Here is a 110,364-nt window from a genome sequence, read left to right on the forward strand (position 1 = left end):
ATGCACCGTCGGCCAGATCGAACGTTCAACCAACCGGGTCCGCAGAAATCCAGTACGCACTTCGGGAGTCCGTCCATGTTCGCAGCTCTCCGTTCTTCGGCAATCGTCGCGGCAATCGCCGTACCCGCCCTCGCGTTCAGCGGCGTAGGCACCGCCTGGGCCTCGACCGTCACTGCGAAAGGCGGCAACTCGCAGTTCAGTTTCACGGTCACCCTTCCGCCAGGGGCACCCGTCACCGACACCTGCACGCTGACCTACCGCAACGGCTACACGGGCGAGCTCGGAGCCCTGGCCGGCACGCCGAACGCAGACAATCCGCTCCGGTGGACCGGCACCCTCACCGGCCTGAAGGGCGCCACCTACACAGTCACCGCAAAGTGCGACCTCAGCGACACTGCCCCGGCGACCACCAAAGTGTTCGTCGTCGGCGCGTTCAAGTGAAACTGCGCAGCGTGTCCATCGCGGCCCGAGTGAGCGCCTGCCCGTAGGACGGCCCGTAACCGGCGGCATGCACCGCCAGTGGATGCAACTGGTGCAGGCTCACTCGCTGCTGCCATCCCGGTCGCAGCGCGTGCGCCTCGTCGTAGGCCTCCAGAATTTCACCAAGGTACGAGCATCCGAAGAGCGCCAGCATCGCCAGATCCGTCTCGCGATGTCCTGCGTGCGCAGCCGGATCGATGAGCACCGCACCGCGATCGGTCCACATCACGTTCCCATTCCACAGGTCGCCATGTATCCGCGACGGCGGCTCACCGTCATCGAATGCACCCGAGGCGACCAGCTCACACGCTCGCTCAATCACCGGGAGCTGGTCCGCACGCACCGATCCTTCGTCCACCGCGATCCGGAGGTACGGCTCGACTCTCTCCTCTATATAGAAGGAGCCCCACGAGTCGTGCTCGCGGCTCGACATCGGTCGACTCCCGATGAAGATCTGACCGGTGAAGCCGTCCGGGGGCGCTCCGAAGCGGGACCCCGCTCCGGCATCGTGCATTCGGGCCAGCGCGGTCCCGAGCACGCGAGCCGCAGCTCGCGACGGCGAAACCGAATGCAGCTGTTCGAGGACGATGCGACGGCTGTCGACTTCGAGCACCTCGACGACCGGCGCACCTGATTGTCCGAGCCAACGCAGGCCGGCCGCTTCCGCCGGATAGAAATCCGGGTGTCGCGGAGAGGCTTTTCGAAAGGTCATCCGCCTGCGAATGGCGGCAGCACATCAACGCGTGAACCCACGGGATGTGCTTCGTCGCGAATGAGATCGTCGCCGATGAGGTAGGCGGCAACGCGCAGAATGTGCGCCATGCGCTCGCCGTAGCGGTCCGCCAGAACCGTCTTGAGCTCCCCCACTGTGGGCGATTCGCCGAGCTCGACAACGGTCTTCGACGTACCCGCAGCGTCGATCGCGGCCGCGAAGAACCGGACCTCTACCTCAGCCACCAATTGCTCCCATGCTCCGCGCCGGCGGTTCGAAGTCGGGGGCGTCGATTCCGTTTCCGGCCCACTTGTTCCACATCGCCGCACGCCACAACTGGGCGAGATCGGCGTCGGTGGCGCCCCTGCGCAGGGGTGTCCGAAGGTCGACTTCGTGGTCGCTGAACAGGCACGACCGAATCCGGCCGTCCGCGGTCAGTCGAGTGCGATCACAGTCCGAACAGAAGGATCGGGTGACCGTCGCGATGATGCCGACGCGAGCCGGACCACCGTTGACGAGCCACTCCTCGGCCGGCGCCGACGGATCGTCGCGACCCACTTCGGTGAGTTCGAAACGCGCACCAAGCACGTCGAGAAGGTCTTGTGCGGTGACCATGTTCGCGCGGGCCCATTCGTGGTCCGCGTCGAGCGGCATCTCTTCGATGAACCGCAACTCACAGCGTTCGTCGAGGCACCACTGCAGCAAGTCGACCGCCCCGGCGAGCGTCGGTCGCATCAGGACCGCATTGATCTTGATCGGCGCGAGTCCCGCGTCGCGAGCCGCGCGGATACCCGCCATCACGGACGGCAGGCGGTCGCGGCGGGTCAACGCGGCGAAACCCGCGCGGTCGATCGAATCCAGCGAGATGTTGACGCGGGTCAAGCCCGCCTCGACCAAACCGGCGATTCGATGTTCGAGCCCGACCGCGTTCGACGTCATCGCGAGGGGAATGCCCGGCAGATTCTTCGAACAGCCCGCGATGATGTCTTCGAGGTCGCGGCGCATGAGCGGTTCGCCGCCGGTGAATCGAACTTCGCGCACTCCCAATTGCTGGACGGCGAGCGTCACAACGCGTACGAGTTCGTCCGCGGTGAGCAATTCTTCGGCCGGAATCGGCGGCAGACCTTCCTCTGGCATGCAGTAGGTGCAGCGCAGCGAACACTTCTCGGTGATCGAAACGCGCAGGTCACGGGCCACTCGACCGAACTTGTCGAGCAAGTACGGTGTGTCTGGACGGCCCTCGACCGACGGCGCATCGAGGGCATGGCGGAGCCCGGGGATGCCAATGTCGATCGCGGTCACCCGTCCAGTATGCGAGACATAGACCGGTTAGTGCACGTCGGTCCTGAGTTCACGACCTTGTAGCGTGAGAGCGTGAACCGGCGATCCGTTGACCAGCATGCCGCCGCCGTTGCAGAACTCCTGCGTCCGCTGCTCGAACTCCCGACCGAATCCGTGCCCTTGCGCGCCGCGCTCGGTCGGTTCCTGCCGACGGATGTCGTGTCGCCCATCGACCTGCCGAACTTCCAGAACTCGCAGATGGATGGGTATGCGGTCGAATCGGCGGCGATCCAATCGGTGCCCGTGACGCTGCCGGTTGCCGGAGTGATCGCAGCCGGCCTCACCGATCTCCCCGCCCTGCCCCGCGGCGGCGCACTCAAGATCATGACGGGCGCTCCCATCCCGGCGGGCGCCGACTGCATCGTGCCGGTGGAAGACACCACTGCGGCCGATGGAATGGTCACCGTCCTGCGATCGCGCCGCACGGGTGAGTTCGTGCGAAACGCCGGATCGGACGTGCAGAAGGGTCGGCCGCTCGTCACCGCCGGCACGCTGCTCGGGGCGAGGCACGTTGCGGCACTCGCGGCGGCCGGCCTCACCGAAGTCGCCGTCCGGCGCCGGCCGCGCGTGGCCGTGATCACCACCGGCACCGAACTCGTGGCCGCTGGAACTCCGCTGCTCCCGGGGCAGATCTACGACTCGAACGGCACGGCCCTCGCCTCGAGCTTCGAGGCCAATGGCGCCGACGTCGTGCGGGTCGCGCACAGCGACGACGACACCGCAGCGATGACGGCTCTGCTCGACGAATGTGCCGCGACCGCCGACGTCATCGTCACGTCGGGCGGCGTCTCGATGGGCGACTTCGAGGTCGTCAAGGAGACTCTCCTCCCCCTCGGAGGCCACTTCGGACCGGTCGCGATGCAGCCGGGCGGGCCGCAGGGATTGTCGGTCTACAACGGCGTTCCGGTGCTGAGCTTCCCGGGCAACCCGGTCAGCACCCTGGTGTCGTTCGAAGTGTTCGCTCGTCGTCCGATCCGGGCGATCAGCGGATTGCCGGCCCTTCCGCGTCAAACCCGCACGCTCACCGCGGACATCTCGTCGGTCCCGGGCAAGCGTCAGTTCGTTCGAGGAAAGTTCACCGAGAACGGCATCGAACCGATGCGAGGTACTGGTTCGCATCTGGTCGCGGGGCTCGCCTGGGCGGATGCGCTGATTTCCGTGCCCGCGGAACACACGGTCGTACCTGCCGGCGTGGATGTGGAAATCTTGGTGTTATGAGCGACCACCAGCTGAGTCATCTGGATTCCGAAGGCCGCGCCCGAATGGTCGACGTCAGCGCCAAGGTCGACACGACCCGCACGGCGATCGCCGCGGGCGAAATGCACACGACCGCCGAGGTCGTGCGTCTCGTCCAGGCCGATGACCTGCCGAAAGCCGACGTTCTGGCCACTGCCCGCATCGCCGGCATCCAAGGTGCCAAGAAGACGTCCGAACTGATTCCGCTGTGTCATCCGATCCCCTTGTCGTCGGTCAACATCGCGTTCGACTTCACCGAAACCACGATCACCATCGAGGCGACGGCGAAGACGAAGGGACCCACCGGCGTCGAGATGGAAGCCCTGACCGCGGTCGCGATCGCGGGTCTGACGCTGCACGACATGGTGAAGGCCGTCGACCCCGGTGCGGTTCTGACGGACATCCGTCTCGTGAGCAAGACCGGCGGCAAACGCGGCCACTGGACCCGCGAAGGCAGCTCGTTCGCGAACAACGACCGCAGCGCGACGGTCATCGTCTCGTCGACGGGAGCCGCGCAGGGCACCCGCGACGACACCACCGGACCGGTGATCGCCAGCTGGATGGCCGGACACTATTTCGCGGTGAACCCGGTCGCGATCTGCGCCGATGCCGACATCGCGAAGGTGCTGAGCGCCGCCGTGGCACAACAGCCGGCACTCATCATCACGACCGGCGGCACCGGTGCTTCGCCGACCGACCGCACGCCGGAAGCAACGTCCGCGCTGCTGGACCGCCCGTTGCCCGGCGTCGCCGAACTGATCCGCCAGAAGGGCACCGCGAAATTCCCGCTCGCAGCCCTGAGCCGCGGCATCGCCGGACTCGCCGGGCGAACGGTCATCGTGAACCTGCCCGGCTCACCGGGCGGCGTCAAGGATGGTCTGGCCGTCCTCGACGAATTACTCGACCATCTGCTGGCCCAAGTCGCCGGCGGCGGCCAACACGAGTCCACGGGAGGTTCGAAGTGAGCGAACTGCTGGCGCGCATTTCCGATCAGCCGCTCGACCCAGCCGTCGTCGACGCCGCGGTGGCAGGCCCGGCGTTCGGCGCCGTCGTCTGTTTCACCGGCGTGGTCCGGAACCACGACGGCGGCCAGGCGGTATCTCTCCTCGAGTACTCAGCGCATCCCGACGCCGAGCGATTTCTCACCAAGATCTGCACCGAGGTCGCCGAACGCACCGGACTTCCGGTGGCCGCGATCCACCGCGTCGGTGAGCTTCGGGTTGGCGATCTCGCGGTGGTGGCGGCCGTCGCCGCACCCCATCGGGCCGAAGCCTTCACCGCGTGTGCCGAACTCGTCGAGCGGATCAAGCACGAAGTGCCCATCTGGAAGCGTCAGCACTTCGCGGATGGGCTCTCCGAGTGGGTCGGACTCTAGTTCGTTCCGGCTGCCGGGTTGGGCTCGCCGACCGCGATGGAGTTCGGCACCGTTTCGCCATCGACCACGTTGTCGGGAGCGAGCGGGAAGACGTTCCCCGTCTTGAACTTCGAGTCGAGCATTGACGCCGCGAGGTTGGTCACGAGCCCGAACGTCTGCTGATCGGTCAACGGCGCCACGCTGCCGAGTCCGAGGACGTCGAGCAGCGGCTTGAAGATGTTGGACAGGTTCTTCATCGTCGTCGAATCCTGGCCCAGAGTTGCCGGCGAGGTGTTCGTGACCGAGTCGCTGTTCGCGCCAGAACCTGCTGGCGTCAGTTCCTGAGCGGTCGGCGAGGACGTCGTGGTCGAGGTCGTCGACTCTGCGGTCGCAGGTGCCGAGGCCGCGGTCGTCGGAACGGCCGGCTTCGTGGTCGTGGTGGTCGCAGCGGCGGCTGCCGTCGATTCACCCTCCGGCTTGACGACTGCCGGGGTCTTGTCCGGCGCTGGGGAATCGAGCTGAGTCACGCTCTTGATCGGCTCGCCGGTCCGCGGGTCGCGGTCGAGCAGATAGCCGACGATGCCGGTGATGATCGCCACCGCGTGCCGGAGTTCGCCCTCTTCGGACTCGAGCATTCCGGCATCTGCGGTGTTCGACAGGTTGCCCATCTCGACAAAGACGAGGGGCACCTTCGTGAGCGCCGGGCCGGCGATGTCCGAACGGGACATGAGGCCGCCGGTACCGGCGTAGTTCGACTCGGCGAAGCCGGCCTTCACGTACGACTCACGCATGATCTTCGTGGCCAGAATGCCCTTGGTCGACTGCACCTCGTTGACGGTCTTGTCCGGCACCGGAAGCGTCGGAACGATGAGGTGGAAGCCGTGGTCCTTCTCCGCCACCGCCGCGGGTGTCGAGTCCGCGTGAATGCTCACCGCAAGGTCGGCACCCGAGTCGCTGGCCTTCTTCGCGCGCTCGTCGATGCAGCCGCCCCAGCCGTCGTCATCCGCGCGGCTCAGTTCGACCGTGCCGCCGAGGTCTTCGATCGAAGCCTTGACGAGGTTGGCGACCTTCCAGTTGATCGTGTGTTCAGGGACGCCGTTGACCGACGTGGCACCCGTCGTCTGGCAGTCCTTGGTGCCGCCACGGCCGTCCGGAACCTGCTTCGCGAGGTCCTCGGTGATGTTCGTGCCCTGGTGTCCGGGATCGAGGAAGACCTTCTTGCCGACCAGGATCTGCTTCACGTTCTCCGGCGTCGCAGCGCCGGCTGCCGCAGTACCCGCAGCGGTCGCTGCGTCGTCGGCGTGGGCGATACCAGGGATGAAGCCCGCCACGCCACACGTCGCGGCGATTGCGGCGATTGCCGTCGTCTTACGCAGCAGTGGGTTGAAGTTGGCCTTACGCACGGGATTCGTCCTTCCACAAGGGGTCAGACGAAATGGTTCCCCGTGGGAGGGCTTCTCTATTGCGCGCACGCGGTGGGTTATCGAAGCGTTGCCGCCTCGATAGCTTGCTGTGGCCGGAAGTGGGGCGGAAGTGCCTCAGTCCTGCTTGAAGATCTTCTCGTTCGCCATCACGACTTGGCACGGACGCAGCGGTTTGCGCGCCGGACCCTTCTCGACATCACCAGTCAGGCTGAATTCGCTGCCGTGGCACGTGCAGGTGATCTTGTCCTTGATGATCTGAGTGATCGCGCAGCCGGCGTGCGGGCACTCGCCGTGGAACGCGTAGTACTTCGACTCCTCGGGCTGAGTGACGAGCAGGCCATCCGAGGTGATCTTTCCGGATCCCACCGGAATGTCTTTGCAGTCGGCGATCATCTCGCCCTTCGGGGTCGGAACACCGTCGCCGAGAACTTCCGCCGGCTTGGTCTGCGCCACAGGCTTCGGCGCGCCAGCCGCCTGCTTGTTCGGTTCCGACCCGCCACTCGAGCATCCGACCGCCGCAGCTGCGGCAGCGACGCTTGCGCCAGCAACAACGGCGCGTCGGGTGATGGGGCGATCATGCAGGGTCATACCGTCTCCGTAAACACTCGGCTATCGTCTGGTTCGCGCCGCTGCGAGCCGGAGCAGTACGGGCGTGCCTATCGCGGGCGTGACCATAGCGTTATAAGGGTAAGCCGCAGTCGGTCGTGATGACATCAAAATCAACCAACTCGATTATCCCAGGCCACACTGCCGCCTCAACAGTGTAATTCCTCCACACAACCGTGATCAACACAGCTGATCTTGAGTATGCCCTGTCACCCACGCGTGCAGCAGGAATCGTGATCTCGGGCCCCTCGTTCGCGGTGCGCGGGGGTGCGCGGTTACCGACTTGTGATTGGTCCCGTAATTGATCTTGTTGGGTGTTCAACCAGGCGAAAGGCCAAGATAGACCTGGATTTACCTGGCGAAATTCGACCCAGAAAGCCAACCCTGTGAGGTAGCTGTGAATTAACACCCAGGCATTGCCTTGCGCGGCAATTCGGTCACCAGCACGACACGCCCGCCGTGACATGGGACGACACGCCAGCAACGGTTCAGCGTCGCGCGAACATAGGACAATCGCCGATAGTGTGCGCCCGATCGCCAAGGTTTAAGTTCCATCGATTCCGGGAATGGACATGATGGTGCCGATCGCCTCCACCACGAAAGGATCTCAACCTCCTCATGGAAGCCCTGTGATGCCCGCGACCGAGAGCAGCGCACTGCCCGCCCAGTTGCGGGTAGCGGCATCTCCGAGCCAGCTGACCATCGTGCGTGCGGTCGCTGCCGCGATTGCCGGTGCCGCCAACTTCGACCTCGACGCCATCTCCGATGTGCGCCTGGCCGTCGACGAAGCCTGCACCCAATTGCTTCGGCACGCGGCCCCGGACGCATCGATGTACTGCACGTTCGAGCCGCACGAGAGCTCGCTTCGAGTGACCGTCAGCGTCTTTCCTCTCGCATCGCAACCGACCCAGCAGAAGACCTTCGGCTGGCACGTCCTGTGTTCGCTCACCGACCACGTCGAGATGACGACGTTGACCCAGCCCGACTTCGCGTCCGTCACGGCACCGGCCGTGTCGTTCAGCAAATCGAGGAATGGCGGCGAGCCCGCCTAGACATGCCTTCCAACGACTATTCCGACGTCATGGAGCGCTTCGGCGAGATCGCCGCGCTACCAGCCGACGATCCTGCCCGCACCAGCCTTCGCGATGCGCTCGTCGAGCGCTGCCTTCCGCTTGCCGACCATGTCGCGCGGCGCTTCGAGGGACGCGGCGAAGCGCTCGAGGATCTGGTTCAGGTTGCCCGCCTGGGACTGGTCAAGGCCGTCAACCGCTTTGATCCGACGCGCGGCGCCGACTTCCTCTCGTACGCGATCCCCACGATCATGGGTGAGGTCCGGCGACACTTCCGCGACACCGGCTGGGCAGTGCACGTGCCTCGCCGCATGCAGGAGTTGCATCTCGCGCTCGGCAAGGCGGCCGACCACCTTTCGCACAGTTTGCGCCGCGCACCCACCGTCCACGAACTCGCTGAAGAACTCGGCACGACGCCGGCCGAGGTCACCGAGGCGATCGCCGCCGGCTCGTCGTACCAGACGTTGTCGATGGAAGCGGCGACGTCGAGCGACGGCGAGGGCCTTCCGATCTCGGAGACCCTGGGCGACTGCGACTCCGCACTCGAACAGATCGACGACCACGAAGCCCTGCGCCCGCTCCTCGCCGCACTGCCCGAGCGCGAACGCCAGATCTTGATGCTGCGCTTCTTCGGGAACATGACTCAGTCGGAAATCGGCGCGTCCCTTGGCATCTCGCAGATGCACGTGTCTCGTCTCCTCGCGCGGACACTGGCCAAGCTGCGTCAGGATCTGGATTGATCCCGCACGGCGTGCCGCATGATCATCCGGCCGCCGCAGTGGGTATATCTGGCCCTATGGATCACCTCGCACCCCGCCACGAGCAGGTTCAACTGACGGGCGGATTCGCGATAAACGAGTGGATCGCGGTCGGGCTGGGCAGCGGCGTCGCCGCGGTTGGCCTCGGCATCCTGACGGGGTCCGCGATGCTCGGCATCGCCGTCGGCGTCGCGTTCCTTGCGGCCACCTGGGCGATCCTTCTTCTCATCTGACGCGGACGAATCACACCCGTCGAATTTCCCCTATTCGGGCCCGCTTCGCATGCCCAACAGCAATATCGCGAAGTGATTGAAAAAGAAAATTGATGATCTTTGCGACCCTGCTTCACCTGCGGATATAGCGCGACACGCCGGGGTGAATCAGTTGAGAGGAAGATCTCGAATTTCCGGAATTCGACGTGATTCACATCTCACTGCCGATAGTCTGCGAAGCGCGCAAAAAGGTGCTTAACAGCACCCCCGAGAGTTCCGGTTGAATGGCCAATACGAACTCGTCAATGTGACCAATATGCACAACGCAATTCGGTCACTAAGCACGCGAAAGGTTCTCCGCAGTAATGTCTTCAATTCCCCGATTCTTCATGCGTGCCGCCATGTCTGCCGTGGCGTGCGCGGTGGTCGCTCCCCTGACGATCGGCACCGGAGCCGCGTCCGCCAAGCCCCTTGCCGTGTGGGATCGCGTCGCGCAGTGCGAATCCGGTGGAAACTGGGGCACCAACACGGGCAACGGCTTCTATGGCGGCCTGCAGTTCACACTCCAGACCTGGCGCGCGTTCGGCGGCAAGGGAATGCCGAACACGGCTTCGAAGTCGGAGCAGATTCGAGTCGCCGAATCGACATTGAAGGGCCAGGGGGCCGGCGCTTGGCCGGTGTGCGGCAAGTTCCTGGGCTGACACCCAATTCGCCGTTCAGTAAACCGTCGGCGAATTACAGGTGAAATTGACCTCTGTCACATTCCATTGCCTCTGGCGATGCAGTCGCGAAAAATCAATTGCGACGGAGTGTGATGCCCAATGATGCCCAGCAGACAAGACTATTTCGTGACCAACCGCGATGGCGTGCCGCATGAGCCCGCCGCGGTACTGCGCCTGAACCGACGCAACTGGCCGAAGGAAAAGGTCGCCAACATGTTCGGTGTGCCTTCATTCCTGGTCCGGCCGATGATGGAGAAGGCGCTCGAAGACGAGCGCACCCACGTGCTGACCAGCTGACAGATTCGTCAAGCAAGCCCGGTGGCGCCACAGGCGCCCCCGGGCTTTCGCTTGTCAGCTTCCGAAAATCCCCGCTGGTTCGGACTGGCCGGTCGCCGGAGCGGAGGCATCGCCGATGGTGATTTCCTTGGTCGAGATCGCATCGACGCCTTCACCATCGCTGGTGTAGCAGAACGCGACTGCGATGTACTTGCCGGGATCGGCCGGCGTGAAATCGAGCTTCAGCTTGAGAATCGGGCCCGTGGAATCAGCGGATACGAACGCCGGCCGCGCCACGATCGACGAGTCCGCGTTGACGACCTCGTCTGGGGTGTCGAAATCCGAAGGCTGGTGTTTCGTCCCATCGACGGCCGCCAGCACACAGGATTCCCCCGGCAGGAGCCCGAGGAATGTCGCCGAAACGACTTCTCCGTCCTGAGTGAAGACCGTGAATGCCGTTGCGGACGCGACCGAGGCAGCACCGATCAGCCCTGCGGTGGCAAGGGTTGCGGCTACGAGTACCCGGCGCATTTCGTCTCCAGTCGAGGACGGTATTTGCAGCCAAACGATATTGAAATCACGACCGATTCGCGAAGAATTCAGCTCCGGTGCGATAACGGTTCGAAACCGAATGGGTGACGCAGAAGTCGGTGATCAGACGCGATTTTCGAGCGCGGCATCGAAGGACTTCTCCAGGCCGCGGATCTTGGCCACATAGGGCTGCGTCTGCGTGCTGTAGTCCCCGCCCTCAGGCATTCCGCCGGCGTGCTGCACGGCGCCCAGGCCGGCGTTGTAGGCGGCGAGCGCCAAGTCGACCGGGTCGCCCGAGATCTTGCCCTCGGTGATCCCCGCCTTGACGCTGTCGACGTTGAAGCACATGAAGTCGGCTAGAGCCATAACGGAATCCGCGATGCTGAACGGGTCGGCCGAACCGTCGCCGTCGGCGTCGACACCCCACCGGGCCCAGGTCTCGGGAATGAACTGCCCGGGGCCGAGCGCATTGGAGTAACTGACCGCGCTGGTCGTGAACGAACTCTCGCTGAACACCTGCGCGGCAATCAAGCCGGGCGTGATGCCCTCACACTTGTGACCTGCACGAACGATCCAGGGTTCGAACTCGGCAGGCACCGGAACGGGCGGCGCGGGCGGGGGCGGCGGCGCGACTTTCGGCACCGCTGCGGTCGCCACAATCGGCGGCGCCAATTCGACGGACGGCCCGTCGGAATAGTCAGAGACAGCCTGTAAAACCAATGGATTCACTGGCGAAACACTGATGGCGGAGGCAAACAGTAGTACAGCAAATCTCATCAGTTACGAATCCCGTCGTCAGTCACGCCAATCTAGCCCAGATAACTACGCGATCACAAACAGATAACGGAAATTAATACTGAAAAGTAGGGAGGATCACTTCCCATTTCACGGACCCCCGTACCTGCCCAAGCGAGCCGCCGAGTGGCACGATGAGCCCATGGATCTCCCCGGCCCGCTGCAGTCCCTCGCGGCTTCTGCCGAACCCCTCGTTCTACGCGCGCGGCGCTCTGCCGAGACGCTGGCCGGGCTCGACTCCGACCCTGTTCCCGCCGGCTACACGGGGACGCGACTCGGCGTCTGCAACCTGTGCGAGGCGATTTGCGGACTCGAATTCACCTTCGAGAACGGCAACGTCAAGTCCGTCCGCGGCAACGCCGAGGACCCGCTGTCGCGCGGGCACATCTGCCCCAAGGGAGTGGCCCTCGTCGACGTCTACAACGACCCGGATCGACTCCGTCGCCCGGTGCGCCGGGTCGGATCCGGCGCACACGCACGCTGGGTCGAGATCAGTTGGGACGAGGCGTTCGACCGGGTCGCCGAGGGACTTGCCGGAGTGAGCAACACGCATGGCCGGAATTCTGTCGGCGTGTACCTCGGCAACCCGTCTGTTCACTCGCTCGGCGCCGCCACCCACGGCATCGAGATGCTGCGCGTCCTGCGCAGCCGCAACCGCTTCTCGGCGACCTCGGTCGATCAACTCCCCCACCAATTCGTGGCCTGGCAGCTCTACGGGCACCAGCTGCTGATCCCGGTACCGGATATCGACCGCACGAACTACCTGCTGGTGTTCGGCGCCAACCCCATGGCCTCGAACGGCTCGCTGTGGACCGTCCCGGACTTCCCCGGCCGCCTGCGTGAGCTGCGTCAGCGGGGCGGCAAGATGGTCGTCTTCGACCCCCGCCGCACCGAGACCGCGAAAGCCGCGACCGAACACCACTTCGTCCGGCCGGGAACCGATGCGCTCGTTCTCCTCGCGATGCTCAACGTCCTGTTCACCGAAGGCCTCACACGCCCGGCGCGGTACGTTCGCGGAATCAAGCGCGTCCAGACGCTCGTCGCCGACTTCACTCCGGAGTTCGCCGAGCGGATGAGCGGCGTGCGGGCCGACGTCATTCGCCAGGTCACGCGCGAGTTCGCCGAATCCGATGCTGCGGTTGCCTACGGGCGCATCGGGGTGTCGACGCAAAGCTTCGGTTCGCTGTGTCAGTGGGCGATTCAGTGCCTCAACATCCTGACCGGCAACCTCGATCGGCCCGGTGGCGCGATGTTCCCCGAGCCGGCGATCGACGTCGTCAAACGCGGCCTGCTTGGCCGCGGGCACTTCGGCAAGTACACCAGCCGGGTCCGGAAGCTGCCCGAATTCGCCGGCGAGCTGCCCGTTGCCGCGATGGCGGAGGAGATCGATACCCCCGGCGACGGACAGATTCGTGCCCTGTTCACGGTGTCCGGAAACCCGGTGTCGTCGACACCCGACGGCCGGCGACTCGACGACGCGCTGAGCCAGCTCGATTTCATGGCCAGCGTCGACATCTACATCAACGAGACAACCCGGCACGCCGACGTGATCCTCCCGCCGACGACCGCCCTCGAGCGCGACCAGTACGACCTCGCGTTCCACGTCTTCGGGACCCGCAACACCGCGCGGTTCACCCCGGCGATGTTCGGCAAGGAACCGGGCACGATGCACGACTGGGAGATCTTCCGCGACCTCGGGGTTCGTCTCGAGAAGCGGATGGCGACCCGAATGCCGCTCAAGCAACGACTGATCTGGGAAGCCCGGCTGCGGATCAGCCCGTCCGTTCTCATCGCGGCACTGCTTGCGGCCGGTCGCCGGACCTCGATGCGGGCGCTGCGGGACACCCCGCAAGGCGTCGACCTCGGGCCGCTCCAGCCGACGCTGCCGAAGCGCCTGATGACCAAGGGCCAGACGATCACGCTCGCGCAGCCGCTCATCACTGACGACCTCACCCGTCTGCGCGAAACGTTCGCCGAGGCCGCGCCGGACGGACTCATGCTCATCGGCCGCCGGCACCAGCGCGACTGCAACTCGTGGCTGCACAACACGGATCGGCTCACGCGGGGTCAGGCGCGGCACCGCCTGCTCATGAACCCGGGCGATCTCGCCGCCCGGGGGCTTTCCGACGGACAGCAGGTTCAGGTGTCGTCGCGGGTCGGATCGGTCGTCATCGAGGTCAGCGCAACCGACGACATGATGCCGGGCGTCGTGTCCCTTCCCCATGGGTACGGCCACCAGGGTGAAGGCATTCGACTCTCCCGCGCCGGCAAGCTCCCAGGCGTCTCGATCAACGATCTCACCGACCCCGCGCGCGTTGATCTCTCGGGCAACGCCGCGTTGTCGGCCGTTCCCGTCCAGGTGGTGGCGGTCTAGCGCGGGCTCCGGATGTCGAGCATGTGGACCACGTGGTCGACGACCTCAGGATCGATGCCGAGCTTGTTGCGCTCGGACAGCACGGCTTCCCGGGCGGCCGACATCATCTCGCGCTGCCCGATGCGGAATTGGCCCATCTTGACCACGGCGGCCTGATTGCTCTCCTGCTGTGCTTCGTCCGCGAAGTGCGGATGCAGGCGTGACGACATGTAATACGCGCGGCGACCGAGCGGTTCGACGAGTTCGGGCGGGATCTCCCCCTCTGCAGCGAGGAGATTGATCCGGTCGAGCGCGGCGAAGTACGCGCGTTCGGCGAGATGTCGTTCCTGACGACTCTGCTTGTCCTGGTCTGCCGCGACATTGAGCAGCTTCACCACGATCGGCAGCGTCGTCCCCTGGAATACGAGGGTCACCATGATGACCGCGAAGGCGATGACGATGATGATGTCGCGGGCCGGGAAGCCCTCGCCGCTGTCGACCGTGAACGGGATGGCGAGCGCCAGTGCGGCCGAGGCGACTCCGCGCATGCCGGCCCACCACATGACCACGGTCTCCCGCCAGCTCGCCGGGATCTCGGCGTCCGGATTGAACCGGCGGCGGGTACGCCGGACCAGCGACGTCGCCGGCACCAGCCAGAACAAGCGCACGCCGATCACGACACCGACGATGATGACCGACCACAGCGCGAGATAACCCAGATGTCCCTGGGCGTTTGTGAACACGGTCGGCAGTTCGAGGCCGATGAGACCGAACGCGATACCGGTGATGAGGGTTTCCATGATGCGCCAGAAGGCCTTGTTGGTGAGGCGCCCCTCGATGTCGTCGGCGTCTTTCCACGCCTCGCTGAGGAAAATCGCCGTCACGACTACCGCGAGGACGCCCGAGCCGTGGAGGTCGTCGGCGACCTTGAACACCGCAAAGGGCAACAGCAGCGAAAGACCGACGCGCAGTGAGGCATCGCCGAGCACCCGCATGAGTTTGACTCCGAGCCATCCCGTCACAGTTCCGACGGCAATGGCAATCGATGCCGACAGCACCAGATCGATTCCGGCATCTCTCCAGGAGAAGTGACCACTGACCGCCGCCACGATTGCGAGCTCGTAGATGACGATCGCGGTCACGTCGTTCAACAGACCTTCGCCTTCGAGGATCGAGACGAGACGTCGAGGAAGGTTGAGTCGTCCGGCCAATGCCGTCACGGCCACCGGGTCGGGCGGCGCGACCAGTGCACCGAGCGTCACGGCAGCGGCCACCGTCATGCCCGGGATGACGAGGAATGCCGCGAACGCCACGGCTGCGGTCGTCATCATGACCATCGCAACGGCGAGGAGCGTGATCGGTTGCCAGTTCTCCGCGAACTGTCGCCAGGTCGTCCGCTGGGCGGCCGCGTACAACAGTGGGGGCAGTACGAGCGGCAAGATCATGTCGGGATTGATCGAGACCTGCGGCACCGACGGGATGAGAGCCAGCAGCACCCCGAGGAACGTCATCAGAATCGGTGATGGCACACCGATTTTCCGGGCGAGGGGCACGGTGATGAGGGCGCCCAGCAACAGCAAGAAAATCAGTAGAAGCTGATTCACGGACCTCCCCCTTCGGTGTCGATTCCAGCAGTCACCGACGGTAGCGTTGCCCTCAAGTACGAATTTTCCCGCAGAATTTTTTCGCTGATGTGTCGCATCGTGTCGATGCGGTTCGTAGTCCCAGTGAAGTCAGTCTCATGCCGGCTTCCACCGAGAACCTGATCAAAGGAGTTAGTTATGGCTGAGTTCCTCCTGTCCGTTTGGCACGACGGCGCCGTCCCCGACCTCACCGAAGGCGAGATGAACGAGATGTTCGCGTCCGTCGACCGGTTCAACAAGAAGCTGCAGGACAGTGGCTACTGGGTTTTCGCGGGCGGACTCGAGCTGCCCAGCGCGGCGAAGGTCGTCGACGCGACCGGCGGCGACGTGCTCACGATCGACGGCCCGTACGCCGAATCGAAGGAATTCATCGGCGGATTCTGGGTCCTGAACGCCGAGGACCTCGACGAGGCGTTGGGCTTGGCGGCCGAAGCGTCGAAGGCGTGCAAGGGCAGGGTCGAAGTCCGGCCGTTCCAGGGCGTCTAGCCGCACAAACCGGCCTTTCCCGCCGGCGCAAAGGAAATAGTGACTTTGCGACGCCGTCAGAGGCCGATCTGTGCGGTCAGTCGGGCCACACCAGCTCGACCGGCTGGCCCAGATACGTCGAATACGGCTCGAAGGCCTTCGTGATCGCCGCTCGTTGGCGCTTGTTCAGCCGCACGAGCGGCGTTACGGTCAGCACTGTCTTCGTCTTCAGCGCCGACTTGCGCTTCCAGGTTCCGACCACGCGCCCCGCGCGCACGATCGTCGGTTGGAAGACGCCGTTGCCGCCCGGGATGATCGCGTGCTTGTGAACGTCGTCGAGCATCATCGACCGGTCTTTGAAACCGAGCAGGAATTCGTCGAAGCCCGGTAGCACCCGCATCTCGTCGACCGGCCGGTCCGGGACGGATTCCAGAGACTCTTCGGTACAGAACATCTCGATGCCGTCGACCGCTACGGCGGTCAGTTCCGCTCCGGCGATCGCCTGCTTCGCCTCGGTGAGATTCAGTCCGGTCCAGCCCGCGAAGTCTTTCCGCGTCGTGGGTCCGTGGCTTTGGAAGTAGCGCCAGGCCAGTGTGGCCGCCGGGTCATCGGGCTGGTTCGGCGACGGCGCCCATTCGTCAAGCAGAACGAAGGTCTGCTCGGTTCCCACATTCGGTGCGATCGCCGTGACGCCGACCTGGCTGGCGTACCAGAGGAAGTGGTAGCCCATCTGCCCGCCCGTCGAGATGCCGGCTTTCTCGATGGACTCGAGGCACTGCGCGCGCGTCAACCGCGTGCGCTCTTTCAATGCGTTTCCGAGCACGTCGACTGCCTGATTGACGGTCGCTTCCTCGAGACCGTGGTACTTGCGCCGGTACTCCGCACCCGCGAGCACCTTCACCCCGGTGAGTTCGAGCATCCATTTCGCGTCGGCCGAGGGAACCCAATGGACGGTCCCGCGCATGGGCCAGGTGCGGACGATCGAGCGATCTTCCTGTTCCTGCCGGATCTCGTCGATCGAGCGGCCCGGCAGCCGGGCGCCGAGCGACCACAGTCCACTGCCGATCTCCTGCGCCTGCATCGCACCGAACCAGGAAACGACCTGCGCCCCTGATTCGCAGGTAAGCGAATCAGGGGCGAGGAGGAGATTGCGCACGCGCAGGGCGAGCGCTTGATCAGTCGTGAGGTCAACCACGACTGACAGTCTGTCGGTTCTACACCGAGACCGCGACCTGTTCCTTGGCAGCGTGCTTCGGCTGCTTCGGCATTGCGTGCTTCGGCCCCGAGGGCTTCTCGTCAGTGCGGCCGCGGAGGTGAACCTCGTGGACGAACAGGGCGATGATGAAGCCGACGAACGCGAATCCGGCAGCGACCCAGAAGACGCCCTGGATACCGTGGGTGACAGCCGCCGCGATGGCGTCCTGCACCGCTTGCGGCATCTTCTCGACCATCGCCGGTGCCATCTGTGCACCGCCGTGGAGCTTGGCAGCAGCCTGCGGGTTGGCCTCGGCCAGTGACGTCGTCAATCGGCTCGAGTACATCGTGCCCAGTGCCGCGACACCAACAGTCATGCCCATAGTCCGCAGGAACGTGTTCGCACCCATGCCCGAGCCCATGTCACGCAGCGTGATGCTGTTCTGTGCGATGAGCATCGACGGCTGCATCATGAAGCCGGTGCCGACACCCATGACAGCCATGAACAGCGCGACCGTGGTCTTGGTGGTGTGAACGTCGATGTTGGCGAGCAACAGCATTCCGGCCGTGAGGACGAGACCACCGATGATCGGCAGAATCTTGACGTGTCCCAGGCGGCTGGTGATCTGACCGCTGGCCATGCTGGTCACCATCATCGGGAGCATCATGGGCAGGAGCAGCAGACCGCTCTGCGTCGCCGTCTGGTGCTGCACCAGCTGCTGGTACTGCGGCAGGTAACCCGCGCCACCCATCATCGCGAGACCGACGACGAACGTGAGTCCACCGGCGAGCGCGAAGTTGCGGTTCTTGAACAGGTGCAGCGGAAGGATCGGCTCGTCGACCTTGCGCTCGTAGGCGATGAACACACCGAGACCGACGAGTGCGACGGCACCCAGGGTCAGGATCTGCCATGAGGTCCACGCGTACTGCGAGCCACCCCAACTGGTCGCGAGCACCAGAGCGGTCACCCACACGGTCAGCATGGCGGCACCAGTCCAGTCGATGATGACCTTGCCGTAGTGGTGGTGCTTGATGTTGAGCGTGAACCAGACCGTGGCCAGCGCAATCGCACCAAGCGGGAGGTTGACGTAGAACGCCCAGCGCCACGAGGCGTTGTCGGTGATCCAGCCACCGACGAGCGGGCCGCCGAGCATCGCCAGCGGCATGACCGCCATGAACAAGCCCTGGTACTTACCGCGCTCGGCCGGCGGGACGAGGACACCGACAATCGACATGACGCCGACGACGAGACCACCGGCACCGAGGCCCTGGAGTGCGCGGAACAGCGTCAGTTCGAACATCGACTGCGCCATACCAGTGAGTGCGGAGCCGACGAGGAAGACGACGATCGAGGTCATGAAGACGGGCTTACGACCGTAGAGGTCGCCCAGCTTGCCCCAGACCAGCGTCGAAATGGCCATCGTCAGGGTGTAGGCGGTGAGCACCCAGGAAAGGTGCTGCAAACCACCGAGTTCGCCCACGATGGTGGGCAGTGCGGGTCCAACAATGGTGTTGTCCAACATGGCCAACAACATCGTGATGACCAAGCCGCTCATCACGGTGATGATCTCTCGTGGAGACCTGTGTTCGTATTCGGGTTCTGTTACTACAGCCGTCGTCATCTATCCACCTGCTTACTTGCCGACCGGTAAGTGCTTCTGCGCTAGTCTAACCCGAGACCCCCGGAAGGTATTCCCCAAAACAAGGAGTGACGGTGACCACAGCCGCAAGCCCGATGCGGGATCGCATCCTGCGAGTCGCGCTGGAGTTGTTCACCGAACACGGGTACGACGGCACGTCCTTGCGCGAGATCGCTGAGAAGCTCGACGTCACGAAAGCGGCTCTCTACTACCACTTCAAGTCCAAAGACGCGATCTTGCTGACCCTCGTCAACGACTGGCGTGAGCAGACGATGTCGCTCGTCGAGTGGGGCCGCGATCAGCCGTTCAGCCCGGACCTCCAGCAGGAGATGCTCCGCCGCCTGAGCGCTCTACTGACCGGCAATCACAAGACTCAACGTCTGATGTTCGAGAACCAGCCGGTCATCCGCGGGATGGTCGAACGCGACAACGCCGAACATGGCCGCCCGAACAAGTACTGGATCTTCGAGTTCGTCTCGGTGATCACACCGCCGGATGCCGACGCCTTCACCCGTGCCGCCGTTCGTACCGCTGTCTTCGGCCTGAGCACCTCGGCGATGCAGCCGGGCAGCAAAGAAGAAGATCATCAAGCCGCCCTCGACGTAGCTCTGCAGGTGCTGGCGCTCAAGAAGTAGGTTTTAGGGGTGTCAGAACCCACACCTCACTCCGGCGAACCGCACCACGACCCGGACCTCAGCTCGCGTCTCAATGGCCTGCGTGCCGCCGTGCTCGGCGCCAACGACGGCATCGTCTCGGTTGCCGGTCTCGTCGTAGGTGTCGCGGGCGCCGGGGTCGCACGAGGGCCGATCATCACGGCCGGCATCGCCGGACTGCTCGCGGGCGCGATCTCAATGGCCGTCGGCGAGTACGTCTCGGTCAGCACGCAGCGGGACACCGAGAAGGCACTGCTGGCCAAGGAGCGACGCGAGCTCGCTGAGGAGCCCGCCGCCGAGCTCACCGAACTCGCCGGGATCTACGAGCAGAAGGGCCTCAAGCCCGCGACGGCGTGGCAGGTGGCGGTCGAGCTGACCGAGCACGATGCCTTCACCGCGCATGCCGAGGCCGAGCTGCGCATCAACCCCGACGACCTCACCAATCCGTGGCAGGCCGCCATTGCGTCCTTCTTCTCCTTCACATTGGGCGCGCTGCTCCCGATCATCGCGATTCTCGCGCCGCCGGTCTCGCTTCGGGTCCCGGTCACCTTTGCGTCGGTCGTCATCGCGCTGGCCATCACCGGAGCCATCTCCGCCCGGCTAGGCGGCGCGAACGCCCGGCGGGCCGTCACCCGAGTCGTGTTCGGCGGAGCGATAGCCATGGTCGTCACGTTCGTTGCGGGCCAACTCGTCGGTGGTTTCGCCGGAGCGTAGTCCGTCGGTTAGCGCTGCCAGAGCACCGGGAAGATCTTCCGCTGACCTTGCAAACCCTTCAGTTCGACGGCCCGGCCCTCGCCGATCGGCAGATCGGGGAATCGGCTGATCGCATCGCGCACCGGCTCGCTCACGACGATCTCTCCCCCGCTCGCCTGTGCGGCGACGCGGGCCGCGGTCGCGACATTGACCCCGAACAGGTCGTCCCCCTTGCGCACCGCCGGCCCGACGTGAATACCGATTCGCACGGCGATCGGATGGCGGAACGTCTGGCTGACGCTGGTGAGCCCACGCTGGATGTCGACGGCGCAACGCACGGCCTGCTCAGGCCAGGCGAACGCCACCATGAATCCGTCGCCCTGCGTCTTGATCACGTGCCCTTTGTTCTTCTTCACGCTGTCCGAGATGAGCTTGTTGTGGCGATCGAGGACCTTCATGAACTGCTTGTCCCCGAGGCGCTCGTTGAGCGCTGTCGACCCTTCGATATCGGAGAAGAAGATCGTGATCGTCCCGTCGCGGGACGCGAGCCGCGCAAGGTTCGGCTGTTCGACCTGCGCCCAGCCGGCGAGATCCTCGATCGAGTTGCGAATAGCCTCGGTGATCCCCTTCTCCAGCACGAGGTTCGCGGTCGAGAGAACCTTCAACACCGCACCCTTGCCGCTCGCGATCAGACCCCTGGACCGCATGCGGCTGCCGTCGATCTGATTTCGTAGGACGTTGATTCGGCGGCGCTGGAGAAGGAGCAGACCGCCGCCGGCGAGGATCACCACCGCCTCGACACCCGCGATCGCCCAGGCGAGCCAGATCTCGGTCATAGGCGAATAGTTCCAGAACGCGACTGCGCGGTAGGCGGATTCGGGCAACCCCCGAGTCGGTCAGCTCGCGATCGCGCGGTACAGGATCGCCTGCATCGGCAACGTGGCCGGAGCGGGGCCGTACTCCGCGGTCAGACCGTCCACAATCAAGCCGTGAACCTCTTCGGCGGAGTGGGTGCCGCGTGCGTCGATCTGAGCCTTCAGCGGACTGCCGAAAACGAGACCGTCGACGAACGAGTCCCAACGCTCGACCGGCGACTGATGCGGGACGACATCCACGTCGATCTCGTCGAACCCGGCACGTTCGAAGAGATCCTGCATGGGTGCGATGGCCGAGTCCTTGAAGGGGATCCGGAAGTACGGCGGCGGGTCGTCCGGGAAGACCTGCTGCACACTCTCGTGTGCGATCCGCGCAAATCCATTGTGCGCATGCGAGTCCCACACCGAGAGGTGGTACTCCCCGCCCGGCAGGAGAACCCTCCGTGCTTGCTGGAACGAGACGAGTTGATCCGGGAAGAACATCACTCCGAACTGGCAGACCATCGACTCGAAGGACTTGTCCCGATAGGCGAGGTGCTGGGCATCAGCCACTTCGATCGACACCGATTCACCGGGCGCGAACTTGGCGCGGGCGATGTCCAGCATCGGCAGATTCAGATCGGTGATCGTGAGCGTCGAATCGTGCGGAATCGCGTCGCGCAGCGCTCGACTGACGATGCCGGTCCCCGCCGCGGTTTCGAGCACTGTCCGGGGCTTGGTCTTCGCCACCCGACGCGCGACCTCCTCGGCGTACCACTTGAACATCACCGGCCCAAGCCCTCGATCGTAGGAACCGGGGACGTCGCCGACGAAGCGGGCCGGATCGTCGTTCATCAGCGCACGATCTTGAAGTTGAAGGTGGCGGTGCCGAGCACACCCATCAGGCGCAGCCACATGGGAAGCAGCATCTCGGTCCCCCGGGCGGTCGTGATGTCGCCGAGGTCGATGACATCCTGGTGCCCGAACTGCTGAAGCAGTCCGGTGACCGTTGCCTTCGCATCGGCATCGTTGCCCGACACGAAGACGCTGGTCGACTCCGGTAGGACGCCGGGGGCGACCATGAGCGACGCGTTCATCGTGTTCAGCGTCTTCACGACGCGCGCGTCCGGGAAAGCACGTTGGATCTGCTCGCCGAGCGAGTCGGTGTCCTTGACGAAGAGAGTCGGCGGGAAGCCCTGCGAGAAGTCGAGCGGGTTCGCGATGTCGACGACGATCTTGCCGGCGAGGTTGTCGGCACCCGCTTGGCCGAGGACATCGAGACTGACGGCACCGTTCGAGGCATTGAAAACGACCTCGGCACCGGCGGCCGCCTCGGCGAACGTCGCGAGCGCAATACCGGGCCGGTCCGTGAACCAACCCGCGTCTTCGCGTACCCGAGTTGCCTCGGGGTCACGTGTCCCGACGCTGACGTCGTGGCCGAGTTCATCGAGCCGGCCGGCGATGGAACGCCCGACCATGCCCGTGCCAAGTACTGCGATCCGCATGATTCCAACCTAGTGCCCTGGGGTTAGTGTCGGCGGGTGACCCAAGATCTCACTGTCTACGAAGCGATCGAGCGGAGACGCGACGTTCGCGCCGAATTCAGCGGGGAACTCCTCGACGACGACGTCCTGGTCCGGATTCTTTCCGCTGCGCATCGCGCACCGAGCGTGGGCAACTCACAGCCGTGGGACTTCGTCGTCATTCAGAGCCCCGAGACGCTGGATGCGTTCGCCGCCCATGTGGCGTGCAAGCGCGATGACTTCGCGGAGTCGTTGCCGCCCGAGCGCGCGGCGACATTCTCGCCGATCAAGATCGAGGGCATCCGCGAGAGCCGAACCGGAATCGTCGTGACCCACGACCAGTCACGTGGTGGTCAGCACGTTCTCGGCCGGCACACGATCACGGACGCCGGGCTCTTCTCGACCGTGCTGGCGATCCAGAACCTATGGCTCGCCGCGACCGCCGAGGGCATCGGCGTGGGGTGGGTGTCGTTCTACGACGAGCCCTTCCTCGCGAACCTCGCCGGACTGCCCGAGGGTGTCCGCCCGATCGCCTGGCTATGTATCGGACCCGTCACCCGTCTGCAGGAGGTTCCGGACCTCGAGCGGTTCGGATGGCGTTCCCGGCGCCCTCTGGACGAGGCGATCCACCGCGAGCGTTTCTAGCCGCTGTCGCCCGAGACCGGCGTCGTCGTTGTCGTCGATCCGCTCGTCTTCGTGGTGGTCGTCGACGTGCTCGTCCCACTGGTCGGCGTCGTGGTCGTCGAGGTGTCGGTCGCGGTCGCACTGTCATCCGCCGCTGCAGCGTCGGCTGCGTCGGTCGGCGTGATCGAGGCTTCGTCCGTCGATTCCGCGGCGTCGCCGAGGCCGGAGTCGGATCCCGGTTCCACCGTCGGTCCGGTGTCCGCGGAGACGTCAGTGCCCTCGTCGAGGGACGGGTCGTAGAGGTAACTGTCGCCCGTGCCGGAAGCAGGCTTAGGCTTCGGCGACGTCCGGACCGTGGTCTTGGTCGTCGTGGGCGACTCTTCTTCGGCGGTCGGCGTCGTGGTGTGAGTGGTGTGGTCGACGACCTCTGGAGTGTCGATGGCGCAACCGGCCAAGATGACCGATCCGGCCAATGCAAACGCGATGATGGATTTCTTCACGGCGTGACTCCCCCAACTCGTCGAAACCCCGTTCCACGCAAAGTAGCCCCGCGTCAAATCGAGCAAACGGATCGATATGGCGTGTTCGTCAGTCGTTAGCCAATAGCGACCAAGATCGAATCCACTTCGTTGCAAGCGGATTAATTCCCGGCCGGGGCGAGCGCCGCACGGGATACTTGAGGTCGTGGCTGATCGCAATGTTCTGGGCGAGGATCTCGAATCCTGCGGAACCGACCCGATGACCGGGTTCTACCGCGACGGGTGCTGCAGTACCGGGCCCGAGGACGTCGGCAGCCACACCATCTGCGCGGTCGTGACCGCGGAATTCCTGGAGCATCAGCGCAGCATCGGCAACGACCTCAGCACGCCGATGCCGGTCTACCGCTTTCCCGGACTCGTGCCCGGCGATCGCTGGTGCGTCACCGCGCGGAACTGGTTGCGTGCCCACCAGGACGGCGCCGCCGCGCCGGTGGTCCTCGCTGCCACCCACCAGAACGTTCTCGAGCTGATTCCGCTGACCGTGCTGCAGCAGTATTCGGTCGATGTGCCAACCGATCTGAGCGGTTTGGAGTAGGTCTGATCCCGTTTTCGTATCAATTCGTAAACGGTGGCCAGCGATCCGATGAACAACGAGATCGCAACGTGTGAAGCTGCTCTCGCCTGGGTATTCCTAGGTGGCAAGGCTGGTTCGCCACTGATTAGCTGGTGATCAAGATCCGAACCGAATGAGATGGACGCCTGACATGACGATCTTTGCCGCTCTGGTCTCGTTGTCTCTCGCCGTGCTGCTCGTCGAGGGCGTTGCCTTGCTCTTCCGCGCCACGTATCAGCGTGAAGAGTCCCGCTACGCGCGGTTGGCAGCGCTCAGTGAGACCACCGAGCAGCTCGCGACGCCAAGGTCTCGCGCCGCCTGACCCGCGATCAGTTGTCGAGCACTATTTCAGCGCACCGCGTCGGGTCGTCGTAGAACGGCAGATGACCACAGCCTGGGAGATCGATGTGCCGTACGAAGGGCATGACCTTTCGGGCCCGCGCGCTTTGCGTGCGATGGATCAGAATCGCGTCGCGAGTACCCCAGGCGATCGTGGTGGGGATTCGGCGCAGGTCACCAAAGTCGTCGCCTGGGCGAAAGACGAACTCGGTGAAGCTGTCTCGAGCCTGTGGGAAGGATTCTGCGTGCACGAGCCCGGCCATGTCGTCGCGCCCATAGTCCGTCGCGACCCGTGTGGGGTGCCCGTAGAACGCCCCGAGGAGGGCGGCCCTCCCGGCCGGGGTTCCCAGCGCAGTCTGCACCGGCGATGAAGCAACCGTGCCGATTCCACGCGCTGCCGTGAGGAATCGCTGCACCCATAGTCGGCCGGGCAGGCCATAGAAGCCGATCGGCGAGAACGCGGTGACGCGGGAGGCGGTACCCCTGCGGCCCATTTCCAGGGCGACCCCGCCGCCCATCGAACTACCGACGACGTGTGGGCGGGTGATCCCCTGGTCGGCCAGCCAGCCGGCGAGCCACTCCGCATACCCGCGGGGTCCGGGCGCGACCGTGGGGTCAGACGGGGTGGCACCGAAGCCGGGCAAGTCGACAGCGATCACCTCGTGATGCGCGGCCACGGCGTCGATGATCGGCTCGAAGAGCTGCCATCGACTGCCGAGACCGTGCACCATCACGACGGGCGTTCCCGAACCCGCGCGATAGAACGAGACGTCGCTCATCCCTGGTGCATCGAGTGCACGATCTTCTTCGAGAGATCGAACGCGAACTTGGTGCGGCGGAAGGTCAGGAGCGCGAAGCCCGGGATCGCGAAACGCTGGCGCGCGATCGAGTGGGGACGAGCGAATTCCTTGAGGCCAGCCTCGCCGTGAATCCGGCCGAAGCCCGACTGTCCCGAACCGCCGAACGGCAGCGCCGGAATGGCCGCGAAGCCGAGCGGGGCGTTGATCGAGGTCTGGCCTGCTTTCAACTGGCGCGCGATCTTCATACCGTTCTTCTTGGAGAAGACGGTTGAGCCGAGGCCGAATTCGGTGCCATTCGCGAGGCGAATCGCCTCGTCGTTGTCCTTGACCGTCTTAATGGTCAGCGTCGGGCCGAAGGTCTCTTCCTGGACTGCGCTGCAGCTCTCGTCGGCATCGAGGATGATGACCGGCTCGATGACCCGATCCCCGATCGAATCCAGGCCACCCGCGAACGCCTGGCCGCCGGACTTCAGCGCGTCCTCGACGTGCCGACGCACAACCTCCTTCTGCGAAGGCATCGTCATCGGGCCGTAGCTCACGCCCGCCTTGACGTGCGACAGCTCTTCCTTGACCGCGGCCAGGAACTCGTCGCGAACCGACTCGACGACGTACACCCGCTCGACACCGACACACGTCTGTCCAGCGTTGGCGAATCCGCCGAAGACGGCGGCATCCGCCGCAGCCTTGACGTCAGCATCGTCGGCGACGATGAGGGCATCTTTGCCACCGAGTTCGAGAACCACCGGAATCGGCTTCTCCGCGCACGCGGCCATGATCTTCTTGCCGGTCGCGGTCGAGCCGGTGAAGGCGATCTTGTCGACATTCGCGTGGCACAGTGCGGCGCCGGTGGCGCCCTTGCCGGTCACGACCTCGAGGACACCGCGCGGTGCATCCGGGTTGGCCGCGTGGAACGCGTCCGCGAGGTAGACACCGACCGCGGTGGTGTATTCGCTGGGCTTGAACACGACCGTGTTGCCGGCGGCGAGGGCGTAGCCGACCGAGCCCATCGGGGTGTAGACCGGGTAGTTCCAGGGTCCGATGACACCGACGACACCGAGCGGGCGGTATTCGATGCGAGCCTCGAAGTTGGCCATCAGCGGGCCGGGGAAAACCGACTCGGACTTGAGCTTCTTCTCGGCGTTGTTCGCACCCCAGCCGATGTGCTCGAGCGCGAGGGCGAGTTCGAGGTGCGCGTCCTCGAGCGGCTTGCCGTTCTCCTTGTGGATGAGTTCAGCCAGCTCGTCGGCATTCTGAGTGATGCGAGCGGCCCAACGCTTGAGGTGCTTGCCGCGCTCTTTATAGGAAAGGCCTCCCCACCAGTCGGCCGCGCCGCGCGCGATCTCGACAGTGGTGTTGACCTCTTGGGCCGATTGCACGGGGAACGAACCGACGACGTCACCGGTAGCGGGATTGGTCGACTCGAAGGTTTCCAAGGTCGCAGTCATTTGCGGGCACACCTCTTACTGAAGACGGGAACACTTCAACTCTCCTCCTTTTCTCTCTAGACACCAGAGAGCATCGCGGCCACCAAATTGAGAATTTCGGCCATAAGATATCGACGTGCCTGTGTTCGCTGCCGCCGAGGTCCCGCACTGGGATTTCCCGCGGAATCCCGCGAGCGTCGGTCTTCTGGTCGACTGCGGAGTCGAGCACGGGCTGAGTCCCGACGACCTTCTCGAGGGCTCGGGCCTCACCGAACCGGACCTCGCCAACGGCGAACGGATGGTCGGCGCGCGGCAAGAGCTCGTGGTCGTCGGAAACCTGCTCCGGCTACTCGACAATCCGCCCGGACTCGGACTGTCGATCGGTGCGAAGTACCACGCGAGCATGCTGGGAATCTTCGGCTTCGCGTGCCTCACGAGCCCGACGCTCGGTGATGCGGTGCGCGTCGCCGCACGCTACTTCGAACTCTCCTTCGCGTTCTGTTTGCCGACGATCGAAGTCTCGGGCAGCACGGCCAGTTTGAAGCTCGCACTGCCGGACATCTCCGGCCCGGTCGCCGAATTTCTCACCCTTCGCGACCTGACCTCGATGGCGATGGTGATGTCCGACATCGTGGGCACACAGCTCCCCCTCGAAACGTTGTCGTTCGGGTTTCCTGCGCGCGAATCGTTGCCTGAGTTCGAACTCTTCGACGTCACACCGCAATACGGCGCTCCACAGACCTCCGCGACCTTTTCGGCGGACCTTCTGGCCCTCCCGCTTCCACAGGCCAGCCCGATGACGGTCGCGATGTGCGAAGCGCAGTGCGAGGAACTGGTGATGCGTCGCCGAAGTCGCTCCGGTGTCGCCCGACTTGTCCGGGAACAGCTGGTCAAGATCGACGGCAGTCAGCACACGATCGGCCGCGTCGCGCGGGCGCTGACCATGAGCGAACGCACCCTACGCCGCCGGCTCGATGAAGAGAACACGAGCTTCCGGCAGCTGACCGACGAAGTGCACCGGACGTTGGCCGAGGAACTCCTCGTCACCGGCGCGCTGTCTGTTGACGATGTGGCCGTTCGGCTTGGCTATGCCGAGGCGTCGAGTTTCATCAATGCCTTCAAGCGATGGACGGGCACGACACCCGCGCGATTCATGCGCGAGACTGACGGTCCCGTCCGAACTCGTCTCTGATGTCAGTCCGGACGACGGCGAGGCACATTGCGGCACAGGATGCGGCGACCTCTGCCGTCGTCGCCCCGTCCGGTTCGTGCAGCCACGATTCGATGACCTGATTGACACCGCCAACGATGAAGGTCGCTCCGCGCCGAAGCAGCGCCGGATCGGGCTCCCCTAGATCGAGCAACCGTGGACCGTGCTCGAGGACCAGTTCGAGGATCGAGTCGAGGAATCGACCACGTCGTTCGAGCAGGCCGGGTACGCCGGCAACGTCGCTGTCGACGATGCGGTGGAGATGCGGATCGCCTTCGACGACATCGAGAAACGCCTTGAACGCCGCGCGAAGCTTGTGCTCGACACCGCCTGGTTCACCGAGGCCAACCGTCAAAAGGACGGCAGTCAGTTCGCTCAGAACCTCGTCGGTGATCGCCACGAGGAGCGCTTCCCGATTGTCGAACTGCTCATAGAAGTAGCGCGGAGTAAGGCCTGATGCGGTGCAGACGCCGCGCACCGTGACCTCGGAGATGCCGGATTCACCCCATATTCGCCGGCCCGCGTCAAGCAATTTGCGGCGTCGTTCGGCGCGACGGTCGTCGGCACTGACACCGCCGTAATCCCGAACAACTTCCGCGCGCCCCATTGACGGTGAGTCTACTCTGGCCCTACCTTTGGAACACAGGCGTTATCCAATACGTCCGCTCAAAGGAGAGCAGCGCATGAACGCAGCCGTTCCGACGCGTCACCCGGCCCGTCCGCTTCCGATTCCCGGAGTGGTCCGCATCTTCGCCAACATCATTGGCGCCGAGCCGCCGTCCGAAGAACAGTGGCGACAGCTCGGCGAATCGCTCCTGGTCGGCGACGAACCGATGGACCGCGTCGTCGAGTGGATGCACTCGGTCGGCATGGGTCAGGGCCGTCGCATGTTCGAGCAGGCGCTGGATAACGGCATTGCGAGCGTGCCGAACGCGCCCGAACCTTTGCGCGACTTCTTTGATCTCGTCGAGAACGCACCCGACTGGGTCGACTGGGACAAGATTCGGCGTGCCCAGGTCGTCTTCCGATCGGGCGGAGCCGACGGCCTTTACGTCGCCCGCGACGTGTCCCTCCTCGGCGGGTACATGTTCTCCGGCTTCAATAAGACGCTTCTGCGTACCGGCGCCTTGAAGAAGGGGTCGAACCGGCGGTTCGCCGAAACGATGCAGTGGGCGATGGATCTCATGCACGACGACGGATTGCACCCCGGCGGCATCGGATTCAAGTCCACGATCCGGGTGCGGCTCATCCACGCAATGGTGCGCCGGTATGTCGCCGAGATGCCCGACTGGCGGACCGAAGACTGGGGCATTCCGGTCAACCAAACCGACATGCTGGCGACCCTCCTCGGTGCGCTCGTCGCACCCGGGCTGGGCGGCCTGGGGATGGGAATCTTCGCGAGCCCCGCGGAGAGCGAGGCGTCGGCACACATGACCCGCTACGTCGGCTGGCTCATCGGGGTCGAGGAGCAATGGCTGCCGCGCAACTCTCGCGAAGCAGTCGCCCTGCTCGCCAACACCCTTGCGGCCCTTTCGAACCCGGACGAGACCACTCAGATGCTGTCGAAGCCGATGGCCGAGGACCCACTGATCTGGAATTACAAGCACTTCCAGTGGCTGCGTCGACGCATCGCGAAGAACCAGCACCTGTCGGTTACACAGACGTTCCTCGGCCCGTCGGCAATGCGAACGCTGGGGCTGTCGCCGTACGTGCTGCCGTGGTACCCGGTCGTCCGCTTCCCGATCAACTTCGTGCGCTCGACTGCGGCAATCGTTCTTCCGGGTGGGCGGGATCGTGCCGCCGCACGTGGCTGGCGCGAGATGCAGGACCTGATGGTGACGATGATCGGCGAGCGCCCGACCATCGGCGAATCGGCTGCCCACCTCACCCGCGCGGCATGACCAATTCCTTCCGCTCCGCGGTCGAAAGCGGCGATCCGGCCCAGATTGCTGACGTACTGCATGCCGACGTGCAGTTTCACAGTCCGGCGGTGTTCACGACGTACCGCGGCCGCGAGCAGACGCTGGTTGTGTTGCGGGCGGTCTTTGAGGTCTTCGAGGACTTTCGCTACATCGCAGAACTGCGGAACGGCGACGATGAGATGTTGCGCTTCACCGCCCGGGTCGGCGATCTACAACTCGAGGGCGTCGACCTCGTCCGCTATGGCCCTGACGGGACAGTTGCGGAACTGACTGTCATGGTCCGACCGCTGAAGGCGTTGGCCGCCGTGGCCGAAGCTGTGGGTCGACAGATCGCCGCCAACGCGCGTGCCCGATGACCGAGAATGACCAGATGAAGCTCGGTGTCAGCGTCGCATATTGGGGCCTCGGATTCACCAAGGACGATCAGCGGGCGATAGCGGTCGAAGCCGAACGCCTGGGATTCGATTCACTGTGGGTCGCCGAGGCCTATGGGTCCGATGCGGTGAGCGTGCTCGGCTGGCTGGCCGCCGCCACCACGACGATCCGGCTCGGTACGGCGATTATTCAGATCCCGGCGCGGCCGGCCACCGCGACCGCAATGGCCGCGGCCACGCTGGACACATTGTCGGATGGACGTTTCATCCTCGGGCTCGGGCTCTCCGGACCGCAGGTGTCCGAGGGCTGGTACGGCACTCCCTACGCCCGACCCTTGCAGCGCACTCGCGAGTATCTCGAGGTCGTGCGAATGGCGTTGGCCCGCGAGCGGGTCAACTACCAGGGCGAGTGTGTGCAGCTGCCGCTGCCAGGCGGCAAGGGCAAGGCGCTCAAACTGACCATCGGCCCGGTCCAGCAGCCGATTCCGATCTATCTCGCGACGCTGGGCCCCAAGAACGTGGCATTGACCGGAGAGATCGCGGATGGCTGGATTCCGACGTTCTTCTCCCCCGAACACGTCGAATCGCTGTGCGAGCCCTTGCGCGAGGGTGCCCGTCGAGTTGGACGGAATCCGTCGGAGGTTGCCGTGTGTCCCCAGGTTCCGATCCGGGTCGACGACGACATCGACGCAGCGCGCGATGCAATGCGGCCACTCATGGCGCTGTACGTCGGCGGAATGGGTCCGAAAAGCAACAACTTCTACGCCGAACTTGCCGCGCGCTTCGGGTTCGGCGAAGCGGCTGAGCGCGTACAGGATCTCTACCTCTCCGGCCGCAAGGACGAGGCCGCGGCCGCGCTTCCCACGGAACTCATCGACCTCACCTGCATTTGCGGGCCGGAGGACGTCGTCCGGGAACGGCTTGCGGCGTTCGAGAAGTCCGGCGTCGACACGTTGATCTTGATCCCGGTCGCCACCGGCGGCCCCGCCCAGGTCGAACAACTGCGGCGGATTGCGGCTATCCGAAGCTGACCCTTGCCACTCCAGTTTATGCGTGACACGATGTAGCGATAACCTTGACATCGACGTCATGCCCTGGAGGCAACCCATGACTGTTGCACCGTCTTATATCCAGGTTCTGCAGACCCTGTCCGAGGGGTCCGTGCACACCCACTTCGATGCCTTCGCAGACATCGACTGGGACAACCCGAAGTTCGCCATCAATCCCGACGACCCACGGTGGGAGCTCCCCGAGGTCGACCCGCTCGGATCAAGCGAGTGGTACCGCTCCCTGTCGCCCGAACAGCGGGTCGCGATCGGCTTATGGCGTCAGGCCAACGTCGTGAAGGTCGGACTCCAATTCGAGAACCTGCTCATCCGCGGTCTCATGCAGTACGTCTTCTCCCTGCCCAACGGGTCGCCCGAGTTCCGGTACTGCACGCACGAGGCGACCGAGGAAACCCACCACACGCAGATGTTCCAGGAGTTCGTCAACCGGAGCGGAATGGACGTTCCGGGCATGCGGCAAAGCGTCCGACTGCTCGGACCGTTGGTCCCGCTCGTCGCGACGCTCTTCCCCGAGTGGTTCTTCACGATGGTGCTCGCCGGCGAGGAGCCGATCGACCACGTCCAGAAGTCGATCCTGCGTACCGGCAAGGAGCAACATCCACTCCTGGAGCGGATCATGCAGATCCACATCGCCGAGGAAGCCCGACACATCTCCTTCGCCCACACCTACCTCAACGAGCGTGTGCCGCACCTCGACCCGATCCGGAAGACGTTGCTCTCGGTGTTGTTCCCCATCACCATGCGGGTCGCGTCCGAGCTGATCATCTATCCGACTCGCGAGATCACCACCGAAGCCGGGGTGCCGCAGCGCGTTGTGCGACAGGTGTTCCGGCACGGCGCCGAGGCCAAAGCCCGACGACCGGAGATGTTCTCCGACGCCCGCGCATTGGCCCGCGACATCGGGCTCATGAACCCGGTGTCACGCCGGGTATGGAAGCTGATGGGGATCAGCGGCCGCCCGTCGCGCTACCGCGGCGAGCCTGAGCGACTTGCCATCTTGCCGCTGCATGCTCGGTCTGCGTGATCACTGGGTTAATGTCTGCTCCATGACGGAGGAGGACGGCAGACGCACGCGGTGGGAGAACCACAACGCCGAACGCCGGACGAAGATCCTCGATGCTGCCGTCGCGGTTCTCGAGCGCGAGCCGCTCGGTGCCGAGATCCACGTGCAGCAGATCGGACATGAAGCCGGCGTCGGCCGCACAGTTATATACCGCCACTTCACCGACAAGGCGGATCTGGACCGGTCGTTGCGGGCGCATGTGCTCGCGGGCCTGGGCGCCCGCCTGCAATCGCACATCTCCGCAACCGGATCAGTTTCCGATGCGACCCGCAACATCGTCCGCGCGTACGTGCAGTGGGCCGACGAACATCCGAAGCTGCACCTCGTCGCCGAGCGAGCGGCGATGAGCCGTAGTGGCGATCTGGCCGGCACCGTGGGAGAACTCACTGCGGGCGTGACCACCATGATCCGGATCGGTGCCGCTGCATTCGCCGTGTCGTTGACCGACGCCGAAGAAGCGTCGGTGGAACCCCTGGTACTCGGCCTGATCAGCTTTGTGCACGGGACGGTGCACGCGTGGCTACACCGCACACCACGCTCTCCTTCGGCGGACGAACTCGTCGACGTGATCAGCAAGTCGATCTGGTACCAGGTTGACGGGCACGCCCGGGCACACGGAATTTCGATCGATCCGGACCGTCCGATCGCTGCCGCTGCAAAGCTGATCACATGACCGGCAAAGTGCGGGTAATCGTGGCAGATGATCATCCCTTGTTCCGTGATGGCGTTGTTCGGGCGCTCGGCACAAGTCCACAGATAGAGGTGGTCGGCACTGCGGACAACGGACGCGAAGCGCTCGACCTGATCCGCGAACACGCCCCCGACGTCGCGCTTGTCGACTACAAAATGCCTGATATCGACGGCATCGGTGTCGCATCCGCGGTCAAGCGCGATGCGCTCAAGACGCGCGTCCTGCTGCTGTCGGCGCACGATGAGTCCGAGGTCGTCTACCAGGCTCTGCAGGACGGCGCCGCCGGCTTCCTTCCGAAGGAATCGAGCCGACTCGAGATCATCAATGCCGTGATCGACGTGTCGAAGGGCAAAGACGTTCTGCCGCCGGCTCTTGCGATGGGGCTCATCGGCGAGGTGCGCAAACGCCAAGAGCCTTCGGGGCCATCGCTGAGCGAGCGCGAGAAGGAAGTCCTCGGCTACATCGCCAAGGGCATGTCGATCCCGGCAATGGGCAAGCACATGTTCCTTGCACCGTCGACGGTGAAAACGCACGTCCAGCGTCTGTACGAAAAGCTTGGCGTCGCCGACCGCGGCGCCGCCGTGGCCGAGGCGATGCGCCGCAAGCTGCTGGACTGATCAGCTTTCGAGCGGTACCTCGACTCGCACTTCGGTGCCCGACGGCGACCTCGGATGGATCGACAGGCTGCCACCCGCGGCAACGAGGCGGAGCTCATGTGACGCCAGTCCGATGTGCCCGCCCTTGAGGCTTCGTTCGCGATCTGCCTCCGACATTCCGACGCCGTCGTCGGCAACCGTCAGTCGGGCAAACCCCTCAGTTTGGTCGAGCGTCACATACGCCGTGGTGGCGCCGGCATGCTTGACGACGTTGCTCAGCAGTTCCCGCGCGGTGCCATACAACAAGCCGTCTGCCTCCGTCGGTCCATCGGTCCACCCCGCGCTGTCGAGTTCGACCGCAATCCCCCGGGCCTGCGTTGTTCGCGCCAGCTCGGATAGCGCACGAGACAGACCCAGAGCCTGCAGAACAGCCGGATGAAGTTCCGAAACCGTCGTTCGAAGCAGTTTCGAACACTCGGTGAGCGCCTTGAAGATTCGCTCCACCGCATCGGGATCGGGCTCGTCGCGGAGATTGTTCGCGTCCATCCGCGCCGCGAGTACCAGTTGTAGGGCGCCATCGTGCAGCTGCTCGGAGAGTTGCTGACGTTCCCGTCCTTCGATACCCATCACCTCACCGAGCAACGCGGTTCGACTCGAGACGAGACCGCTGATGGTTTTCACCCGCGAGCTCTGGATTGCGCAGAAGCCGACCGCGGCAAGGCCCACTCCAGCGAGGGCCAGCGTGCTCAGCCAGATCGATGACCACGGCTCCGAATTCGAGTCCTGGGTGATCCAGCTCGCCAGGAAGAACGTCACGACGGTCGGGACGACGACGAATGCACCGATCCACGGCCGCAGTTGAGTACACGCGAGAACCGGGAGAACGAAGAGTGCGTTCGTAATGATGTCGGCGGCCCAACTCGCGTCTTCTCCCCAATCCCTCGCACTCGTACCGGTGATCAGGGTGAGCAACGCCATGACGCCCAGGTCGACGAACAACAGCAGGTCGACCCAGCCCGAGGTCCGTGAGCGGACCTTCACGGCCCACACAGCGAAGGCAGCCGCGAAAAGTGCATAGCCACCGACCAATGCCCAGCTGATATGGGCGAACGACTTGGGCGGATTGGTCAGCAAGGTCAGACCGAGAAAGGCGACAAGCACCACGCGAAGGGCGACCTGCAGGTCGGCGCCGCGCAGCCCGAACTCGATGCGCACGCGATTGAGATCAGCGCTGGCAGTGGTGTCCCTGGCAGTCGTGGCCGCAGTTCTCACGTTGGACCCTCTCTCACGGTACAGACCATCAGTAACTCACCGATTCCTCGCGAATCGGTTCAAAACGGTGGTGGCTCAAGGGATTCCCTCAGGTTTTGGACCTGGCGGTGTTGCATGTAGAGCCTCCTCAAAGACCGCAGTGTTTGCTGCTGGGCCGGGTCGTCCGCGAGGGCGATGTCGTTGAGCGTTGGACCCGGGACCTCGGGTCCGATATGGATTTCCCACCACGTCGGGTGATCCAGTTCGGCTTCCAAGTCGTCGGCATGAATCCAGCCGCCAGTGTCAGGTTCGACCAGTTCTTGATCGAGGTTGGGTGCGAGGTTCGCCGGATACGGTCCGGCTCTGGTGATCCGGGTCAACCCGTTCGGCGAGGTCCACATCACCCCCGATTTCACGCGTCGACAGCCCCACAGCTTCTTCGTCTTCAGCTGGTGATGGGCCTTGCACACGGGTTGAAGGTTGCTGACGATCGTCAACCCGCCCAGCGACGGGTTGTCGTGGTTGAACGGGTTGATGTGGTCCAACTCGCAGTCCCGGGACGGCACGCAGCAGCCGGGAAAGGTGCAGGTCGGGCACATCGCCCGCACCACGGCCGCGACGGTCGCGTCGGGCTTGTATTTCAGGGCACTGTTCGACCACCGGGACGGTGTCACCAGCGGCTTTGCCGGTACGGACGCGGGCTTACGCACGCGCCCGCAGTCCACGAGCGGCAGCGAATCCCCACTGCGGGGCTTGTCCGCGAGCGCGGCGAGTTCAGCGAAGATCGCCTGCCACGCCGCATCACCGGCAAGCTCGCGCACGAGTTCCACAGGGATCGGGGTCCCGTCATCCAACGTGGCCGCACCCGACTTGAGCGCCAACAACGTTTTGATGTCGATCAAAATCTGCAGCAGGAACTTGCGACGCGTCGGCTGCTCGACCCCGGCTTTGGGGCAGTCGACATCCTCGCACCGGCACACCAACACCGTTTCCCCATGCAACAGCGCCATCAGGCCGTCCGCGCGCCGGGCGTTGCGGGTGCGCGGGTCCTTGGGGCAGACGGTTTCGGCGATCTCGTTGATCAACCGATCCGCCTCATGACCCTCCAAATCCGTGATGCACGCCGACAACCAGGCAAGACCGTTGCCCTCCTGCCGCACATACACCGTCCGGGACACACGCTGATTCACCTCACGAGCGGCGGCCGCTTCCTCCGGGTTCACCTCGAACCACAACGCCCACAACCGGCGCCGCAACGGACCCGGCGTCAAACGTTGCGCCAGCGGAACGAGATGCGGCTCGACCCCGTCGATGGTCTCGGCGCACGCATCCCGGAACACGGACACGATCGTCGACACCGACGCGTAGTCAATCACCCCAGCCTCGAACGCCGCATGCACCAACGGCAGCCGATGCCACAACTGCGACCCCGTCTCCACCAGCAAGTCGGCGGCCCGCTTGGAGATCCCCAACGCGACCGCGACCTCGGTGATCGCCGAGAACTGCACCTCCACCGGATCGGGAGCAGACGCGATCTGCCAGTTCCAAAACTCATGCGCCGCCATTGCCTTCCGACACGCAGCCGCGTTCTCCGCCTGCGCGAGCTGGACGAGATCGTCGAGCGTCATGCAGTCGGTGTCAGGGGCGAGATCCGTATCGAACACATGTACGAACTTACACCGGGGGTGTGACAAGTACTGCCCTGACCAGCACGAATGTGCGAAATCTGCGGCTCGCAACGCATCGATTCCCCCGAACGGAGGACGCCCATCTCCCCTCCTCAACCACCCTGTCGGGCGATAACACCCAGCCTCGGTTCGCGGGATTCTCAATGCATCGAATTCCAGCGCAGAACCAAGGAGCACGACATGCGCTACACCCGCCCCACCCGAATCACGATCGCAAGCCTCGCAACCGTCGGCGCCGCCACTGCGACAATCGCCGCGGCCGGCACTGCGACCGCGCTGGTCCCCGACTACCCCGCGACAATCGAAATGACGATCACCAACAACACCGCCTACACGATGTTTCTCGACGGCGACTACAACGCCTTCGGCGACTGGATCGTGGCACCGCCGAAGCAGCTCGCGCCGGGCGCTACCGAGACAGTCAGCGCATCAACCTGGAACCGCGGCGGGTTCGACTTCGAGGTCACTTACGGCATGTCGGAGGACACATCCGCCACGTTCGTCGCCAACAACTACGGCGGCCGCACGGACACGGAGGGAACTCGCGTCGACGGTGCAAATCCCCTGCACTGGAACATCTTCTCGTCAGTGAACCAGGGCTCACCCAACATGATCGCGAGCTACACGATCCTGCCGCCGCTGCGCTGATCGCAAATTCCTCCAGCATGGTTATTGACCGTGTGCCAAATACGTGCAAACATATTTGGCACACGGTCAATAACGACGATGTTTACCCGGCTGGAGGCCTGTCGTGTCGGATTCCGATCTCACTGCTGAACTGAATGAACTGCGTGCGCTTGCACGCGAATTCTTCTCGAAGGAAGTCGCGCCACGTTGGGAAGAGTTCGCTGAAAACGGCGCACCGGACCGCAAGCTGTGGAACCGCGCCGGCGATCTCGGACTGCTGAACATTTCGATCCCGGCAGAGTACGGCGGCGGTGGCGGCACGTTCGCGCACGAGGCTGCACTCATGGATGAGCAGGCCAAAGCCGGTGACACTTCCATGAACATCAGCGTCCACAGCGGCATCGTTGCGCACTACATCCACGCATACGCGAGCGAAGAGCAGAAGCAGCGGTGGCTACCGAAGCTCGCCTCCGGCGAGTTCGTTGGCGCTATCGCGATGACCGAACCCGGCACCGGCTCGGACCTGCAGAACATCAAGACCAAGGCGATCAAGGAAGGTGACGAGTACGTCATCTCCGGCGCCAAGACCTTCATCACCAATGGCGCATTGTGCGACCTGCTCATCATCGCCGCCAAGACGGACCCGAGCCTCGGTGCCGCAGGTGTCAGCCTGATCGTCGCCGAGGTGTCCAACGAGACCCCTGGCTTCGAGCGAGGCCGCAAGCTCAAGAAGATCGGTCTGAAGGGGCAGGACACTTCCGAACTGTTCTTCGATGGCTTGCGCGTTCCGACCGCAAACCTTCTCGGACCCGAAGAGGGCAAGGGCTTCATCCAGCTCATGCAGCAACTGCCGCAAGAGCGTCTCATCGTCGGAATTCTCGCGGCCGCCGCGTGCGAGATGGCTGTCGAACAGACCATCGAGTACACCAAGAACCGGCAGATGTTCGGCAAGACGCTGTTCGCGATGCAGAACACGAAGTTCGAGCTTGCCGAGGTCGCGACGATTGCGCACGTCGTCCGCACGTTCGTCGACGACTCCGTAGCCAAGCACCTGCGCGGCGAACTCGACGTCAAGACCGCTGCGATGGTCAAGTACTGGACGTCCGACCAGCAGATGATCGTCGTCGACCGCTGCCTCCAGCTGCACGGCGGATACGGCTACATGGAGGAATACCCCATCGCACGCATGTTCGTCGACGGTCGAATCGGGCGCATCCTCGCCGGTTCCAACGAGGTCATGAAGGACCTCATCGCCCGCTTCCTCTGATCCGCAACGCGGATCAGAGGAGTTCCACCTCTCCTAACCAAGGAATCAGATGACTGAGGCTTTCATCTACGAGGCCATCCGGACCCCACGAGGGAAAGGCAAGGCCAACGGGGCGCTACACGGGATCAAGCCCGTCGCGCTTGTCACCGGATTGCTCGACGAGCTGTTCTCCCGGCACACCGGGCTCGATCCGGCGACGATCGACGACATCGTTCTCGGTGTCGTCACCCCAGTCGGCGACCAGGGCGCAGATATCGCCAAGACCGCTGCCCTGGTCGCCGGACTGCCGGACACCGTTGCGGGCGTCCAGCTCAACCGCTTCTGCGGTTCGGGCCTCGAGGCTGTCAACACCGCAGCTCAGAAGGTGCGTTCCGGCTGGGACCAGCTCGTGATCGCCGGTGGCGTCGAGTCGATGTCCCGCGTCCCGATGGGCTCGGACGGCGGCGCCTGGGCGATGGACCCGCAGACCAACTACGACATCTACTTCGTGCCGCAGGGAATCGGCGCCGACCTCATCGCGACGATTGAGGGATTCAGCCGCGAGGATGTCGACGCGTTCGCGGTCGCTTCGCAGGAGAAGGCCGCAGCCGCGTGGAGTGGTGGGTACTTCGCCAAGTCCGTTGTCCCGGTGCGGGACATCAACGGCCAGATCGTCCTCGACCACGACGAGCACATGCGCCCGGGCACGACCCTTGCAGACCTCGCCGGCCTCAAGCCGTCGTTCGCGATGATGGGCGAAATGGGCGGCTTCAACGCCGTCGCACTTCAGAAGTACCACTGGGTCGAGAAGATCAATCACGTTCACCACGGCGGTAACAGCTCCGGCATCGTCGACGGTTCGGCAATCGTGCTCGTCGGAAGCGAAGAGGCCGGCCGACAAGCCGGTCTGACCCCGCGCGCCCGGGTTGTCGCCAGCGCCGTCAGCGGCGCCGACTCGACCATCATGCTCACCGGCCCGATCCCGGCGACCGAGAAGGTGCTGCGGATCGCCGGCCTCACGGTCGACGACATCGACCTCTTCGAGCTCAACGAGGCGTTCGCTTCGGTGGTCATGAACTTCCAGAAGAAGCTGCACATCCCCGAGGAGAAGCTCAACGTCAACGGCGGTGCGATCGCCATGGGCCACCCGCTCGGTGCCACCGGCGCCATGATCACCGGAACCATGGTCGACGAACTCGAGCGCCGCAACGGCCGCTACGCCCTCATCACCCTCTGCATCGGTGGCGGCATGGGCATCGCCACGATCATCGAACGGATCTGAACATGACCAACATGATCAAGTGGGAAATCGGTGAAGACCGCGTCCTCGTTCTGACGATGGACGACCCCACCCATTCGGCCAACACGATGAACGAGCTGTTCGGTCCGTCGCTCGGCGCGACCGTCGAACGACTCGAGGCCGAGAAGGACTCCTTTGACGGCGTCATCATCACCTCCGCGAAGGAGACCTTCTTCGCCGGTGCTGACCTCAACATCCTTATGAACGCCAAGCCCGGCGACGAGAAGCAGATCGGCGACGCGCTCGACTTCCTCAAGGACTGCTTCCGCCGCATCGAGACGCTCGGCAAGCCGGTCGTCGCCGCCATCAACGGCACTGCACTCGGCGGCGGCTTCGAGGTCGCCCTCGCCGCGCACCACCGCGTCCTGCTCGACAAGAAGGGCACGGTCGTCGGCCTCCCCGAGGTCTCGCTCGGCCTCCTGCCGGGTGCCGGTGGCGCCACGCGCATCACTCGCATGATCGGCGTTGTGCCCGGCTTCATGAACGTCATCGGCCAGGGCACCAAGCACAGGCCCGCCGCCGCCAAGTCCATCGGCATCGTGGACGAAGTGGTCTCCACCCCCGAGGAAATGTTCGCCGCCGCGCGGGCTTTCATCGCCGCAAACCCAGATGCAACCCAGCCCTGGGATCGCAAGGGATTCCGGATTCCGGGAGGTACCCCCTCGGTTCCGTCCTTTGCCGCGAACTTGCCGGCGATCCCGGCAAACGTTCGCAAACAACTCAAGGGCGCGCCCATGCCGGCGCCGCTCAACGCCCTCGCCGCGATGGTCGAAGGCAGCCAGGTCGACTTCGCCACCGCCTCGAAGATCGAGACCCGCTACTGCGTCGACCTCGCACTCGGCAAGGTCTCGGGCAACATGATCAAGGCGTTCTTCTTCGACCTGAACGCGATCAGCAAGGGCTCGGCCCGGCCGGAGGGCATCGCATACCGCAAGCCCAAGAAGGTGCTCGTCATGGGCGCCGGAATGATGGGTGCGGGCATCACCTACGTGCAGGCGATGGCCGGCATGGAGGTCGTTCTCAAGGACGTGACGCTCGAGGCCGCCGAGCGCGGCAAGGGCTACTCGGCGAAGCTTCTCGACAAGGCCGTCGCCAAGGGCAAGATCACCGGGGCCAAGCGCGACGAGGTTCTCGCCCGCATCTTCCCGACGGCTGAGGCCGTCGATGCCAAGGGCTGCGACTTCGTGGTCGAGGCCGTCTTCGAGAGCCCCGAGCTCAAGAAGCAGGTCTTCGCCCAGATCGAAGACTACGTCGACGAGGATGCGCTCCTCGGTTCGAACACCTCGACGCTGCCGATCACCGATCTCGCGACCGGCGTGAAGCGCGAAGAGGACTTCATCGGTCTGCACTTCTTCTCCCCCGTCGACAAGATGCCGCTCGTGGAGATCGTCGTCGGTGAGAAGACCAGCGACGAGGCGATCGCCCGTGCGATCGACTACACACTCGCCATCAAGAAGACCCCGATCGTCGTCAACGACAGCCGCGGATTCTTCACCAGCCGCGTCATCGGTCAGTTCATGGACGAGGCCCTTTCGCTCGTCGCCGAGGGCGTGCACCCGGCGTCGGTCGAGCAGGCCTGCACGCAGGCCGGCTACCCGGTGGGCGCGCTCGCTCTCGCCGACGAGATCAACATGAAGCTGCAGCAGAAGATCCGGAACTCGCTGCGGGAGAACCTCCAGGCTGAGGGCAAGCGCTGGACGGAGTCGAACGCATATCCGCTGGTCGACGCCATGGTCGACGTCCACAAGCGTCCGGGTCGTCTCGACGGTCGCGGGTTCTACGAGTACAGCGAGGACGGCAAGAAGCTGGGTATCTGGCCGGGCCTGATCGCGCTGTACACCAAGGACGACCACGGCATTCCGTTCATCGACATGCAGGAGCGCATGCTGTTCGCTGAGGCGATCGACACTGTTCGCTGCTTCGACGAGGGCGTGCTCCGGTCGGTCGCGGAGGCGAACATCGGCTCGATCTTCGGTATCGGATTCCCAGCGTGGACCGGTGGTGTCATTCAGTACATCAACCAGTACGAAGGTGGTCTTGCCGGATTCGTGGCTCGCGCCGACGAGCTCCGGGCCAAGTACGGCGATCGCTTCGAGGTGTCGGAGTCGCTTCGTGCCAAGGCTCAGGCAGGCGAAACCCTGAACTGACGAAATCACCGACGGCGAGCATTGCGATGACTGTTCACTCCTCTCTCCCTGGAGCAGAGCAGGAACCGCGATGGCACCGGATGGGGCCGGATGCGCGGCGGACTGAGATCATGTCCGCCGCCATCCGGCTTTTTGGTGACCGGCCCTACGCCGACGTGTCGATCGCCGAGGTGGCGCACGAAGCGGGAGTGGCTCGCGCACTCGTCAATCACTACTGCGGCACCAAACGCGAGCTCTATCTGAGCGTGGTCCGACATATCGTGACGCCGCCCAATCCGGAGGACTTCACGCTCCTGCCCGGCGGCTCCGTCGTCGAGCGGATCGACCTTCTCGTCGACTGGCTTCTGTCGGCCATCGAGAGCTACGGCCGCACCTGGGTGACGGTTGTCGGTGCCGAGGGCATTGCCGCCGACGCCGAACTTGCACAGATTCTCGATGATGCCGACCGCACCGCGGCGGACTTGGTGCTCGACGCCGTCGAATTCAACGGCAGTACCGAGTCACGGCGCATTGCACACGTCGCTGTTCTCTGCTTTGGTGCGCTGGCCAAGGCGACCGCGCGAGAATGGATCATCAAGCAGACGCTCACCCGCGAGCACGCTCATCGCCTGCTGACGACGACTCTGGTCGCCATCCTTGACGACACCCCAGAACTCCCCTATCTCCCGGAGGCCCAGTCCAATGGCCACTGAACACGTCACCTTCTGCCGGATCTGCGAGCCGTTCTGTGGGCTCATTGCAACCGTCGAGAACGACAAGCTGAAGGGTTTACGTGCCGACCCGGACCATCCCCTGTCGCAAGGCTTCGCGTGTCCGAAGGGCATCGCCTATGCGGGCGTTCAGAACGACCCGGACCGTGTTCTCCACCCGCTGCGCCGACGTGCCGACGGTGAATTCGAGCAGGTGAGCTGGGACGTCGCGATGAAGGACATCATTCGTCGAACGAAGGCGATCCGGAAGGAACACGGCAACGAGTCCATCTCGCTGTACTTTGGAAACCCGTCGGCACTCAACTATTCGCACGCCATCTGGGTCGTCGGACTCGCCGACGCGCTCGGCATTCGCCACGTCTACAGCGCGGGCTCGCAGGACACCAACAGCCGCTTCGTCGCGAGCCACCTCCTCTACGGCATGCTGACGATTGTCCCGACACCCGACGTCGAGAACACCGAGTTGCTGGTCGTGTTGGGCGCCAACCCGCATATCTCGCACGGCAGCCTGTTCAGCGCTCCCCGCTTGAAAGAACGCATGCATGCGATCGTCGAGCGCGGTGGCCGAGTGCTCGTGATCGACCCTCGCCATACCGAGACCGCGCAGGACTTCGAATGGCTGCCCGTGGTGCCCGACTCGGACGCGTGGCTGCTTCTCTCGATCCTCAACGTTCTCTTCAGTGAAGGCCGTGCCGACCTCAAGCGCCTCGCCGCCACGTCGACCGGCTGGGAGAAGCTGCGCACTCTCGTCGCCGATTTCCGACCCGAGCAGACCGAATCCCACACCGGCGTGGCACCAGAGACCGTACGCACTCTGGCGCGCGAGCTCGCCTCGAAGAAGGCCGCCGTATACGGTCGTCTGGGCACGTGCCAGGGACAGCACGCCACGCTCGTCAACTTCCTGATGGACGCGGTCAACCTCGTCGCCGGCAATCTCGATGCTCGCGGCGGTGCGGTCTTCGGCAAATCGAGCATCGCGCCCCTCGAGGATCTGCTGGCGCGGACGGGAACCGCCACCGTCAACAGCTGGCGCAGCCGAATCGGCGGGCTGCCCGAGGTGCTGAAGACCGAACCTGCCGCGTTGATGACCGCGGAGATGACGGAGCCCGGCCCCGGCCAGATCAAGGCGATGTTCGTTTCGGCCGGTAATCCGGTGCTCTCGACACCGGGCGGTCCCGCGCTCGAGAAGGCACTCGACGGACTCGACCTCATGGTCGCCGTCGACCTCTACGTCAACGAGACCAACCGTCATGCCGACTACGTCCTGCCGAGCACCGCGATGTACGAGCGTGAGGACTTCGCGATCGCGAGCCAGACCTACTACATCAAGCCATTCCTGCAGGCGACCGCTGCGGTCGTGCCGCCCGCCGGTGAAGCACGCCCCGAATGGCAGATCTACGACGAAATCGCGCGCGGATTGGGCACGCGGCCGGTACCGCTGAAAGCCGGCCGATTCGGCGCCCGTCTCGCCGAGTTCGCCCGCGTGCCGTTGACTCCCACCCGACTCCTCGACAGCCTCATCCGCCTCGGACCCAAGGGCGATCTCTTCGGCCTGCGCCGCGGTGGCCTCACGCTGGAACGCCTCATCACGCGCTATCCCCACGGGATCGTCTTGGCCGATCGCCAACCCGTCGGTCGCCTTCGGAAGGTCGTCCGGCACCGCGATCGGAAGGTCCATCTCGATCATCCGGAGATCCGTGCGGACGTCGCGCGGTTGCAGGCACGCCAGGACGACCCCGACTACCCGCTGCATCTCATCGGACTTCGGGAGCTGCGATCGGAGAACTCGTGGATGCACAACGTGCCGTCGATGCGTGCCGCCCGCGCACCGCAAGCCGCACGCATGCACCCCGACAACGCCGCCGAACTGGGTCTGGTGCACAACGGGATGGTCCGGCTCGTGTCGAAGAGTGGTGCGATCGAACTCCCCGTGATGGTCACCGATGACATCAAGCCCGGTGTCGTCGCCGTGCCGCACGGTTGGGGCCACAAGGGCACCGGCACGTGGCGGCGCTCGAACGTCGAAGGCGGCGTGAACGTCAACGAGCTGATGTCAACCGACCCTCGGGATCTCGAGCAGCTCGCCGGGATGTCGCATCTGAACGGCGTTCGAATCCGAGCTGAGCGGGTCACCGCAACGGAAGGGTTCTGACCATGGCTTATGTCATCGCACCACCGTGCGTCGCGGACTACTCGTGCGTCGAGGTCTGCCCCGCGGATTGCATCGAACCGCGGCCCGACGACCCGTCGTTCGACACCGCTGAGCAGCTCTTCATCGACCCGTCGCGTTGCATCGACTGCGAGGCCTGCGTGAGCGCCTGCCCGGTCGGAGCCATCTACAGCGAGTCCCGGCTGCCGGAAAAATGGAGCGAGTACGTCACGATCAACGCGGACCACTTTGCGACGGTCCGATGAGTACGCCGTTGAGAGTCGCCATCGTCGGCGCCGGACCGGCCGGCCTGTATGCGGCCTCGCACCTGCTCGAAGGCCCCGGCGGTACGTATCTGAATGGCGAGCTCCAGTACCTTGTTCACCGGCACATCGAGGTCGATGTCTTCGACCGGCTGGTGACCCCGTGGGGGCTCGTTCGTCACGGCGTCGCGCCGGATCATCCGGAGAAGAAGCTGGTCCACACCGTTTTCGACGCCCTGCACCATCGTCCTGGGTTCCGGTACTACGGCAACGTCGAGATCGGGCGGGACATCCTGCCGTCCGAACTCAGCAGCTGGTACGACGCGGTGATCTACGCGATCGGCGCATCGGGAGACAACCGGCTGGGCATCGCCGGCGAGGACCTACCCGGGTCATGGTCGGCCCGCGAGTTCGTGGCGTGGTACAACGGCCACCCCGAATACCGGAACGCGGAGTTCCGGCTCGACCACGAGCGCGCGGTCATCATCGGAAACGGCAATGTCGCGCTTGATGTCGCCCGAATCCTCACCCTGCCGATCGCCGAACTCGAACGCACCGACATCGCACCGCACGCGCTCGCGGCACTGCGGAACAGCGCAGTTCGCGAGGTCGTCCTGCTGGGTCGGCGGGGCCCCGAGCACGCGGCATTCAACAACCCCGAGCTTGAAGAACTCGGCGACCTCCCCGGCGTCGACATCGTGGTCGACCAGGCGGACGTGCCCAACGCCTCGTCCCGGAAACTGGCCACGCTCCGCCGGTTCGCCGAACGACCGCTCCGCGGCCACGATCGTCGAATTGTGTTGCGGTTCTCCACTTCCCCCCTCGCGATCAGCGGCCGCGAACGCGTGGAAAGCGTCCAGGTCACCGGCGGCGAAGTGCTCGACACCGGTCTCGTCCTTCGATCGATCGGCTACTTCGGGCTGCCGATCGAGGGAATCCCGTTCGATGCCGGCCGCGGCGTCATCCCGAATGAGTTCGGGCGAGTCGCCGGGATGGACAAGACCTATGTCACCGGCTGGATCAAGCGTGGTCCCCGCGGCATCATCGGGACGAACAAGAAGTGCGCGCGCGACACTGTGCGAACACTTCTGGCCGATGCGACCGGACCGGCCACTGGCCTTCCTGCCACGGAGGTGGAACGCCTCGTCCGCGAACGCCGACCGGACTTCGTGAACGCCGCAGGATGGCTTCGTCTCGACGATCACGAACGTCGTCTGGGCCGAGCCGCCAACCAGCCACGACGGAAGGTGTGCGACCCGGCTGAGCAGCTCAGCCTGGCGATCGGTTGAGCGCTCCGCCGATACCATGACTGCAGCGGGAAGCCGGAACGAAGGGAGGCGCTGATGACCGAGGTCGAACAAGAACCGCGTTGGCGCCGCCTGGGACCGGATGCCCGCCGAAACGAAATCATGGCCGCCGCCATACGACTGTTCGGCGAACGTCCGTACGGCGACGTCTCGATCGCCGAGATCGCGAACGAGGCAGGCGTCGCCCGCGCGCTCGTGAATCACTACTGCGGCACCAAACGCGAGCTGTACCTGAAGGTCGTGCGCCTGATGGTCACGCCGCCCCGTGCCGAGGAGTTCGCGATCCCGGCCCGCGGTTCGCTGGACGAGCGCGTCGACCTGGCGGTCGAGTGGCTGTTGACCGTCATCGAGGGCTACGGCGTGACGTGGGTCCGGATCACGGGCGCTGAGGGCGTCGGCGCCGACCCCGAAGTCCAGAAGGTCATCGACGACGCCGACCACCGCACTGCCGATCTCGTTCTCGATGCTGTCGGATACACGGGTACCGCCGCGCAGAGACAGCAAGCGCACATTGCCGTCGTGTGCTTCGGGTCGCTGGTCAAGGCCGTTGCTCGGGAGTGGATCGAGCGCAAATCGATCTCCCGAGAACAGGCCTACGCGATGCTGTCGACGACGCTCCGCGCGCTGCTACACAATCGCGGCGAGTAGCAGGGTCCCGCGCACCTACGATGGCTGCGTGGTCAGATTTCTCGTCATGTACCAACAGCCGACCGATGTCGATGCGTTCGAACAGCACTACCGCGACGTCCATATCCCGCTGGCCAAAGGTCTGCCCGGGCTTCGCCGCTACGCGGTGAGCCGGAATGTCCGCCCGGTGCGCGGAGAGGCCCAGTTCTATTTGGTCGCCGAGCTCGAGTGGGACGACATGGAGTCACTGCGGCGCGACTTCGCCTCGCCAGACGGTCGAGCGACGGCGGCAGACGTCGAAACACTCGCGCAGTGGAGTGCCGTGCAGAGCATGATCTACGAGCCGGAAGACGTCTGACTCCTACCGAACCGCGTAAACGGGGTCGCTGATGCACAGCATCCCCTCGGCGCAATTGTTCGGGTTGTAGGGCGTGGTCTCACAGCTGCCGGGTTCAGCGCACGGATTCGGCGGCGAGCATGCGGGATCGCCAGGCATGCACGGTGGTGGCTGACAGCTACCCGGCGCTGCGCAGGGGTTCGGGGGCGAGCACGAGGGATCCCCAGGCGTACAGGTGGTCGTCGGCTGACAACTGCCCGGCGCCGCGCACGGATTCGGCGGTGAACATGCGGGATCACCCGGCATGCACGGCGGAGGCGGCGGAACTGTCGTGATCGGAACCGGTGCCGGCGGAATCGTGGTGACCGGAATCGGCTTGTTGGTCGTGGTCGGCGGTGCAGTTGTCGTCGTTTCGGGCTGGCACGAACCCGACGTCTCGATCTCCCCTGCCGGGCACAAACCGCCGCCCGCACGGTCGATGTTCGAGATCGAATCGACAAGCCACTTGGCGCCGGTCAGCGTCACGACGACCTGTTCGAGAGTGAAGGTGAACGTTTCGATGGTCCCGCCGTCCGGGCCCACCACGTTCTGCACCACTTTGACCGGACGAGTGAACGAGTTGTCCGTGTCCGCCGGCGCGGCGTCCGGGCGGTCCGTGCCGACGTAGACGTCCGCGGTGATCTTGTCGGCGTCTTTCTTCCACTTCACCCAGCCGGCCACGGTGTCCTGCGCTACGGCTTGGTTTGCGGCGATGGCCCGGTCTGACAGGAACGGCGCAGCACGGGTGAAAGCCGCTCCCGGCCCCGGATCGACCGTCGGGTTCCAGGTGAACATCGTGTCGATCGCGGAGGTCATGACCTGCTCGGCGGCCGCCGGCAGTGGCTTGTTGCCGGAGGTGTCGGGCGTGCCGCTGCAGGCCGCGGCGAAAAACGCCAAGACCGAGAACCAGACGAGCCCACTAACGAGCTTTCCAGGGGAACGAACCAGTGCCATACGCCACCGCCTTCGGGGTGCGCCGTCCAAGATCGTTGTGGACGTTACGGCATTGGGGCGAAGCGATTTCCGGTTCGTCCGATTCTCCGCTCGCGAGCTTGCCCATGCAGCGCGTGCTGGACAGATCGTCGTGGCCTCGGCTGTCTACCCGCCCGAGGACGTCTGACTTCTGGTGGTTGATGCGACGGCGCCGCCGATGCACAATGTGCCCCCGTTGCAATCACTCGGGTTGAACGGCGTCGTCGCACATCCCCCAGGCGTTGCACAGGAGCTTTCCGACAACTTCGCCCAACAGGCCCCCGGCGTTGCGCAGGAATCCTGCAGCGGAACTGTTGTGGACGGAACCGTCGTGACGGGAACCGGTGTGACCGGAGCCGGTGCCATTTGCTCCGCGGCGGGTGGCTTGGCGGCGGGCGGCGAAGTAGTGACCGAAGCCGAACGGCTGGTCGTGGGCGGTGTCAGTCCACCGCCCGCATCCTCAATGCCCGAGATCGAGTCGACGCGCCACTGCGCTTCGGTCAGCTTGACGACGACCTTTCCGAGCGTGAAGGTAAACGTGTCCGTGGTACTGCCATCCGGGGCCAACACGTTCTGAAATACCTTGACCGGGCGCGTGAATGAGCTGTCGGTGTCCTCCGACGATGCGTCCAGGCGGTCGGTGCCCACGTGGACATCAGCGGTGATCTTGTCGCCGGCCTTCTTCCACTTCGCCCAGTCCGCCACGGTGTCCATCGAAACCTTCTGAACTGCGGCGTTGGCTTTGTCCGATAGGAACGGCGCGGCACGGCTGAATGCCGCACCCGGACCCGGATCGACCGTCGGGTTCCACGTGAACATGGTGTCGACGGCGGCCGTCATGATCTGCTCGGCGGCTGCCGGAAGCTGCTTGTTGCCGGCGGTATCCGCAGTGCCGCTGCACGCTGCCGCAAAGAACGCTAAGACGGAGAACCAGACAATCCGGCTGACGAAAGGCCGGTGCAATCGAACCAGTGCCATACGCCGACACCCTACGGCGCACTTGCGAAAATTCTCGTGGTCGTTATGGCATCGCAGCCGAAGCGATTCCGGCTCGTCCGATTCTCCGCTCGCGGTCTACTTCAGGCCGCCTCGAATGCGCTCGAGGTACGCCGCGCGACCTGCGGTGTCGCTCAGCGGAATCGCCTTCTTCAGACCCAGGATCGCCGATATGCGGTACTGGGTCGCCTCCGGGAGCAGCGAAATCGTCTTCAGCAGCGCGAAGCTCGCCCACGGCAGTACGTGCTGACCGCCATTGCCGGACGCCACGTCCGACACGATCGCATTGGCGATGTCTTCGGGGTCGAGCATGCCGACGTTCTGGATGAACTTGTTCGCATTGAGGCCCGAGATGAGCTCGGTCCGAGTGAACGGCGGACAGATCGTCGTGACCTTGACTCCGTGCGGAGCGAGCTCCTGGTTGAGAGCCGAACCCAGTCCGACGACGGCGTGCTTGGTCGCGCAGTACACCGCGACACCCGGCGTTGCGGCAATTCCGGCGACCGAGGCGATGTTCACCAAGTGGCCGTGCCCGCGGGCAGCGAAGAGCTTGCCACCGATCTTCGAGCCGAGGACCACACCGCGGATGTTGATGTCGATTTGACGGTCCGACACCGCATCCGATTCGTCGAGGAACGCGCCGGTCGGCATGATTCCGGCATTGTTGACGAGTACGTCGAGCTTGCCGAGCTGAAGCTCGGCTTCCTCGACAAAACTCTCGAAGGAATCGCGCGACGTGACGTCGAGCGGCAGCCCGAGCGCGCCGATTTCCTTGGCGGTCTTCTCGACGAGATCGGTGTCGACATCGCCGATGGCGACCTTCGCGCCCGCCACAATGAACGCCTCAGCGGTGGCGCGACCGATTCCGCGTGCGCCGCCGGTGATGGCAACAACCTTGCCGAAGAGATTGTGTGAGTTTCCCATCCTTCGATCAGACCAAGCACGACGCAATCGCCGATAGAAAGGATCGGCCACCGCATTACGAATTTCGGCCAGCTTGGCTACCGTGAACCGGTGGACCGCCGGTGGGAACTGACCCGATCAGCGGCCAGCGCGGCGGTATTGATCGAACTCGGCCGCGAATACGGCGTCGCCGCCGACCAGCTCCTCACCGGCACGGGGATCACGGCAGAGCTATTGAGCGACCCCGTCAACGAGATTTCCGCGGCTCAAGAGATCGAGTTGGCGAAGAACCTCGTCACCGCCCTCGGTCAGGTACCCGGGTTGGGGCTCCGCGCTGGCCTCAAGTACCAGATCGCGACTCACGGTCTGTGGGGCTTCGCCCTGACCACCAGCCCGACCGTCCGTGACGCCCTCACAATCATCGCGGCCTACCCCGAGTTGAGCTACTCGTTCTCCCGCATCACCGTCGAGAGTCGCGCAGATTCGGTTGCTCTCGTCTTCGACGACCACGACGTTCCTGCGGAGATCCGTGTGTTCAACACCGAGCGCGACTGGGGAATCCTGGTGAACCTCGCGCGCGCGTATCTGCCCGACGCGATTCCGTTCACGGACCTCTCGGTGACCCGGCAGGCGCCGCCGCATGCGCACCTGTACCCCGAACTACTTGGCGTGACGCCCCGATTCGGCTCCCCCCGCGACGAACTCGTCATTCCCAATACGCTTGTCGACCTGCCGATGCCCCAGGCGAACCCCGCGGTCGCGGCGGCGTTCACCGCGCAGGCGGCTCAGCTGCTCAACCGGCGACGCGAACGGCTCGGGATCGCCGGCGCAGTCCGGCACGAACTCCTGCGCACGCGACGCTTCACGACGGACCAGGACGAGGTCGCCCGGTCGCTGAATCTCAGCGTTCGAACTCTTCGGCGCCGGCTCGCCGATGAGGGCACGTCGTATCGGGAGATCGTAGGGGAAACCGCACGGCTTCTCGCCGAGGAGCTCTTGGCGTCCGGACTGACCGTTTCCGACGTCGCACATCGCCTCGGCTACTCGGGCGCCCCGGCATTCACCGACGCATTCCGGAGCTGGAACGGCACGACGCCGGGGGCCTTCGCCCGTTCGTCGACACACACCACTAGACGGTGAGAACAGTCCCCCGACACACAGTGTCAGGCGGCGATCAGGTTCCGAATCCGTGCACCTTCCGACGGACACGCGTAGTCCAGCTGCGCGAGCACCATCCGCTCGGCACCACCGGAACGCAGGATGATCCCGCTCTTTGCGAAACTGCCGCCGAACCCTTCGACAAACGCATCGAAGTACGCTCGCCTGGTCATCTTGGGCGCAAACCCGCAGGTCGTGTTCGCCGTATCGATCATCGTCTGTTCAGAATGAAGCTCACCCAGTCCGATTTCCCGTTCCATGGCGGTCACGTAAACGCCGAGAGCAGAGGGAACAGGTTTGCCGTTGATTCCGCAGCCCGTGAGCCCGATCGACAACGCGGCCGCAGCCACGACCTTCGTCCATACGTTCATTTGTTGCTGTCCAATCTGATGGGATCTTCAGCTAGGCCGAGGTCCCCAAAGAGGAGCAGGCCCGCTGCAACCGCAGCGAGCCCGCTCTGGTAAATCGAGATTCAGTTATTCGTTGAAGCTCACGTGGACGTGGTCCATGTGGTTCGCGGTCGGCGATCCACGGTCTTCCATGGGCTGCCAGTCGCCACCGGGGTAGCGAATGCGCTGCTTGTAGATGACGTACTTGACGTTGAACTCCGCGCCGTGAGCGAGGATGAACTCCGCCAGAGCCTCACCGGCAACCTCATCGCTGATCATGCAGTCGATGGCGGTACCAGTGCCGTGGTCCTGGTCGCCCGCACGGAAACCACCGAAAGCGGTGACCTGCGGGAAGAGAACGCAGAGAGCCAAGTAGCCGTGCTGAGTGGTCGGCGTGATGCCGAGCTCGTCACCCGGGCCGTACTGGCAGACGGGCGGCGGCGGTGCGATCGGGAGGGGTGCAGCCTTGGGCAGCGGGAACTTCGGAGGTGCAACCGTCACGAAGCCGATGGACGCTGCGACACGTGCATGCGGGACTGCGGCCGGCTGAGCAGCCGCCGAGTTCGTGGTGGCCAGGAGAATACCCAGGGCTAGCGCAACCTGTCCCTGCATCCTTTTGAGGGGGAGCCGGTACATATCGTGAGCCTGTCCTTTCTGGTCAATTACGAGAATCAACTTAAAGGACGCTGAATATTCAAAGCAAATATCTCTAAACAATAAACTTTCGCATACTTGACAAACTTTAGACATTCCCACCTGGGGTTATGCACCCATACCTCAACCAGTGTGGCGAAGTAAAGTGCGACATCCGTCACGTTTGGCGGATTGCTCGACGGGGTAAATTGAGGCCTCGCTCACAGTCCGCACGCGGTTCCTGAGATTGTGATAATTGCATTCAGTTAACTTTGCATTCGAATCGCCATATCAAGTCAATGGCTTGCGAAATGCGATTCAGAGACACAAAGCCCGGGTCGGAGCCTCGGCCCAGCCGTCGGAGTGCCATTGTGGAGGGCATGAAGCTCGCTGAAGCAACGAAGCGATCAGTCGATGAGCTGTACTACGTGATGTTGTGCGCTCGGGCCGGTCTACTCAAGCCGATCCCACCGCACCGCCTCGCCGCGATCGGCCTGGCCTTCCAGAAATTCGGCGGCGTCGGCGGACTCGCCCCGATCGCTGCCGCTCGCTACCCCGACCGCCCGGCTCTCATCGACGAGCTCGGTTCCGTCACGTTCAAGGAGCTGGACAAGAGCACGAATGCGCTCGCCAACGCCTGGCGCGCCAAGGGGCTTCGGTCGGGTCAGAGCATCGCGATTCTGGTGCGCAATCACCGCGGTTTCCACTACTCGGTGTTCGCCGCCGCGAAATGCGGTGCGCGGATCGTACTACTGAACACCGACTTCGCCGGCCCGCAGCTTCGCGAGGTTCTCGCGCGCGAGGGCGCGGATGTCATCGTCTACGACGAGGAGTACGCACCCCTGCTCGCTGAGGCGAACCCGCGATGCGGTGCGTACCTTGCCTGGACGTCGAACCCTGGCCCCAACACCCTCGACAGCCTCATCGCGACCAACTCGACGAAGTCGCCGCGGACGCCGCGTCAGAAAGCCAAGATCGTCCTGCTCACCAGCGGGACGACCGGGACGCCGAAGGGCGCAGCGCGCCCAGAGCCACGGTCACTCTCCCCCATCGGTGCGATCCTCAGCAAGGTTCCGTTCAAGACCGCGGAAATCACCGAATGTCCGGCGCCCCTGTTCCACACATTGGGGTTCGCCCACGCGCTGATCGCCATCGGCTTTGGCTCGACGCTCGTCATCCGACGCCGTTTCGACCCGCAAGCCGTGATGACGAGTCTGCGCACGCATGGCGCGACCGCGATGGTCGCAGTTCCGGTCATGCTGCAGCGCCTCGTCGATGCCTTGCCCGACGAGCGGCAGCAAACGAAACTGCGCATCATCTTCGTCGCCGGCTCCCAACTCGGTGCTCCGCTGTGCCTGCGCGTCACCAAGGTGTTCGGGCCCGTCATCTACAACCTCTATGGCTCGACGGAGGTTGCGTACGCGACGATCGCCACCCCGGACGATCTGGCCGTCGAACCCGGTTGCGTCGGACAACCCGTGCACGGCGCCGCCGTCAAGATCTTCGACGAGAACGGCGCCGACGTACCCACCGGAACGACCGGACGCATCTTCGTCGGCAATGACCTGCAGTTCGAGGGCTACACCGGCGGTGGTGACAAACAGCGCATCGCGGGCCTCATGTCCTCGGGCGATGTCGGCCACTTCGACTCGTCGGGCCGGCTGTTCGTCGACGGCCGGGACGACGACATGATCATCAGTGGTGGTGAGAACGTCTTCCCCGGCGAGGTGGAGGAACTGCTCGCGGCACACCCGGCGGTACTCGAGGTCAGCGCGATCGGCATCGATGACGAGAAGTACGGCCAGCGGTTGTGCACTTTCATCGTGCGGCGCGCGGGTGCGTCCCTCTCGGAGGATGACGTCCGCGACTACGTCCGCGCTCACCTCGCTCGCTTCAAGGTCCCGCGGGACGTCGTGTTCGTCGATCTCCTGCCTCGTAACCCCACCGGCAAGGTTCTCAAGCGAGAACTGCGTCTGATTGCGGCAAACCGGAAATAGACTTCAAAGCGTGCGCGCCGCTTGGGTCGTCCTCGTGTTAGCGCTGACGGCCGCGTGTAGCTCGCAAGCCCCGGTTGATGACCAAGCCGCGATCCGGCAGGTGCTCGACCAATGGCCGAACGACTTCGCAGCAAAGAAGATCGACGAGGTGTGCGGGCTCTTCGCGCCGGACACCGTCGTCATCTACCCGGACAGCGCCGACCGCAACTACGACGCCACGTGCGCCCAATTCCGTCGAGTCTTCAGCGGAGCGAACTCCTACACCTACGCGCCGCCGGAGATCCATGAGATCCTCGTCGACCACGACCTCGCTGCCGTGCGTCTGATCTGGCGTCTCGAAATCCGCGACCCAAAGGGTTCGGTCATCGAGAAGACGACCGAGAACGGCCTCGACGTCTTCGCGCGCCAGCCCGACGGTTCCTGGAAGATCCGCATCTCACACGCGTTCGGAATGCCATGAACACGCGCGGCGACTCGCTGATCGCCCGCCTTGATCGAATACCGATCTGGCCGTACGGCACCCGCCTGTTGGTGATCATCGGCGCGGGGTATTTCTTCGCCTACTTCGACATCGTGACGATCGGGTTGGCGCTGCCGGTCATCACCGACCAGTTCCACATCTCGACGTCGGCCGCGTCGACGGCCGTGACGAGCAGTCTTGTCGGATACATCGTCGGATCGCTGGCCGCGAGCCGGCTGGCAGACCTGCGCGGCCGCCGGATCAGCCTGTTGCTGTCCGTCGGCATGTTCACGCTCGGAACGATCGGTGCGGCCTTCAGCTTCACTCTTCCCTGGCTCGTCGGATTCCGGTTCCTGGCCGGTATGGGCATCGGTGCAGAGATCGCGGTCGTCACGACGTACGTCGGCGAACTGGCCCCGGCACGGTTGCGTGGTCGCGCCACGAGTCTCGTCGGAGTGATGGCGTTCGCCGGCTTTGCGGTCGTGCCCGTTGTCGCGCGATTTCTTGTCCCCGCGTTCGACGACGGTTGGCGTGTGCTGTTCCTCGTCGGTGCTGCCGGTGGTCTGACCGTCGCGTGGTTGCGTCGGAACATGCCACCATCTGCGCGCTGGCTCATCGTGCACGGACGATTCGACGAGGCCGAGAAGGCCGTCGCTGCGGCCGAAGTTCACGCACAGAGTCGCTTGTCGGCCGGACTACCGGCCATCCCGACGGTGGTATCCGTGCCCCCGACTCCTGTGCGGAAGTATGTCCTCGTCCTATTCACCGTCCTGTGGCTCATCTACTACGTCGGCAACTACGGCTGGCTGACGATGGCGCCGACGCTGCTGACCAAGCACGCCGGATACAGCCTCACGTCGAGCCTGACCTTCCTCGTCGTGACCGGAACCGGGTTCGTCGTGGGTGCCGGGCTCGCGGCCGTCACCGGCGACCGACTGAACCGCAAACTGCTCAACGCCGGCGCGGCGACCGTGTGGTCCCTGGCATTGCTGGCGATCGGCGTCATCGGAAGCCCGGCCGCGGTCATGGTGTTCGGCTTTGTGTCGTCGGCGACGATCGGTTACCTCGTTCCGCTCATGTACGCGTACACGGCCGAGCACTTCCCCACGAACAACCGTGCGACGAGCGTCGCAATCGCGGACGGAATCGGCCACCTCGGCGGGGCCGTTGCCCCGATGGCAGTGCTGTGGGCGGCGAACAGCGGCGGGTTCGTAGGAGCGTTCGTCCTCATGGCTGCCACGGGTGCCGTGACGGTGGCATTGTTGCTGCTCATCCCCGCTCAGACCGCCGAAGGTTAACGGCTCTTTTCGCTCGAGAAGCCTCTGTGAGGCAATCTCGAAATTCGGACACGGAGCACCAAGATCGGCTTACGCTTGCCACGGCAACGTGCCGCGATCTTGAACTCAGGGAGATCCTGATGAAGAACTTGCCCACAGGCATCCAGCTCGCAGAATATCGCCGGCTCCGCCGTCGTCGATCGGCCCTGCCCATTGCCCTGCTCATGACCGCCGCGCTCGCCGCTGGCTGCTCATCGTCTGACGGGTATTCGGTGGACGCACCGAAGAACGAAGGGCCTCCGATGGAGGAGGCCGGCAGCCCGCTGCCCAAGGACAGCGTCGACAAGGCACTGGCCAAACTCGACGACCTCATCAACGACACGATGAAGAAGTCCGGCGTACCTGGCCTCGCCACCGCCGTCGTCCACGACGGGAAGATCGTCTACGCCAAGGGGTTCGGCGTTCGGAATGTCGAACACCCGGACCAGAAGGTCGACGCGGACACCGTCTTCCAGGTCGCGTCGGTATCCAAGTCCGTCACGTCGACCGTCGTGGCCGCGGAAATCGCCAAAGGCGACGTCACGTGGGATACGCCCGTCACCGACTCGATGCCCGACTTCCAACTCGCCGACCCCTGGGTCTCGACGCACGTCACGGTCGGCGACGGACTGTCGCACCGCACCGGTCTGCCCGGCGCCGCGGGTGACAAGCTCGAAGACCTCGGCTACGACCGAAGCTACGTCCTCGGCCATCTACGGCTTCACAAGCTGAACCCCTTCCGGATCTCGTACGCCTACTCGAACTTCGGATACACGATGGGTGCGGAAGCAGTCGCGAAGAAGGCCGGAAAGGAATGGGCCGACCTCGCCGCGGACGACATCTACAAGCCGCTCGGGATGAACTCGACGAGCTCCTGGTTCAAGGACTTCGAGAAGCGCGAGAACCGCGCGACCCTGCACCAGAAGATCGACGGCAAGTTCGTGCCCGGCCTCGTCCGTGACCCCGACCAGCAGGACCCTGCGGGTGGAGTCAGCTCTTCGGTGAACGACATGGCGAAGTGGCTGCAGCTGGTGCTCGGCGACGGCACGTTCGAGGGCAAGCAGATCTACAAGCCGGAGGACTTCCAGCCGGCGGCCACCGTGCAGATCGTGGCGAGGCAGCCGAAGAACCTGGAGTCCCGAGCCGGTTTCTACGGCTTCGGCTGGAACGTCCTGACGGGGCTGACCGGACGGACCGGCTTCAACCACTCCGGCGCGTTCGTGTCCGGTGCGGCGACCAACGTGTCGGTCATCCCGTCCGCCAAGGTCGCCATCGTCACCCTGACGAACGCCTGGCCGTTCGGAGTCCCGGAGACCATCAACGACAGCTTCACCGACCTCGTGCAGTACGGCGCGATCAAGCTTGACTATCTGAGCCTCCTCGGCCAAGCGATGGCGCCCCTGCTCGCGCCGGTCGGCTCTCTCGTCGGCCAGAAGGCTCCGGCCAACGCCAAGGCTGCCAAGGCGAACGCGGACTACCTCGGCACTTACGGCAACGACTACTACGGTCCCGCCGCGATCCGCGAGAAGGACGGCGGTCTCGAACTCGCGATGGGCAAGGGCCTCGAAAAGACGCACAAGCTCACCCACTGGGACGGCGACACGTTCACGTTCACGCTCGACACTGAGAACGCGCCGCCGGGATCGATCTCGAAGGCCACGTTCGAAGGCAACACCCTCAAGCTCGAGTACTACGACGACGAGGGTATGGGCACCTTCACGAAGGAATAGCGCCATGCTCCGAAAGATCGTTATGGCCGGGTGCGCCGTCGCTTTGGTGGCGGCGTGCACGTCCAACAACGGCTCGCCGTCGTCAGAGACCTCGGCGGCGGAGTCCGCGGACCCGGCCAAGGCAGCGCAGATCACGCAGCTCGTCGACGACTACATGAAACAAGCGCACCTGAAGTCGGTGCTTCTCAAGGTGTCGGTGGACGGCAAGGACATCATCACGAAGGCCTTCGGCGAGTCCATGACCGGTGTGCCGGCCACGACCGACATGCACTTCCGGAACGGTGCCGTCGCCATCTCGTACGTGTCCACCCTGCTGATGGTTCTCGTCGACGAGAAGAAGGTCAGCCTCGACGACAAGGTGTCGAAATACCTGCCTGACCTGCCGACCGTCGAGAACGTCACGCTCGGCCAACTCGCGCAGATGACGTCCGGAGTCCACGACTTCGTGCTGGGCAACCCCGAGTTCGACACAATCGCCAACGCCGACCCGTACAAGGCGTGGACGACGGAAGAGCAGCTGAATCTCGCGATCCACAAGCCTTTGTGGTTCGAGCCCGGGACCAACTTCAGCTATGCCCACACCAACTACGTGGTGCTCGGGCTCGCGCTCGAAAAGGCGACCGGCAAGAAGATGGCCGATCTCCTCAAGGAGAAAGTGCTCGATCCACTCGGTCTGAAGAACACCACGTCGAGTGACACCGCCGAGATCCCGCAGCCGGTGTTGCACGCTTTCACTTCGGAGCGACGGGCGTACTTCAACATTGCCCCGGACCAGACGCTTTACGAAGAATCGACCTACTGGGACCCCTCGTGGACCATCAACCACGGCGCAATCCAGACCACGGACATCACTGATCTGCACACTTCGGCGATCGCCATCGGTACCGGAAAGCTGTTGTCACCGGAGTCGTACAAAAAGATGGTGACCACTGACCTGCGCGGAAAGACCAAGCCCGTCGAAGGGTGTTTCACCTGCGTGCCGCTCAACGACTACCGCACGTACGGCCTCGGCGTCTGGATCACCGGTGACTGGATCTTCCAGAACCCGCTCTTCTGGGGATACGCAGCGGTCGACGCCTACCTGCCGAAGGACAAGGTCGCGATCGCGGTTGCAGTCACCTATGAACCAGAGGCTTTCGACAGCCAGGGCGGCTACAAGAACGGCGGCGATGCGCTGTTCCGCAAGATCGGCGCGCTCCTTGCGCCGGATGACGCTCCCCCGGTGGCGGCGGCGTCAGAGACTCAGGGGAACTAGCGCAGATCCTGACGATTGGCCTGCAGGAGTCGCGGGGTAATCGTCAGGATCCGCGAAGCTCGCCCCGCAGTTGGAGGAACCGGAACAGACCCGGCTTCCCGACGACCGCCTCGTACCGCTCGACGACCTCGTCGACAAACGCGGGGCGGTCCGCTTCCGGCAGCCGGGAGGTCCAGTCCGTGAACCCGACGGTGCACCAGCGAGTGAACTCCTCGCGCGAGCCGAAGTCCCACTCGCGGTCGACGGCCGTCTGACCGCTGACCTCGAGCCCGGCCGATCGAGCGATTGAAGGCAGTTCGTCGGGATCGATGTGCACGTACGGCGGCTCGAATCCGGACAACGCCGATGACCAGCGCGAATCGCGGGCGACCTCCATCGCCACGTCCTCCACGCTGGGCCGGTCGCCATCGCACACGTACTGAACCAGCACGCGTCCGCCCGGCTTCAGCGCAGCGGCAATATTGCGGTACGCACGTACCTGATCCCGCACCCAGTGCAGCGCATTGAACGACACCACCAGATCGAACTGCGGCGGGTATGCCATCGTCAGCACGTCACCGGTCTCGAACGTGACGTTCGATTGTTCACCGGCAGCTCGCGCGGCCGCGATCATCCGCGGCGACGGGTCGACGCCGATAACCGATCCATTCGGCAGACGTGCGCCAATCAGCCGCGTGACATATCCGTCGCCGCACCCGACGTCGAGGACACGTTCATCTCCGGCGACGCTGACCGTCTCCAGCGATGCCGTCGCCATGGCCCGCTGCAGTCCACTGATGTGGGCGTAGCCGGCACCGTCCCAGTCGGTCACCCTTCGCGCAGGAGCACGAGCGAGTCCGGGTGAACCCCGTCCTGTTTCATCGCCTCGGCCGCCGCATCGGTCTGCATGAACGCCTCAAAAGCATCCAAGTCCGGAATCTCCAGGATCAGGCCGACCCGGTTCGAGCCTCCTGGATCAACGAATGTGCGGTGCGCGACCCCGAGCTTTGAAAATTCTTGTGTGCGTACGGGCGAGCTGAGCCAGTGATCGACGTCGTCGACCTCATGAAAGATGAGGTAGGTTGCCATGTCTGCGCCTTCCCGCGCTGCGTGAATGGTGGCCAGTCTCGACAGTATTCCCGCGCCACGTTCCCGTGGAAGCGTCAGTTGCCGCCGGTCGTGCCCGTCGGAGGTGCGTCGTCCGGTGCGAGGTGTTTTCCAATGAGCCGGAACAGGGCATCTCCGCCGTTCCCGTATTGACCTTCCGCATTGAACGCTTCCGGCTCGTAGGTGACCGCGACCGCGATCGCGATCTTGTGCTTCGGCAGATAGGCGTTCACCGCTGCATAGCCATAGAACAGCGGATTCTGGTAGAGCCAGTCGCCCGAGATCCACAGTCCGAGTCCGTAGGTCTGGAACTCGTTGAGTGGTCGGCAGTTGGGGCAGCCCGGGATCGAGGTCGTCTTTCCGCGGAGGTCGGTCGTCGTCATCAGCTTGTACGACTCCGGCGACAGCAATTTGCCCGTCCCGACCGCGACCGCACTCTTTTCGAGGTCGTAGATGTTCGACGTCTGAATGGCACCCTGGGCGATCGTCCACGACGGGTTCCAGTACGTCGACTCCTCGTAGAACTGCTGGTCAGCGGGGATATTGAAGAACCCCCGACGTTCGGAGCTGAACGCATGCAACACCGGCTGCGGAATCTCCGCCGTCAGGTTCGGTTTGGTGTTCTTCAGATCCAGCGGGTCGAGGACCTCTGTCTGGAGGGCGTCCGCGAGCGACTTGCCGGTCACCTTCTCCAGCACGAGCCCGAGGATGACGTAGTTGGTGTGGGCGTAGTCCCAGTTCGTGCCTGGTTTGTACCAAAGCGGCTTGTTGACCGCCAGGTCCAATTGCTCCTTGGTGGTCCACATCTTGTACGGATTGGCAATCGCCTGGAGGCCGAACGCCGTGTTGCCGATGACGAAGTCCTGATAACCCGACGTCATCTGAGCGAGCTGGTGAATCGTCACCTCGTCAGCGTGCGGGATGTCCGGTACGTACTTTGAGAGCTTGTCGTCGAGGCTGATCTTCTTCTGGTCGACGAGCTTGAGCAGCAGCGTCGACATGTACGCGATCGCGACCGCACCATTGCGGAAGTGCATATCGGTGGTCGCGGGGACACCCGTCATCGATTCGCCGCGCGCAGCGGTGACGATCTCCTTGCCGTCGATCGTCACACGAACGATCACAGCCTTGAGGTGCGCTTCCTTCATATAGTCATCGACGATCTTCATCACTTCGTCGGCCTTGGCCTTGTCCTGCGTGGAGAACGTCGACCCGGCTGCGGGACTCTCAGAGCGCGGCGAAGAACCGTTGGAATTGCATCCGGCAACCAATGCGAGCGCGCACGCGAGAACAAGACCGCGTCGTTTGAGGGACATACGACGAGTGTGGGCGCAAGATCACTTGTGAGGTGTCCATTTAGGACTAATTCGATCTTCAATCCGTTGCGGAGGCTATCGCCATGTCCGACATCGACGTTCTCATCGCGGGCGCCGGACCCATCGGTCTCACGGCAGCCATCGAATTGAGCAGGCGCGCAATCCGATTCCGGATTGTCGATCCTCTTCTCGAACCGCCGCAGTACGCCAAGGCGGTGGGCGTCCAACCCCGCACGATCGAGATCTTCGAAGGAATGGGCGTCGCCCGCCAGATTCTCGATGGCTCCATTCCGTTGATCGGTCAGCTTGTGTACGTAAACGGCGAACAGACCGGACGAATGGAGATGTCCCTGCCCTCGGATGTGCCGTTCGAGTCCGTCGCGATCCCGCAGTACGCGACCGAGCGAATTCTCACCGAGCATCTTCGGTCACTCGGCGGGCAGGTCGAGCGAGGCACCCAGCTGACTGCGTTCACCCAGGACGACGACGGCGTGACCGCCACGCTGACCTCGGAAGGCGGCGAGGAAACCGTTCGCGCGCGGTATCTCATCGGCTGCGACGGCGCACACAGCATTGTGCGAAAGACGTTGGGCCTGACGTTCGAAGGTGGAGCCTTCACCGAGCAGTACATGCTGGGTGACGTCGAGGTCGACTGGTCGCTTCCCCGGGGGTACGCGATCCGCGCGACGCACCAGACCGACGGCAAGGTCGACGACGCGCTCATCTGCATCCCGCTGCCGGGGCGACACCGCTATCGCATGTCGATGCTCGTCCCCGACGATCTGGCGTCAGCACCAACGGGTGACAAGATCGCGCACGGTTTCGAAGGATCACGGAAACCCGAACTCCACCACATTCAAGACGTCCTCGACCGCCTCGCCCCGGAACCGACAACGGCGTCGAATCTGCGCTGGTCGTCGGTGTTCCGGATCAGTCACCGAATCGTGGACGCGTACTCGAAGGGCCGCGTCTTCATCGCCGGCGATGCGGCCCACATCCACCCGCCGACGGGCGCGCAAGGCATGAACACCGGAATCCAGGACGCACACAACCTGGCGTGGAAACTCGCCCTCGCCGTCGACGGGATCGCCGCCGACGGACTGCTCGACAGTTATGACCTAGAGCGACGACCGGTGGGCGAGGAAGTCGTGGGTCGCACGGTCCGCAGCGCGCGCGAAGGGATCGGTGCCGGACAAAAGGATCCGACGTACGTCGCCCGGCGAGAGGCTCAACTGTTGATCGATTACTCGGACAGCCCCGTCGTCACCCCCACTCTCGCGGATGGCGAAGGACCGGTGCCGGGCACCCGTGCGCCCGATTCGACAGGCCTGCGCCGGGAGTCCGTGGTTCCCGATGTCCGTCTGTACTCGCTGCTCAGCCGCCGCGATCACACGACACTGATCTATGCCGAAGACGGCGCCGACGTGAATGCGTTCGAGAGCCTCGCGGACCTCATCACCACCGCGGCGCACGGGCGGATGGACGTGTACGTGGTCGCAGCACCCGACGCCGAGGTCGGCGACACGACGCTTCCGGTCCTGCGCGACGCCGCAGGTGAATTCGCGCGCTTGTACTCGCCGAGCCCTTCGGAGGCGTTCGTGCTTCGCCCCGACGGCTACCTGGGCTACCGCGGTGATTCCGCGGCGGGAATCACCGAGCACCTCCGGCGCATCTTCCGTTGATCGGCGATGTCCACTAGCTCCAGATAATTCCGATTCGCTACATTCGACCGAATGTGGCGACTGACAGGCCGATTGCTTGGTCTCCGGCCGGGTTCGCGCCGGCCGTGGATCGTCGGAGAACGAAACGGGCAGACCGCCAGCGACAACTCGTTCGCGTTCTTTCTCTACTGTCGCGACGAGCTGAAGACCGACCACGTCTACTTCGCGACGTCGGCTCACGTGCGCGCCCAACTCGCCGATAAGCGCTTCATCGTCGCCTTTGGCTCCCTCGAACACACCCGTCTCTGTCTCGTCGCCGAAGCGGCAGTCTTCAGCTGCGACATGCGGGACTGCCTATCGACCCACCTCCAACTTCCGCTGTTCAAGCTGTGGGAGAACCGGGTCAAGTTCAACCTGAGCCACGGCAGCACCGGACTGAAGCAGGATGATCTTTACTTCGCTTTTCTGACCCGGTTCAAGCCGCTGGCGCCAACCATCTGGAGCGAGTGCAACGAGCGCAGCCGCGAGGTCACGCTGCAGTCCCTCCCGGACGCTGACGTGGTCGTCACCGGATTCCCGCGCTACGACTACCTGGTCCGAAACGTGCGTCCCCTCGCCCGCGAAAACTGGGTGATCTGTCTGACGTTCCGGGCGAAGCTCTGGCACGCGAGCACATCGGACTTCGCGAATTCCGGCGTGTTCGCCGACCTTCTGGACATCCTGCGCGAACCGGTATTCCGCGAGGAGATGCGTCGGCAGGGCGCGTCCGTCACCGTCCTGGTTCACCACGAATACCTGCAGCATCGAGCCGTGTTCGCCGACGCCATTCCCGAGAACGTCGAGGTCGTGGGCATGAACGAAGGGGTCGCCGACCTCCTGTTGAGATCGTCGCTGCTCATCACCGACCATTCGTCGGTCGCCTGGGACATGCTCGTCATCGAGCGGCCGGTGTTCTTCTACTGGTCCGATCAGAATTCGACATCGGATGAGCACCACCCAGGTCGCGGCTTCACCGATGACGATGTTGCTGCGCTGGGCACCATCTGCCGGTCACCCGCCGAGTTGACGCTCGGCCTCAGCGAGCACTACCGCGAACCGGCGAAGCACGCGGCACACCGCGCGGCCCTGGATACCCGCTACCTGGCATTCGCCGATGACAAGAACAGCGAGCGTTGCTACCAGGTGCTGGAGACCAAGCTCAGCTCCGAATAGGTCACATCGTTGGCGGACGGTCGGGTACGAGTTCGGTCGCGATCGCCTTACCGATGGGCAGCGCGTTGTCGACCGACGCGTCCGACTTCGGTCCCAAGCTGCAGTAGACGATCACGAGGGTTTTGCTCGTGGTGTCGTAGTAGACCGCACCGTGGTAGCCGCCGTACGCCGGGTTCATGAAGATCCAGTCGCCATCATGAACGACGCCGTAGGCGAAGAACTTCGACTTCGTGAACGGGCCGATGCCGGCGGTGGACGGCTCCATCATGGCGCTGAACTGCTCCTTCGACAGCACCTTGCCGCTCATGAGCGCCCGGATCCAGGTCGCGACGTCACCGACCGTCGTGTTCATGTTCCCGCTGTGTAGGAATGCCGTGGGGTTCCAGAACGACGAGTCCTCGAAGACGCCCCGCTCGTTCGTGTAGCCGTGGAAGATCGGGTCGAAGATCTGCGGGGTCAGCATGACCTTGCTGTGCTTCATGGCCAACGGGTCGAGAATTCGTTCCTGGATCAGGTCACCGAGTTTCTTGCCGGTGGCCTTCTGGAGCACTTCGCCGAGCAGCACGAGGTCGCTGTGCGCGTAACCGAAATTCGTGCCGGGCTCGAACACCGGCGGGCGCGCATTGGCGTAGCCGAGCAATTCGTCCGCGGTGAAACCCTTGAACGGGTTCGCGTAGAACGCCTTGTTCCAGTCTGGATCGGTCACGTAATCCGAGATTCCAGAGGTGCTGTCGGCGAGCATCCGCGGGGTGATCTTGTCGGCTCGCGGGAAATCAGGCAGGTACTTTGCGATCGGTTCGTCCTGCTTGAGAACGCCCTCGCCGTCGAGCTGCAGCAGCACCGTCGACAACATGGGCTCCATCGGCTGGCCGATGCGGACCTGCATGTCTACGTTGGCCCGAACGCCGACGGGCGAATCCCCCAGCCCGCCGACCGCGACGACATCGTCGCCGCGCCAGACCCCGTACACCGCACCGGTGAGGTCGAGTTCCTTCATCTTCGCTTCGATGATGTCGACAACCTTCTCGCCGCCGGGACCGAGGTCGACGCCGTCGGAGGCTTGCGCACCGGTGCTCTTGTCGGTGCCGCCCTTGTCGGTGCTGCTCGAGCTGCACGATACGAGTCCGAGAGACATGACGACGGCGAATGCCACTGAGGCGCAACGCAGCAAGCCGCGATGGTTCGAAAGGCTCATGAGAATCCGTCCCTTCAAGGCACGTCAAATGCGCGGGCCGATTCACCGAATCTACCGGGTGCCCCCGGTACGCGAGAGTGATCTTGCCCGATCGCGCATTTTCTCCGTGCGCGCCAACAATTAGTCCGGAGATAGCACAAGAATTGCGCGACGGTCAGTCGACTTCGAGTTCCACCAGTCGGGACCACCCCGTGGCACCCTCGATCATCGTGCTGACGACGGACGGCGTCGTACGGACCAACGGGCGAAGAACGTTGAGCGCCTTCTGAAAGTGTGCGCTGGTCACATGCGCTTCAGCCGCGCCGTCGGCGAACGCCTCGACAAGAACATACGTCGTCGGGTCGTCGGCGCTGCGCGACCATTCGAACCAGAGGTTGCCGTCTTCTTGCCGCGTTGCCTGCGTGAACTCGTCCACCGTGGTGAGCCATTCGTCTGCATATTCAGGCTTGACCGGAAATTTGACGACGATGAATATCACGCGAATAACTGTAATCGCACGGACGGTAGAATTTCCCCGTGGTCCACGCGATATTCCAGGACATGATCGACCGGGGTCGCCTGCCGACGTTCTTCCTGCTGGCCAGCATCGTTCTCGCGTTCGTCTTCATCCGATTCAGCACCCGGATGATTCGTGCCCAGGCGTCGTGGTGGCCGGGCAATGTCTCGATGGGCGGGCATCACATTCACCACGTGGTGTTCGGATTCGGATTCATGTTCGCGGGCGGGTTCGGACTCATTGCCGTCGCCAACGACCTGGGCGCGATCACCGCGTGCATCTTCGCGTCGATCTTCGGAATCGGATCCGCGCTCGTGCTCGACGAGTTCGCGCTGGTCCTGCACCTACGCGACGTCTACTGGACCGAGGAAGGCCGGAGTTCGGTCGACGCGGTGTTCGTCGCGGTCGCGTTCACCGGCCTGTTCCTGCTCGGATTCCACCCACTCGGTGTCATCGCCGACTTCGACACGCTCCGCCATGAGGACCACAGCGTCGTGATGGTCGCGATTGCCGCCTTCTTCTTCCTGGCCCAGCTCTTGCTCGTGGTCGTCGTGATCCTGAAAGGCAAGCTCTGGACCGGATTTCTCGGGATGTTCTTCCCACCCGTGCTCTTCATCGGGGCCGTTCGCGTCAGTCGCCCGGACGCACCGTGGGCCAAGAAGTTCTATGCGGCTCACCCGGCGAAACAGACTCGAGCCATCGAGCGCGAACATCGCCTTCGGGAGCCGATGATCCGCCGGAAGATCCAGGTTCAGGAAGCGCTGGCCGGCAAGTTCGGGCCGTAGTCAGCCGGCTCAGTGCTTGCTCGTCGCCAGCTTCACGAACTGTCCGATCGACGCCTTCGGTAGGTACGCCCGCGTCAGCGCGATTCCAATGCGCGGAAGATCGGCTTCATCACGGAAGCACATGAACACCGGCTCATAGCGCGGATGGAACTTCTTCTTGAAGGCGTGCAGTGAGCGGAAGCCGTAGAACGGTTCCATGGCCGCGCCGAGCGTGTCGAGCATGCGGTCCATCGTGGCGACGTCTTCCCCACTGTCGCTGCGGGCCAGCGGCGCACCCGACAGCGAAACAAACACCGCGCCTTGGGCTTTGAACGCCAGGGCCGACTGTCCAATGAGGAATTCGACAACCGGGCGGAAGCCGTCGGTCCGTCGACGCATGAGGTCCAGGGTCCAACCGACGGAACCGTCCGGGAGTCGGGCCGGCAGCCACGACAGGAATCCGTGCACACTTCCGGTCTTGTCGATCGCGATCGCCACTCGTACCGCCGGATCGAGCGCCTCCTCGACGCTGCCGAGAGTGAAGCCCATCTCCGGCAGTCCCTTGTCGCCGACCCACGCTTCCGAGATCGCCCGGATCTGCGCCAGCACGGAGAACGGTTCCTCCGACAGGTTGACCAGCCGGAATTCAATGCCTTCCTTTGCCGCACGATTGATCGCGGTGCGAACGTCCTGCCAGGACTTGCCCGTGAACGCGAGGTTCGGCAGGTCGACGATCGTGTCCTCGGCGATCTGGATCGAACGCCAACCGGCCTCCTCGGCTCGCTCGGCCGTCGGCTTGGTGACGGAGAACAGGCACGGCGTCAGGCCCTGAGATTCGACCAGGGTCGTGAACTCGACGATCGTCGCCTCGGCCAATTCCGGCGGCCCGACCGGGTCGCACAATCCGATGACCACGCCCGCGTGCCGCTGGTAGGCCATCATGCTGCGGCCCTCGTTCGTGAAGAGGTAGGAATTCCCCTCCCAGGTCACCCACCACGACATCGTGCTGCCGCCCGCGGTCGTCAGGAGTGATCGCGCGGTGTTCTGCGGATCGGCGAGCCCGGTTCGAAGTCGACGCCGGGCGGGCACGCGGAACGCCCAGCGCCCCGAGATCAAGAGCGAAAGTTCAACGGCCCACAGCAAAGCCGTTCCCACGGTCACGCCGCCGAACCCGTCCCAATCACGGGTGACAGCGACAGTCACCACCACGATGGCGGTCGTGACCACGTCGAGCGTGCCGAAGACGACAATGACCCACCAAGCCCACGCGCGACCGGTGCGCAGCTGCCCTGCGACGAGCGCGATCACGGCGAGCTTCACGACGAGTCCGGCGAGCGACCATTCCTGCCCTTCGGTCGGGCCGAGCGGCCCGTCCTGTGGAGACAGCGGGATCACCGCTTCGGCCAAGGCGATGACCACCAGGCCCAGGAACGCGAGCATGCGGATCTCGCGCCGAGTGCGCGGCTGCGTGCCGGTTTCGTTCTCGCTGAAGAAGTGTTCGCTCAGCGGCAACATGACAACGACGACGATGAGGTGCTGCAGCGCGGGAAGCGATCCGACGAACAGGAACCACACCGAAACGTAGGCCGCGAGCGTCGCTCGCACCCGAAGCCGCCAGGGCGAACGGAGCGTTGCCGAGGTCGCCGCCACCAGCGCGACGCACGCAGATCCGAAGCCGACATGCCGTGCCTGCGCGAGGGAATGGGCCCACTCCCAATTGGTCTCGCGCATCACGAGGACGAGAAGGATGGCACCGATCTGACCGATCAATTGGCCGCCGACGGCCACGAATGCGGTCCGCAAACTGCCCAGCCGAATTTCGGCCCACGCCACCAGCACGATGAGCAGCACGGTGGCGATGACGAACCGCCACGGCGGCGCCCCGAACACCGATCCGGTCAGCAGCGTCCACCATTTGTGTTCGTCGAAGGCGGGGACTCCGTAGGCAATGTCGGCGTACCAACTACGCGCGGTCACGGCCTTCCAGAACGACCCGGTGACAATTCCGACCGCGATCACAAGCGCGCAGATGGCGGCGGTGAAGGGTAGCTTTCCGGCGTAGTTAGCGATGACTGCGAGTTTGTCGCGCAGGGCAGATGTCTCAGGCGCTTCGGCGGCCAAATCACTCGTCATCCGTTACGCCCTTCGCATGCGGGCATAGATCAATAGTCGACCTTCGAGACGGCGAGCGTGCCCGAATTGCCGTGATCTTGTGCGCCCGATCAGTCGTACGGCCGCTGGATCGTCCCGTCCGGCATGATCAGGTTGAAGCCCGGCGCGTTGTTGTCGAAGCTGAGCGGATAGTTCTCCGGCATGTGGTTCAAGTACGTCAGCGGGCTGCCATGTGCCTTGTCGCACACCGGGTCTGCGTAGACGCAGTTCATGATGGTGTTCGCTGGGAACGCGCCCCGCTGGCCATTTCCGGGAGGCGCGTTCATCACGAACTTCGTCTTGCCGGTATACCCCGAGCCGAAGTGCTCGGCGACGTCAGAGACTCTTGCTGCCCCGAATGAGTGGCCCACCACGGTGGTCTTCGTGTTCGGGCAGTTGGCGTCGAGTTGCTCGACCTTGGGAATGATCTCGTCCGCGGTCATCGTGTTGGCGTCGAGGCGGACGACGTCTGGACAGTCGGCGCTGTTCGGAGCGGTAGTGGTTGTTGTTGTCGTGGTGGTGATGGTGGTCGACGTACTCGTCTGCGTAGATGCGGTGGTCGTCGTCGGCGCCGTTGTTGTCGTGGTTGTCGGCGCCGCAGTCGAGGTGTCACCGCCAGTGTCGTCGACGACCTGAGTCGTTGCCGGCGGTGGGAGTGTTTGCGGCGCCCCGGGATCGCCGGCCGCGCCGGGACATGACCCACCGGCCGAACCGGTGCCTAAGCACGTGATCATGTTCAGAAACCCACTGATAAGACCGCCCAAGCCCTGGCTGTCGGCCGCGAGCGTGACCGAGGGGTCCGCTGCAGTCTCCGGCACCGGGGCCGGATGAACGGTCAAAACCGTTGCGGCCACTAGTCCTCCACCGAGTGCCAGGGTCAAAGACAACCGCCGCTGCGGGCGTCGAATCCGTCGCATGGCGTCCTCCTGCGATAGCGACTGGGGCTGTCTTCATTAGAGGGCGAGGCGACACGCATTATCACATAAACCACAAAAGCAACTTCTGCCACTCCTTCCACTTTCATCACACTTCGGACATCGATTGATGCCGGAGTCTGATCGAAAGCTTTTGTGGCACAAGACGGTACGTGCGACCTGCGGAAACAGTCGAGACAACACGTTGACCCGGCCGATACGCAATCGTTAAAGGCCGAGCCCCTGAAGCACCGTGTCCGCCGCAATGAAGGCCGCGATCGCGAAGACCAGATAGGCGAACCATCGCTGCAGTCGAGCGATGTCCACCCTGGTGCCGAAGTGACTGGCCGCCAACGATGACAGCACTGCCGCGCCGGCGAACATCAGGGTCACTCTCCACTCGATTCCCGCAGACATATGGGCGATCAACCCGGTGATCGAGTTCGCCACGATGATGACCAGCGACGTGCCGATGGCGATCGGCATCTCGACCCCGAGCATCAGCACCAACGCCGGGATGATGAGAAAGCCACCGCCGACGCCAAACAACCCGGTCAGAACGCCGACACCGAAACCAGTCGGAACCGCGCGAGGAACACAACGCCGCCAGTTGATGCCTGCACCCCCGACCCGGCAAGCCGTACCCAACTCCCCTGACGGCGACAACATCCGGGCGCCCGCGACGATCATGACCACGGCGAAGCCGGCCATCAGAACCCGTTGCGCTAGGTGGTGACCGACGAGGGTCCCGACGATCGTGCCCGGTGCACCGGACAGAGCGAACACTCCGGCCAGTCGCCACTGAACCTGCCGTGCGCGCAACTTCGGCAGCACACCGACCGCGGCGGCAGACCCGACGACAACGAGCGACACCGGCACAGCCTGGGTGAGTGTCAGCCCGACGCCGTAGACCAGCAGCGGCACGGCCAGGATCGACCCACCACCACCGAGCAACCCCAGGAGGAGCCCGACGACGACGCCGAAGACCACAGTCATGACCAGCATCGGTTCCTCCTTTCATACACGTCGGTTTGGGTCGTCAGATCAGGCGAGGGAGAGGAAGAGCTTTTCCAACTCCGCCTCGGTCAACGGTTCGCCGCCATTCGCAGCCTCACCAGCCAGGCACTCGCGCAGACCGGATGCGACGATCTTGAATCCCGCACGATCGAGCGCCTTCGAAACGGCAGCGAGCTGCGTGACGACGTCCTTGCAGCCGCGGCCCTGCTCGATCATCGTGATGACACCGGCCAGCTGGCCTTGTGCCCGGCGCAAGCGGTTCAGGACCTGAGCGGTGGTTTCTTCGTTTCCAGACATGGGTGGTATCTCCTTCGTGCGCGTCGGCTCAGAACTGGAAGGACGTCATTCCGGGGTTCTCGTCGGTACAGGCGCATCGCTGGCTCTCCGGGACCGAACTCATCACGGCATCAGCGTGCATGCCGCATCCGTCCCAGGTCGTCCCACCGCAAGCGGGGCATTTGACGGGGTAGCACATGTGTGGCTCCTTCGATTGTCGGGTTCGGGAGGTTCTCGTTAGACCTTGGCGTGCGCCGCGGCCCAGGCGTTGTATCCGCCGATCAGGTCACTGGCGTCGGCGAAGCCTTGCGCGCGGAGCAGCGAGGCCGCGACAGACGAGCGCCAGCCGCCGGCACAGTGCACAACGATCGGCTTGTCAGTAGCCAGCTCTGCGGCGCGCGTCCGCAACTGCGCGAGCGGAATCGGCAGCGCACCCGGGATGTAAGCGCCGTTTTCGCGCTCACCGGGATTCCGGATGTCGACAAGTGTCACTGCCTTTGCAGCAAGCATTTCGTCGAGTTCGGGCACACTCTTGCGTGGCGCGGTCCGCACCAGATCCCGCAAGTGGGTGGGGAACTCACCGACGGCCGCGACGTTCAGATAGCCAATCGCACCGTCGGAGCCGATACGGGCGAGCCGCAGTGCCGACTCCTGCTCCTCCCCCGGGTACGTGATGAGTGCGATCCGTTCGCCGACGTCAGCGACCATTCCGCCGGTCTCGGCGAATCTTCCCCCGAAGCCGACATTGATCGACCCACGCAGGTGCCCGGCCGCGAAGTCGTCGGGGCTACGAGCATCGAGCACCCTCGTGCCGGACTCGAGTTCGGTTCGAAGTTGTTCTGGGGTCAGCTCCGGAATGTGTCGGTACTGGTCGAGCGCCGGACGAGCGGCCTTGTTTAGCGCCACATCGACCGAGAAGTACGCGGGTGCTGCGGGCTGTCCCGCAGTGAGCATCGACACGAACTCGTTTTCTGCCATCGGCTGCACCGACGGATTCATCTGCCGCTGCTCACCGATCGTCGACGTCAGTTCGGTCGACAGGTTCTTGCCGCACGACGAACCCGCGCCGTGCGCCGGCATCACGGTGACCGAGTCGGGCAGCGTAAGCAGCACGTCGTGGATGGTGTGGTACATCGCTCGTGCGAGATCCGCTGTACTGCTGTCACCCAGATTGGCCAGGTCCGGCCGGCCGACGTCTCCGATGAACAATGAATCACCGGTGAGAACGGCCGCAGGGATAGCGCCCGGGCGCTCACGGACCAGCAAGCTGATCGACTCCCAGGTGTGCCCTGGCGTCGCCAGCACCTCGATTTCGACGGTGCCGAGGCTGATCTTTTCCCTATGCGCCAGCCGCCGTATCGGATAGTCGGTTTCGGCGGATTCGCCGAAGCCGATCCAGGCGCCGGTCGCCTCGAGCAGTTCGAGGTGCCCGGAGACGAAGTCGGCATGGAAGTGCGTGTTGATAACGCCTTCGATGGTCAGACCGAACCGTGCCGCATCCTCCAGGTACTCGGTGACATCACGACGCGGGTCGACCACGATTGCGCGACCGGAGTTCTCGTCGCCGATGAGGTAGGAGGCGTGCGACAGGCACTCGATGTAGTACTGCTCGAGGATCATGGTGCTTTCCTGACGTGCGGTGGATACTCATAGGTATATACCCCTGGGGGTATTAATTTATTCCAGCCCGAGTCGCTTGACCGTCAGGAGCGGAACATCGATCGCCAGAAGCCCTGCTTCGGCGACGCGGACGCCGCAGCGGTCGAGGCCGTCGAGGCCGTCGAGCAGATGCAGCGCTCAACCCTCGGAACCGACCGCATCACGGAGTCTTTGTGCTGGCCACAGCCGCCCCACGTCGTCTTGCCGCACTTTCGGCAGGTCTTCGCGTAACACATGACTTCGCACCTTTCCGTCGATGGATCGACTTCATAGTGCATATACCCCCATAGGTATGTCAAGATACCCCTATGGGTATTTTTCGATCGTGTATCAACACGATGTCCGGCCCCGGTAGCCGCGCAATCCGGTACACCGTGGGATTGGTGTTCATCATCGGCGGTGTCATACAAGGTGGTGCGGCATGGGGATTGGCGCTGGTCGGCTACGTGCTCATGCACCTCGCCGCGACTGACACCTGCGTCTTGCGTCGGCTCATCGGAGAATCTGCACGGAAGCACCCCGATCCGGCGCCGCACTGCGCGATCAAGCCAGGGCCCGTGTTCGACCTCTGACGCCCGCGTCGTCCATTCAGAGCATTGACGCGATGATCACGCGGTGGTTGATATGGAGGTACGCCGCGGTCGAGGAGGCTGGCATGTCGTACATCTTCATCATGGATTCGCCCGCCGGTTCGATCGAGAACATGGAACGCATCCTGGCTCAGATCGGCGAGGAGCCGGACGGTCTGGCCGCACGCTATGCCGGAATCGTCGATGGACAACTGAAAGTCATCGGCATCTGGGACTCGAAGGAACAGGCCGATCGGTTCTTCGCCGAGAAGCTAGGGCCGGCAATGGCGAAGATCCTCGGCTCGGAGGGGCGGACCTTCGCCGCACCTGCGACTCCCCCGATGATCGGCATCGAGGTGGCGCACAGCTACCACCGTCCGTGACGGGTCAGGCTTCGAGCCTCGCCCGGATCGCGGCCAGCCGCGCCTGCAGTTCCTCCTCGTCGATGATCCCCCGCGCGACGAGCGAATGTGCCAGCGCGACAAGCTGATTCTCCGGGTACGGCAGGTTCGAGTACCGCGTCGCCGATAGCTCGTCCTCTTCGTCTCGCCGCTCCTTGAAACTCGGCACGTCCGCCTCGCAGACCGACTTGTCGAGAGCGTCGCACATGCCGTCGAGGCTCGTCTTCCACGGCGGGAGCGGGTTCGTGACGCCGTACTTGGCGGCCATGACCGGCCACACCTGGTTGCGTTCGACGATGGCCTGCAATGTTTTGATCTCGGGTTGTGTCATGGTTCGCTCCGTCGCGTGGTCCGCTCCTCGCTGCGTTCCTCGCTTCGCTGCGGTACTCGCTGCGATGCTCCCTCGCTCCTCTCGCTCACGGTCAGCCCACCGGATGGATCGCGGGGCGGGTGTCGACGATGACGTTCGACGTCACGCCGGCTTTCGGCAGCGCAACGCCGATCAGGACGTCGCGCGTCACGATCTGCGCGAGCTGCTCCTCGGTCCAGTCCTCGGTCCCTTCCGGCTGCATCGCCATGACCATGAACCGGTGCTTCTGGTTCGAATCCTGAACGCGGACCTCGACGCCCTCGGGCAGCGAAAGCCCGAACTCGGAGAGGACCTGCCGAGGCCAACGAACGAGCCGGCGGCGATAGTTCGGCGTGCGGTACCACTCCGGCGAATTGCCGAGGATCGGTCGCGGATAACAGGAGCAGAGCGCGCACACGATCACGTTGTGCAGCTGTGGGGTGTCTTCCAGGATCGAGAACGCCGTGAAGTCGCTCGGCGTTCCGAAGCCGGTGGGCTCCATCCAGTCGACCCCTACTTCTTTGCTCGCCGTCATCGGTTCCGCGAGGGCCAGGGCCTTGAAGTCCGGGTCGAGCCACGCTTTGGCGACGAGGTTCGCCGCGGGCGTCGGCCCGATGTGCTCGGCGAACTCAGTGAACCTGCGGTGCTCTTCGGCCGTGAAGATGCCCTTCTCGATGCACAGCTCACGAAGTGCGATTTCGAGCACCTCGAAGTCGGTGACCTCATCGACCATCGGGGCGATCGTGCGGACGTGGTCATGGTCGTGATCGTGGCCTGACATGGGCGCTCCTATCCTGCGGCGACGAGCCAGCGTTCTGGGATTTCAGTGCGAAGAGTGTCGTTGGAGGCACCTGTGTATCCGTGCCACAGCTCGGTCATGTCGAACTGCACGACGTAGAACCACTCGGGCTTGGCGTCCTCGCGGTCCCAGGTTTCGTCCTCGGGCGCGGGACTTTCGTAGGCGAGAGTCGCGATCGTGCCGGTCGCTCCGCGGACGTATTCGGGAGTGCGCGTGTAGAAGAGCGCGGGCAGTTCGCGGACTGTCACCGCGTCGCCGACCTTGAACTTGGCCGGATCAGCAAGGCCTGCGAACACGCCCGGATCGCCCTTGCCGACCGCGTGCTTGTGGTGCTTGTTCCGCTTGACGTTCGTCCCGTCGCCCTCGAACTTCGGCTTCGCCTCGAGTTTCTTCCCGGCAAGTCCGTCTTTGTAGCGATCCTGTACCTCGGCCATGCGCTCGCTCAGCTCGCCCAGGCTGATGTGGTGCTTCTCGACCAGATTGCGGGCGACCGCGAGCAGCCACCGACCGTAGTACGGAAGTCCCAGGTACATCGCGCGACCGAGGTCGACGTTGCCGATACGCCGCCGCTCTTCGGAGATCCAGATTCCCCGCCACGCGAGAACCTCGCAGATCACGTAGGTGGCTTCTTCCCAGATCTCGTACTGCTTGTTCTCGTACTTGATCGGGGCGTCCGGCTCACCGCCGACGTCGTGGTCGCACTTCAGATAAGCCGCGATGTGCGCGTGGTCAAGGAGATCAGGTGCCGGTGCGTCCGGAATCTCGGGAAAACGGGACTTTAGTCGGGCCACTAAATCCAAGTGGTCTGCCCGCTCTTTTGCAGTGCTCATTCGGGCCCCTTCGTCGCGACGACTGGTTGACTAGGGTTCGACTTTCAATCTATTGCCCGATTTGTCGCAGGAACAGACCTCGCGAGAACTCGCCCGAAAGGGCAAGACCTCAGGACGGGTACACGCGTGCCAGTAAGTCTTCGTAGACGAGCCAGCCGACGAGGTTGCCGTCGTCGCCGAGTACCGGCGCCCCGCCCTGAAATGCCAAGGTGTCGAGCATTTCTCGCAGTTCCGCGTTGGGCGGGACGGTCGTCGGGTGCGTGATCAGCCCGTTGATCAGGGTGACCCGCGCGCCGCTCGCTTCCAGGAGATCGTGCGAGCTGAGGCAGCCTACGTAATGACCTTCGCCGTCGACGACAGGAAGCAGGTTGTGCGGCGACCGCGCCAACGCAGCCGCGGCCTCCGCGGGTGAACTGGTGATCGGAATAGGCTCGGGCACTTCGCGTGCGACCGCGGCCGCGGTGATCACTTCTCTCATTTCGCTCTCCATCTCGCGGGCTCGCAGCAGCCGCGCGACCAGCGCTGCCATGGCGACCGCAAGAGCCAGCGGCACGACGAGCGTGAGCTCACGGGTCAACTCGTAGATGAGAACGATGCCGGTGAGCGCAGCGCGCTCCGCACTTGCGAAAGCGGCCGCCATGCCCACCAGTCCGTACACCGCGGGCGACGAGGCATCGGACCACAACTCGCCGACGATCAGGCCAAAGGCTGTGCCCGCCATCGCCCCGATGAACAACGTCGGCGCGAAAACACCGCCGAGTCCGCCGATTCCAAGGGTGAAACTCGTCGCAACGATCTTCCCGACCATAAGAACAAGTACCAGTGCCAGGCCGTAATGACCCTCGATCGCATTCGCGAGCACCGGATACCCCGAGCCGTACATCTCGGGCAGTGCGAGGAGCAGGAGGCCCAGCAGGACACCTCCGACCGCCGGACGCAGCCACTCCGGGCCACGCCATACCCAGTCGCAGATTCGGGCCACCAACGGGACCGACCGCGCAAACACGATGCCGACCAGCCCCGCTGCCAACCCGACCAGCAGAAACACCGGCAGCTCGGTGAGTTTGTCGGCGTGCATGACGGGCATGGGGAACAGCGGCGCCTCCCCGATGACCGCCTTTCCGATGACATGCGCGGTCCAGCTCGACAACATGACTGCTCCGAGCGACCTGGTCGTGTAGTTGCGAATGATGATCTCCATCGCAAAGAACGTCCCCGAGATCGGCGCGTTGAAGGCGGTCGAGATGCCGGCCGCAGCGCCACATGCGATGAGCAATCGCATGCGCGCCGAGTCGATTCGGAATACGGAGGCGATCGCCGAGCCCACTGCTGAGCCGATGGCGACCATCGGTCCTTCGCGGCCAACCGAGCCACCGCCACCCATCGTGATCGCAGACCCTAGCGTCTTCACGGCGGTGATGCGCGAGGTGACTCCGGCGCCGTGATCAGCGTATGGGTTCGAGGATTCCTTCGTCCCGCCGAGTCGCCGCGCCTCCGGTGCCAGCCAGTAGACGAGCGGGCCATAGATCGCACCGGTCACGACGGGGGCGAGAACGAGGAACCACAGTCCCAACCCCGGAAGACGCAAGCTGGGTCCGCGCCCCGGATACTCATCGAATCCCGTGACCGCGTTCGTGAAAACCTCGATCAGCCAACGGAATACCAGTGCTCCGCAGCCGGTGAGCGCACCCACGACGATCGCCAGGAGCACGACCGCATTGGGTGATTCTCGCAGCCATCGCCGGACCCCCGCGCTCTGCCGAACGCGGAGAATACGACGGGGTTCAGTAGCCCCGCCCCCGGTGCTCATGAACGCATTATGCGGTCTATCCGGCTAGCCGATACCCAGGTCGCACAACGAACCGAACGCGCAGGGAACCGATTCCCCAGTGACGACGATCGTCGTCTTGAGCGTGGCGGGCGGGTTGGTGCCGTTCGAGGCGGTGATCGTCAGCGGGTAGGTCCCCCCTTCGGTCGGCGTCCCGGAGAGGACACCGCTCGAGGACAGGTGGAGCCCCTTCGGCAGCGGACTCGACGTGGAGACCGTCGGCACCGGGTAACCGGCGGCCGCGAACGAGAACGAATATCCCTGTCCGGTCTGACCATTCGGCGGTTCACCGGAGATCGAAGGCGCAGCGTCAATGAGGAGAGTCACCGCCAGGTGCGCATCCGGGTTGACCCCGTTCGACGCCGTGATGGACACCGGGAACGATCCCGATTCTGTCGGCGTCCCGTAGAGCACGCCTTCGGGCGAGAGCGTCAGGCCCGCGGGCAGGGTGCTGTCGGTCGTGACGACTGGTGCCGGCATCCCCGCGGTCGTAAACGCGAACGTGTATTCCTGACCGACCATGCCAGCGGAGGGGTCACCGGAAACGGTGGGCGGCACCTGGACCTTGAGCACCGACACCGAGTTCGTGCCGTAGTTCGCGACGTACCCGGTTTTACCGTCCGGGGTGAACGCGACTCCCAATGGAGTAGTACCGACTGAAACGGTGCCGGCGACGGTCTGCGTCGCGGTATCGATGATCGCGATCGCGTCACCGTTGCTCTCGGTGACATAGGCACGCGAACCGTCCGGTGTGAAAGTCACGCGCGACGGATCTCCGACGACCGGGATGTTCGACACCGCATAGGTCGCGGTGTTGATGACCGAAACCGAATTCGACGCCTGGTCGGCGACGTAAACGAGTGAACCGTCGGGTGAGACCGCGAGGTTCGCCGGCATATCGCCCACATTGATGTTGGTGCCCGCGGCCGGTCCATTCGCGTCAATCAACTTGTTCGTCGCGGTGTCGATGACGCTGACACTGTCCTGGGCGAGGTTGGTGACGTAGGCGCGAGTTCCGTCTTTGGAGAACGCGACATCGCGGGGCTGGGAACCGACCGAGATCGTTGCGGTGACGGTCTTGCTGGCGATGTCGAAAACACTCACCGAATTCGAGTCCAGGTTCGTGACATAGGCAGCGGTGCCATCGGGCTTCAGGGAAAGGCCCTGCGGAAGGTTGCCAACGGGGTAATTCACCGCCGCCGTCGACGCCACATCGACGAGCGAAATCGTGTTGCTCGCCGAGTTCGCGACATACAACGTCTTCCCGTCGGGGCTCACCGCCAAGTCGCGCGGCCCGCTCCCGACGGACAGCGTTCCGGTGACGGTGTTGGTCGCGGTATCGATGACGCTCACGCTGTCGGACGAACCGTTCGAGACGTACGCGTGAGATCCATCCGGGGAGACCGCGACGTCACGCGGCTCGTTGCCCACGGCGATCGTGGTGGTGACTGTATCGGCGTTCGCGACGCCCGCCGACAACAGCGTGCTGACAGTGGTGGTGATTCCGGCAAAAGCGATGCCGCACAGGAACTTTGCCGATGAATCCGGCCGGGGGTGCATGATCTGAGTTTCGCACCATCAAGATCGCAAAGCGCACGCCGCGCTTGGTCCGCAAAATAACAGTCAGTCAACGAATCTCAGACGGCTGCGGACCGCAGCGGCGGCACCCCCACGGGCACAGTTTTCTCGTCCGAAATCGCCTTGTCGTTGCGCATGAGCGCGAACGTGAGAACCACGCTGATACCCACCAATCCGGCGGAGACGAGAAGGCTTGTCCCGAGGGCGGAAACGAACGCCTCGCGCACGACATTCAGCGCTTCCGTCGCTCCCATTCGGACGGTTTGCTCGAGGGTCGCCTGCGCTGCCGGAGTGTCGGCAAGAAGCCCGCTCAGGTTGCGTGCTTGATCCTCGGTGACGACCTGGCCACGCTCGGAGAGCAGCGACATGATCCGGCGCGCTTGCAACTCGTTGAACATGGCTCCGGTGACGGCCACACCGAGCGTCGCGCCGAGTCCGCTGAGGGTGACGAGCAATCCGGACGCGGCACCCGCCCGATCGCGGTCGACGGCGTTCATCGCCGCGAGGTTCATCGGGGTGAGCGCCAAACCCGTGCCGAATCCGATGAGGGCGGTCGGGAGCCATAGCTGCGACATCGTCGTCGCGGTCGACAACTGCGCCAGCAGGTAAATGCCACCCGCCATCACCGCCAGGCCGACGACGATGGGCGGACGCGGCCCGGTCTTCGCAGCGATCTTCCCGCCGAGCGGCGACCCGATCACCATGAGTCCGGTCAGCGGGAGCAGAACGACGCCGGTCCAGATCGCCGAGTAATTGAGCATCTCCTGGAAGTAAAGCGGCAAGAAGAACAGCAATGCGCCGAGCGAGAAGTCGAGCGCGAAGATCACGACGAGCGAACCGGTGAAGTTTCGACGCCGGAGCAGGCTGAATTCGATGATCGGCGCGGGCGATCGCAGCTCGATCATCACGAATGCCACCGCGGCCGCCGCCGACAGGCCGAATAGCGCCAGCGTCGAAGGCGCGGCGAAGCCCCAGCTCGGACCCTGAATCAGGGCCAGGCTCAGCACCGAAAGCAGGAACGCCGACACGAGTGCGCCGGCGTAGTCGATGCGGCGGGACGCATTCGGGTCGAGGGATTCCGGTGTTGTCATCACGACCGCGGCGATGATCGCGATTCCGATGACGATGCACAGTTCGAAGATCGAACGCCAATTCAGGGTGGCGATCAGGACTCCGCCAATGAGGATCCCGACCCCGGACACCAACTCCGTGGCCCCACCCCACAGGCCGATGGCGAGGGCACGTTTGGCGTCGACGAAGACGTCGGTGATGACGGACATCGACGCGGGGATCATCGCCGCGGCCCCGATTCCGGAGACCCCGATTCCCGCGATCAAGACCGGGGTGTCATTCGCCAGGGCGGCAATCGCCGATCCGATGACGAAGAACGCGGTTCCGACCAGCAACACGAGGCGGCGCCCGAACACGTCCGCGACTCGGCCAGCCGCGATCATGAGCGCCGAATACGGGATGAGAAATGCGGTGACAGTCCACTGCAGTTCCTCGACGGAGGTGCCGAACTCTTTGTGGATCGAGGCGAGCGCGACGACGATCGCGGCAGTCGGAAGTTGTGCGATACCCGCGGCGGTGACCGTGGCCGCCAGCGTGGTGTTCTCACCCATTCGACTCGAACCCATGTCAACCTCCCGCGTCGATCTTGTCACTCGACACGGCCTGGATTCACCTGATCGGTGGAACCGGACGTCCCCCGTCAGATCGACCCTCCGGAGGACATAACTCCTGCTCACAGATTGCGATCGTTGACCTCAGCGCCGAACAAGCCGGCGAGAAACCTCGCAAGACAGGACAACACAATGACCACTATCGCGGCCACCGCCACCGTCGACTCCTGGGCCAAGAAGTGCCCACGGATCGAAATGAAGATCCTCAACAGCACCAACAAGACGCTTCACCTGCAGCGGTTGACCAACCCCGACGGCAAATGGGTTACCGAGCCGCCGACCGTTCTCCGGCCACACGAGAGCGCAGTCGTCAGCGCAGTGAGCGGATGCCCCGACGGATTCAGCGTGATGATGAGCTACCGCATCGGAAAGACCTGCGCACGTGCGGATTTCACCGCCCACAACCACACCTGGTCGGGTGGCGCTGGTACTGCGACGACCGGCGTGATCGGCAGCAAGATCTACGACGTTTTCAGCCACCTGGACAGCGGATCACCGGTCTTTAGTGCGGAGTACCTGCTGAGCTGACTGGAGACAAGTCCTCGAGATAGCGCGGCTTGCAGGCCTGCCACGCACCGGCGAGCATCACAATCAGCGCGACCGCGAGCACCGCGAACGAGGAATTCCAGCCACCCGTCGCGTCGTGCAGGAGTCCGAACAGAACCGGGCCGAGGCACGCCACGAGGTAGCCCATCCCCTGCGCGAAACCCGACAAGGCAGCCGAACCCTGCGGCGTGCGCGTGCGCAGGTTGATCAGCGTCAGCGCCAGCGGGAACGTGCTCGGCCCGAGGCCCAGGATCACGACCCACAGGATCGGCGCCGCCATCGGAGCCCACAACAGACCGGCATAGCCGATCCCGCTCGCCACTGCGCAAGCGACCGCGACCGGGAACGGATTCCGGATGCGCGCCGCAAACGTGGGCGCAGCGAGCGCCGGGACAAGTCCCATGAAGGCGAAGAGTGCGAGCATCGTCGCGGCGAACGCTTCGGAGGCTCCGGCCTCGACGAACAGTGCCGGCAACCAGGTGAACATCGCGTAGGTCGCGAACGACGTCATACCGAACATCGCCGCCATGCCCCACGCGAGCGGGTTGCGTCCGACGCGAACGGGCTCCGAAGGGGCGGAATCCCCCAGTGCACCCGGACCGCGCAGGAAAAACCAAGGCAGGGCCGCCGCCACGGCCAACGCCGACCACATCCCGATCGAGAATCTCCAGCCGTACGCCTCGGACACCGGGACTGCGACCAGCGCCGGCACAACCGTCCCGATCTGGACCATCGTGATGTACACCGAACTCAGAATCGCGACGCGATCGGAGAAGTACCGCTTGACCAGCGGCGGGATCACGACGTTGCCGACTCCCATACCCGCCAGGGCGACCGCCGAGAGCGCGAGCATCGAGCCCGCGTCATTGACCGTGGTGCGTGCGGCGATGCCGAACGCGGTGAGGATCATCGCGATGAGGACTGTCGCTTCGAGGTCGAAACGACGAACCAGCGCCGGAGTCAGCACACCAGCCAGCGCGAACATCGCGGTCGGAACCATGCCGAAGATGCCGATGACGGTCGTCGAGAAACCGATGTCGTGGGCGATCTCATGCGCGAGCGGCGTGAACGACGTGACCGCCGTCCGCAGGGTCAGCGCGGAGGCGATGATCGCAACAAAAACCAGGGCTCGTCCCTGTGCACGCGCAAGGTCACGTTCCGTCGACGGACGAACGATGCCCGGAAGGGTCAGAGTAGCCACCCAGAAATCATAGGATGATTGGATGACCGGAGCAATCACATAACGCCGGTAGACTGTGCGATATGGAACACGTCCGACGGACGAGCCTGATCTCCCAGGTGACCGACCAACTGCGAACCGAGATTCGCGAAGGCCGGTGGGCTGTCGGTACCCGCATCCCGACCGAACCGGAGCTCACCGAACTCACGGGAGTCGGCCGGAACACCGTCCGCGAAGCTGTGCAAGCTCTGGTCCACGCCGGCGTTCTCGAACGTCGCCAGGGTTCCGGAACCTTCGTCATTGCAACATCGGAGGTCGGCGGCGCGCTATCGAAATACTTCGCCGATGCCCACGAGCGGGACGTACTCGAACTGCGTCAGGCTCTCGACACCACGGCCGCCATCCTCGCCGCGCAACGCCGCGACGACGCCGACATCGAGGTCATGAATCGCCTCCTCGACGAGCGTGCCCAGGCCTGGGACGACGACAACCCGCGCGCCATCGAAGCGGATGTAGAACTGCACCGCGCGATCGTGGTGGCAAGCCACAACGCCGTCTATCTCCAGTTCTACGACTCGCTGCTCCCGGCGATCGAAGCCGGCATCCGCCAGCGGACATCGAAGACCGGCGAATCGTACGACGCGGAACACCGCGCGCTCGTCGACGCCATCATCGCCGGCGACTCCGAACGCGCGGCCAAAGCCACGAACTGCTTCTTCAACGAACTGCTGCGCGACTTCGAGTAGTTGCCGCCGAATCCTCAGAACGGTGGCGGTGCGTACTTGTCCCGCAGGTTCTCGACTTGGCGGTGTTGCATGTAGAGCCTCCTTAAGGACCGCAGTGTTTGCTGCTGCGCCGGGTCGTTGGTCATCGCGATGTCGTTGAGTGTCGGGCCCGGGATATCGGGTCCGATATGGGTTTCCCACCAGGTGGGGTGGTCGAGTTCTTTGTCCAGGTCGTCGGCATGAATCCAGCCGCCAGTGTCAGGTTCGATCTCGAATCGATCGAGGTTCGGCGCGAGGTTCGCCGGATACGGTCCGGCTCTGGTGATCCGGGTCAACCCGTTCGGAGAAGTCCACATCACCCCCGATTTCACGCGTCGACAGCCCCACAGCTTCTTCGTCTTCAACTGGTGATGGGCCTTGCACACGGGTTGAAGGTTCGACACGATCGTCAAACCCCCGAGGGTCGGGTTGTCGTGGTTGAACGGGTTGATGTGGTCCAACTCGCAGTCCCGCGACGGCACGCAGCAGCCGGGGAACGTGCACGTCGGGTACATCGCCCGCACCACGGCCGCAACGGTCGCGTCGGGCTTGTATTTCAGGGCACTGTTCGACCACCGGGGCGGTGTCACCAGCGGCTTTGCCGGTACGGACGCGGGCTTACGCACGCGCCCGCAATCGACGAGCGGCAGCGAATCCCCGCTACGGGGCTTGTCCGCCAAGGCGGCGAGTTCGGCGAAGATCGCCTGCCACGCCGCATCACCGGCAAGCTCGCGCACGAGCTCCACAGGGATCGGGGTCCCGTCATCCAACGTCGCGGCCCCGTTCTTCAACGCCAACAACGTCTTGATGTCCACCAGGATCTGCAGCAGAAACTTGCGACGCGTCGGCTGCTCGACTCCCGCTTTGGGGCAGTCGACATCCTCGCACCGGCACACCAACACCGTTTCCCCATGCAACAGCGCCATCAACCCGTCCGCGCGCCGGGCGTTGCGGGTGCGCGGGTCCTTAGGGCAGACGGTTTCGGCGATCTCGTTGATCAACCGATCCGCCTCATGACCCTCCAGATCAGTGATGCACGCCGAGAGCCACGAGAGTCCGTTGCCCTCGTGCCGCACATACACGGTGCGGGACACGCGTTGGTTGAGCTCGCGTGCGGCGGCGGCTTCCTCCGGGTTCACCTCGAACCACAACGCCCATAACCGGCGCCGAAGCGGTCCCGGCGTCAGGCGTTCTGCGAGCGGAACGAGGTGCGGCTCGACACCGTCGATCGTCTCGGCGCACGCGTCTCGGAACACGGACACGATGGTCGAGACCGAGGCGTAGTCGATGACCTCGGCTTCGAACGCGGCATGCACCAACGGGAGTCGATGCCACAACTGACTGCCGGTTTCCACCAACAAGTCCGCGGCCCTTTTGGAAATCCCCAACGCGACCGCGACCTCGGTGATCGCCGAAAACTGCACATCCACCGGGTCGGGAGCTGACGCGATCTGCCAGTCCCAAAACTCATGCGCGGCCATTGCCTTCCGGCATGCAGCCGCGTTCTCCGCCTGCGCGAGCTGGACGAGATCGTCGAGCGTCATGCAGTCGGCGTCAGGGGAAATGTCGGTATCGAACACGCATTCGAATCTACACCGGGGGTCCGACAAGTAACGCCCTGACCAGCAGGAATGTGCAAGTTCTGCGGCCGGGCCGCGCTCTGTCCCACGGAGTACATACATACGCAGATCGGCGCTATCGCTCGTCGGCACACAGGTCTACGGTCACTTTTGGGAACTCCATTTCCGCGACAGGAGACCAACCATGTCCGACCAGAACAAAGCCACCGCGAGGCGCATTTTCGAAGCCTGGAACGCCCGAGACCTCGACGCTTTCGACGAGGTATTCGCCGCCACGGCCATCACGCATGACCCCCAGAATCCGTTCCAGGACGTCGTCGGTCCGGAAGGCATGCGGATGCTGGTCCGCATGTACACCGAAGGATTCTCGGACCAGAGCTTCCTCATCAACGAACAGATCGCCGAGGGCGATTTCGTCGTCACCCGCTGGACCGGCACCGGCCACAACGACGGTCCCATGATGGGCATGCCCGCCACGAACAAGTCGTGCACCGTCACGGGAATGACGATCAACCGCTTCGAGAACGGCAAGATCGTCGAAGGCTGGGCCAGCTGGGACACCCTCGGGATGCTGCAGCAGCTCGGCGTCATCCCCGCACCACAAGCCGCAGGCGCCTAGCTCAGGGGCGCGTCGGTCGCCCGCCTCGCATCCCGCTCATCCAGAATCGCCATCGCCAGCGTTCCGAGGATCAGCAGCATCGGTAACCACACCGCCTTGACGTGCACGAAGTACGTCGTGGCACCACCGAGCAAAGCTCCCCCGACAAACGCACCCACGATGATGAGATAGACGTGCGTATTCGCCCGTTGCTCTTGATCGCCGTCGACGAAGCCGGCATAGGCGCCTTCGATAAGACGAGTCAGGTTCCCAGTCGTCGCAATCGGGATGTAGGCGAGCGATCCGACCTGCCGATACATGCTGATCTGAACCGCCGCGATGAACGCGATCGGGACAGTGACGAACGCATTCGGCACACTTTCCGGCACGAAACCGATGACGAACAACACCAGCGCATGCAGGCCGATCACCAGCAACGCCGGATAGAAAACCGCTTCGTGCCCACGCTTGCTCTTGATGAAGCTTGCGATGATGACGCCCACCACGAACGCCAAGATCGGCCAGAGGTGAGCGAGCATCTCCGACCACTGCTTCCGGGACAGATTGACCGTCAGCAGGATGACGTTTCCGGTCTGCCCCGTCGCGAACACTCCCCTCGTCAGGATCGTGTACGCGTCCAGGAAGCCACCGGTCGCCGTGAGCAATCCGGCGAACAGCAAGGACGATGACCTGGGCATATGCGCGACATTAGTGCCGCGCACATGATCCCGTTCCGAAATTCGACCTACTTGCGGAACTCCTGCACGGGCTCGAATTCCGCTGCCTTGTCACCCATCTCATTGCGATACCACTGCTCCCGGCGGCGGCGCTGCACCGAATCGGCGACCCGGTTGAGTGGTGGCACGAATCGGCGCACAGTCTCCAGACCGAAGGTGAACGGAATCGTCGCGACCGGCATGAAGACCCAGGGCAGCCGACGCGGCATCGCATGCCGCCCATACGTCGACGGCATGAGCCACAACGCCGTGTAGCCGATCTGCATGCGGTAGTTGAATTCGTCCCGGACGCGCTTGCGCCACGGCGTTCCCGACTTCGGCTTGAACGCCGGCAGGTACGACTCGACGAGTTCCTCGCCGTCCTTGCCCGCGGTGTACGCACGCTTGACGAAAGCCGCGAACATCAGCTGGACGGACTCGCGGAAGTTGCGCGGATACCACTCCGGCTGGACGCCGAGAAGGTGGCCGACGTACCGCCAGAAGTGAATCGTCGCTTCGATCTCGGAGATCGTCGTCTGATGTCCGACGCTCCACAGCGCCAGGCCCGGCACGACGCTGCCACCCATCAGCGTGAGTGCAGCGTCGCCGATGCTGATCGGAACACCCCACGCGTCGTAGTCCCATTCCGGACGCTGCATGAGCTTCCGACGAATGAAGACGTGCATGATTCGCACCCGCATCGCCGTCGCCTTGCCGCGCCCACCTGGTTCGAGACCGCCAGGGTCGGAGACGTCGATCCAGAACCGGACCGTTTCCATCTGCCGCTTGTGCGCTGCCTTGCCGGCATAGCCGCCGGCGTAGGACAGCGGCTTGGTGATCGAGCTTTCGGAGTACATCTCGAGCGTGCTCGTCGTGGCGAAGCTGAAGGCCGCAGTGCCCCACCGGCGAAAGACCTTCGCGCCACGCTCGACGAGGTCCCGATCGAGCCACTCCGGGTCTTGCTCGAACTCGGCAAACAATCGCACGAGAGACGCCGGCGCATCCGGCACCGACTCGACGCCGTGCGTGAGCGCTTGGTCGAGCATTTCGCGTCCACGTTTGGGCCCGATTTCACCAAGGTAGACCTCGTCGACGAATGCCTCCGCGACGGGATCTGCCTGGTAGTAGGCCGCCGCGAACGACCGGACGATCTCATCGGACGGCTGCGGATCGAACCGGAAGAGCGCCTTCCACACCTGCCGCACCCGCTGTACTGCAGGTTCGTTGACCTTCTCCCAGTAGCGGAATTCGGTCGGGATCTTGCCCGGTTGGGCGGTGCCGATGACGGCTGGCGCTTTCATGAATCCAGCATTACCGACATCTGTGTCGGTTGTCAACCGACAGTTGTGTCGGTAATCTTGAGCCGTGACCGAACCGAAGCGCCGATTAAAGGGCGAGCAGCGCCGAGAACTTGTTGTCGACGCTGCGCGCGCCCTGTTCGCCGAACGCGCCTACGACGAGGTCTCCATCGGCGATATCGCCAGCCGAGCAGGCGTTTCGCGAACCGTCATGTACGACCATTTCCCCTCGAAGCAAGCGCTCGTTCAGTCATTCCTCATGGAGGAGATGTCCGCGCTGCTCGCCGCACTGACCGAACAACTTCTCGGAGCGGGAACCAGTTACGAACGCTTCGCAGCCGTGGTCCGGACCCACTTCGACTTCGTTCAGCAACGCCCGCTCGCGTTCCGCATGCTCGCCCTGGACTCGCGAACAGATGCCGATATCGCACAGGCCGGCCGCGACCTTCGAGACCTCTCCGACCAAGCACTCAGCGCGGCACTGGCCGCCGACGCCGAGCGCGCCGGACTCGACATCGACAACACCGATCGCACCATCAGCGTCGTAATGCTCACCGCAGCAATCCGCGGACTTTGCGAATGGTGGTTCGAGCACCCTGAAGTCAGCAGCGCCGAGATCAGCGAGATGGCAGTGAAGCTTCTCTGGGGTGGCGTTCGCAGCATCGCCGAGTGAACGCACTTGCTCCTCGTTTGAGATAAATCACGCACGTCAACGTCTCATCTAGCAATTTGTGTGTACAGCTGTACACTCAGTAGGCGAATACCCCAAGCAATACCAAGTAGGAGCGAACCATGAAGGCACTCACCATCGGTGCCCAGCTCGCCACCGTCGGCGCCGTCGCCGTCCTTCTCCACAAAGTGAAGGAATTGCAGCAGAAGACGCACGAGGCGAAGGTTGCCCTCGCAACCGGACATTCGGTTCCGCCTGTCCACGAAGCCGCGTTCGCAGGCAAGGACAGAGTGATCACCATCGAAATCCTCAACCCGCTCGAACTCGCGGCGAGTCAGGTGAAGATCGCCGGCCCGGCCGGAAGCGTGGCACCCGAACTCATCCGCCGCCAGGTCTATTCGCAGACTGTGTCGATCCTCAAGGATCAACTCGCGCAGCAGGGCGTCGAGGCGGAGGTCCAGATCCATGAAGGGCGCTGACGCACTCGCCGCGATCGCAGCCGTCGGCACCGGCGTCGCCGCCCACCGCATGTGGCGAAGCAAGAAGCAGGTCCAGGAAGTCGAGTCCGCGGCACATCGCCATGAGGCCTACCTCCGGGAACTCGAGGTGTTCGCAGAGAGCCGGGAGCGCCTCGTTCAGCAGACCGAGACCACAGCCGCCGCAGTCGAACTCGGGACGACGGTCGCCAAGTTCGGCCACCACGCGATCGCCGCGATTCCGTTCACGATCCTCGAGGCGATCCCGGTTACCCGCTACCCGACGATCGCCGTTCATCGCACGCACGATGTCATCGCCGATGGCGCATACCTCGCCGCCGGGCGCGCCGCCCAGGCCTTCAGCGTCTGGGTTCGCCAGTCGCTTTCGGCGAACCGGGAGCTCACCTAAGCCAAGGTCAGGAACAACTTCTCGAGTTTCTACAGGAGCTCTCCCCGCTCCACGGCGAACTTCGACGCGCAGTTCCGGAGGTCTACATGGGATTTGGCGAACACGCCGAAGCTGCCGCTCGCGCCGGCGCAACCCGACAGGAAGCGGCCGAGGCGATCGGGGTGACCTTCCTCATGAAGGGTGGAACTGCCACCATTTATGGACCGCGGGCGTTCGACGCGTTCTGTGAATTCGAATCCGCCAACTCTGCCGGCGAAGACCCGGCCTAGGAAGGACCGCTCATGTGCAGCCCAATCCCCTGCCGGACCTGCGGTAAGACGACCTGGACCGGGTGCGGTCAGCATGTCGATGCAGTGAAGGCGTCAGTTGCCAGCGACCAGTGGTGCGAAGGTCACGCCGAGGCGTCGCCCGGAATCTTCTCGCGTATCTTCGGTCGCTGACAGCACGTACATTCGTGGGCATGCGTACAAAGGGCACAAATCGGGCGTTGGTAGTGGTATTCGCAGCGCTGCTCCTGGCGGGCTGCGAACAGCTGAATGACGCCGCGAACACCTGGGACAAGGCGAGTCTGTGCGTCAAGGCCCTGAAAGCGGCTGATTTCGTACCGAACCTCGACGATCCGGCCCAGACGGCACGTGACGCCGCGACCGCCTCGCAGGAGCTCTCTGCTCTGGCGGACAAAGCGCAGGATGCCACGCTTCGCGATGCCCTCACGACGATGTCGGACAAGGTCGGCGGCCTGAACACCGCCGACCTCACCGCCAGCCAGATGCAGGCATTCATCGATCAGAAGGTCGACCTATATCAGTCGCTGAGCTCGGCCTGCCAGTAGCGCTACAGCTTCGGCAGGATCAGGCGCAGCGAGTAGGTGTTCTCGTCGAAGTTCACCTCGACGGTTCCGACGGCGACGACGTAGGCACCCGTTCCGCCGGAGATGGCGGCGGTCGCGGTGATCTCGCCGGGATCGTCGTGTTCGGTCGTCAGGATTTCCACCGTGCCGTCGCTCAGGCGGAATGCGCCATCGCACTCGATTTCGTCGTCCATGACTGGAGTGCAGGTCCGGACGTATTCGCCCGTCCGATCGCCGGTGACCTTCGAATTACGCACTTCCACGAGATTTCCGTTGGGGTGGTTCGCGGGAATTCCGGGCGCTGGATACGACACCCGGACGTCCGGCTTTCCGCCTTTGAGGTTGATCGTCTGCGTCGTGAAGGCGCTCTCACTTCGAAAGAAGGCAGCGGCGCCGAGCGCGGTTCCCGCCAGACCCAAAATCATCGCAATCGCGACGACAATTTCATGACGGCCTCCCGGGGTGCGATGGCGCCGACATTAGCCAGAGTCCCACCGGGGAATGCACCGGGCGGTTGATCTCTGCCCATGGAGCAGGCACGTCAAACGTAGATTTTCTCCGCACAGCCATTACGGTGTTGCGTATGTCTGAGACCGGCTTCGGTGACTTCGAATTCGAGCGGAAGTTTTTCGTCCACGAACTTCCTTCCGTCGTCGAGGCTGACCCGACACCGGCGTTGATCGTCCAGGCCTATTTCTTCGCCAAGGACGGATACGCGGTCCGCATGCGGGTTCAAGGCCCCGCCCCTGCGGGCGTCGACGCGGACCCGGGCAGCCTCATCGACGCCCTCGGCGACAACGCGTTGGGAACAATGGCCGCGAAAGGGCCGGCTATCGGCGGAACCCGTTACGAGGCCGAGCGTGAATTGGATCCGCTGGTCGCGGGCCAGATCGTTCGCCGCGCGGACCACGTCGTCGCCAAAATTCGCTACTCGCTGTGGCTCGGTGAGGACGGCTGGATCCTCGACCGCTTCCTCGGTGGCAACGCACCGCTCGTCGTCGCGGAAGTCGAACGCGGCGGGCCCGTGGTCGACCTGATGATCCCCGAGTTCTGCGCGACCGAATTGTCCGACGACCCGCGATTCAAGAACGAGCATCTCGCGTACGAGCCATTCGGAACGTGGGCCGAAGCGTACCGTCGCGAACTCGCGCTGGTCGGACCGCAGTTCCTGCACTCACTCGGCCAGAACCGCCTCGGACCTGCTTAGCGCTTGCGGCTGATCCGAATATCCGGCCACGGCGGCCGGCGGATCATCGCGATCGTCCCCAACGTCGCGGCGACCAAGCCCACCGTCTCACCGAGCATCGCAATCCGCGTCGCGTCGATGACCGGGCTCCACTCGACGTGGCCATCTCGAATCACGAAAACGCCGAGCGCACGCGGCCCCGGGCGAAACCGGCCTCCGTACCTGGTGACGCGGATGATCGTTGAGCCGTCGGAGGTTTCGTACGGCTCGCTGTAGACCGTCGATTCGGTTTCGCGCGGACCGACGAGCTTCGGCCGGGGACGGGGCTCCAGATTCATGGGCTTCTCCGAATCAGTCGTGCGAGCTAGTGGCGATCCAGTTGAGGTAGGCATTGCCCCGCGGTGAAAGCTCATAGCCGACCTCGTGGCTGATGGTCAGGCCCAGTGCCTTCAGCTTGCGGATGTCGATCTTCATCGGCAGGAGTTCGACTTGGCGCAGGGCCGCCAATTCCTTCGAGACCACGCGCGGATTGGCGCGAATCCACTCCAAAATCTCGCGCGTCCACGGCCCGGATTCCCGCGCGTCGAGCCGTGCGAGCTTCGCCTCCAGCTGCACCAGCTCAGCGTCACTAGGCATCGTCTGCCGCAGTTCGATCCGCTCGTCCTCACCCACCCACGCGACATCGATGCGGAAGATCTTGTCGCCGCCTTTGCCTCCACGCGCGGTCGGCGTGCGGTTCGCGGCCTTCCGGAGCGCGGTCTTGAGCGCCTCGGCATTCTTCATTCCCGCAGCTCGCGCGGCACGATCGCTGATCTTCTCGATATCGCGGACCTGGGTGACCTTGGTGAATTGGATCAAGCCCGCCGCCGTCAGCTGGGTGCCACCGACCTTCACGCGTGGCACATCCCATCGCCGAAACTGCGCGGTGACGCGACCCTCCCGAATCGCCTCCGCGATCGGCTTGGAAATCAGCACAAGACCAAAGTTACCGTCGAGGGTAGGACCACAGCCACTGGAATAGATCGCACGAGAGCTCCGGGTCGCTAATTCGCGTGCCGCCGTAGAACTCGAGTCCCTCTGGCGCGTTCGGCCGAATCGGCGCGATGAGATCCGGGTGGGCTGGTGCGATGCCGACTACTTCGTGGATGACGTAGCTCTCCGTCGCCGGAAGAAACCGTTCGAAATAGTCCTCAGAAAAGAAGATCGCCACCTCGGAGGAGAACATGTCCGGAGTGCTGATGACCACGGCCACGCGGCAGTCCGGTGGCCTCAGTTCGGAGTTCTCCAGCACCTCCGCCGTCAGAAATGCCTCGTTGATGCAGGCACGCCGAATGCTGTTGGTCGTGAATCGAGACTCTAGAAGCCGCGCATACGCAGGGACTTTGAAGTTGTAGTAGTCCCGACCGTCAAGCCATTCGGGTCCTGGAAACCAATCCTCGATCTCGGCGTGCCAACGCCGGAGGGTGCGCATGTGCCGGGCTTTGTTGCGCAGCTTCTTGTCCGGCCGCCACGGTCCCGGGTCGATCCGCCTCATCGTTCACTCACAGGATTCAGCGTGGCGAGCTGGCGGGACGGCTGTCAAAGTTGCGATCCCGCGAAACGGCGAAAGCCCGGAAGATGGCTCTCATCTTCCGGGCTTCCGTTTCGGTTTCAGGTGGGTGACCACCTAAACAGAGGTCACCTCATCAGTCCTGAAAATAACCATTTCTCAGACCACCTCCCTTCCTGTCGACGTTGGCGAAACTACGCCCGCGGGGAAGGGCCTCGCAACGGATTTTCGTCCGGGCGAAATCGGACCAGCCAAAGGAGTGGGCCCGATGTCCCCCAATCGGGGGAACGCACGTTCCACCTCTCGAGCGACAGATCAGCGGACGCGCCGGAAGTGCTTCCAGCGGGACTCTTAAGTCACACCGAAAACGCTGCTAGTCAAGGAGTCCCGAAATGAACACGAGCACCAACCGCCGTCGCACCGTCGCTCTTGTTGGCACCGCAGCCGTACTCGCCGGTCTCGGCGGAGCCGCGTTCGGACTTGCTATCCACGAAGCCCAGAAGCCGGCCGCTACCGCACCCATCCAGACGATCGCAGTGCACAAGACGACGACCCCGGCGAGCCCGATCACACCGGTCATCCACACGACGCCGGTGACTCCCACCAAGCCCGTCACCCCCACCCAGCCGGTTCACCCGGTCATCCCCGACTACTCCGGGATGATCAAGATGACCATCACGAACAACACCGACGCGACGCTGCACCTCGATGGTTCGGACAACCCCTACGGCGACTGGATCGTTTCGCCGCAGTCGGAGTTGGCTCCCGGCGCATCGGAGACCGTGAGCGCCTCGACCTGGAACCAGAAGGGATTCGGCGTCGATGTCACCTACGACGCCGACAACGGCTCATCGGTCGTCTTCATGGCGAACAACTACGCCGGCCAGACCGACACGAGCGGCACACGAGTGGACGGTTCGAACACCAGCCACTGGGTCGTCCAGGCAACCGTCGACCAGGGCGCACCGGACATGACGGCCAGCTACACGGTCATGCCGGGTCTGCTCTGACGTCACGCACGTTATGTCGGCATTCGGATCTTCCGGATGCCGACATACGATTGCTCCCAACGCCGCGGCGGACACTGAGGTCCAGGACCCCGGACCTGCCATTCGACACCCGGAGATCTCATTGAACCGGACATTCATCGTGCCAACCCCGAACGTGGTCAGCGAGATCATCGACGGCGAGCTCATCGTTCTCGATCTCGTAGCCGGTCGCTATCACGCGACGGACGGGGTCGGCGCGGTGATCTGGCGTCTCGTGACTGATGGCGTCGACGAGGCCAGCGCCATCGCCGCCCTTACCGAGCAATGGCCGAGTGAACCCGTCGCAGAATCTGTTCGAGCGTTTCTCGACACTCTCGTCGAGGGCGGATTGCTCATTCCGGCAACGTATTCCGAAGGCGCGCCCCAGTCGGTCAGCCTCGCGGAGACGCCTTGGTCGGTTCCGCAATTGAACTCCTACGACGATCTCGCCGACATGATCCAGCTCGACCCCATCCACGACGTCGCCGATAGCGGCTGGCCCACCGCCAACCCGACTCGCACGTGACGGTCAGCTTGGACCACATGCGGCAGCCACTCACGATCAGCGTTCTGGTCACGTGCCACAACCGCGGCGAGCTACTGCCGCACGCGCTTCGCAGTATTGCGGAGCAGGATGTGAACGGAATCGCGGTCACTCGGGTGGTTCTCGTGGACGACGGTTCCGACGTCGCTCCAGACCAGATCGCACGCGAGATCATCCCGGGCATCGACATTCGCACCCACCGCGAGCGACGTGGAATCGCTGCCGCGCGGAACACCGCGTGGCAGGGAGTCACCACCGACGCTCTGGCGTTCCTCGATTCCGACGACGTCTGGACCGTCGACAGTTTGTCGAAACGAGCCGCGCCCCTGCTCGCGGACCCCTCCATTGACGTTGTCTTCGGTGGGGTTCAAGGCCTCGAAGGCTCCATGTCTTCGGTGGGTCGCCTGCCCGGAACGATGCTCATTCGTACCGGTGCACAACGCCTGGTCGGCGACTTCGACGAGTCGCTCGAGGTCGGAGAAATGATCGATTGGACGGCGCGCGCGCACGATTCCGGCGTGCGATTCACGAGCATTTACGATGTCGTTCTTCTCCGTCGTTCCCACGACTCGAACACCACCCGGCGCCCGGACGTTCTCGTGCGCGACTTCCTGCGCATTGCCCGCGCTGCCCATGCGAGGCGCGCATGATGACCGAGCGTCGACCGATCGCTCACCGCCAGCGTGGTGGGCCCGATGACCTGCGCCACTACATTCCCGACGAAGCGACTCGCCTGACGCTGCGGGCGGCTGTCGGTCCCGAGGAATCTGCGCAAACAGACCTGACGACGTGGGAACGAACGGTCGATCTGAACTCCGGACTCGATGCTGGAATGTTCCGCCTCCTCCCCCTCATCGCCGAACGTATCGAGCGCCTCGGCTTGCAGGGCGACCATTCCGGCCGGATCGCCGGGACGGCGAAGATGTCGTGGGTCCGGAATCAGCGGCAACTCTTCGGCGGGCGGGCGGCGATAGATGCGCTGAGCCGCGGCGATCTGCGAGTCACGCTGCTCAAGGGTGCGGCACTGACGACGCTGGATCGCTTGCCGGGTACCCGAACGCGACCGATGGCTGACGTCGATCTGCTCGTCGACGCAGTGCGCGGACCTGCGGCTCTCCAACTCCTCACGGACGCCGGCTGGGTTCCGGACCCCGACGTCCGGATGTCCTTCCTGCCCTGGCGTCACAGCATCGGAATGACGCTCCCCGGTTCGCCCGCAATCGTCGACCTGCATTGGCGGATAACGAACTTCCCAGTTCCCAGCCGGTGGGAAAAGTGGCTGCGTGCCGGGACCACGACCTCGACGATGGTTGGTGCGCCGGTGCACGTTCCCGCACCAGATCGCCTTCTCGCGCACGCGATCCAACATGGTGCGCAGTCCAACGCCGAATCGCCGATTCGGTGGGCGGCGGATGTTCACCTGCTGGCGTCCTACTACGGCGATGGCATCGACTGGGAAGCCATCGCCGCGTTCGCCACGGCGATTCGTATGTCGCGCCGCTTCTTCGCGTGCCTGTCCTGGCTCAGTGAATACCTAGACACCCCGATTCCCGCGGAGACTCTTGCCGCACTCGGCCGCCGCACCTCCCTGCTGGAACGGATGGAAGTCCGGAACGACAAGAGCCGCAATGGTTTCCCTCGACGGGCCGGTGAGTTCGCGTCCGTGTGGTGGCGCGCTGATCCCAACCTGGCCTGGTCGGCCGCCTTGGGCACCGAACCGCACTTCATCCGGGACAAGTGGGGTGTGAGCAAGCGCCGGGAACTACTTCATGCCGCGCGGCGCCGAGTTGCTGGGATTGCCGATGACTGAGCGCCCGGACACCTCCGCGATCACGCGCATTCTCTGGCGTGGACTGCGGTCTCGTCGTCGATTCGTGCTGACCGCGGCCCTCCTCGCCATCGTTCTCGCCGTTCTCGCGGTCGCCACGATGCTCGTCATCCACGGGGTCTTCGCGACGGCGCTCCCCGAGCACAACACACCGGCAGTTGTCCTCCTGTGCGGTGGAGCCATCGGACTGCGATTCGTCGCCGCCGCCGCGTCGTTCCTGCAGCGACGCACGGCGGCCGTGATCGCGCGCGGGGTGGGCGCAGATCTTCGGCGCGACCTGGTCACCCAGATCATGCATCAGCCGTCGGAAACCTGGATCGAACACGACCATCGTTGGGTCAGCGCTCGGTTCGTGCACGGCACCGAACGAATCGACAATCTGCTGTACCGCGTTTTCTCCGCGATGGTCCCGGCGGCCTGCGCCGGCCTGATCATCGGCGCTGGCCTCGTCTGGCTCAATTGGCAGCTCACGGTGGCCGGGATACTGATCTCGCCCCTCGCTGTCGTCACGCAACGAATTGCACAGAAACGTTCGGCAGTGGACACCGCCGAATTCCAGCAGGCGTTCGAAGACGTCGCTCGCGACTCCGCCTTCCTGTTCTCCCACCACGCGCTGACCCGGCACCGCGGATACGAACAGCAAGAGATCAATCGCATCGGGTCGACGATCGACACGCTGTCGTCACGCGCGATCGCCATGACCAGCGGGTTTGCTCGGGTCGCGGCATCGCAGGCCTTCATGACCTCGGTCATCGCACTCATTCTGATGGCGACGGGAAGCATCCTGGTCATCGAGGGAACCACCTCAGCGGCAAGCGTTCTCGCGTTTTACACCGGCGCCGTACTGCTCGCGGGAACGGTCACTCAAGCCGGCAGCGCATTCCCGGAGATCGCGTCCGGACTCGAGTCGATCCGGCGCCTGAGCGAGCCGCCCTTCGACGGACAACCCACGGCGGAGCCGACCGGCGAGCTGTGCGAAAAGCTCCTGCCGCTTCAGCTATCCAGGGTCGATATCGGTCATGACGACGTGCTGATCAGCGGCGTCGACCTCCAGGTCAGCGCGGGGAATCACGTGGTGCTCCGCGGTGCCAACGGTTCCGGGAAGACGACCCTCCTCGAAACGATCCTGGGTCTGCGACCACCACTCAAGGGGTTGGTCTCTGCTGCCGGGCGTCGGTTCGACGACCTCGACCCCTCGTCGATCCGCCGTCGCGTGGGCTATGTCGCGCAACGACCGCTTCTGTTCCATGGCTCGATAGCGGACAACCTCCGCTACGGCCGACCCGGCGCGAGCATCGACGAGCTGAGCAGCGCGCTCGACGTGGTCCTCGCAGACCGCTGGATTTCGGAATTGCCGGAGGGGATCGACACCGTCATCGGCGATGCGGGTAGCCGACTCTCGGGTGGTCAAGCCCAGCAGCTGGCGATCGCGCGTGGCTTGATCGGCGGTCCCGAGATGCTGGTGCTGGACGAACCCGGCAACCACCTTGCCCAGGGTCTTCTGCCGGAGATCCTCGATCGAATCGCGGCGGCGCACCCCGCGATGGCGATCGTCACGGCAACGCACGACGCCGACGTCATCTCCAGCGCTGATGAGCATCTTCTCGAAGCCGGCAGCCTTGTCGATCTGAGTCGCTCGTGAATCCGGCTGTCTCCGAACAAGATTTCCACTCGCAGGTGCACGCGGCCGCGCGGGAGGCGATCGCAGCGTCGAGTCGGCGGTCCTGTGACCTGGTGATTGCCGGATGCCCGATCCGACTGGAGTTCGCCGGCGATGCGCTCGCAGAGCAGTTCCTCCCGGCGCTCGCGTTGCATGTGGTCGACGAGCCGGCGCCGAACGCAGTGGTCGTGACGGTGTGGGATTCGGCGAGCACGGGCGTGTCCATGCCGCCGCCCGTGCGCGGGACTCGGTTCACGTCGCGGGGCGAGATCGACGGCTTCGAGACCAAGCACCTGCGGAGCGCGTTCCATTGGAGCGAGCATTCCGTCTCCGTGCTCGATCTGGACCAAGGAGTCGGCAGTTACTGGGTCTCCAACCCTTCTGACCTGCCATATTGGGCGCGCTCATCACCGATGCGCACCATGATCGGCTGGATTCTCCGACGCGACGGACGGCATCTCGTGCATGGCGCTGCGGTCGGTGCCGACGGTCGAGCGGCACTGCTCGTCGGTCGAGGTGGCGCGGGCAAATCGACCACATCCGTGCGGGCCGCGGCCGCTGGCTTCCGGTTTCTCGGCGACGACTATGTCGCAATCTCGTCCGATCCGCCCACGGTTCACCACGTCTACGCGACCGCGAAACTGACGCCGGACACCACGATCGGTGACTTCGCACGGAGTCACTCGCCAGGCGATGAGAAGGCAACGTTGCAGATGCCATCCGTGCTGGTCGAGCGGTCGATGCCGTTGTCCGCGATCGCCTCGGTGCGGATCACGGGTACCAGGGATTCGGAGGTCGAAGCGACGACCCGCGAAGGCGTGCGGGCCGCCGCTTTGAACTCGACCTTGGAACAGATTCCGCACCCGGACGGACTCGAGGATGCGGTCGATGCCTTGCTCGACCGCATTCCGAGCGGTCAGCTCGGGATCGGCGCCGATTCGGTGCAGCTTCTCAGTGCTCTCCGATCGATCCTCGATGATCCCGCCCAACTGCAGATGAACAAACCATCCGACCGCCCGATGATCAGCGTCATCATCCCGGTTCACGATGGCGCCGCGTTTATCGCCGATGCGGTCGCGTCCATTCGGGCTCAGGGCTATCCGCGGGTGGAGATCATCGTCGTGGACGACGGTTCCACCGACGAGTTGGACATCGTCGCCCCCGACGTCGTCGTAGTGCGCCAAGAACAGCGCGGACCAGCATCGGCACGCAACGCCGGGATCGCGGCGGCCGCGGGAAGCCTCGTCGCCTTCCTCGATGTCGACGACGTCTGGCCGGCGGGCCGCCTCGAAGCCTTGGTGCAGGAGTTGACGTCCTCGGACGCCGATGTCGTCATCGGCCATGCGCAGATGTCGAGGCTCAACCCGGACGGAACCTGGCAGCCGTTCGGCGTCCCGGAGGCTTCGTTCCCGTGGTACATCGGGGCGGCTGTCTACCGCCGGGAAGTGTTCGACGCCATCGGCGGATTCGACGAAGACATGCGATTCGCCGAGGACATCGACTGGTTCGCGCGCCTGCAAGCCGGTGGAGCGAAGTTGACGCGCCTACCGATCGCGACGCTCGAAGTACGCCGGCACGGCGCCAACATGACCGAAGGTCGCGACCACGTCGAACTGCATGTGGTGCGCGCCGTGAAGAAGGCACTCGATCGCAAACGGATGATGGAACGCCGATGACCCGAATCGTCGTCACGGGCGCCGCGGGAAATCTCGGCAGCCGAATGTCCGCGGCGCTTCGCGGCCGGCACGAGTTGACCCTGATCGACATCGCGCCATCAGACGGCTGCCACCGCGGAGATCTTCGCGAAAGTGGCTCGTGGACTGACCTTTTCGCGGGTCACGACGTCATCATCCATCTCGCCGGGGACGCACGTCCCGACGCCGGATGGCCCGAGGTTCTGACGTCGAACGTGGCCGCGACGATGAACGTTTATGAGGCGGCGGCCGACCACAACGTCAGCCGCGTGGTGCTCGCAAGTTCGGTCTGGGCCGCGCGCGGAGCCTGGACCGGCGGACCGATTCCCGCCGATATCGCCGCTCCTGGATCGAACGCGTACGGTGCGTCAAAGGTCTTCTGCGAGCAGATCGCGAAGTGGTTCTGGGAGTCGCGTGGAATTGATTCGATCGCGCTCCGCATCGGCGGCTGCCCTCCCGGCGATGCTCGGCCGATCCGCCAAGATCCGTGGGAAGACAGCTGCTGGCTCAGCCCGTCCGACGCCGTTGCCGCGCTGACCCGCGCGACGTTGGCACCGTGGACGGGCTTCCATGTCGTGCCGGTGACCTCGGCGAATCCGGCTGGCGTGTGGGATCTTTCGCGAGCTCGGGAGATTCTCGGTTATGTCCCTCGGGATGCCTGGAACCCAGACCGGGGCCTCGTTGCACGGGTCGTCCGGCGGATTGTCAAACCTCTTCGGTCTTCGGCTCCCGCATCCGCTCGATGAGCCCAGGCACGACGGACACGACCAATGCGCAGATGATGACGGCGATCAGCGCCGTCGTCGGATTCGGGAACACAGCAGTTCCCGCGATTCCGATCGAGGCGTAGACCGCCGACCACAGGACCGCCGCGGCGACGTTCGCGCTGGCGAAACGCACCAACGGATAGCCGCCCAACGCTGCCGCGAGCAGCACCGGAATTCGTCCGCCAGGTATCAACCGCGACAACAAGAGCGCGCGAACCTCGCTGCGTTCGAGTCGCTCTCGAACCAACTGAAGGGCCCGGGTCGGGTCGGCCGCGCGGAGCCAGCCCATCCGCTGAGCGAGGGTCACTCCGGCACCGCGAAGTGCCGCATAGGTGACAACGTCGCCGACGTACGCTCCGGCGGCCCCGAACCCGATGACGACGAGAACGTCGAGCGGCATTTCGGCGCCGGCGAGCACAGCCGCGCCACTGACGAGCGCACCCGTCGGGACGACCGGGACAATCGCGCCGAACGCCACCAAGCCGAACAGTGTCAACAACCCGACCCAGCCGAAAGAGTTCATAGCTCAACCGTTTCGCCGAATTCGGGAACGATGACGCTGGTGCCCGCGCCAGCCATCTCGTTGCGGAATCGGATAGCCGGTGCCAAGAACAACCGTTCGTGATTGGACCGCATCAGGTACTCCAGGCCAACCGGCCAGAAGGTGCCGTAGTGCACGGGAACGGCGTAGCGGGCACCAACCTCGCGCAGGGCAGCTGCGGCCTGAGACGGATTCAGATGATGTACGCCCAGTGTCGGGCCCCATCCTCCGATCGGCACGAGTGCGAGGTCGACGGCTTCGACTGCCGAGAAGTCCTGCACTCCCGTATCGCCGGGGTACCAGCAGGACCGGCCCGCTGCGGCGAACCGGAACCCGAGTGCGGGAGCCCGATGGGCACGCGGATGCGGCAGGCGACGACCGTCGTGGCGGGCCGGCAGAACCTCGATCTTCACTTCGCCGATCTCGATCGTCTCCCCCGGTTCGGCCTCGATCAGGTGCATCCCCTCGAGTCCACCGATCGCCGATGCGGTGCCTTTCGGGACGACGATCGGGGTTGCCGAACCGAATTGTCGGAGCGTAGGCACGTGCAGATGGTCGAGGTGCAGGTGCGAAATGAGAACCAGATCTGCGGTCAGTGCCTCCGGCGGCGGAGGCGGTGCAGCACGACGAAGATGGAACAGTCGGGTCGCCGCGAGCGGATCCGTCACGACGGCCATCGACCCCAGACGCACGGTCGTGAAGGAGTGTCCCCACCAGCAAACGGTTGACATTGATCAGACCTTCGCCGGGGTCGAGTCGACGTCGGGCTCGCGGAGTCCCTGCTTCTCGAGATGGTTCACGAGCAGTCGGTAGATGTCCGTTCCGGAGAGCAGGATGTCGTCGACCTCCCAGTCCGACGGGTGCACGAAAAGTGCCTCGGTCTGCCACCCGCCGAGTCCGCCATGCGATCCGACGAGCTCCTCGAAAGCCGCGACCTCACCGAGGTTCGGGTCGTACCGGCCCAGAATGATGACGTCCCCGACATTTGCGCAGCCGTCGAGTTGAAGCAGGTCCGCGGGCGCGAGGTAGCCGTACGGCAGCAGCGGGTCCGCGCCCTCGCCGTACCTGGCACCTTCCTCGGTGAGCTCCCGCCAGCCGCGGCCGTTCTCGACGAACAAGGTGCCATTCGCCGTGCGCGTGACGATCGCTCCGACGTGCTCGAGCGATCGAAGACCAGGCAGTAATCCAGGTGCGACCGCCTCGACCTCTTCGCGTTTGAGCCGGCCTGGATAGTCGGCGAAGTACACGTTGGCGAGACTGCCGGAGACCGCGACCTCGATGTTCGCCGTCTGCGTCCCCTCCGCGTCCGACTCGGAGCCCGCTCGTTGGATGGTGCGCCGCAGCGGTGCCGGCGTCAGGTTCTCACTCAACCGAAGTCGCTGCACGGAACCGAACGACTCATCGGTGTCCCGGATACCGGCGACATCGGCGTCGACGAACTCGCGAACCGCGTCGAGGATAGTTCGACCTTCGAGCTGCAAGAACGTCGCGCCTTGGGTTTGCCCATGGTCGGAGAGGATGACGATCTCATAGTCCCGGCCCACCTCTTCGGCGAGATCGTGGAAGAACTTCAGCACCCGATCGAGGCCCTCGAGAGTGCGCATCGACTCCGGCCGCGTCGGGCCGGCATGGTGCGCGAGTTCGTCGTAGTCGAGCAGATCGACGTAGATGACGGGAGCTCCGCGGGCCATCTGATCAGCGACGATCGACACCGAGAGATCTTTCAGGATCACCGTCGTCAGTCCACGCAATACGAGGAAAGCTCCGCTGCGGCTCACGCGCGGAACCACTCCCCTCCGACGCTGGCGGCGGGCTTGGTACCACTCGGTGATGACCTGTCCGGCAAAGAGCACGAAAGATCGCACGAAGCCGGCTCGCGCGGCGGCATAGCCGGCGGCACCGGGTTCGTTGCCGGGCTGTTCGATCTTGCCCATCGTCAACGCCCGAAACGGCGCATCGCCGGTGAAGACATTCGAGATGCTCGCACCCCCCGCGGCCAGCAAACCCTTGCCGTCACTGAGCCGCTCTTCGATCAGCCTGGCATCGGTGGGGCGGTTGGCGACGAGCATCCGGCCGTGCTCTTTGTCGAACCACCGGAACGACGGAATGAACACGTCCTTTCCGTGGAGCAGCCGTGCCTGACCGGCAGGGGTCGTCGACGGGAGCCCGGTGTGCCACGACCGAAGGGTGTGGCTGCCCGACCGGAGGAGACTGCTCAGAAACGGGATCGCTCCGCTCGCGGCCGCATACCGGATCAGCGGCTGCGCGACTCCGTCGAGTTGCACGACCAGCAGGCCGGGGCCGGTGACTTTCGTCCGCCGAGACACGCGAATCGCGCGGCGCATGATCTGCGAAAAGAACACCTCCTCTGTGCTGGCGTCGACCATCCAGTTGAGCAGCGAGGCGAAGATCGTGACGATCCATGCCATCGCGATGACCTCCGGCAGCGCGATCGGCTCGATCGACGGCACGAGTGCCAATGCGATCGACAGGATCAGTGCCTGCGTGAGGAAACCGGACATCAGCAGTCCGACCGCGCCCGTCAACACGGTCAGCTTGACCAGCAATGGTCGAAGCAAAGCTCCGACCAGCAGGATCGTGACGACGAGCGTCATCACCGCAGTGAACTTCCGTTCCGGAACCTGCGTCCCTGGAACGAGCTGCAGCGTCAGCGCGAGGGAGGTGAACGCGATCGCGAAGGATCGCAAGACTCCGGCAAGCCAGGACCAGGACGGTCGGATCGCGCGGACAGCGCGGCGCGCAACGGCAGCTTGCCGCCGGGTCGCGCCGCGGTCCTCCATCGTCGTCGCTAAGCCTGCGTGGGGATCTGGATGCCTTCGGACGGCTGCACGATGACGAAGCCGACACCGCTAAATCCGACCTGAAGTGCTTCGCCCGAGCCGCGCCCGATGAGTGCGCCCGCCTTGAAGCTCGTCTTCAGATTGGTCTGAAGGTGAGCCGACCACGCAACGATCGCGTTCGTGTCGGCGAAGGTCGGTGCCTCGGCGGCGTTGAGAACGACCGGCGGACCATCCGTGGTGATGGCGACCCAGCCACTGCCTCGAAGAGTCGTGTTGAACAGACCGCCGGTCATCATGCTGCCGCCCTTGACACGCTCGATGTTCCAGTTCAGACCGGCGGAGAACGCGAGCACGTTCGAGCCGCTGATGGAAATTCCGGAGTTCTGCAGGTGCAGGAGGTGCACATCCTTGCCGAGGTCCGCGAGGAAGACGTCACCCTGCCCCTGGCATCGCATGAGCGACAGACCTTCACCGGTGAGCGCCTTCTTGATGAATCGCGAAGCACCGCCACCCTCGTACGCAAAGTCGACGTTGCCTTGGTACGCCACCATCGATCCCTGGCGAGCCATGAACGGCTCTCCCAGGCGGACGCGAAGCATCTTCGAGTTCTGCTTTGCGATCGCCTGATCTTCCTTCTCACTGAAGCGACCGTCGACGAGTTCGCCCGTGATTCCGGCGAACGCCTCCGCCGGAGTTGCCGGCTGGGCCTGTTGAACCGGCTGGGCGTGCTGCACCGGCTGGGCCTGTTGTTCGGGCTGGGCCGGCTGCTGTACGGGCTGCTGCTGCATCTGGGGCGGCGGACCCTGAAGAGGCGCCTGGAAGGTCTGGCCCTGATGGGCGACGTGGTCAGTCCAGTTCTGCCCGTCCCACCAGCGGAATTCGAAGCGCCCGCTCGGATCGGGCCGCCATTCGCCGTTCATCAGTTTCCCCTCATCGGTCATCTCAAAAAGCGCTCTGTTGTCCGTTTTTACCCTAGGCGCCTGTGCATAGTCCGTCGTCCGTTGTCGGGACTGAAGATCTTGTCCAAGGGACTTTCGGCCCTAGGCGACCCCATCGGGTCACAGCGACAGTTATCGAAACGTTGCGCCAGGTGTGCCGGCAGAAAGACAGGAGTCATTTGATGAACCAAGCACTTGTTTCGCAGGCAGACGTGGAGCAGCTCAAGGGGCATGTGCGGTTGGTTCGGCAAGGCACGGCGAGCGCCGTCGCGGCCGCCATGGCGGCCTTTCACCCCGGGAATGGACGCCCTTCGGCGGCCCTCGCCGTCGACGTCAGCGACGATGTCGCCGCTGTCTGCCGGTACTGCGGCAACATCGCGGAGATCCTTCTCGAACACGCGAGCACCCCTCAGCGCAGTGAGATCCTCGATGCCCTCGACAGCGTTCGCGAACTGTCCGACATCACCTTGCGGGCAAAGCAGCTCGCTCAGATCGCCGAGCGTTTCGACGGCGTGACTGCCGCGCACCCATCGCTCTCCCGGGCACTACGCGACCTTGCCCGACGTGTCGACGGAGTCGGCAGCACTGGAGCGGGTCACACGAATCACCAAGCCAGCTGACCTTCGGATGGAACCAAACGCGGTTCCGCACCGTCCAACCGCTATGTGACGGAGTTTCGTATTCATTCCGACGGCGTAGCGACGCTTGGCTCGCGCGCCGAACAGCTCGCTGCTGATCTCGAGAACGCGCTGTCGTTGGCGAACCGCGAGGTGTCGGGCCTCGCTTCCAGCTGGACTGGTGAAGCAGGAGCCGCCTATCTCCGCGGATGGGAAGAGATGCACGACGGCGGCCTGCGTATCTTCACCGCTCTGCGGAGTTTGGCTGGATCACTGGGCGTGACTTCAGCTGAGTTCGATGGCCGCGATCAGTCCACCTCTTCGAGCATTCTGAGTCTGACCTGATGGCCGCGTTTCGCGTGGACCTCGCGCATCTGGATCACATCACTTCGCAGCTTGCCGGCCTCGTCGACTACATCGAGGCAAGCCTCGCCGAACTGGATCAGGCTGTTGCCGCCGCTGATTGGACCGGCGATGCCGCAGCGTCCTTCACCACAGCTCATCGCGAATGGACTTTGGGCGCAAGGGAGCTCAACCACGGAATCACCGCGATGCAGCAGGCCGCCACGCGCGCTCACCAGAGCTACAGTTCGGCGACCGCGACGAACCTGGCGAATCTGGGAAGGGCGTGACTCTCGCGGTAGAGCCGCAGACCTTCTATGACGCGGGACGGAAGTGCTTCGCGCTCGCCGAGGATCTGCACAAGGCTGCCAGCCAAGCGCATCAGGCTTTGTCTGCGACCGGAACCATGTCCGGCTCGTATGACTCCGGGCTTGTCTGGGGCGGTTCCTACGACAAGGCCGCGGGCGATGCCCTGCAGACGGCGGCGGCCTTGGTCGACGCGCTGCACAACTACGGCGGCGTACTGACGCAATCGGGTTTCAACTACGCCAGCGCCGAGTACGACGCAACGATCAATGGCGGTAGTCAGCCCCAGATGCCGTCGACGCCGGCTGCCCCGAAAGCGCTTCCGACGACTCTTCCGTCCGCGACGGGTGGCCATAGCGACGGATTGATCGACAAGATCATCGGGCTTGCTGCTGCCATCGGAGTCGATGTTCCAAACGGGGACACCGACAAACTGGGCGATGCGGGTGGTGGTTGGCGCGGGCTGGCGGGCCTCAATATCGAGGTCGCAGAAATCGCGCGGACCTTGGCGTCCGTCGAAGCGCCCGAAGTCGACTACATCAATGACGACATCGACGAGCTATCGAGCGCGATCGATGAGCTCCTGGGGTCCTGCAAGGACCTCGAGCAAGGCTGCGTCGACTATCAGACGGCTACCCATGAGATTCGGGAGACGATCACCGGCTTCGTCGAGGACCTGGCCATCGAGATCGGCACCGACATCGCCATCTCGGTGATGTCGTCGTTCATCAGTTTGGGTGTGGGTGCCGGAATTGGGATCGCCAAGGCAGGCCTCGCGGTCGTGAAGTCAGGTCACTTGATTGCCGCGGCGATCGGCGGATGGAAGACCGAGAAGCGGATCGCTGAGGGTCTCAAGGACGTTCGGGAAGTCAAGCGGGCCAAGGAGACTGCGGAGCGGCTTAAGGAGCTGGGGAAGGATGGGAGAAAGGGTGCAGACGCGGAGAGGCCGAGGATTGATGGGGCTCCTTCGACAGTCAAGGAGCTACCTCGTCTCGAGGCGACGAAGTTCCGGGACACAGATAAGTTGGAGGACCACTTCCAACGGCATGGGGACGACTTCGGAGCCAAGTCGGAGGAAGAGTACGTTCAAACAGCTCAGGACTTCTTGCGCGATGCGCAGACCCACCACTTCGCAGCAAAGATCAACTCACAGGGCCGAATTCGAATATATGACCCGAACACCAATACGTTCGCGATCTTCGACTCCGATGGAACAATCGTGACAATTTACAAGCCAACGTCACCGACCTACTGGGACCGCAACTCTCCGGGGTGGGGCACTGACGTTGTTTGGAGCGGACAGCCATGACAACACGGGAGGTCGCACGATGACTCGGTACATGTGCCCGGTTTGTGGTTACGAAGATCTGAGCGAGCCAGCCTACGATGCTGAGGGACTCGGCAATTACGTCATCTGCCCCAGTTGCGGTTACGAGTTCGGCGTGACCGACGACGATGAGGGCATCACGACCGAAGAGTGGCGGATCCGCTGGATTGAGTCCGGGATGAAGTGGTGGTCAAAGCGCGACAAGCCCGCCAACTGGGACCCCGTCTCTCAACTAACGCGAGTCCAGCCGCCACCTACCTGAATCGGTTACCAGTATGCCTTTCGCCACCATTCCTTTTCCTGGCCAGCTACTCGCCGCAAGGGCACGGCGGGCCTTCCGCGCGCTGGCCGATCGAGGACGAGAAGTGGCACCAACGTACATGTGCCCTGTGTGCGGTTGCGACGGCCTGGACGAGCCTCCCTACGACGCAGAGGGACTAGGCAATTACGACATCTGTCCGAGCTGCGGCTACGAGTACGGCGTGACCGACGACGACATGGGCTTCACCCACGAGGAATGGCGGCAACGGTGGATAGACGGCGGGATGCGCTGGCGACACGACAGCAAGCCTTCCAACTGGGACCCTGTCGCCCAACTCTCCCGCGTCCAACCCAAGCCTTGACTCACAGCCCAAAAATCAACGTCTGAACCGCCGCATTCCCAGCCATACTTCCCGTTGCGACGGCGGCCGCCACCTGCGGCATCGGTGCGCCGATGTCACCCGCCGCGAAGACACCGGGCACGTTGGTCATTGCACGCGTATCGGCGGCGACCGGGTTCAGTGACGCGGGCGATGGGTCCGCGAAGGTGACTCCGAGTTGTTCCGCGAGATCCGACCGCTGACTCAAAGGCGCTGGCACCAAGATCCCCTTGCGCCGCAACGTCGATCCGTCCTCGAAGACCACTCCTTCCAGCTCTCCCCCGACGACCGAAAGCCGGGCCACCCGCCGTGTGTCGGCGCCGGGAATCTCAGACGGCTCGCCGTTCGTCAGCAACACGACGTCGTCACTCCAGTTCGACAGCAATTGCACGCGATGCTCGGCCATCGGCCCGCCGTCGAGCACCGCGAGCGGTTGATCCTGCACTTCCCAGCCATGGCAGAACGGACAGTGGAACACCGACCGCCCCCAGAGTTCGGCAACGCCAGGGATGTCCGGGTACGTGTAGTCCATGCCGGCCGCGAGCACGATCCGCCGGGCGCGCACAGTGTCGCCGGTGTCGAGCGTCAACGTGAAGTCGTCGGCCTTGCCGGACGCGGCGACAACGGTGCCGATTTCGACGTCCACCGAGTACTTGCGCAATTCATCGCGCCCGCTGGCGTACAACTCCGCAGGCGGTCGGCCGTCATGGCCGAGCAGTCCGCCGATGCCATGTGCCGGCAAATTGCTTTGGCGGCCCCTATCGATGACGAGGGTCGATCGTCGCGCGCGCCCCAGCACGAGCGCTGCACTGAGCCCCGCTGCGCCTCCGCCGACAACGACAACGTCCCACAATCGATCGGTCATGTCTCCACGGTGACTAACGCCGACGACCGTGGCAAGGCCCGAACTACTCGGCCAGCAACTTCTTCTGGACCTTTCCCATCGCGTTGCGTGGCAAAGCGTCCACGATCCGCACCTCGCGTGGACGCTTGTGTCGCGACAAGTCAGCCGCCGTGTGCTCGATCAATGCCGCAGGCGAGACCGCTTCGCGTAGAACGACATACGCCACGATCCGCTGACCGAGATCGTCATCGGGGAACCCGACGACGGCGGCTTCACTGACCGCGGGATGCCCCAGCAGCGAGGTCTCGATCTCGCCGGCCCCAACCCGATAACCACCGGTTTTGATCAGATCCGTCGACTCCCGGCCCACGATCCGATGGAATCCACCGGCATCGACCGCGGCCACGTCGCCGGTCTTGAACCACCCGTCCGACGTCCACGACTCCGCGTCCGCGTCCGGCCTGCCGAGATAGCCGTCGAACAGCGTCGCACCGCGCACCTGCAGGCCACCGATCGATTCGCCGTCGTGCGGCACGGCTGCCCCGGCATCATCGACGAGTCGCGTCTCGACGCCCTTGATCGGAAGCCCGACCCAGCCCGGTCTCCGTTCGCCGTCCGCACGAGCCGAGACGGTGATCATCGTTTCGCTCATCCCATAGCGTTCGACGGGCAGATGGCCGGTCAGCGCCGACAGTTGCTCAAAGACCGGGACCGGCAGCGCCGCGCTGCCTGACACGAGCAACCGAGCGCGCCGGAGTTCTTCGGCTGCGCTCGGCGAGTTCGCGATACGAGTCCAGACGGTCGGAACACCGAAGTACATCGACCCCTGGGCCGCGGCATACGCCTCGGGCGTCGGGCGGCCCGTGTGGATGAGCCGACCACCCACGCGCAGCGGTCCGAGCACCCCCAAGATCAGCCCGTGCACATGAAAGAGCGGCAGTCCGTGCACGAGAACGTCGCTGCGCGTCCACTGCCACGCGTCAGCCAAACCATCGAGACCAGCAGCAATCGCCCGCCTACTCAGAGGGACACCCTTCGGCCGTCCGGTCGTACCCGAGGTATAGAGCACGAACGCGATGTGTGCCGGATCCGGCTCACGGTAGGTGTGCCACGACCGCGCATAGCGACGCACGGGAATGCTCGGAAGTTCGCTGGACGCAGCCGCCGGCCCCAGCCACGCTTGAGCCCCCGAGTCGCGAAGCACGTAGTCGACTTCGGCCGGACCACTGTCCGGCGGGACCGGAACAACGGTGACTCCCGCGATCAGACAGCCGATGACTCCGACGACGGTCGTCCACGTCGGCTCCGCCAGAATCGCGACGCGATCGGCACCGGCAATCCGGTCCGCGACGGCCGTTGCGGCGCCCACCAGATCTTCTCCGCTGAGGTCGACGCCGTCGACGGTCACCGCGACCGGAAGCGCCCGGTCGATCCTAAGCAGCACCCCTACCGCCTCGGCGCCCAGTCGATTTGACCTTCGCCGCGGAGCACTGGGCGCTTGGTCTCGGCCAACTCCTCGAGGAGTGTCACGGCAAGACGAGGCCCGTCGTAGTTGCTGAGCCGGTCAGCAATCTTCTCCACATTCGTGCTGATGTCGCCATCTGTCAGTGCAGTCTGCACGGCGTCGCGGATTGCCTTCGTGGT

122 protein-coding genes and 1 pseudogene (1 of these 123 cut by a window edge) are annotated in these 110,364 nt (G+C 64.2%); 66 read left to right on the top strand and 57 right to left on the bottom strand.

What is annotated here, in order from left to right; genetic code table 11:
- Positions 1 to 75: 75 nt before the first annotated feature.
- A complete protein-coding gene (locus F600_RS0122235) occupies positions 76 to 441 on the top strand; it encodes a hypothetical protein (RefSeq protein ID WP_018162866.1) in 366 nt (121 codons plus the stop codon).
- On the opposite strand, the gene F600_RS0122240 is transcribed toward F600_RS0122235, so the two are convergent.
- The 3 genes from F600_RS0122240 to moaA are packed head-to-tail and all read right to left on the bottom strand — an operon-like array spanning position 434 to position 2,494.
- On the bottom strand, positions 434 to 1,192 hold the full coding sequence (locus F600_RS0122240; protein ID WP_018162867.1) for a fructosamine kinase family protein: 759 nt from the start codon (positions 1,190 to 1,192) through the stop codon (positions 434 to 436). The genes F600_RS0122235 and F600_RS0122240 overlap by 8 nt on opposite strands.
- On the bottom strand, positions 1,189 to 1,437 hold the full coding sequence (locus F600_RS0122245) for a MoaD/ThiS family protein (RefSeq protein ID WP_018162868.1): 249 nt from the start codon (positions 1,435 to 1,437) through the stop codon (positions 1,189 to 1,191). The genes F600_RS0122240 and F600_RS0122245 overlap by 4 nt, the downstream gene beginning before the upstream one ends.
- Complete coding sequence (gene moaA / locus F600_RS0122250) at positions 1,430 to 2,494, bottom strand: GTP 3',8-cyclase MoaA (protein ID WP_018162869.1); 1,065 nt, start codon at positions 2,492 to 2,494, stop codon at positions 1,430 to 1,432. Before moaA ends, F600_RS0122245 begins: the two co-directional genes overlap by 8 nt.
- Positions 2,495 to 2,566: 72 nt before the next feature.
- Here moaA and F600_RS0122255 point away from each other — a divergent pair, with 72 nt between their 5' ends.
- Genes F600_RS0122255 through F600_RS0122265 form a run of 3 tightly spaced genes read left to right on the top strand, consistent with a single transcriptional unit; the run spans position 2,567 to position 5,144 of the window.
- Entirely contained in the window at positions 2,567 to 3,751 is a 1,185-nt protein-coding gene (locus tag F600_RS0122255; protein WP_018162870.1) for a molybdopterin molybdotransferase MoeA, read from the top strand.
- A complete protein-coding gene (gene moaCB, locus F600_RS0122260; protein ID WP_018162871.1) occupies positions 3,748 to 4,734 on the top strand; it encodes a bifunctional molybdenum cofactor biosynthesis protein MoaC/MoaB in 987 nt (328 codons plus the stop codon). The genes F600_RS0122255 and moaCB overlap by 4 nt, the downstream gene beginning before the upstream one ends.
- Complete coding sequence (locus tag F600_RS0122265) at positions 4,731 to 5,144, top strand: molybdenum cofactor biosynthesis protein MoaE (RefSeq protein ID WP_018162872.1); 414 nt, start codon at positions 4,731 to 4,733, stop codon at positions 5,142 to 5,144. Before moaCB ends, F600_RS0122265 begins: the two co-directional genes overlap by 4 nt.
- Here F600_RS0122265 and F600_RS29385 read toward each other — a convergent pair.
- Positions 5,141 to 6,526, bottom strand: coding sequence for an N-acetylmuramoyl-L-alanine amidase (locus F600_RS29385; protein WP_018162873.1), 1,386 nt, complete (start codon positions 6,524 to 6,526; stop codon positions 5,141 to 5,143). The two genes, F600_RS0122265 and F600_RS29385, sit on opposite strands and share 4 nt — an antisense overlap.
- 135 nt (positions 6,527 to 6,661) lie before the next feature.
- Positions 6,662 to 7,135: a Rieske (2Fe-2S) protein gene (locus tag F600_RS0122275; RefSeq protein ID WP_018162874.1), complete on the bottom strand. Its 474-nt coding sequence runs from the start codon at positions 7,133 to 7,135 to the stop codon at positions 6,662 to 6,664.
- A gap of 650 nt (positions 7,136 to 7,785) precedes the next feature.
- Here F600_RS0122275 and F600_RS0122280 point away from each other — a divergent pair.
- The 5 genes from F600_RS0122280 to F600_RS0122305 all read left to right on the top strand — a co-directional run bounded on the left by F600_RS0122280 (position 7,786) and on the right by F600_RS0122305 (position 10,212).
- Positions 7,786 to 8,205 carry an ATP-binding protein gene (locus tag F600_RS0122280; RefSeq protein ID WP_026306847.1) on the top strand — a complete coding sequence of 140 codons (420 nt, stop codon included), beginning with the start codon at positions 7,786 to 7,788 and terminating at the stop codon, positions 8,203 to 8,205.
- Positions 8,206 to 8,207: 2 nt separating this feature from the next.
- Positions 8,208 to 8,963 (top strand): SigB/SigF/SigG family RNA polymerase sigma factor, encoded by a 756-nt coding sequence (locus F600_RS0122285; protein ID WP_018162876.1) that lies wholly within the window; start codon positions 8,208 to 8,210, stop codon positions 8,961 to 8,963.
- 56 nt (positions 8,964 to 9,019) lie between these two features.
- On the top strand, positions 9,020 to 9,214 hold the full coding sequence (locus F600_RS0122290; RefSeq protein ID WP_018162877.1) for a hypothetical protein: 195 nt from the start codon (positions 9,020 to 9,022) through the stop codon (positions 9,212 to 9,214).
- 344 nt (positions 9,215 to 9,558) lie between these two features.
- Positions 9,559 to 9,894, top strand: a complete 336-nt coding sequence (locus F600_RS0122300; protein WP_018162878.1) for a transglycosylase family protein — start codon at positions 9,559 to 9,561, stop codon at positions 9,892 to 9,894.
- A 147-nt stretch (positions 9,895 to 10,041) separates the two neighbouring features.
- Complete coding sequence (locus F600_RS0122305; protein WP_156024771.1) at positions 10,042 to 10,212, top strand: hypothetical protein; 171 nt, start codon at positions 10,042 to 10,044, stop codon at positions 10,210 to 10,212.
- Positions 10,213 to 10,266: 54 nt separating this feature from the next.
- Here F600_RS0122305 and F600_RS0122310 read toward each other — a convergent pair whose 3' ends face one another.
- Positions 10,267 to 10,722, bottom strand: a complete 456-nt coding sequence (locus F600_RS0122310; RefSeq protein ID WP_018162880.1) for a hypothetical protein — start codon at positions 10,720 to 10,722, stop codon at positions 10,267 to 10,269.
- A 123-nt stretch (positions 10,723 to 10,845) separates the two neighbouring features.
- A complete protein-coding gene (locus tag F600_RS0122315) occupies positions 10,846 to 11,451 on the bottom strand; it encodes a lytic transglycosylase domain-containing protein (protein WP_245541607.1) in 606 nt (201 codons plus the stop codon).
- 208 nt (positions 11,452 to 11,659) lie between these two features.
- Between F600_RS0122315 and F600_RS0122320 the strand changes: the two genes are divergently transcribed.
- A complete protein-coding gene (locus F600_RS0122320; protein WP_018162882.1) occupies positions 11,660 to 13,891 on the top strand; it encodes a molybdopterin-dependent oxidoreductase in 2,232 nt (743 codons plus the stop codon).
- On the opposite strand, the gene F600_RS0122325 is transcribed toward F600_RS0122320, so the two are convergent.
- Positions 13,888 to 15,474: a Na+/H+ antiporter gene (locus F600_RS0122325; RefSeq protein ID WP_018162883.1), complete on the bottom strand. Its 1,587-nt coding sequence runs from the start codon at positions 15,472 to 15,474 to the stop codon at positions 13,888 to 13,890. The two genes, F600_RS0122320 and F600_RS0122325, sit on opposite strands and share 4 nt — an antisense overlap.
- A gap of 240 nt (positions 15,475 to 15,714) precedes the next feature.
- Here F600_RS0122325 and F600_RS0122330 point away from each other — a divergent pair, with 240 nt between their 5' ends.
- On the top strand, positions 15,715 to 15,999 hold the full coding sequence (locus F600_RS0122330) for a YciI family protein (protein WP_370670711.1): 285 nt from the start codon (positions 15,715 to 15,717) through the stop codon (positions 15,997 to 15,999).
- Positions 16,000 to 16,075: 76 nt separating this feature from the next.
- Here F600_RS0122330 and F600_RS0122335 read toward each other — a convergent pair whose 3' ends face one another.
- Both F600_RS0122335 and F600_RS0122340 read right to left on the bottom strand, forming a co-directional pair.
- The gene (locus F600_RS0122335; RefSeq protein WP_018162885.1) at positions 16,076 to 17,173 is read right to left on the bottom strand and encodes a winged helix DNA-binding domain-containing protein; all 1,098 of its coding nucleotides are present in this window, start codon (positions 17,171 to 17,173) and stop codon (positions 16,076 to 16,078) included.
- A gap of 19 nt (positions 17,174 to 17,192) precedes the next feature.
- A complete protein-coding gene (locus tag F600_RS0122340; RefSeq protein WP_051090896.1) occupies positions 17,193 to 18,794 on the bottom strand; it encodes an MDR family MFS transporter in 1,602 nt (533 codons plus the stop codon).
- Positions 18,795 to 18,886: 92 nt separating this feature from the next.
- On the opposite strand from F600_RS0122340, the gene F600_RS0122345 reads away from it, so the two are divergent.
- Complete coding sequence (locus tag F600_RS0122345; RefSeq protein WP_211220108.1) at positions 18,887 to 19,447, top strand: TetR/AcrR family transcriptional regulator; 561 nt, start codon at positions 18,887 to 18,889, stop codon at positions 19,445 to 19,447.
- Positions 19,448 to 19,456: 9 nt separating this feature from the next.
- Positions 19,457 to 20,179, top strand: a complete 723-nt coding sequence (locus F600_RS0122350; protein WP_018162888.1) for a VIT1/CCC1 transporter family protein — start codon at positions 19,457 to 19,459, stop codon at positions 20,177 to 20,179.
- Between the two features lie 8 nt (positions 20,180 to 20,187).
- Here the strand turns inward: F600_RS0122350 and F600_RS0122355 are convergent, their stop codons facing one another.
- From F600_RS0122355 to F600_RS0122365, 3 genes are read right to left on the bottom strand one after another with little or no spacing between them, the layout of a single operon-like run.
- A complete protein-coding gene (locus tag F600_RS0122355) occupies positions 20,188 to 20,994 on the bottom strand; it encodes an adenylate/guanylate cyclase domain-containing protein (RefSeq protein ID WP_018162889.1) in 807 nt (268 codons plus the stop codon).
- Positions 20,995 to 21,054: 60 nt separating this feature from the next.
- Entirely contained in the window at positions 21,055 to 21,867 is an 813-nt protein-coding gene (locus F600_RS0122360) for a class I SAM-dependent methyltransferase (protein ID WP_018162890.1), read from the bottom strand.
- A complete protein-coding gene (locus tag F600_RS0122365; protein WP_026306850.1) occupies positions 21,867 to 22,517 on the bottom strand; it encodes an NADPH-dependent F420 reductase in 651 nt (216 codons plus the stop codon). The genes F600_RS0122360 and F600_RS0122365 overlap by 1 nt, the downstream gene beginning before the upstream one ends.
- A gap of 36 nt (positions 22,518 to 22,553) precedes the next feature.
- Between F600_RS0122365 and bluB the strand changes: the two genes are divergently transcribed.
- Positions 22,554 to 23,180, top strand: coding sequence for a 5,6-dimethylbenzimidazole synthase (gene bluB, locus F600_RS0122370; RefSeq protein ID WP_018162892.1), 627 nt, complete (start codon positions 22,554 to 22,556; stop codon positions 23,178 to 23,180).
- Here bluB and F600_RS0122375 read toward each other — a convergent pair.
- A complete protein-coding gene (locus F600_RS0122375; RefSeq protein WP_018162893.1) occupies positions 23,177 to 23,659 on the bottom strand; it encodes a hypothetical protein in 483 nt (160 codons plus the stop codon). The two genes, bluB and F600_RS0122375, sit on opposite strands and share 4 nt — an antisense overlap.
- Positions 23,660 to 23,843: 184 nt before the next feature.
- Here F600_RS0122375 and F600_RS0122380 point away from each other — a divergent pair, with 184 nt between their 5' ends.
- Positions 23,844 to 24,233 (top strand): DUF2237 family protein, encoded by a 390-nt coding sequence (locus F600_RS0122380; protein ID WP_018162894.1) that lies wholly within the window; start codon positions 23,844 to 23,846, stop codon positions 24,231 to 24,233.
- 169 nt (positions 24,234 to 24,402) lie between these two features.
- The gene (locus tag F600_RS0122385; RefSeq protein WP_018162895.1) at positions 24,403 to 24,573 is read left to right on the top strand and encodes a hypothetical protein; all 171 of its coding nucleotides are present in this window, start codon (positions 24,403 to 24,405) and stop codon (positions 24,571 to 24,573) included.
- Between the two features lie 7 nt (positions 24,574 to 24,580).
- On the opposite strand, the gene F600_RS0122390 is transcribed toward F600_RS0122385, so the two are convergent.
- On the bottom strand, positions 24,581 to 25,369 hold the full coding sequence (locus tag F600_RS0122390) for an alpha/beta fold hydrolase (protein WP_018162896.1): 789 nt from the start codon (positions 25,367 to 25,369) through the stop codon (positions 24,581 to 24,583).
- The gene (locus tag F600_RS0122395; RefSeq protein WP_018162897.1) at positions 25,366 to 26,835 is read right to left on the bottom strand and encodes an aldehyde dehydrogenase family protein; all 1,470 of its coding nucleotides are present in this window, start codon (positions 26,833 to 26,835) and stop codon (positions 25,366 to 25,368) included. The genes F600_RS0122390 and F600_RS0122395 overlap by 4 nt, the downstream gene beginning before the upstream one ends.
- Positions 26,836 to 26,950: 115 nt before the next feature.
- Here F600_RS0122395 and F600_RS0122400 point away from each other — a divergent pair, with 115 nt between their 5' ends.
- A complete protein-coding gene (locus F600_RS0122400) occupies positions 26,951 to 28,006 on the top strand; it encodes an AraC family transcriptional regulator (RefSeq protein WP_040632286.1) in 1,056 nt (351 codons plus the stop codon).
- Here F600_RS0122400 and F600_RS0122405 read toward each other — a convergent pair.
- On the bottom strand, positions 27,966 to 28,631 hold the full coding sequence (locus F600_RS0122405) for a TetR/AcrR family transcriptional regulator (protein ID WP_018162899.1): 666 nt from the start codon (positions 28,629 to 28,631) through the stop codon (positions 27,966 to 27,968). The genes F600_RS0122400 and F600_RS0122405 overlap by 41 nt on opposite strands.
- Positions 28,632 to 28,707: 76 nt before the next feature.
- Here F600_RS0122405 and F600_RS0122410 point away from each other — a divergent pair, with 76 nt between their 5' ends.
- From F600_RS0122410 to F600_RS0122435, 6 genes are all read left to right on the top strand, one after another.
- Positions 28,708 to 29,925: an oxygenase MpaB family protein gene (locus tag F600_RS0122410; RefSeq protein ID WP_018162900.1), complete on the top strand. Its 1,218-nt coding sequence runs from the start codon at positions 28,708 to 28,710 to the stop codon at positions 29,923 to 29,925.
- The gene (locus tag F600_RS0122415; protein ID WP_018162901.1) at positions 29,922 to 30,302 is read left to right on the top strand and encodes a nuclear transport factor 2 family protein; all 381 of its coding nucleotides are present in this window, start codon (positions 29,922 to 29,924) and stop codon (positions 30,300 to 30,302) included. Before F600_RS0122410 ends, F600_RS0122415 begins: the two co-directional genes overlap by 4 nt.
- A complete protein-coding gene (locus F600_RS0122420; protein ID WP_018162902.1) occupies positions 30,299 to 31,351 on the top strand; it encodes an LLM class F420-dependent oxidoreductase in 1,053 nt (350 codons plus the stop codon). The genes F600_RS0122415 and F600_RS0122420 overlap by 4 nt, the downstream gene beginning before the upstream one ends.
- A 76-nt stretch (positions 31,352 to 31,427) precedes the next feature.
- Positions 31,428 to 32,411, top strand: a complete 984-nt coding sequence (locus F600_RS0122425; RefSeq protein WP_018162903.1) for an AurF N-oxygenase family protein — start codon at positions 31,428 to 31,430, stop codon at positions 32,409 to 32,411.
- A gap of 22 nt (positions 32,412 to 32,433) precedes the next feature.
- Entirely contained in the window at positions 32,434 to 33,123 is a 690-nt protein-coding gene (locus F600_RS29390) for a TetR/AcrR family transcriptional regulator (RefSeq protein WP_018162904.1), read from the top strand.
- A complete protein-coding gene (locus F600_RS0122435; RefSeq protein WP_026306853.1) occupies positions 33,120 to 33,758 on the top strand; it encodes a response regulator transcription factor in 639 nt (212 codons plus the stop codon). The genes F600_RS29390 and F600_RS0122435 overlap by 4 nt, the downstream gene beginning before the upstream one ends.
- Here the strand turns inward: F600_RS0122435 and F600_RS0122440 are convergent, their stop codons facing one another.
- On the bottom strand, positions 33,759 to 35,009 hold the full coding sequence (locus F600_RS0122440) for a sensor histidine kinase (RefSeq protein WP_051090897.1): 1,251 nt from the start codon (positions 35,007 to 35,009) through the stop codon (positions 33,759 to 33,761).
- A gap of 59 nt (positions 35,010 to 35,068) precedes the next feature.
- Positions 35,069 to 36,652, bottom strand: coding sequence for an HNH endonuclease signature motif containing protein (locus F600_RS29395; RefSeq protein ID WP_018162907.1), 1,584 nt, complete (start codon positions 36,650 to 36,652; stop codon positions 35,069 to 35,071).
- A gap of 204 nt (positions 36,653 to 36,856) precedes the next feature.
- On the opposite strand from F600_RS29395, the gene F600_RS0122450 reads away from it, so the two are divergent.
- The 10 genes from F600_RS0122450 (at position 36,857) to F600_RS0122495 (ending at position 47,410) form a co-directional block, all read left to right on the top strand.
- Positions 36,857 to 37,324: a hypothetical protein gene (locus F600_RS0122450; RefSeq protein WP_018162908.1), complete on the top strand. Its 468-nt coding sequence runs from the start codon at positions 36,857 to 36,859 to the stop codon at positions 37,322 to 37,324.
- Positions 37,325 to 37,427: 103 nt separating this feature from the next.
- A complete protein-coding gene (locus F600_RS0122455) occupies positions 37,428 to 38,570 on the top strand; it encodes an acyl-CoA dehydrogenase family protein (RefSeq protein WP_018162909.1) in 1,143 nt (380 codons plus the stop codon).
- 49 nt (positions 38,571 to 38,619) lie between these two features.
- Positions 38,620 to 39,831: an acetyl-CoA C-acetyltransferase gene (locus F600_RS0122460; protein ID WP_018162910.1), complete on the top strand. Its 1,212-nt coding sequence runs from the start codon at positions 38,620 to 38,622 to the stop codon at positions 39,829 to 39,831.
- A 2-nt stretch (positions 39,832 to 39,833) separates the two neighbouring features.
- Positions 39,834 to 41,996 (top strand): 3-hydroxyacyl-CoA dehydrogenase NAD-binding domain-containing protein, encoded by a 2,163-nt coding sequence (locus F600_RS0122465; RefSeq protein WP_018162911.1) that lies wholly within the window; start codon positions 39,834 to 39,836, stop codon positions 41,994 to 41,996.
- A gap of 110 nt (positions 41,997 to 42,106) precedes the next feature.
- On the top strand, positions 42,107 to 42,688 hold the full coding sequence (locus F600_RS29400; protein WP_245541608.1) for a TetR/AcrR family transcriptional regulator: 582 nt from the start codon (positions 42,107 to 42,109) through the stop codon (positions 42,686 to 42,688).
- On the top strand, positions 42,678 to 44,858 hold the full coding sequence (locus tag F600_RS0122475) for a molybdopterin-dependent oxidoreductase (protein WP_018162913.1): 2,181 nt from the start codon (positions 42,678 to 42,680) through the stop codon (positions 44,856 to 44,858). Before F600_RS29400 ends, F600_RS0122475 begins: the two co-directional genes overlap by 11 nt.
- Positions 44,859 to 44,860: 2 nt before the next feature.
- Positions 44,861 to 45,121, top strand: coding sequence for a 4Fe-4S dicluster domain-containing protein (locus F600_RS32640; RefSeq protein ID WP_018162914.1), 261 nt, complete (start codon positions 44,861 to 44,863; stop codon positions 45,119 to 45,121).
- Positions 45,118 to 46,407: an FAD-dependent oxidoreductase gene (locus tag F600_RS0122485; RefSeq protein ID WP_018162915.1), complete on the top strand. Its 1,290-nt coding sequence runs from the start codon at positions 45,118 to 45,120 to the stop codon at positions 46,405 to 46,407. Before F600_RS32640 ends, F600_RS0122485 begins: the two co-directional genes overlap by 4 nt.
- A gap of 54 nt (positions 46,408 to 46,461) precedes the next feature.
- Positions 46,462 to 47,073: a TetR/AcrR family transcriptional regulator gene (locus F600_RS0122490; RefSeq protein WP_018162916.1), complete on the top strand. Its 612-nt coding sequence runs from the start codon at positions 46,462 to 46,464 to the stop codon at positions 47,071 to 47,073.
- Between the two features lie 28 nt (positions 47,074 to 47,101).
- On the top strand, positions 47,102 to 47,410 hold the full coding sequence (locus tag F600_RS0122495; RefSeq protein WP_026306854.1) for an EthD family reductase: 309 nt from the start codon (positions 47,102 to 47,104) through the stop codon (positions 47,408 to 47,410).
- Between the two features lie 3 nt (positions 47,411 to 47,413).
- Here F600_RS0122495 and F600_RS0122500 read toward each other — a convergent pair whose 3' ends face one another.
- From F600_RS0122500 to F600_RS0122515, 3 genes are all read right to left on the bottom strand, one after another.
- Positions 47,414 to 48,382, bottom strand: coding sequence for a hypothetical protein (locus tag F600_RS0122500; RefSeq protein WP_060934642.1), 969 nt, complete (start codon positions 48,380 to 48,382; stop codon positions 47,414 to 47,416).
- Between the two features lie 144 nt (positions 48,383 to 48,526).
- Positions 48,527 to 49,378: a hypothetical protein gene (locus tag F600_RS0122510; protein ID WP_018162920.1), complete on the bottom strand. Its 852-nt coding sequence runs from the start codon at positions 49,376 to 49,378 to the stop codon at positions 48,527 to 48,529.
- Positions 49,379 to 49,474: 96 nt separating this feature from the next.
- Complete coding sequence (locus F600_RS0122515; protein WP_018162921.1) at positions 49,475 to 50,320, bottom strand: SDR family oxidoreductase; 846 nt, start codon at positions 50,318 to 50,320, stop codon at positions 49,475 to 49,477.
- Positions 50,321 to 50,410: 90 nt separating this feature from the next.
- Here F600_RS0122515 and F600_RS0122520 point away from each other — a divergent pair, with 90 nt between their 5' ends.
- Positions 50,411 to 51,439 carry an AraC family transcriptional regulator gene (locus tag F600_RS0122520; protein WP_018162922.1) on the top strand — a complete coding sequence of 343 codons (1,029 nt, stop codon included), beginning with the start codon at positions 50,411 to 50,413 and terminating at the stop codon, positions 51,437 to 51,439.
- A 23-nt stretch (positions 51,440 to 51,462) separates the two neighbouring features.
- Here F600_RS0122520 and F600_RS0122525 read toward each other — a convergent pair whose 3' ends face one another.
- A complete protein-coding gene (locus F600_RS0122525; protein WP_018162923.1) occupies positions 51,463 to 51,828 on the bottom strand; it encodes a hypothetical protein in 366 nt (121 codons plus the stop codon).
- A gap of 105 nt (positions 51,829 to 51,933) precedes the next feature.
- On the bottom strand, positions 51,934 to 52,458 hold the full coding sequence (locus F600_RS30785) for a VldE C-terminal domain-containing protein (protein WP_156024774.1): 525 nt from the start codon (positions 52,456 to 52,458) through the stop codon (positions 51,934 to 51,936).
- 401 nt (positions 52,459 to 52,859) lie between these two features.
- Here F600_RS30785 and F600_RS0122535 point away from each other — a divergent pair, with 401 nt between their 5' ends.
- The 5 genes from F600_RS0122535 to F600_RS0122555 all read left to right on the top strand — a co-directional run bounded on the left by F600_RS0122535 (position 52,860) and on the right by F600_RS0122555 (position 59,237).
- Positions 52,860 to 54,476 (top strand): acyl-CoA synthetase, encoded by a 1,617-nt coding sequence (locus tag F600_RS0122535; protein WP_018162925.1) that lies wholly within the window; start codon positions 52,860 to 52,862, stop codon positions 54,474 to 54,476.
- Positions 54,477 to 54,486: 10 nt separating this feature from the next.
- Positions 54,487 to 54,936 (top strand): YybH family protein, encoded by a 450-nt coding sequence (locus F600_RS0122540; RefSeq protein ID WP_018162926.1) that lies wholly within the window; start codon positions 54,487 to 54,489, stop codon positions 54,934 to 54,936.
- Positions 54,933 to 56,234, top strand: coding sequence for an MFS transporter (locus F600_RS0122545; protein WP_018162927.1), 1,302 nt, complete (start codon positions 54,933 to 54,935; stop codon positions 56,232 to 56,234). The genes F600_RS0122540 and F600_RS0122545 overlap by 4 nt, the downstream gene beginning before the upstream one ends.
- A gap of 119 nt (positions 56,235 to 56,353) precedes the next feature.
- Complete coding sequence (locus F600_RS0122550; protein ID WP_018162928.1) at positions 56,354 to 57,982, top strand: serine hydrolase; 1,629 nt, start codon at positions 56,354 to 56,356, stop codon at positions 57,980 to 57,982.
- A 4-nt stretch (positions 57,983 to 57,986) separates the two neighbouring features.
- A complete protein-coding gene (locus F600_RS0122555; RefSeq protein WP_040632287.1) occupies positions 57,987 to 59,237 on the top strand; it encodes a serine hydrolase domain-containing protein in 1,251 nt (416 codons plus the stop codon).
- A 43-nt stretch (positions 59,238 to 59,280) separates the two neighbouring features.
- On the opposite strand, the gene F600_RS0122560 is transcribed toward F600_RS0122555, so the two are convergent.
- From F600_RS0122560 to F600_RS0122570, 3 genes are all read right to left on the bottom strand, one after another.
- Complete coding sequence (locus F600_RS0122560) at positions 59,281 to 60,048, bottom strand: class I SAM-dependent methyltransferase (RefSeq protein ID WP_018162930.1); 768 nt, start codon at positions 60,046 to 60,048, stop codon at positions 59,281 to 59,283.
- On the bottom strand, positions 60,045 to 60,305 hold the full coding sequence (locus F600_RS0122565) for a hypothetical protein (protein WP_018162931.1): 261 nt from the start codon (positions 60,303 to 60,305) through the stop codon (positions 60,045 to 60,047). The genes F600_RS0122560 and F600_RS0122565 overlap by 4 nt, the downstream gene beginning before the upstream one ends.
- Before the next feature lie 74 nt (positions 60,306 to 60,379).
- A complete protein-coding gene (locus F600_RS0122570; RefSeq protein ID WP_018162932.1) occupies positions 60,380 to 61,639 on the bottom strand; it encodes a serine hydrolase domain-containing protein in 1,260 nt (419 codons plus the stop codon).
- Between the two features lie 83 nt (positions 61,640 to 61,722).
- On the opposite strand from F600_RS0122570, the gene F600_RS0122575 reads away from it, so the two are divergent.
- Both F600_RS0122575 and F600_RS0122580 read left to right on the top strand, forming a co-directional pair.
- Positions 61,723 to 63,321 carry an FAD-dependent monooxygenase gene (locus F600_RS0122575; protein WP_018162933.1) on the top strand — a complete coding sequence of 533 codons (1,599 nt, stop codon included), beginning with the start codon at positions 61,723 to 61,725 and terminating at the stop codon, positions 63,319 to 63,321.
- 51 nt (positions 63,322 to 63,372) lie between these two features.
- On the top strand, positions 63,373 to 64,512 hold the full coding sequence (locus F600_RS0122580) for a CDP-glycerol glycerophosphotransferase family protein (RefSeq protein WP_018162934.1): 1,140 nt from the start codon (positions 63,373 to 63,375) through the stop codon (positions 64,510 to 64,512).
- Between the two features lies 1 nt (position 64,513).
- On the opposite strand, the gene F600_RS0122585 is transcribed toward F600_RS0122580, so the two are convergent.
- Both F600_RS0122585 and F600_RS0122590 read right to left on the bottom strand, forming a co-directional pair.
- Positions 64,514 to 65,707 carry a serine hydrolase domain-containing protein gene (locus F600_RS0122585; RefSeq protein ID WP_026306856.1) on the bottom strand — a complete coding sequence of 398 codons (1,194 nt, stop codon included), beginning with the start codon at positions 65,705 to 65,707 and terminating at the stop codon, positions 64,514 to 64,516.
- Between the two features lie 154 nt (positions 65,708 to 65,861).
- A complete protein-coding gene (locus F600_RS0122590; RefSeq protein WP_018162936.1) occupies positions 65,862 to 66,185 on the bottom strand; it encodes a putative quinol monooxygenase in 324 nt (107 codons plus the stop codon).
- Positions 66,186 to 66,223: 38 nt separating this feature from the next.
- On the opposite strand from F600_RS0122590, the gene F600_RS31340 reads away from it, so the two are divergent.
- Complete coding sequence (locus F600_RS31340) at positions 66,224 to 66,988, top strand: hypothetical protein (protein ID WP_018162937.1); 765 nt, start codon at positions 66,224 to 66,226, stop codon at positions 66,986 to 66,988.
- Positions 66,989 to 66,997: 9 nt separating this feature from the next.
- On the opposite strand, the gene F600_RS0122600 is transcribed toward F600_RS31340, so the two are convergent.
- The 7 genes from F600_RS0122600 to F600_RS0122630 all read right to left on the bottom strand — a co-directional run bounded on the left by F600_RS0122600 (position 66,998) and on the right by F600_RS0122630 (position 73,220).
- Positions 66,998 to 69,100 carry a bifunctional lysylphosphatidylglycerol flippase/synthetase MprF gene (locus tag F600_RS0122600; RefSeq protein ID WP_018162938.1) on the bottom strand — a complete coding sequence of 701 codons (2,103 nt, stop codon included), beginning with the start codon at positions 69,098 to 69,100 and terminating at the stop codon, positions 66,998 to 67,000.
- 89 nt (positions 69,101 to 69,189) lie between these two features.
- Entirely contained in the window at positions 69,190 to 69,972 is a 783-nt protein-coding gene (locus F600_RS32200) for an alpha/beta hydrolase family protein (protein ID WP_156024775.1), read from the bottom strand.
- A 288-nt stretch (positions 69,973 to 70,260) separates the two neighbouring features.
- Positions 70,261 to 71,037 (bottom strand): sulfite exporter TauE/SafE family protein, encoded by a 777-nt coding sequence (locus F600_RS0122615; protein ID WP_018162941.1) that lies wholly within the window; start codon positions 71,035 to 71,037, stop codon positions 70,261 to 70,263.
- Positions 71,038 to 71,076: 39 nt separating this feature from the next.
- The gene (locus tag F600_RS0122620; protein WP_018162942.1) at positions 71,077 to 71,346 is read right to left on the bottom strand and encodes a metal-sensitive transcriptional regulator; all 270 of its coding nucleotides are present in this window, start codon (positions 71,344 to 71,346) and stop codon (positions 71,077 to 71,079) included.
- A 28-nt stretch (positions 71,347 to 71,374) separates the two neighbouring features.
- The gene (locus F600_RS32055; protein WP_169518419.1) at positions 71,375 to 71,524 is read right to left on the bottom strand and encodes a hypothetical protein; all 150 of its coding nucleotides are present in this window, start codon (positions 71,522 to 71,524) and stop codon (positions 71,375 to 71,377) included.
- 38 nt (positions 71,525 to 71,562) lie between these two features.
- The gene (locus tag F600_RS0122625; protein WP_018162943.1) at positions 71,563 to 72,945 is read right to left on the bottom strand and encodes an MBL fold metallo-hydrolase; all 1,383 of its coding nucleotides are present in this window, start codon (positions 72,943 to 72,945) and stop codon (positions 71,563 to 71,565) included.
- Positions 72,946 to 73,028: 83 nt separating this feature from the next.
- Positions 73,029 to 73,220, bottom strand: coding sequence for a hypothetical protein (locus F600_RS0122630; protein ID WP_018162944.1), 192 nt, complete (start codon positions 73,218 to 73,220; stop codon positions 73,029 to 73,031).
- Between the two features lie 72 nt (positions 73,221 to 73,292).
- On the opposite strand from F600_RS0122630, the gene F600_RS0122635 reads away from it, so the two are divergent.
- Both F600_RS0122635 and F600_RS0122640 read left to right on the top strand, forming a co-directional pair.
- Positions 73,293 to 73,556 (top strand): YgaP family membrane protein, encoded by a 264-nt coding sequence (locus F600_RS0122635; protein ID WP_081628983.1) that lies wholly within the window; start codon positions 73,293 to 73,295, stop codon positions 73,554 to 73,556.
- A gap of 83 nt (positions 73,557 to 73,639) precedes the next feature.
- Positions 73,640 to 73,936 (top strand): hypothetical protein, encoded by a 297-nt coding sequence (locus F600_RS0122640; RefSeq protein ID WP_026306857.1) that lies wholly within the window; start codon positions 73,640 to 73,642, stop codon positions 73,934 to 73,936.
- A 4-nt stretch (positions 73,937 to 73,940) separates the two neighbouring features.
- On the opposite strand, the gene F600_RS0122645 is transcribed toward F600_RS0122640, so the two are convergent.
- The 6 genes from F600_RS0122645 to F600_RS0122670 all read right to left on the bottom strand — a co-directional run bounded on the left by F600_RS0122645 (position 73,941) and on the right by F600_RS0122670 (position 80,975).
- A complete protein-coding gene (locus F600_RS0122645; RefSeq protein WP_026306858.1) occupies positions 73,941 to 74,285 on the bottom strand; it encodes a thiocyanate hydrolase in 345 nt (114 codons plus the stop codon).
- A 91-nt stretch (positions 74,286 to 74,376) separates the two neighbouring features.
- A complete protein-coding gene (scnC, locus tag F600_RS0122650) occupies positions 74,377 to 75,084 on the bottom strand; it encodes a thiocyanate hydrolase subunit gamma (protein WP_018162948.1) in 708 nt (235 codons plus the stop codon).
- A gap of 8 nt (positions 75,085 to 75,092) precedes the next feature.
- The gene (locus tag F600_RS0122655; protein WP_026306859.1) at positions 75,093 to 75,932 is read right to left on the bottom strand and encodes an SH3-like domain-containing protein; all 840 of its coding nucleotides are present in this window, start codon (positions 75,930 to 75,932) and stop codon (positions 75,093 to 75,095) included.
- A gap of 109 nt (positions 75,933 to 76,041) precedes the next feature.
- On the bottom strand, positions 76,042 to 77,742 hold the full coding sequence (locus tag F600_RS0122660) for a chloride channel protein (protein ID WP_040632288.1): 1,701 nt from the start codon (positions 77,740 to 77,742) through the stop codon (positions 76,042 to 76,044).
- 24 nt (positions 77,743 to 77,766) lie between these two features.
- Positions 77,767 to 79,320 (bottom strand): beta-propeller fold lactonase family protein, encoded by a 1,554-nt coding sequence (locus F600_RS31350; RefSeq protein WP_018162951.1) that lies wholly within the window; start codon positions 79,318 to 79,320, stop codon positions 77,767 to 77,769.
- A 77-nt stretch (positions 79,321 to 79,397) separates the two neighbouring features.
- Positions 79,398 to 80,975, bottom strand: a complete 1,578-nt coding sequence (locus F600_RS0122670; protein WP_018162952.1) for an MFS transporter — start codon at positions 80,973 to 80,975, stop codon at positions 79,398 to 79,400.
- 177 nt (positions 80,976 to 81,152) lie between these two features.
- On the opposite strand from F600_RS0122670, the gene F600_RS0122680 reads away from it, so the two are divergent.
- Positions 81,153 to 81,548 carry a hypothetical protein gene (locus F600_RS0122680; RefSeq protein WP_040632291.1) on the top strand — a complete coding sequence of 132 codons (396 nt, stop codon included), beginning with the start codon at positions 81,153 to 81,155 and terminating at the stop codon, positions 81,546 to 81,548.
- Here F600_RS0122680 and F600_RS0122685 read toward each other — a convergent pair.
- Positions 81,523 to 82,758 (bottom strand): CynX/NimT family MFS transporter, encoded by a 1,236-nt coding sequence (locus tag F600_RS0122685; RefSeq protein ID WP_051090919.1) that lies wholly within the window; start codon positions 82,756 to 82,758, stop codon positions 81,523 to 81,525. The genes F600_RS0122680 and F600_RS0122685 overlap by 26 nt on opposite strands.
- A gap of 71 nt (positions 82,759 to 82,829) precedes the next feature.
- Between F600_RS0122685 and F600_RS0122690 the strand changes: the two genes are divergently transcribed.
- Complete coding sequence (locus F600_RS0122690; protein WP_018162956.1) at positions 82,830 to 83,492, top strand: FadR/GntR family transcriptional regulator; 663 nt, start codon at positions 82,830 to 82,832, stop codon at positions 83,490 to 83,492.
- A gap of 14 nt (positions 83,493 to 83,506) precedes the next feature.
- On the opposite strand, the gene F600_RS0122695 is transcribed toward F600_RS0122690, so the two are convergent.
- Positions 83,507 to 85,090 carry an HNH endonuclease signature motif containing protein gene (locus F600_RS0122695; RefSeq protein WP_026306861.1) on the bottom strand — a complete coding sequence of 528 codons (1,584 nt, stop codon included), beginning with the start codon at positions 85,088 to 85,090 and terminating at the stop codon, positions 83,507 to 83,509.
- A gap of 184 nt (positions 85,091 to 85,274) precedes the next feature.
- Between F600_RS0122695 and F600_RS0122700 the strand changes: the two genes are divergently transcribed.
- Positions 85,275 to 85,709, top strand: a complete 435-nt coding sequence (locus F600_RS0122700) for an ester cyclase (protein ID WP_018162957.1) — start codon at positions 85,275 to 85,277, stop codon at positions 85,707 to 85,709.
- On the opposite strand, the gene F600_RS0122705 is transcribed toward F600_RS0122700, so the two are convergent.
- Together F600_RS0122705 and F600_RS0122710 are read right to left on the bottom strand one after the other, a co-directional pair.
- Positions 85,706 to 86,386 (bottom strand): YoaK family protein, encoded by a 681-nt coding sequence (locus tag F600_RS0122705; RefSeq protein ID WP_026306862.1) that lies wholly within the window; start codon positions 86,384 to 86,386, stop codon positions 85,706 to 85,708. The two genes, F600_RS0122700 and F600_RS0122705, sit on opposite strands and share 4 nt — an antisense overlap.
- 47 nt (positions 86,387 to 86,433) lie before the next feature.
- Positions 86,434 to 87,705 carry an oxygenase MpaB family protein gene (locus F600_RS0122710; protein ID WP_018162959.1) on the bottom strand — a complete coding sequence of 424 codons (1,272 nt, stop codon included), beginning with the start codon at positions 87,703 to 87,705 and terminating at the stop codon, positions 86,434 to 86,436.
- Between the two features lie 64 nt (positions 87,706 to 87,769).
- Here F600_RS0122710 and F600_RS30790 point away from each other — a divergent pair, with 64 nt between their 5' ends.
- The 6 genes and pseudogenes from F600_RS30790 to F600_RS0122735 all read left to right on the top strand — a co-directional run bounded on the left by F600_RS30790 (position 87,770) and on the right by F600_RS0122735 (position 90,089).
- Positions 87,770 to 88,375, top strand: a complete 606-nt coding sequence (locus tag F600_RS30790) for a TetR/AcrR family transcriptional regulator (protein ID WP_018162960.1) — start codon at positions 87,770 to 87,772, stop codon at positions 88,373 to 88,375.
- A gap of 119 nt (positions 88,376 to 88,494) precedes the next feature.
- Positions 88,495 to 88,851, top strand: a complete 357-nt coding sequence (locus F600_RS0122720; protein ID WP_018162961.1) for a hypothetical protein — start codon at positions 88,495 to 88,497, stop codon at positions 88,849 to 88,851.
- Positions 88,838 to 89,257, top strand: a complete 420-nt coding sequence (locus tag F600_RS0122725; RefSeq protein WP_018162962.1) for a hypothetical protein — start codon at positions 88,838 to 88,840, stop codon at positions 89,255 to 89,257. The genes F600_RS0122720 and F600_RS0122725 overlap by 14 nt, the downstream gene beginning before the upstream one ends.
- A 101-nt stretch (positions 89,258 to 89,358) precedes the next feature.
- Positions 89,359 to 89,526 (top strand): annotated as a pseudogene (locus tag F600_RS32745) (carboxymuconolactone decarboxylase family protein); the annotation flags it as partial.
- Positions 89,527 to 89,538: 12 nt separating this feature from the next.
- The gene (locus tag F600_RS32060) at positions 89,539 to 89,697 is read left to right on the top strand and encodes a hypothetical protein (RefSeq protein WP_169518420.1); all 159 of its coding nucleotides are present in this window, start codon (positions 89,539 to 89,541) and stop codon (positions 89,695 to 89,697) included.
- A gap of 20 nt (positions 89,698 to 89,717) precedes the next feature.
- A complete protein-coding gene (locus F600_RS0122735; protein ID WP_156024778.1) occupies positions 89,718 to 90,089 on the top strand; it encodes a hypothetical protein in 372 nt (123 codons plus the stop codon).
- A gap of 2 nt (positions 90,090 to 90,091) precedes the next feature.
- On the opposite strand, the gene F600_RS0122740 is transcribed toward F600_RS0122735, so the two are convergent.
- Entirely contained in the window at positions 90,092 to 90,532 is a 441-nt protein-coding gene (locus F600_RS0122740; RefSeq protein ID WP_018162965.1) for a hypothetical protein, read from the bottom strand.
- A 158-nt stretch (positions 90,533 to 90,690) separates the two neighbouring features.
- Between F600_RS0122740 and F600_RS0122745 the strand changes: the two genes are divergently transcribed.
- On the top strand, positions 90,691 to 91,314 hold the full coding sequence (locus F600_RS0122745) for a CYTH domain-containing protein (RefSeq protein WP_018162966.1): 624 nt from the start codon (positions 90,691 to 90,693) through the stop codon (positions 91,312 to 91,314).
- Here the strand turns inward: F600_RS0122745 and F600_RS0122750 are convergent.
- The 3 genes from F600_RS0122750 to F600_RS0122760 are packed head-to-tail and all read right to left on the bottom strand — an operon-like array spanning position 91,311 to position 92,827.
- Positions 91,311 to 91,631, bottom strand: a complete 321-nt coding sequence (locus tag F600_RS0122750; protein WP_018162967.1) for a hypothetical protein — start codon at positions 91,629 to 91,631, stop codon at positions 91,311 to 91,313. The two genes, F600_RS0122745 and F600_RS0122750, sit on opposite strands and share 4 nt — an antisense overlap.
- Positions 91,632 to 91,644: 13 nt before the next feature.
- Positions 91,645 to 92,268, bottom strand: coding sequence for an ASCH domain-containing protein (locus F600_RS0122755; RefSeq protein WP_018162968.1), 624 nt, complete (start codon positions 92,266 to 92,268; stop codon positions 91,645 to 91,647).
- 10 nt (positions 92,269 to 92,278) lie between these two features.
- Entirely contained in the window at positions 92,279 to 92,827 is a 549-nt protein-coding gene (locus F600_RS0122760) for a DUF3916 domain-containing protein (RefSeq protein ID WP_018162969.1), read from the bottom strand.
- Positions 92,828 to 93,234: 407 nt separating this feature from the next.
- Here F600_RS0122760 and F600_RS30795 point away from each other — a divergent pair, with 407 nt between their 5' ends.
- The 7 genes from F600_RS30795 to F600_RS30800 all read left to right on the top strand — a co-directional run bounded on the left by F600_RS30795 (position 93,235) and on the right by F600_RS30800 (position 100,342).
- Positions 93,235 to 93,852 (top strand): hypothetical protein, encoded by a 618-nt coding sequence (locus F600_RS30795; RefSeq protein ID WP_018162970.1) that lies wholly within the window; start codon positions 93,235 to 93,237, stop codon positions 93,850 to 93,852.
- Between the two features lie 139 nt (positions 93,853 to 93,991).
- Positions 93,992 to 94,396: a PqqD family protein gene (locus tag F600_RS29430; protein ID WP_162141463.1), complete on the top strand. Its 405-nt coding sequence runs from the start codon at positions 93,992 to 93,994 to the stop codon at positions 94,394 to 94,396.
- Between the two features lie 17 nt (positions 94,397 to 94,413).
- On the top strand, positions 94,414 to 95,064 hold the full coding sequence (locus F600_RS0122775) for a glycosyltransferase family A protein (RefSeq protein WP_156024779.1): 651 nt from the start codon (positions 94,414 to 94,416) through the stop codon (positions 95,062 to 95,064).
- Positions 95,064 to 96,224 carry a nucleotidyltransferase family protein gene (locus F600_RS0122780; RefSeq protein ID WP_018162973.1) on the top strand — a complete coding sequence of 387 codons (1,161 nt, stop codon included), beginning with the start codon at positions 95,064 to 95,066 and terminating at the stop codon, positions 96,222 to 96,224. The genes F600_RS0122775 and F600_RS0122780 overlap by 1 nt, the downstream gene beginning before the upstream one ends.
- The gene (locus F600_RS0122785; RefSeq protein WP_162141464.1) at positions 96,217 to 97,884 is read left to right on the top strand and encodes an ABC transporter ATP-binding protein; all 1,668 of its coding nucleotides are present in this window, start codon (positions 96,217 to 96,219) and stop codon (positions 97,882 to 97,884) included. Before F600_RS0122780 ends, F600_RS0122785 begins: the two co-directional genes overlap by 8 nt.
- Positions 97,881 to 99,578: a glycosyltransferase gene (locus F600_RS0122790; protein WP_018162975.1), complete on the top strand. Its 1,698-nt coding sequence runs from the start codon at positions 97,881 to 97,883 to the stop codon at positions 99,576 to 99,578. The genes F600_RS0122785 and F600_RS0122790 overlap by 4 nt, the downstream gene beginning before the upstream one ends.
- A complete protein-coding gene (locus tag F600_RS30800; protein WP_018162976.1) occupies positions 99,575 to 100,342 on the top strand; it encodes an NAD-dependent epimerase/dehydratase family protein in 768 nt (255 codons plus the stop codon). The genes F600_RS0122790 and F600_RS30800 overlap by 4 nt, the downstream gene beginning before the upstream one ends.
- Here the strand turns inward: F600_RS30800 and F600_RS29440 are convergent.
- The 4 genes from F600_RS29440 to F600_RS0122815 are packed head-to-tail and all read right to left on the bottom strand — an operon-like array spanning position 100,302 to position 104,625.
- Positions 100,302 to 100,886: a DedA family protein gene (locus tag F600_RS29440; RefSeq protein ID WP_018162977.1), complete on the bottom strand. Its 585-nt coding sequence runs from the start codon at positions 100,884 to 100,886 to the stop codon at positions 100,302 to 100,304. The two genes, F600_RS30800 and F600_RS29440, sit on opposite strands and share 41 nt — an antisense overlap.
- The gene (locus F600_RS0122805; RefSeq protein ID WP_018162978.1) at positions 100,883 to 101,635 is read right to left on the bottom strand and encodes an MBL fold metallo-hydrolase; all 753 of its coding nucleotides are present in this window, start codon (positions 101,633 to 101,635) and stop codon (positions 100,883 to 100,885) included. The genes F600_RS29440 and F600_RS0122805 overlap by 4 nt, the downstream gene beginning before the upstream one ends.
- Before the next feature lie 3 nt (positions 101,636 to 101,638).
- A complete protein-coding gene (locus tag F600_RS29445) occupies positions 101,639 to 103,705 on the bottom strand; it encodes a phage holin family protein (protein ID WP_018162979.1) in 2,067 nt (688 codons plus the stop codon).
- A gap of 8 nt (positions 103,706 to 103,713) precedes the next feature.
- A complete protein-coding gene (locus F600_RS0122815) occupies positions 103,714 to 104,625 on the bottom strand; it encodes an AIM24 family protein (protein ID WP_040632415.1) in 912 nt (303 codons plus the stop codon).
- 200 nt (positions 104,626 to 104,825) lie between these two features.
- Between F600_RS0122815 and F600_RS0122820 the strand changes: the two genes are divergently transcribed.
- The 5 genes from F600_RS0122820 to F600_RS32485 all read left to right on the top strand — a co-directional run bounded on the left by F600_RS0122820 (position 104,826) and on the right by F600_RS32485 (position 107,497).
- Positions 104,826 to 105,263: a hypothetical protein gene (locus F600_RS0122820; protein ID WP_156024780.1), complete on the top strand. Its 438-nt coding sequence runs from the start codon at positions 104,826 to 104,828 to the stop codon at positions 105,261 to 105,263.
- A 45-nt stretch (positions 105,264 to 105,308) separates the two neighbouring features.
- The gene (locus F600_RS29450) at positions 105,309 to 105,605 is read left to right on the top strand and encodes a WXG100 family type VII secretion target (RefSeq protein ID WP_018162982.1); all 297 of its coding nucleotides are present in this window, start codon (positions 105,309 to 105,311) and stop codon (positions 105,603 to 105,605) included.
- Positions 105,605 to 105,892, top strand: coding sequence for a WXG100 family type VII secretion target (locus F600_RS29455; protein ID WP_018162983.1), 288 nt, complete (start codon positions 105,605 to 105,607; stop codon positions 105,890 to 105,892). Before F600_RS29450 ends, F600_RS29455 begins: the two co-directional genes overlap by 1 nt.
- Entirely contained in the window at positions 105,889 to 107,217 is a 1,329-nt protein-coding gene (locus tag F600_RS0122835) for a hypothetical protein (protein WP_018162984.1), read from the top strand. The genes F600_RS29455 and F600_RS0122835 overlap by 4 nt, the downstream gene beginning before the upstream one ends.
- Before the next feature lie 133 nt (positions 107,218 to 107,350).
- Positions 107,351 to 107,497 carry a hypothetical protein gene (locus tag F600_RS32485; RefSeq protein WP_245541609.1) on the top strand — a complete coding sequence of 49 codons (147 nt, stop codon included), beginning with the start codon at positions 107,351 to 107,353 and terminating at the stop codon, positions 107,495 to 107,497.
- Positions 107,498 to 107,859: 362 nt separating this feature from the next.
- On the opposite strand, the gene F600_RS0122850 is transcribed toward F600_RS32485, so the two are convergent.
- The 3 genes in view from F600_RS0122850 to F600_RS29460 are tightly spaced (at most 43 nt apart) and all read right to left on the bottom strand, a layout consistent with a single transcriptional unit that may run on beyond the window.
- A complete protein-coding gene (locus F600_RS0122850; protein WP_018162987.1) occupies positions 107,860 to 108,741 on the bottom strand; it encodes an NAD(P)/FAD-dependent oxidoreductase in 882 nt (293 codons plus the stop codon).
- A gap of 43 nt (positions 108,742 to 108,784) precedes the next feature.
- Positions 108,785 to 110,164: an acyl-CoA synthetase gene (locus F600_RS0122855; RefSeq protein WP_018162988.1), complete on the bottom strand. Its 1,380-nt coding sequence runs from the start codon at positions 110,162 to 110,164 to the stop codon at positions 108,785 to 108,787.
- Positions 110,165 to 110,166: 2 nt separating this feature from the next.
- Positions 110,167 to 110,364 carry the final stretch of a glycosyltransferase gene (locus F600_RS29460; RefSeq protein ID WP_018162989.1) on the bottom strand. Its footprint extends 1,113 nt past the window's final position, so the window shows 198 of its 1,311 coding nt (coding positions 1,114-1,311); its start codon lies off the right edge, out of view; it ends in the stop codon at positions 110,167 to 110,169.

This window comes from Smaragdicoccus niigatensis DSM 44881 = NBRC 103563 (genome assembly GCF_000380645.1).
In the GTDB taxonomy this organism is placed as follows: Bacteria; Actinomycetota; Actinomycetes; order Mycobacteriales; family Mycobacteriaceae; genus Smaragdicoccus; species Smaragdicoccus niigatensis.

What these genes read in the sequence shown, in the direction of transcription:
- F600_RS0122235 (WP_018162866.1), top strand. Translation starts at nt 76, where the DNA reads ATGTTCGCAGCTCTCCGTTCTTCGGCAATCGTCGCGGCAATCGCCGTA.
- F600_RS0122240 (WP_018162867.1), bottom strand. Translation starts at nt 1,192, where the DNA reads ATGACCTTTCGAAAAGCCTCTCCGCGACACCCGGATTTCTATCCGGCG.
- moaCB (WP_018162871.1), top strand. Translation starts at nt 3,748, where the DNA reads ATGAGCGACCACCAGCTGAGTCATCTGGATTCCGAAGGCCGCGCCCGA.
- F600_RS0122275 (WP_018162874.1), bottom strand. Translation starts at nt 7,135, where the DNA reads ATGACCCTGCATGATCGCCCCATCACCCGACGCGCCGTTGTTGCTGGC.
- F600_RS0122280 (WP_026306847.1), top strand. Translation starts at nt 7,786, where the DNA reads ATGCCCGCGACCGAGAGCAGCGCACTGCCCGCCCAGTTGCGGGTAGCG.
- F600_RS0122285 (WP_018162876.1), top strand. Translation starts at nt 8,208, where the DNA reads ATGCCTTCCAACGACTATTCCGACGTCATGGAGCGCTTCGGCGAGATC.
- F600_RS0122290 (WP_018162877.1), top strand. Translation starts at nt 9,020, where the DNA reads ATGGATCACCTCGCACCCCGCCACGAGCAGGTTCAACTGACGGGCGGA.
- F600_RS0122300 (WP_018162878.1), top strand. Translation starts at nt 9,559, where the DNA reads ATGTCTTCAATTCCCCGATTCTTCATGCGTGCCGCCATGTCTGCCGTG.
- F600_RS0122310 (WP_018162880.1), bottom strand. Translation starts at nt 10,722, where the DNA reads ATGCGCCGGGTACTCGTAGCCGCAACCCTTGCCACCGCAGGGCTGATC.
- F600_RS0122320 (WP_018162882.1), top strand. Translation starts at nt 11,660, where the DNA reads ATGGATCTCCCCGGCCCGCTGCAGTCCCTCGCGGCTTCTGCCGAACCC.
- F600_RS0122330 (WP_370670711.1), top strand. Translation starts at nt 15,715, where the DNA reads ATGAACGAGATGTTCGCGTCCGTCGACCGGTTCAACAAGAAGCTGCAG.
- F600_RS0122340 (WP_051090896.1), bottom strand. Translation starts at nt 18,794, where the DNA reads ATGACGACGGCTGTAGTAACAGAACCCGAATACGAACACAGGTCTCCA.
- F600_RS0122355 (WP_018162889.1), bottom strand. Translation starts at nt 20,994, where the DNA reads ATGACCGAGATCTGGCTCGCCTGGGCGATCGCGGGTGTCGAGGCGGTG.
- F600_RS0122360 (WP_018162890.1), bottom strand. Translation starts at nt 21,867, where the DNA reads ATGAACGACGATCCGGCCCGCTTCGTCGGCGACGTCCCCGGTTCCTAC.
- F600_RS0122365 (WP_026306850.1), bottom strand. Translation starts at nt 22,517, where the DNA reads ATGCGGATCGCAGTACTTGGCACGGGCATGGTCGGGCGTTCCATCGCC.
- F600_RS0122385 (WP_018162895.1), top strand. Translation starts at nt 24,403, where the DNA reads ATGACGATCTTTGCCGCTCTGGTCTCGTTGTCTCTCGCCGTGCTGCTC.
- F600_RS0122390 (WP_018162896.1), bottom strand. Translation starts at nt 25,369, where the DNA reads ATGAGCGACGTCTCGTTCTATCGCGCGGGTTCGGGAACGCCCGTCGTG.
- F600_RS0122395 (WP_018162897.1), bottom strand. Translation starts at nt 26,835, where the DNA reads ATGACTGCGACCTTGGAAACCTTCGAGTCGACCAATCCCGCTACCGGT.
- F600_RS0122405 (WP_018162899.1), bottom strand. Translation starts at nt 28,631, where the DNA reads ATGGGGCGCGCGGAAGTTGTTCGGGATTACGGCGGTGTCAGTGCCGAC.
- F600_RS0122410 (WP_018162900.1), top strand. Translation starts at nt 28,708, where the DNA reads ATGAACGCAGCCGTTCCGACGCGTCACCCGGCCCGTCCGCTTCCGATT.
- F600_RS0122415 (WP_018162901.1), top strand. Translation starts at nt 29,922, where the DNA reads ATGACCAATTCCTTCCGCTCCGCGGTCGAAAGCGGCGATCCGGCCCAG.
- F600_RS0122420 (WP_018162902.1), top strand. Translation starts at nt 30,299, where the DNA reads ATGACCGAGAATGACCAGATGAAGCTCGGTGTCAGCGTCGCATATTGG.
- F600_RS0122425 (WP_018162903.1), top strand. Translation starts at nt 31,428, where the DNA reads ATGACTGTTGCACCGTCTTATATCCAGGTTCTGCAGACCCTGTCCGAG.
- F600_RS29390 (WP_018162904.1), top strand. Translation starts at nt 32,434, where the DNA reads ATGACGGAGGAGGACGGCAGACGCACGCGGTGGGAGAACCACAACGCC.
- F600_RS0122435 (WP_026306853.1), top strand. Translation starts at nt 33,120, where the DNA reads ATGACCGGCAAAGTGCGGGTAATCGTGGCAGATGATCATCCCTTGTTC.
- F600_RS0122450 (WP_018162908.1), top strand. Translation starts at nt 36,857, where the DNA reads ATGCGCTACACCCGCCCCACCCGAATCACGATCGCAAGCCTCGCAACC.
- F600_RS0122460 (WP_018162910.1), top strand. Translation starts at nt 38,620, where the DNA reads ATGACTGAGGCTTTCATCTACGAGGCCATCCGGACCCCACGAGGGAAA.
- F600_RS0122465 (WP_018162911.1), top strand. Translation starts at nt 39,834, where the DNA reads ATGACCAACATGATCAAGTGGGAAATCGGTGAAGACCGCGTCCTCGTT.
- F600_RS29400 (WP_245541608.1), top strand. Translation starts at nt 42,107, where the DNA reads ATGTCCGCCGCCATCCGGCTTTTTGGTGACCGGCCCTACGCCGACGTG.
- F600_RS0122475 (WP_018162913.1), top strand. Translation starts at nt 42,678, where the DNA reads ATGGCCACTGAACACGTCACCTTCTGCCGGATCTGCGAGCCGTTCTGT.
- F600_RS32640 (WP_018162914.1), top strand. Translation starts at nt 44,861, where the DNA reads ATGGCTTATGTCATCGCACCACCGTGCGTCGCGGACTACTCGTGCGTC.
- F600_RS0122485 (WP_018162915.1), top strand. Translation starts at nt 45,118, where the DNA reads ATGAGTACGCCGTTGAGAGTCGCCATCGTCGGCGCCGGACCGGCCGGC.
- F600_RS0122490 (WP_018162916.1), top strand. Translation starts at nt 46,462, where the DNA reads ATGACCGAGGTCGAACAAGAACCGCGTTGGCGCCGCCTGGGACCGGAT.
- F600_RS0122500 (WP_060934642.1), bottom strand. Translation starts at nt 48,382, where the DNA reads ATGGCACTGGTTCGTTCCCCTGGAAAGCTCGTTAGTGGGCTCGTCTGG.
- F600_RS0122510 (WP_018162920.1), bottom strand. Translation starts at nt 49,378, where the DNA reads ATGGCACTGGTTCGATTGCACCGGCCTTTCGTCAGCCGGATTGTCTGG.
- F600_RS0122515 (WP_018162921.1), bottom strand. Translation starts at nt 50,320, where the DNA reads ATGGGAAACTCACACAATCTCTTCGGCAAGGTTGTTGCCATCACCGGC.
- F600_RS0122525 (WP_018162923.1), bottom strand. Translation starts at nt 51,828, where the DNA reads ATGAACGTATGGACGAAGGTCGTGGCTGCGGCCGCGTTGTCGATCGGG.
- F600_RS30785 (WP_156024774.1), bottom strand. Translation starts at nt 52,458, where the DNA reads ATGCAGGGACAGGTTGCGCTAGCCCTGGGTATTCTCCTGGCCACCACG.
- F600_RS0122535 (WP_018162925.1), top strand. Translation starts at nt 52,860, where the DNA reads ATGAAGCTCGCTGAAGCAACGAAGCGATCAGTCGATGAGCTGTACTAC.
- F600_RS0122545 (WP_018162927.1), top strand. Translation starts at nt 54,933, where the DNA reads ATGAACACGCGCGGCGACTCGCTGATCGCCCGCCTTGATCGAATACCG.
- F600_RS0122550 (WP_018162928.1), top strand. Translation starts at nt 56,354, where the DNA reads ATGAAGAACTTGCCCACAGGCATCCAGCTCGCAGAATATCGCCGGCTC.
- F600_RS0122555 (WP_040632287.1), top strand. Translation starts at nt 57,987, where the DNA reads ATGCTCCGAAAGATCGTTATGGCCGGGTGCGCCGTCGCTTTGGTGGCG.
- F600_RS0122565 (WP_018162931.1), bottom strand. Translation starts at nt 60,305, where the DNA reads ATGGCAACCTACCTCATCTTTCATGAGGTCGACGACGTCGATCACTGG.
- F600_RS0122570 (WP_018162932.1), bottom strand. Translation starts at nt 61,639, where the DNA reads ATGTCCCTCAAACGACGCGGTCTTGTTCTCGCGTGCGCGCTCGCATTG.
- F600_RS0122575 (WP_018162933.1), top strand. Translation starts at nt 61,723, where the DNA reads ATGTCCGACATCGACGTTCTCATCGCGGGCGCCGGACCCATCGGTCTC.
- F600_RS0122580 (WP_018162934.1), top strand. Translation starts at nt 63,373, where the DNA reads ATGTGGCGACTGACAGGCCGATTGCTTGGTCTCCGGCCGGGTTCGCGC.
- F600_RS0122585 (WP_026306856.1), bottom strand. Translation starts at nt 65,707, where the DNA reads ATGAGCCTTTCGAACCATCGCGGCTTGCTGCGTTGCGCCTCAGTGGCA.
- F600_RS0122600 (WP_018162938.1), bottom strand. Translation starts at nt 69,100, where the DNA reads ATGACGAGTGATTTGGCCGCCGAAGCGCCTGAGACATCTGCCCTGCGC.
- F600_RS0122615 (WP_018162941.1), bottom strand. Translation starts at nt 71,037, where the DNA reads ATGCTGGTCATGACTGTGGTCTTCGGCGTCGTCGTCGGGCTCCTCCTG.
- F600_RS0122620 (WP_018162942.1), bottom strand. Translation starts at nt 71,346, where the DNA reads ATGTCTGGAAACGAAGAAACCACCGCTCAGGTCCTGAACCGCTTGCGC.
- F600_RS32055 (WP_169518419.1), bottom strand. Translation starts at nt 71,524, where the DNA reads ATGTGCTACCCCGTCAAATGCCCCGCTTGCGGTGGGACGACCTGGGAC.
- F600_RS0122625 (WP_018162943.1), bottom strand. Translation starts at nt 72,945, where the DNA reads ATGATCCTCGAGCAGTACTACATCGAGTGCCTGTCGCACGCCTCCTAC.
- F600_RS0122630 (WP_018162944.1), bottom strand. Translation starts at nt 73,220, where the DNA reads ATGTGTTACGCGAAGACCTGCCGAAAGTGCGGCAAGACGACGTGGGGC.
- F600_RS0122635 (WP_081628983.1), top strand. Translation starts at nt 73,293, where the DNA reads ATGGGTATTTTTCGATCGTGTATCAACACGATGTCCGGCCCCGGTAGC.
- F600_RS0122640 (WP_026306857.1), top strand. Translation starts at nt 73,640, where the DNA reads ATGTCGTACATCTTCATCATGGATTCGCCCGCCGGTTCGATCGAGAAC.
- F600_RS0122645 (WP_026306858.1), bottom strand. Translation starts at nt 74,285, where the DNA reads ATGACACAACCCGAGATCAAAACATTGCAGGCCATCGTCGAACGCAAC.
- scnC (WP_018162948.1), bottom strand. Translation starts at nt 75,084, where the DNA reads ATGTCAGGCCACGATCACGACCATGACCACGTCCGCACGATCGCCCCG.
- F600_RS0122655 (WP_026306859.1), bottom strand. Translation starts at nt 75,932, where the DNA reads ATGAGCACTGCAAAAGAGCGGGCAGACCACTTGGATTTAGTGGCCCGA.
- F600_RS0122660 (WP_040632288.1), bottom strand. Translation starts at nt 77,742, where the DNA reads ATGAGCACCGGGGGCGGGGCTACTGAACCCCGTCGTATTCTCCGCGTT.
- F600_RS31350 (WP_018162951.1), bottom strand. Translation starts at nt 79,320, where the DNA reads ATGCACCCCCGGCCGGATTCATCGGCAAAGTTCCTGTGCGGCATCGCT.
- F600_RS0122670 (WP_018162952.1), bottom strand. Translation starts at nt 80,975, where the DNA reads ATGGGTTCGAGTCGAATGGGTGAGAACACCACGCTGGCGGCCACGGTC.
- F600_RS0122680 (WP_040632291.1), top strand. Translation starts at nt 81,153, where the DNA reads ATGACCACTATCGCGGCCACCGCCACCGTCGACTCCTGGGCCAAGAAG.
- F600_RS0122690 (WP_018162956.1), top strand. Translation starts at nt 82,830, where the DNA reads ATGGAACACGTCCGACGGACGAGCCTGATCTCCCAGGTGACCGACCAA.
- F600_RS0122700 (WP_018162957.1), top strand. Translation starts at nt 85,275, where the DNA reads ATGTCCGACCAGAACAAAGCCACCGCGAGGCGCATTTTCGAAGCCTGG.
- F600_RS0122705 (WP_026306862.1), bottom strand. Translation starts at nt 86,386, where the DNA reads ATGCCCAGGTCATCGTCCTTGCTGTTCGCCGGATTGCTCACGGCGACC.
- F600_RS0122710 (WP_018162959.1), bottom strand. Translation starts at nt 87,705, where the DNA reads ATGAAAGCGCCAGCCGTCATCGGCACCGCCCAACCGGGCAAGATCCCG.
- F600_RS0122720 (WP_018162961.1), top strand. Translation starts at nt 88,495, where the DNA reads ATGAAGGCACTCACCATCGGTGCCCAGCTCGCCACCGTCGGCGCCGTC.
- F600_RS0122725 (WP_018162962.1), top strand. Translation starts at nt 88,838, where the DNA reads ATGAAGGGCGCTGACGCACTCGCCGCGATCGCAGCCGTCGGCACCGGC.
- F600_RS32060 (WP_169518420.1), top strand. Translation starts at nt 89,539, where the DNA reads ATGTGCAGCCCAATCCCCTGCCGGACCTGCGGTAAGACGACCTGGACC.
- F600_RS0122735 (WP_156024778.1), top strand. Translation starts at nt 89,718, where the DNA reads ATGCGTACAAAGGGCACAAATCGGGCGTTGGTAGTGGTATTCGCAGCG.
- F600_RS0122740 (WP_018162965.1), bottom strand. Translation starts at nt 90,532, where the DNA reads ATGATTTTGGGTCTGGCGGGAACCGCGCTCGGCGCCGCTGCCTTCTTT.
- F600_RS0122745 (WP_018162966.1), top strand. Translation starts at nt 90,691, where the DNA reads ATGTCTGAGACCGGCTTCGGTGACTTCGAATTCGAGCGGAAGTTTTTC.
- F600_RS0122750 (WP_018162967.1), bottom strand. Translation starts at nt 91,631, where the DNA reads ATGAATCTGGAGCCCCGTCCCCGGCCGAAGCTCGTCGGTCCGCGCGAA.
- F600_RS0122760 (WP_018162969.1), bottom strand. Translation starts at nt 92,827, where the DNA reads ATGAGGCGGATCGACCCGGGACCGTGGCGGCCGGACAAGAAGCTGCGC.
- F600_RS30795 (WP_018162970.1), top strand. Translation starts at nt 93,235, where the DNA reads ATGAACACGAGCACCAACCGCCGTCGCACCGTCGCTCTTGTTGGCACC.
- F600_RS0122775 (WP_156024779.1), top strand. Translation starts at nt 94,414, where the DNA reads ATGCGGCAGCCACTCACGATCAGCGTTCTGGTCACGTGCCACAACCGC.
- F600_RS0122780 (WP_018162973.1), top strand. Translation starts at nt 95,064, where the DNA reads ATGACCGAGCGTCGACCGATCGCTCACCGCCAGCGTGGTGGGCCCGAT.
- F600_RS0122785 (WP_162141464.1), top strand. Translation starts at nt 96,217, where the DNA reads ATGACTGAGCGCCCGGACACCTCCGCGATCACGCGCATTCTCTGGCGT.
- F600_RS30800 (WP_018162976.1), top strand. Translation starts at nt 99,575, where the DNA reads ATGACCCGAATCGTCGTCACGGGCGCCGCGGGAAATCTCGGCAGCCGA.
- F600_RS29440 (WP_018162977.1), bottom strand. Translation starts at nt 100,886, where the DNA reads ATGAACTCTTTCGGCTGGGTCGGGTTGTTGACACTGTTCGGCTTGGTG.
- F600_RS0122805 (WP_018162978.1), bottom strand. Translation starts at nt 101,635, where the DNA reads ATGTCAACCGTTTGCTGGTGGGGACACTCCTTCACGACCGTGCGTCTG.
- F600_RS29445 (WP_018162979.1), bottom strand. Translation starts at nt 103,705, where the DNA reads ATGGAGGACCGCGGCGCGACCCGGCGGCAAGCTGCCGTTGCGCGCCGC.
- F600_RS0122815 (WP_040632415.1), bottom strand. Translation starts at nt 104,625, where the DNA reads ATGAACGGCGAATGGCGGCCCGATCCGAGCGGGCGCTTCGAATTCCGC.
- F600_RS0122820 (WP_156024780.1), top strand. Translation starts at nt 104,826, where the DNA reads ATGAACCAAGCACTTGTTTCGCAGGCAGACGTGGAGCAGCTCAAGGGG.
- F600_RS29455 (WP_018162983.1), top strand. Translation starts at nt 105,605, where the DNA reads ATGGCCGCGTTTCGCGTGGACCTCGCGCATCTGGATCACATCACTTCG.
- F600_RS0122850 (WP_018162987.1), bottom strand. Translation starts at nt 108,741, where the DNA reads ATGACCGATCGATTGTGGGACGTTGTCGTTGTCGGCGGAGGCGCAGCG.